Genomic DNA, 113,056 nt, shown 5'->3' with positions numbered 1-113,056 from the left:
CGTATCCGCCAGCACATGGGCGGCGTCGGTCGGGATCAGGTTGCGGCCCTCGTGGCGGAACAGCGCGCAGCTGGTGCCCTCTTCCAGCGAGTGCAGCGCGCGGTGCACGCTGACCGTGCTGGTATCCAGGATCTCGGCCGCCTTGGCCAGGTTGCCCGATTCCATGAACGCCAGCAGGGCTTCGAGTTTGCGGAAGGTGATCTCTTCGCCGATGCGGATTCTCATGGGTCGGGGGGCTGTGGTTGGGGCAGGCTCCTATCTTAGCTGCGTGGCGGGCAATGCGCACCGCTAACTGGACTGGCCGAGTTGCGTGAGGATCGCCGGGTTCTCCAGCGTCGAGGTGTCCTGCGTGATTGCCTCGCCCTTGGCCAGCGAGCGCAGCAGGCGGCGCATGATCTTGCCCGAGCGCGTCTTGGGCAGGTTGTCGCCAAAGCGGATGTCCTTGGGCTTGGCGATCGGGCCGATTTCCTTGCCGACCCAGTTGCGCAGCTCGGTGGCAAGCTTGATGGCCTCTTCGCCGTTCGGGCGGGCGCGCTTGAGCACGACGAACGCGCAGATCGCCTCGCCGGTCATGTCGTCGGGACGGCCGACCACCGCGGCCTCCGCCACCAGCGGATTCGCCACCAGCGCCGACTCGATCTCCATCGTGCCCATGCGGTGGCCCGACACGTTCAGCACGTCGTCGATGCGGCCCATGATGGTGAAGTAGCCGGTGTCCTTGTCGCGGATCGAGCCGTCGCCCGCGAGGTAGAGCTTGCCGCCCAGCTCCTCGGGGAAGTAGCTCTTCCTGAAGCGCTCCGGGTCGCCCCAGATGGTGCGGATCATGGCCGGCCACGGGCGCTTGACCACCAGGATGCCGCCATTGCCGTTGGGCAGGTCATGGCCGGTCTCGTCGACGATGGCGGCCATGATGCCCGGCAGCGGCAGCGTGCACGAACCCGGCACCAGCGGCGTCGCGCCCGGCAGCGGCGTGATCATGTGGCCGCCGGTCTCGGTCTGCCAGAAGGTGTCGACGATCGGGCAGCGCTCGTTGCCGATGTTCTTGTAGTACCACATCCACGCCTCGGGATTGATCGGCTCGCCCACGGTGCCGAGCAGGCGCAGGCTCGACAGGTCGTATTGCTTCGGGTGGATCTTCTCGTCGGCCTCGGCGGCCTTGATCAGCGAGCGGATCGCGGTCGGCGCGGTATAGAAGATGCTGACCTTGTGGCGCGCGATCATGTCCCAGAAGCGGCCGGCGTTCGGGTAGGTCGGCACGCCTTCGAACACCACCTGGGTGGCGCCGGCGGCCAGCGGGCCGTAGGCGATGTAGGTGTGGCCGGTGACCCAGCCGATGTCGGCGGTACACCAGAACAGGTCGTCGGGCTTGATGTCGAAGGTCCACTTCATCGTCATCAGCGCCCACAGCAGGTAGCCGCCGGTGCTGTGCTGCACGCCCTTGGGCTTGCCGGTCGAGCCCGAGGTGTAGAGCACGAACAGCGGGTGCTCGGCGCCGACGGGCTCGGCTTCGCAGGTCTCGGGCTGGTTGGCGCAGACGTCGTCGAGCCAGCGGTCGCGGCCCTCGGTCCAGCCGACATTGCCGCCGGTGCGGCGGTACACGATCACGTTCTTCACGGCCTCGCAGCCGCCCAGCGCCAGCGCGTCGTCGGCGATGGCCTTCAGCGGCAGCGCCTTGCCGCCGCGCATCTGCTCGTCGGCGGTGATCAGCGCCACCGCGCCCACGTCGACCAGCCGCTCCTGCAGCGACTTGGCCGAGAAGCCGCCGAACACCACCGAGTGCGTCGCGCCCAGGCGCGCGCAGGCCTGCATCGCGGCCACGCCTTCGACCGACATCGGCATGTAGATCACGACGCGGTCGCCCTTCCTGATGCCGAGCGTCTTCAGGCCGTTGGCCAGGCGGCACACCTTCGCATGCAGTTCGCGGTAGGTGACGCGCGTCACCGTGCCGTCGTCGGCCTCGAACACGATCGCGACCTTGTCGGCATTGCCGTTTTCCAGGTTGCGGTCCAGGCAGTTGTACGAGGCATTGAGCTGGCCATCCTCGAACCACTTGTAGAACGGCGCGTTGCTCTCGTCCAGCACCTTGGTGAAGGGCTTGTTCCAGTGCAGCAGCTCGCGGGCGTGGCGTGCCCAGAAGCCTTCGTAGTCGCGTTCGGCTTCCTCGCACAGCGCGCGGTAGGCGTCCATGCTGGGAATCGCGGCCTGGCTGGCCGGGGCCCGCGCCGGCAGGATGGCCTGCTGGGCGGGCATGACGGATTCAAGCAGTTTCATGGTCAGGAATCAGGAGTCAGTTAGCGGCAACAGGAATCAAAGCACGACGAAGACAAGCCACAGCACCACCGGTGCGATCACGGTGACCAGCGCGCCATAGATCAGCAGCGTGCGGAAGAAGGCCTGCCGGTCCACGCCCTGCGCGTTGGCGAGCACCAGCGCGCCGTTGGTCGAGAACGGGCTGACGTCGACGATGGTCGAGGACACCGCCATGGCGGCGATAAAGCCGATGGCGCTCACGTCCGATCCCTGCTGCAGGAACGGCACCGCCAGCGGGATCAGCGAACCCAGCACGGCGGTCGACGAGGCGAACGCCGACACCACCGCGCCGACTACGCACAGCAGCAGCGCGGCCATCAGCGGCGACGTCAGGCCGGCGACGCTGTGGCCGACGAAGTCGATGGTGCCCATCTTGTCCATCACCCCGACGAAGGTGCTGACGCCGACGATCAGCATGATCTCGGGCCACGACACCTGGCCCAGCGCGCGCTTCTGCAGCTCCGGCGCCATCAGCGTGAGCAGCAGCGCGATGGTCAGCGAGACAAAGCCGATATCGAGCTTGAAATAGAGGGTCAGCACCGCCAGCGCGACCAGGCCGCCTACGGTCAGGTACTGGTAGAGCCCGGCGGGGGCCGCGGCAGCAGCTTCCGCTTCGCTGCCGAGCAGCGCAGCGCGGTCGCGCGCCATCGTCTTCTGCTCTTCGACGCCGGCCTCGGCCTCCGCATCGCCGTAGATCTGCGCGCCCTGTGCCGGCACCGTGCGCGCGCCGAACGGCGCACCCATGGCCAGCACGCCGCCGGCGACCGATTGCGGCGCGGCCGCCGCCGGTGCCGATTGCCGCATCAGGCGCAGGCCGCCGAGCGCAACGAAGAGGCCGGCGGCCACGGCCAGGTTCACGCCCAGGCTGGCGAAAGCCGTCGCCATCTCGTTGAGCGGCAGCCCTGCCTTCTGCACGATCTTGTTGGTGATGCCGCCATAGATGCTGATCGGCGAAAAGCCGCCGCCCTGCGCGCCATGGATGACCATCAGGCCCATCAGCAGCGGGTTGATGCCGTAGCGCGCGGCAAAGCCCAGCGCGATCGGCGCGATGATGGCCACCGCCGCCGGGCTGACCGCGCCGACCGAAGTCAGCAGCGCCGCGATCATGAACATGATCCACGGAATGGCGGCGATCCTGCCGCCCACGGCCCGCACCGCGAGCCGCACCAGCCAGTCGATGGTGCCGTTGTTCTGCGCCACGGCGAACAGGTAGGTGATGCCGACCAGCGTGAGGAACAGGTCGGCGGGAAAGCCGGCAAGGATGGCCTTGGCCGGCATGGCCGCGACCAGGGTGCCGACCAGGAAGGCACCGACAAAGGCTAGCGCGCCCATGTTGATCGGCAGGACCGTGGCGATGACAAACATCAGCCCTAGCACTGAGATGGAAATGACGTGTGACGACATAACGGCTCCGTCGCGGCTTGCGCGCCTCTGCGCATGCCGCCTGGCAAGAAGGTCAGGGGAATCCGGCAGCGCGGGGGCCCGGCTGCCGGAGATTCGGATCTGCCGCTACGGCAACGTATGGAAGGGATAGGCCATGATGTCTTGTCTCCTTGTCTGTGAGGCCGCATGGAACGGCACCGACCGGGGCCGGAATTGCGCCCCGTAGTTTTTGTCTTTGTTGGTCTGGCTGAACGATATGGCGCCGGCGCGAAGCCATCAATTAAGCGCTCGGGCCGATCCTTACGGAAAGCGGAAAGCAGGCGCGCACGAAACGCTGGACGGCCGGCAGAAAGGCGGGATCGTTGCCATGGCAGGCCTTTGACTGCACGGCGGCGATCTCCGGCGGCCAGCCAGGTGCACCCGGGACGACTTCCGATGTCCCGAACCGGCAAACCCGTTTCGCTATAGTTCTGCACATCGACAGCGCCAGACGAACCTCCGACATCCCGGAACCGGCATGCAAAAGAGAACTTTCCTGAAGCTGGCGGCAGCCTCCGCCCTTGCCACCCAACTGCCCCGCTGGGCCATCTCCGCCACGCTGCGCGAGCGCGACCTGTTCTCGCTGGGCGCGGCCAGCGGCGCACCGACGCCGGACGGCTTCGTGCTATGGACGCGCCTGCTCGGCGGCGCCATCCCTGGCACGCCGCAGGCCGATGCCCTTGGCACCACGCCCCTGCAAGGGCCGCTGACCGTCCAGTGGGAAGTCGCCGAGGACGAGGCATTCCGGCGCATCGTGCGCCGCGGCCAGGCGCAGGCGCTGCCGGAACTCGGCCATTCCGTTCATGTGGAAGTCGACGGGCTGCGCCCCGACCGCTGGTACTACTACCGTTTCATGCACGGCGACGCAGCCACCGCCCCGGCCCGCACCCGCACCGCGCCGGCGGCCGATACGCTGGCCCCGCGCGTGCGCTTTGCCTTTGCTTCCTGCCAGCGCTGGGAGCAAGGCCACTACGCCGCGTACCGGCAGATGCGGCAGGAAAACCTGGACCTGGTGGTTTTCCTGGGTGACTACATCTATGAGGCCGCGGTCCCGGCCCACGCGCGCGCGCGCCTGCCGCGCACGCATAGCCTGCCCACCGCGACCAGCCTGCAGGACTTCCGCGACCGCTACGCGCTGTATAAGAGCGACCCGCTGCTGCAGGCCATGCACGCCGCGTGCCCCTGGCTGGTTACCTGGGACGACCATGAAGTGCAGAACGACTATGCGGGACGCGCGGGCAGCGAGCCGGCGGCCGCGTTTCTCGCAAGGCGCACGGCCGGCTATCAGGCGTTCTATGAAAACATGCCGATCCGCGCGAGCTCGCTGGTGCATGGCACGGCGGGCCTTGGCACGCCGGATGCGCTGAGCATCCACGCGCGCCACCGCTGGGGCCGGCTGGTCGATTTCCATGTGCTGGACGACCGCCAGTATCGCGATATCCAGCCCTGCCGCGAACCCGGCCAGCCCGCCAGGGGTTCGGTGTCCCCCGGCGAATGCAGCGCGCTCTACGACCCGCGCCGCACCATGCTGGGCAGCGCGCAGGAACAATGGCTGGCACAGGGACTGGCGCAGGACCAGCGCGACCAGACGCGCTGGAGCGCGATCGCGCAGCAGACCATCTTCTCGCGGCGCAACTACAAGGCGCCGCCGGAAGAAGCCTTCCACAGCGATACCTGGGACGGCTATCCCGCCGCGCGCCAGCGCCTGCTCGACAGCATCGCGGCGGCGGCGCCGCGCAATACCGTGTTCATCGGCGGCGATATCCACCAGCACTACGCCTGCAATGTGCTGGCCGACTTCGGCAACCCGTCATCCCGCGTGATCGCCAGCGAGTTCTGCACGACCTCCATCGCCTCGGCCTCCGGTAGCAGCATGCAGAGTGTCGCCAGTATCGTGGCCCGGAATCCGCATATCGTGCATGCGCGGCCGGACCAGCGCGGCTACACCGTGGTCGAGGCCACGCCCGCACGCTGGGCCGCCACGCTGCGCGCCGTGGAAGACGTGACGCGCGCGGACAGCGCGGTCGGCACGCAGGCGGCGTTCGTGGTCGAGGACCGGCGGCCGGGCGTGCAGCGGGCCGCGGCTGGCTAGGCCGGCGCCCTTTGCACACTGCGGTGGCACGAACCTGCTGATTGTGTGCTCCCTCTTCCGCTTGCGGGTTAGGGGGCCGCGACGAGGCCGCGATCGCGCTGGTCGAAGCGTATTCGCGCCGCGTCGGCCTGTGGTTCGACGACGCCGCGCAGCCACGCTACACCACCGTGCTGGAGCTGGATCTCGATACCGTGGGCATGCATGTGGCCGTCCCGCGCCGTCCGCAGGACCTGCTTGGCTTATGCCGACACGGCGCGCGCGCTGGAAGGGTTCGGCTTCACGCCATCGCATCCGCATCCCTTCATGCCCAGGCATCCGGTGGCGCTGGCCGCCGCTGCGCGGGCGGCGCCGTTCGTGTTCAAGGGGCTGCGCAAGATGGGCGGCGCCGACAAATAGCCGGCGCCCCGGGCGCACTTACTCCACGCTGGCCAGCGGTGCGCCCGCTGCCAGGAACACGCCCGTCTCAGCCTGCCATGCAACACGGCCGCTGCGATGGGCGTGGACCTGCATCTCCATCTTCATCGCTTCCATCACGGCGATCAGGTCGCCTTCGCTGACCTCGTCACCCACGTTGACCTTCCAGGCCTGCACCGTGCCGGCGATCGGCGAAGGCAGGTCGGCGGCGTTGGTGGTGGCAGCTGGCGCGGCGGCGGCCGCACTGCCCTGCCCCGGCGCTTCGGCCAGGCCGCGCAGCAGCTGCGCCGGCAGCCCCAGCACCATGCGGCGGCCGTCGATCTCGATCGCGGTGCGCAGCAGGCTGCCGTCCGGCTGCGGCTCGGCGCGCACGGCGGCGGCCAGCGGCTCGGTGAAGTCGGACTCGATCCAGCGCGTATGGACCTTGAAGCCGTCGGCGCCAAGGAAATCGGCGTGATCGATCACAGCACGATGGAACGGCAGCACCGAGGCTACGCCCTCGATCCGGAACTCGCGCAGCGCGCGGCGCGCACGCGCCAGCGCCTGCTCGCGCGTGGCGCCGGTCACGATCAGCTTGGCCATCAGCGAGTCGAAGGTGCCGGGCACCACCGAGCCGGTCTGCACGCCCGAATCGACCCGCACACCCGGGCCGGACGGGGCCTCGAAGCGCTGCACCGGGCCGGGCGTCGGCAGGAAGCCGCGGCCGACGTCTTCGGCATTGATGCGGAATTCGATTGAATGGCCCAGCGGCGCCGGCGTCTCGGTGATCGACAGCGGCAGGCCGTCGGCCACGCGCAGTTGCTCGACCACCAGGTCGACGCCGGTGGTCTGCTCGGTCACCGGGTGCTCGACTTGCAGGCGGGTGTTGACCTCCAGGAACGAGATCGCGCCGCCGGTGCTGAGCAGGAATTCGACGGTGCCGGCGCTGGTGTAGCCCGCGGCGGCGCAGATATCGCGCGCGGCGGCGTGGATGCGGGCGCGCTGTTCGTCGCTCAGGAACGGCGCCGGCGCCTCTTCCACCAGCTTCTGATTGCGCCGCTGCAGCGAGCAGTCGCGCGTGCCGAGCACCACCACGTTGCCGTGCTTGTCCGCCAGCACCTGCGCTTCGATATGGCGCGGCTTGTCGAGGAACTGCTCGACGAAGCATTCGCCACGGCCAAAGGCCGTGACCGCTTCGCGCACGGCCGACGCGTACAGCTCTTCGACCTCATCCATGCGCCAGGCGATCTTCATGCCGCGGCCGCCGCCGCCGAACGCCGCCTTGATGATGATGGGCAGGCCATGCCGCTCGGCAAAGGCCAGCACTTCGTTGGCGTCGGTCACCGGGTCGGGCGTGCCGGCCACCAGCGGCGCGCCTACCTGCAGCGCGATCTTGCGCGCTTCCACCTTGTCGCCCAGCCGGGCGATGGTTTCCGGCGACGGGCCGATCCAGGTCAGGCCGGCATCGATCACCGCGCGGGCGAAGGCTTCACTTTCCGACAGGAAGCCATAGCCGGGGTGCACCGCGTCGGCGCCGCTGCGGCGCGCGATCTCGAGCAGCTTGGGGATATTCAGGTAGGTGTCCGCCGGGCGGTCGCCGTCGAGGCCGTAGGCTTCGTCGGCCAGGCGCGCGTGGATCGCGTCGATATCGGCGTTGGCATAGACTGCGACGGAGGCCACGCCATAGTCGGCGCAGGCGCGGATGATGCGAACGGCGATCTCGCCACGGTTGGCAATCAGGACTTTCTTCATGGCAGTTACGGTTGCAGTTCTTCGAAGGCGCCGACGGGATTGAAGCGCAGCCAGGCACCGACCGGGATTTGTCCGGCGCGGTCGAGGTGATAAGGCGCCACGGCACCGATCACGGGATAGCCGCCGGTCAGCGGATGGTCGGCCAGGAACAATACGGGCTGGCCGCTCGGCGGCACCTGCAGCGCCCCGAGCGCGGTGCCTTCGCTGGGCAGCTCGCCGGCGATGGCGCGCTCCAGCGCCACTTCGCCGGCCAGGCGCAGGCCCACGCGGTTGGATTGCGGCGTGACCTGCCAGCGCTGCGCGGCCAGCCGTTGTACGGATTCGGTGGTGAACCAGTCGGTGCGGGGCCCGAGCACCACGTCCAGCACGACTTCCTGCTCGACCGAGGGCAGGTGCTCCGCGGGCATTTCGGGTGCGCCGACGATGGCACCAGCCGGAGCCTGGCGCAGGTCGATCACATCGCCCACCGCCAGCGGCGCGGGGCCGACCCTGGCCAGCGTGTCGGTGGCGCAGCTGCCCAGCACCGGCGCCACCGCATAACCGCCACGCGCGGCGACGTAGCAGCGCGCGCCGGCCAGCGGCTGGCCGATGGCCAGCGTGTCGCCATCGGCAAGCGCCACCGCCTGGTGGTTCGGGACCTCCCATTGCCTGCCGTCGGCGGTGCGCACCGTCAGCGGCGCATCGGCGCCGGTGACGGCCAGCACGCTCTCGCCCACGCTCTGCAGCTGCAGGCCCGCGCCGATGGTCTCGAGCGCCGCGGCATCGCTGCGGTTGCCCACCAGCCGGTTGGCGGCCTTGAGCGCCGCCTGGTCCATCGCGCCCGAAGCGGAGACGCCCTGCCCCGCCTGGCCGTGCCGGCCCAGGTCCTGGAACACGGTCTGCAGGCCGGTGCCCTTCACCTTCAACGACGCGGCTGCTGGCGCGCTATCGGACTGCACGGGCTGGCGCGCCGGCGCCACGGCAACGCTGCCGGCGGCATGCGCCACGCCATTGAGCCTCGCGACATCGACAAAACGCACGCGATAGCCGGGCTGCAGCAGCGCGGGCTGGTCGCGATCCAGGTCCCACATCGGCACTGGCGTCACGCCGATGATCTGCCAGCCGCCGGGGCTGGCCTGCGGATATACGCCGCTGAAGGTGCCCGCCAGGCCGACGGCGCCGGCGGGAATGCGCGTGCGCGGCGTACTGCGGCGCGGCACGTCAAAGCTGGGATGGCCGCCACTGAGGTAGGCAAAGCCCGGGGCAAAACCGGTAAAGGCCACGGTGTATTCGCTGCCGGTGTGGCGGCGCACCACTTCCTCCGGCGTGATGCCCAGCAGCTGCGCGACCTCGGCCAAATCCTCGCCGTCATAGCGCACCGGGATCTCGACCAGGATGTCGCTGCGCTCGACGCGCTGCGACAGGTCGCGCGCGGCAATGGCCCGCACCAGCGCGGCGGCGCTGGTCGCCGACGGGCGAAAGTAAACGAGGATGGTGCGCGCGGCGGGCACCAGCTCGGCCACGCCAGGCAGCGGATCGCGCTGCAGCGAGGCCAGCAGGGCCAGGGTCTGGTCGAGGTCGGCCAGCTCTACCAGCAGGGCATTCGAAGTGACGGGCAGGAAACGCAAGACTAGCTCCGCAGAAGACCCGGCGGTCTCAGACGTGGTACGTGCTGTCCGGCACGTCGGTGATGAACATATGGCCCGGCGCGTGGGTCACGGCGAACGGCACGCCAGACGCCATCACGGCCGCCTGGGGCGTCACGCCGCAGGCCCAGAACACGGGGATCTCGCCCGGTTCGATGCGCACGGCGTCGCCGAAGTCAGGCTTGCCGATATCGGCAATGCCCAGCGCTGCCGGGTCGCCCACGTGGACCGGCGCGCCGTGCACCGACGGGAAACGCCCGCTGATGGAGACGGCATCGGCAACGCGGTGCGCGGGGATGGGCCGCATCGACACCACCAGCTCCCCATGCAGGCGGCCGGCGGGACGGCACTGGCGGCTGGTGCGGTACATCGGCACGTTGGAGCCGTCGGCGATATGGCGCACCTCGATGCCGGCCTCTTGCAGCGGCGTCTCGAAGGTGAAGCTGCAGCCGATCAGGAAGGTGACCAGGTCCGGATGCTCGGCCCACAGCGGCGTGGCATCGGCCACCTCTTCCGCCAGCTTGCCGTCGCGCCAGACGCGGTACAGCGGGATGTCGGTGCGCACGTCCGCGCCTTCGGCCAGCTGGGTCTGGTGCGCGCCCGCCTCGATCACGTCGAGCACGGGGCAGGCCTTGGGATTGCGCTGCGCGTACAGCAGGAAATCCCAGGCCCAGTCGCGCGGCAAGGCGATCATGTTGGCCTGCGTCATGCCCGGCGCAATGCCGGCGGTCGGCTGCACAGTGCCGGTGCGATAGCTCGCGCGCGCTTCGCGGGCGGCATTCACCGCGGCGATGCGGGCGCGTTCCAGTGCGGATGCTTGCATGTGTGCTTCTCCAGTGTGTTCAGGGCCGCCGGCTCACGCAAAGGCGCGGATCGCGATGCCGTCGCGCTCCAGCGCAGCGCGCACGGCGCGCGCCATCTCGAGCGCGCCGTCGCTGTCGCCATGCACGCAGATCGATTGCGCTTCCACGCGCGCCACGCTGCCGTCGATCGCGAGCACCGTGCCTTCGCGCACCAGGCGCAGCATGCGCTGCGCCACGTCGGCGGCATCGTGCAGCACCGCACCCTTCTCGCGGCGCGACACCAGCGTGCCCTGCGGCGTGTAGGCGCGGTCGGCGAACGCTTCGGCGATCACGCGCAGGCCGGCCTCGCGCGCCCAGCCCACCAGCGGCGAGCCGGCCAGCGCCACCAGCACCAGTTCCGGGTTCACCGCGCGGATCGCGGCGATCACGTCGCGCGCCTGGCGTTCATCGCTGGCGATGGTGTTGTAGAGCGCGCCGTGCGGCTTGACGTAGCGCACCGTAGTGCCGACGGTGGCGGCCATGCCCGACAGCGCGCTGATCTGGTAGATCACGTCGGCCACCAGGTCGGCGCTGGCCACGTCCATGTTGCGGCGGCCGAAGCCCTGCAGGTCGGGATACGACACGTGCGCGCCCACGGCGACACCGCGCTCCGACGCGGCCTTCAGCGTCTGCAGGATGCCTGCCGGATCGCCGGCATGGAAGCCGCAGGCCACGTTGGCGCTGCTGACGATATCCAGCATGGCGGCATCGTTGCCCATGCTCCAGGCGCCGAAGCTCTCGCCGAGGTCGCTGTTCAGATCGATTTGCATAGTGTGATTCTGTGCGTCAGGACTTCAGGACTTCAGTGCTGCGGTGCTTCAGTGCGCGGCCTCGGCCTCGCCGAGCAGTTCGCGGCCACGGGTCTCCGGCAGCATCAGGCACGCGACCACCACCAGTGCATAGGCGCCGGCGGCCATGTAACCGATCGCCACGCCCAGCGACATCTTTGCGCTCAGGTGCCCGATCAGGGCCGGGCAGATCGAGCCGACCGCGCGGCCGAAGTTGTAGCAGAAGCCCTGCCCCGAACCGCGGATATGGCTGGGATACAGCTCGGTCAGGTAAGCCCCCATGCCCGAGAAGATGCCCGACAGGAAGAAGCCGAACGGGAAGCCCAGCAGCAGCATCGCCGCGTCGGTGATGGGCAGCTGCGTGTAGCAGACCACCAGGATGGCCGCGCTTACCGCGAACAGCATGAAACAGCGGCGGCGACCCAGGTGGTCGGACAGCCAGGCGCTGGTCAGGTAGCCGGCGAACGAGCCAGCGATCAGCACCATCAGGTAGCCGCTGGTGTTGAGCACGGACAGGTTGCGCTCCATCTTCAGGTAGGTGGGCAGCCAGGTGGTCACCGAATAGTAGGCACCCTGCATGCCGGTCGCCAGCAAGCTGGCCAGCACGGTGACGCGCAGCACGCCCGGCTTGAAGATCAGCATGAAGTTGTTGCTTTCACCGGTGCGGGCCAGCTTGGCCTGGGTTTCGCGATACACCTTGGGCTCGCTGATATTGCGGCGGATGTAGAGGATGAAGATCGCGGGCAGCACGCCGATCCAGAACAGCACGCGCCAGGCGTATTGCTGCTCGACCAGGGCATAGACCGCCCAGAACGCGACCGCCGAAAGCCCCCAGCCGACCGCCCAGCTGCTCTGCACCAGGCCCACGGCCTTGCCGCGGTGGCGGGCGCGGATCATCTCGGCGATCAGCACCGAGCCGACCGACCATTCGCCGCCGAAGCCCAGGCCCTGCAGCATGCGCGTGACGAACAGCTGCTCGGGAGAATTGGTGAAGCCGCTCAGGAAGGTGAAGAAGCTGAACCAGAGCACGGTCAGCTGCAGGATCCGCACGCGGCCGTACTTGTCCGCCAGGATGCCGGCCAGCCAGCCGCCGACGGCCGAGCTGATCAGCGCGCCGGTCGCGATATAGCCGGCTTCGGCCTTGGTCATGCCCCACACGAGAATGAACGTGGGGATCATGAAGGTGTAGATCATGTAGTCGAAGGCATCGACGCCATAGCCGACGAAGGCGGCAAAGAGCGTCTTGCGCTCCTCTGCGGTAGTTTCTTTAAGCCACATGGTTGCGCTCACTAGGACAAGGACAAAGCGTGGGAAAAAGCTCGCCGCACTGACTTGGCGACGATTCCGTTTTCATCGGCGTTGTTTAGCAAATCGCATGCCATGTTGACCTATCGGCACGTATCACTCAACCACCGCACTAGTATTGTTGAACAATCTTTGGCGTTGATCGATCATGGTATACACCTAAGGCACCGCAGGGCCATCGCCCGCACCAATTCCGTGCAAATTGTTGAACAAAGTGCGTTAACATCCCGTCACGTGCGCACCGGAATGAGCCGGTGCCCGATCCAGCCACCATGTCCTCAACACCTGACGTCAAGAATCTGGCCGAACGGGTCACAGAACAGATCCGCCAGCGCATCGTGCATGGCGAGTTCGAGCCGGGGCAGCGCCTGTCTGAAGCGGCGCTGAGCGAAAGCCTGCAGATATCCCGCAACACGCTGCGCGAGACTTTCCGCGTGCTGACCAAGGAAGGCCTGCTCAAGCACGAGCCCAACCGCGGCGTGTCGGTGGCGATTCCCAGCATTGCGTCGATCATCGACATCTATCGCGTGCGCCGGCTGATCGAATGCCAGGCCATTGCCCAGGCCTATCCCAGCCATCCGGCCCGCAAGCACCTGCGCGCAGCGGTGGAGGCGGGGCTGCGCTGCCGCGACAGCGGCGACTGGCAGGGCGCGGGCACCGCCAATATGGAATTCCACATGGCGATCGTGGAACTGGCCGACAGCGAGCGCCTGAACGTGATGTTCTCGCACCTGCTCGCCGAGCTGCGCCTGGCGTTCGGCATGCTGCATGACCCGGAATTCCTGCACGGCCCTTACGTCGAAATGAACCAGCACATCCTGGAACTGTTCGAGGCGGGCAAGCTGGCCGAATGCGCGGTGGCGCTGAACGATTACCTGACGCAGTCCGAGCGCATCGTGTTGTCGGTGTGCGCGCGACATCCGGTGTTCAAGGGGCGCTGAAGCGCCCTGCTGTTGCCTTCCCGCCCCTTGCCTGGCTGATTCCTGCCCCTTTGGCGCTATTTACAGGTGCGCAGGCGTCGTCTAGGCTTCAGCTCCATGGGAACCCGGCGGCACGCGGGTCGGCGCAGCGCAGCAGCTGCCATATTTTTTCCGGACTGCCATGGGGAACGAGATCGGAAAGGAAGGCTCCGAATTCGCGGATCACATGCTCGATGCCATGTTCCTGGTCGATACCAGCGGCCGCATCCAGTACGTCAGCGCGGCCTGCGAGGGCATCCTCGGCTACACGCCAAAGGAAATCACCGGCCAGTCCATCATCGACCTGGTGGTGCAAAACGACCGCGACCGCACCATCATCGAATCCAAGGAAGTCATGGCCGGCAAGAAGCGGATCGGCTTCGAGAACCGCTACCGGCACAAGGATGGCAACGAGGTCCATATCATGTGGTCGGCCGGATGGCTGCAATCGGAACGGATGCGCGTCGGCGTCGCGCGCGATGTCACGGCATTGAGAAAGAAAAGCATGGTCGAGCTGGGGCTGGAGCTTTCCCCGGTGCCGCTCGCACCCCATGAGCGGAAGGTGCTGCAGCTGCTGCTGACCGACGCTTCCGAAAAGCAGATCGCCCACCGCCTCGGCCTCGCCGTCTCCACCACCCATTCCTACGTGACCACGATCTTCCGCAAATTCGGCGTCAGGGGCCGGGCCGGACTGATGAGCCTGTGGCTGGAAAACCTGTCGCGCGAGCGCTGAGCCGGCTTGCAAGACGGCACCCTGATACAATGCCGCCACGTTTATATGTGTTGACACAATGGGCTTCGAACAACTGGCCGCGCTGAAGGCAAAACTCGTGCAACAGGCAAAGGCCGAAAAGGCGGCCGAGTCTGCCAAGCGAACCAAGGGCAACAACGGCAGCAACGGCACCAAGAGTGCGAATGGTACGAGTGGCACCAAGGACGCCAGGCGTACTGCTGGCACCCGGGGCGCCAAGGGCAACAAGCCGTCGCGCCCGCGCGATGCCGCTCCGGCCACGCCTGAAAAGCCGGTCGATCCGGTGGTCCTCGCCATCTCCAGGCTGCAAAAGCGCTTCCCCGCCGTCTTCCCGAAGAGCCCGGCCCCGAAAGTGCCGCTCAAGGTCGGCATCTTCCAGGACCTGGTGCAGCACGCGCCGGAACTGAAGCTGACCGAGGCCGAGCTGCGCGATGCGATCCGCACGTGGTGCCGCGGCGCACGCTACTGGAACGGCATGGTGGAAGGCGCCGCGCGCATGGACCTTGCCGGCGAGCCCGCCGGACAGGTCACCGAGGCCGATGCACGGCGCGCGCGCCAGCTGCAGCGCAGCCGTGCCGCCCGGCCGCAATCGAAGCAGCCGGCACAGGAAGCTCAGCAGGCCCAGCAAACAGCCCAGGCTGCACAAGCTCAGCAGGAACAGCCAGCGCCGGCGACGGAACCGTCGCAAGCCGACAAGCCCGCCTGACCAGCGCGCCAGCGCCTCCTTGCGAGGCGCGTTTTCGAGCGCGTTTTCGAGCGCGTTTTCGAGGGCTACGCCGACACCTCGGGCAGCCGCGGCACGAAGCGCTTGTGCTCGATCTCGCCATTGCGGGCTACCAGGATGGTGGCTTCCGGGATCTCCTCCCAAACCCCCTGCACATCGATCAGCGGCTCCGACAACACCAGGAACGCATCGTCGCCGGCGGCGATGATGCGCGGGTCCTGCGGATACAGCTCGCGCAGCTGCCGGAACGAGGTGCTGTGGAACAGCGAGCGCGACGCCGTCTCGCTCGAATAGCGCACCGCCACGACCTGCTGGCCATCCGTGACGCACACCGTCATGTTGAGCGGAAACTGCACGTCGTAGCGATGGCCGACCTCCTCGATCAGCCCCGCCATCTGCTCCAGCGCGCCACGGGGGTCGCGCTCCAGCCCGAAGGTCAGCGCGAGGAAGAACATCACCTCCGAGTCGGTCGATCCCTCGATCCAGCGGAACAGGTGCGGCGCCACGGCCATCATCAGGTCGCGCCGCAGCAGCGGATATTCGCGAATCAGCCCGTTATGCACGAACAGCCAGCGGCCGAAGCGGAACGGATGGCAGTTGGTCTCCTGCGTAGGCGTGCCCGTGGCCGCGCGCACATGGGCCACGAACAGCGGCGCCCGCACCGCGCGCGCGGTCTCGCGCAGGTTGGTGTCGCTCCATGCCGGATGCAGGCAGCGGTAGCGGAACGGCACCTCGGAATGCCTGCCGTACCAGCCCACGCCGAAGCCGTCGCCATTGGTAGTGGTATGGCCGAGCCTTGAATTCAGGCTCTGGTCGATCAACGAGTGTTCCGGCTGGAACAGCACCGCTTCCAGCGGAACGGACCTGCCCGAGTACGCCAGCCAGCGGCACATGATATGTCTCCTCGACAAGTGCGGCCCGATGCCTTTCCGGCCCATTCTCCATTTGTAGGACGGCAACGGCGGAACGGCAAAGTGCATGCTGGGGGTGGCGATGAAGTGGTGCCGCCGGTGGCTTGCGTATGCTTCTTGCGGCACAGGCGGCACGAACATTCCGGCGCTGGACACTGCGGGCGGTCGCGGCGCAATCGCTACACGTGCCCGGACAGTTCATGCAATTTTTTCAAATTCGCCTGCTGCTCTCGTTCCCGGAGCAGTGCTAGGCAAGGCCCACCGCGCGATGGCTGGTCGAGCGCGGCCGGGTACGGGACTTGCGAGCAACTAGCCGGGCATAGAGACGCTGGAATCAGTACCTGGCTGTACGTATCTCGCGCGTTCCGGGCGCACCCGTTCGGGGCAGTCCCATGCTAGTGTCTACAATGTTTGTGGGGTCCCTCTGGCCCCGCCACGGAGGAAGCAGCCAATGCCGGTTCAGAACTGCAATGTGCATGTTGTTTTCGATGGGCACTGGGCAATCGCGGCCGAGGGGGAAGGACGCCTCCAGGTCGGCCTCGACATGACCAGCGCCATCGCCCTCGCCACCTCGCTCGCCGTGGAGCGACAGGCGATGCTCTATGTGCATGACAAGAACGGCGACATCATCCAGCGTATTGATTGCTCCCGCGCCATGCCGTCCACAGACGCCGTGCCGCCTGTTGCACGTATCGACAAACCGGTGCTGCCGGCCGGACAGCCGGAAACGCCCGAGAACGTCCGGAATACTTCGGCTTGATTGATATCGGCCGCTGCTGCCTGCGCAGCGGCTGGCGCAAAGTACCACGCCTGCTGACAGCCAACATGCCCTGCCGTCGAGGCATCGACGCGGCGCGGGTCCAGTCCGCCCAGCGCAGGGACGAAGGCACGTCCAGCGCAGCCAGCATGCGCGCCCCCTGCCCGATACCTGCCTGGATCGCCAGTTCCGCCTGGTAGACGCGCCCCAGCTCGGCGCTGTCGGCATGCACATGCACCAGCCGCTGGCGCGGCCGCGGCGGCGTGAGCAACGCCGGTACGGCGCGGCATCGGCGCATTCGCACAGGCCGTCGAGCATGTCTTCGGGCAATGCCAGCACCACCGGTCCGGGCCGGCCCGAGGTCGCGCACTGGAACGCCCGCGCGACCAGTTCCGGGATGCGCTCGGGATCGTCGATCTGCGCCACCCACTTGGCCATGCCGCCGAACATGGCGGTGTAGTCCACTTCCTGGAACGCCTCGCGCCCCATGTGCCCACGCGCGATCTGGCCGACGAACAGGATCATCGGCGTCGAATCCTGCGCCGCGATATGCACGCCGATGCCGGCATGGGTGGCACCCGGCCCGCGCGTCACGAAGCAGGTGCCCGGGCGGCCGGTCAGCTTGCCGTCCGCCTCGGCCATGTTGGCGGCGGCGCCCTCATGCTTGCAAACCACCAGATCGATGGCGGGCTGGTCGTGCAGCGCGTCCAGGCACGTCGAGGAAGCTCTCGCCCGGCACGCAGAAGATGCGGTCGGCGCCGTGCAGGCGCAGGGCGATTGCAAGGCCCGGGCAACCGCCGGCAGGTAGATTGCTGCCAGAATGTGCGCTCGCCGCCCGCGCCTCACCTCCCCGAAGGCGCGCCATCCAAGAACAATTCGAGACAGACATGAGCGAACACCATATTTCCACGCCTGCCCTGCACCAATGGGTCATCGATCTCTGGCTCGCTGCCGGCTCCGATGCGCGCGAGGCGCGCCTGACCGCGGACCACCTGGTCGGCGCCAACCTGAGCGGGCACGACTCGCACGGCATCGGCATGATCCCCAAGTACGTGCTGTCGTGGCAGGCCGACGAGCTGCAGCTCAACCGCAACGTCAGCGTGCTGCACGACGACGGCAGCATGCTGAGCCTGGACGGCAACCGCGGCATGGGCCAGGCGGTGACCGAGGAAGCCATGGCGCTGGCGATCGGCCGGGCCAGGGAGCATGGCGTCTGCGTGATGGGACTGCGCCAGTCGCACCACCTGGGGCGCGTCGGGCACTGGGCCGAGCAGGCATGCGCGGCCGGCATGATCTCGATCCACTTTGTCAACGTGCTGTCCAAGCCCATCGTCGCCCCGCACGGCGGCAGCGAAGCGCGCTTCGGCACCAATCCCTTCACGATCGGCTTGCCGGTGGCGGGCGCGGAGCCGCTGGTGCTCGACTTTGCCACCAGCGCGATCGCGCTCGGCAAGGTGCGCGTGGCCCACAACAAGGGGATCGAGGTGCCCGCCGGCTGCCTGATCGATGCGGACGGCGCGCCGACCACGCGGCCAGACGTGATGTTCCCCGCAGACGGCGCCGCGCAGGGCGCGCTGCAGGCGTTCGGCGAGCACAAGGGCTATGTGCTGGCGGTGATGTGCGAACTGCTGGGCGCCGCGGTGACCGGCGGCCACACCATCCGGCCCGAGACCCTGACGCACCGCCACGCGGTATGGAACAACATGCTGGCGATCGTGTTCGACCCGCAGCGGCTCGGCACCAGCACCAGCTTCGGCGGCGAGGTCCAGGCCTTTGCCGACTGGGTCCGCTCGTCGCGGCGGCAGGCCGGCCAGGCCGGCATCGCCCTGCCCGGCGAGCCCGAACGGCATCGCCGGCGCGAGCGTGCCGAAGCCATCCCGGTGGACAGCGGCACGCTGGCCCAGCTTGACGACGCCGCCGCGCGCGTGCAGTTGGTCCGCGGCGCTTCGCCCGGGCCGCTGTCGCGGCTGGCGCGCTGAGCACGACTTCACACCCCCGACCAAAAGGAAGCAGACCGCATGCCCCCGGCTAACCAACCCCGCACTCCGTATTCGCCGCTGCCCAACACCTTCCGTGCCGCCGTGCTCGGCCAGCAGCGCCAGATCGGCTGCTGGTGCTCGCTGGCCAGCCCGGTGACCACCTCGGCAATCCCAACCACCCAGAGGTGCAGGCCGAAGTCGAGCGCATCTTCCGGGCCGCGCGGCAGGCCGGCAAGGCCGTCGGCACGCTGACACCGGCCGAGGCCGACGCGCGCCGCTACCTTGACATGGGCGCCAGCTTCGTCGCGGTGGGCCTGGACCACGTGCTGCTGCGCCAGGCCACTCAGGCACTGCGGGACCGATTCGCCGACTGAGGTAGCGGGCGCGATGCGGTGATCAAACCAGCCGGGCGCCCGGCCACGCGCCCGACATCACGGTATTGCGCACCGACTGGCGCACGGTCTGCATGATGTCCCACAGCTCCGGCACCGGCGGCCGGTTGCGCGCGGTAGCCAGCGCCACCTGCCGCGTCACCACCGGCTCCACCAGCCTGGCGCAGCGCAGCCGTTCTCCACCAGCCGCATCGACACGGTATTCGACGCATCGCAGCGCCGCGCGCGAAATGCTGCCCGTGCGGCCACACAGACAAAGCAGGCCAGGTCGTCGGAATTCAGCGGTGCGGGGGCATTGGCGGTCATGGCGTGACCGGCGGGTTGCCTGAGCTGGCCAACGATCCGGTGACCGCCAGCGCTAGCGCCAGCCGCGCCCCCACCTCGGCGTTGTGCTTCACGAGCGCGATATTGGTCGCCAGGCTGCGGCCGCCGGTCAGCGCCTTGATGCGGGCCAGCAGGAACGGCGTCACGGCCTTGCCGGTGATGCCTTGCGCGGCGGCTTCGGCCAGCGCCTGCGTGGTCAGGGCATCGATCTCCGCGGAGGGCATGGCCGCCGCTTCGGGCACCGGCGTGCTCAGCACCACGCCGCCTGCCAGGCCAAGATCCCACTTGGCGCGGATAAAGCGCGCCTGCTGCGCCGGCTCGTCGAGCCGGTAGTCCGCGCGGAAGCCGCTGTCGCGCTTGTAGAACGCCGCCACGTTGTCCTGCCCGCAGCTGAGCACCGGCACGCCATGCGTCTCCAGGTATTCCAGCGTCAGGCCGATATCCAGCACCGATTTCGCGCCGGCGCAGACCACCGCCACCGAGGTCCTGGCCAGTTCCTGCAGGTCGGCCGAAATGTCGAAGGTTTCCTGCGCGCCGCGGTGCACGCCGCCGATGCCGCCGGTGACGAACACCTCGATGCCCGCCAGCGCGGCACAGATCATCGTCCCCGCCACGGTGGTGGCGCCCAGCTCGCCGCTGGCCAGCACCGCCGGCAGGTCGCGCCGGCTGACCTTGTGGGCCTGCCCGGAGCGGCCCAGCAGTTCCAGTTCGTCGTCGGACAGGCCGATGCGGATGCGCCCGCCGATCACCGCGATCGTCGCCGGCTCGGCGCCGAGGCGACGGATCAGCGCCTCCACCTCGCGGGCGGTGCGCACGTTCTCGGGGTACGGCATGCCGTGCGCGATGATGGTCGATTCGAGCGCGACCACGGGGCGGCCCGCGGCCCGGGCGGCGGCCACAGGCGCACTGAAGCTCAGCCAGGCCTGGGCAGGCCCGGCATTGATGTCCGGGCGTTGGCGAGTGGGCTGCACTGGCTAGTCGTTGCCCTTGACTGCATTTTTCGTCGCATGCCAGCCCTGCTTCGTCGCAGCGCCGACGGCATGGCCGGCTTCCTTGGCGCCGCGGCCGACGGCATGCGCCGCATCGCGCACCGCGTGGCCGCCTTGCTTGCCCGCCGCCTTGACGCTGTGCTTGAACGCGCGCGCGTCCGACGCCAGGCTCGCGTAGGCCGGGACACTGCATGCGGCCAGCAGCAGCACCATCGTGATCGTTCTGGAGTTCATGCGCATTCGGGGGCCTTTTTCGACGCGGCAACCAACCGTGCCGCGTGCCTGATTTTAGCCGGGTCGTCTAAGCTATAAACGCAATCTGCCTCCGGAGCCGACATCAATGTGTCGCATGTTGCCCTCTCATGGCTTTCTGGGCACCCGAAAAACGGGCCGGCGCATACACCGAATACGCCGTTCCGGCAAGTCAACAGTCCCTTCCTTGCGACTGCAAGGTGCTGCGACGCACCAATGGCTGTACAATACCGGACCCCGATTCGAAGGCCATGGCGCGCCCCTAGTTGCGGCCCCTCGCCATAGCGAACCCCCTCATTAGCCTCGACAGCAGGACCCGAAGCACGCGAAGCGTGCGCGCTGCCGTCGAATTGCCATTCACGAAGGAAAAAGCAGTCAATGACAAGCGGCGCACAACGTACGGCAGCCAAATCACGAGATGCAGGAGCGATCAAGGGCCTAGGCCAGACCCCCGGCGGGTCTGCGGCACAGCTCGATCCCTCGGCCGAGGCTGCCGCGCGTAGCCAGCAATTGCGCGCCCTGATCCAGCTGGGCAAGCAGCGCGGGTACCTGACCCACGCCGACATCAGCGACCACCTGCCGGAGAATTTCGCCGATACGGCGGCGATGGAAAGCATCGTCAACACGTTCGCCGAAATGGGCGTGAAGATCTACGAGCAGACCCCGGACGCCGAAACGCTGTTGCTGAGCGACGGCCCGGTGGTCGCCTCCGACGACCAGGCCGAGGAAGAGGCCGAGGTGGCGCTGTCCACCGTCGACTCCGAATTCGGCCGCACCACCGACCCGGTGCGCATGTACATGCGCGAGATGAGCTCGGCCACGCTGCTGACGCGCAAGCAGGAAGTGGAGCTGGCCAAGCGCATCGAGGACGGCCTGAACAACATGATCCACGCGGTCTCGGCGTGCCCGTCGACGATCGCCACGATCCTGGAGCTGTCCGAGCGCGTGTCCGCCAACGAGATGGCGATCGACGACCTGGTCGACGGCCTGAGCGACGAGAGCAGCGCGGAAGCCGCCGCGGCCCCCGCCGCCGACGATGAGGTCGAAGACACCAGCGTCAGCGCCGACGACGAAGACGGCGATGAAGACGATGCCGACGAAGGCTCGTCCCAGCAGGGCGGTGCCGATACCGACTCGGCGCAGCTGCGCGAGGAATGCCTGAAGCGGTTCGCGCGCGTGGCCGCGCAATTCGAAGTCATGCGCAGCGAAGAGGCGACGGACGGCACCCAGTCGCAGGCCTTCCTGGCCGCACGGGACACGGTGCGCGAAGAACTGCGCACGATCCGCTTCACCGCCAAGACCATCGAGCGCCTGTGCGCCGACGTGCAGTCGATGGTCGATGCCGTGCGCGCCGTCGAGCGCCAGGTGCTGCAGTTGCTGGTCGAGCGCTGCGGCATGCCGCGCGAGGACGTCGTGGCCCGTTTCCCGGGCAACGAAACCAACCTCGCCTGGGGCCAGGAACTGGCGGCGGAAAACCGCCCGTACAGCGCCGCGGTGGCGCGCGCCCTGCCCGACCTGGAATCGCACCAGCAGAAGCTGATCGACATCCAGGCCCGCGCCACGCTGTCGCTGGCCGAGCTGAAGTCGGTCAACCGCAAGATGCTGGCCGCCGAGCGCCAGATGCGCCAGGCCAAGCACGAGATGACGCAGGCCAACCTGCGCCTGGTGATCTCGATCGCCAAGAAGTACACCAACCGCGGCCTGCTGTTCCTGGACCTGATCCAGGAGGGCAATATCGGCCTGATGAAGGCGGTGGACAAGTTCGAGTACCGCCGCGGCTGGAAATTCTCCACCTACGCGACCTGGTGGGTGCGCCAGGCCGTCACGCGCGCCATCGCCGACCAGGCCCGGACCATCCGCGTGCCGGTGCACATGATCGAGCAGATCAACAAGCTCAATCGCCTGTCGCGCGAGATCATGCAGCAGACCGGCAAGGAGCCGGATCCGGCCGTGCTGGCCGAGCGCATGGACATGCCGGAAGAGAAGATCCGCTCGATCATGAAGATCGCCAAGGAGCCGGTGTCGATGGAAACGCCGGTGGGCGAGGACGGCGACACCAGCCTGGGCGACATGATCGCCGACTCGGACAACGCCACGCCGGCCGATGCCGCGCTGCAGGCGGGCCTGCGCGCGGTCGTGCGCGAGATGCTGGACGAGCTGACCCCGCGCGAAGCCAAGGTGCTGCGCATGCGCTTCGGCATCGACATGGCCAGCGACCATACGCTCGAAGAAGTCGGCAAGCAGTTCGACGTCACGCGCGAACGGATCCGCCAGATCGAAAGCAAGGCCATGAAGAAGCTCAAGCACCCGAGCCGCGCCGACCGGCTGATGACCTACCTGCGGGACGCCTGATCTCCGGCCGGCCGGCGTGCTCCGGGCGGCGCATGGGAAGCAACCGTGGCCGTTTCGCCGCAAACTGGCCGGCTGACACACTTGTTAGGGCAAAATCCCGGTCTGGGTGGCCCCGACGGGCCACGGGAGCTTTTTCATGACTGACTCGAACCTATCTTTCTTCGGCAGGGTTTCGCTTGCCGTGGGCACCTTCTTCGCCATCCTCGGCGACGGCCAGCTCGCGGCCGGCATCAAGCGGCTGCGCAACGGCGAGAGCGCCGCGCCGGCAGCGCCGGCCCCCGTCGCCGCACCGGTCCCGGCAGCGGCACCCGAGGCCCCCACGCTGAAGGAAGCCAGCCCGGTGGCGGCACTGCAGCTGCTGGGCCTGCTGCAGCGCGACGCCCGCTTCGTCGACTTCGTCGAGGAAGACATCGCCCGCTATTCCGACACCGAAATCGGCGCCGCCGCCCGCCTGGTGCACGACGGCTGCCGCGCGGTGCTGCGCGAGCACTTCACCATCCGCCCGGTGCGCGAGGAAGCCGAAGGCAGCCGCGTGACGGTGGCCGACGGCTTTGACGCCACCGCCATCCGCCTGACCGGCAACGTGGTCGGCAGCGCGCCGTTCCACGGCAGCATCAGCCACCGCGGCTGGAAGGTCGACGAAGTGCGCCTGCCGCGCGTGGCCGAGCGCCATGACGCCACCGTGATCGCCCCGGCCGAGGTCGAGCTATGAGCGAAGCCCGCTACGCCATCGGCATCGACCTGGGCACCACCCACAGCGCGCTGTCCTACGTCGACCTGGCCGCCAGCGATGGCGAGAAGACCAGCCAGGAAGTCCAGGCCATCACGCAGCTGACCGCGCCGGGCGCCGTCGAAGACCTGGACCTGCTGCCCTCCTTCCTGTACCTGCCGCACGCGAGCGAGTTGTCGCCCGGCGACCTGGCGCTGCCGTGGACCGCCGAGCGCGACTTCGCCGTGGGCGAAATGGCGCGCACCCGCGGCGCGGCCACGCCGATCCGGCTGGTGTCGAGCGCGAAAAGCTGGCTGTGCCACCCCGGCGTAGACCGCCGCGCGCAGATCCTGCCGGCGGACGCGCCGCCGGAAGTGTCGCGCGTGTCGCCGCTGGAGGCGTCGGTGCGCTACCTGAACCACCTGCGCGAGGCCTGGGACCAGGCCCATCCCGACGCGCCGTTCGGCGAGCAGGACATCACCGTCACGATCCCCGCATCGTTCGACCCCGCCGCGCGCGAACTGACCGCAGAAGCGGCAGCCGCGGCCGGCTATGCGCGCATGACCCTGCTGGAAGAACCGCAGGCCGCGCTGTACAGCTGGATCCAGAAAAGCGGCGGCCAGTGGCGCAAGCAGGTCAAGGTCGGCGACATCATCCTGGTGGTCGACGTCGGCGGCGGCACCACCGACCTGTCGCTGATCGCGGTGGTCGAGCGCGACGGCAACCTTGAGCTGCACCGCGTTGCCGTGGGCGACCATATCCTGCTCGGCGGCGATAACATGGACCTGGCGCTGGCCCACGTGGTGGCGCGCAAGCTGGCCGCGCAAGGCACGCAGGCCGACCCGTGGCAGCTGCGCGCGCTGACCTACGCCTGCCGCGCGGCCAAGGAAACGCTGCTGACCGACCCCACCACCGATACCGTGCCGCTGGTCGTGCCGAGCCGCGGCTCGAAGCTGATCGGCGGCTCGATCCGCACCGACCTGACCCGCGCGGAGCTGACGCAGACCATCCTGGAAGGCTTCTTCCCGCAGGTCGACGCCTCGGCCCGCCCGGTCAGCCGCGCGCGCGCCGGCCTGACGCAGCTTGGCCTGCCTTACGCGCAGGACGCGGCCATCACGCGCCACCTGGCCGCGTTCCTGGGCCGCCAGGTGGCGGCGCTGGCCGAACTGGAAGGCTTCCAGGGCGCGCAGCCCGAAGGCGCGACCTTTTTGCATCCGACCGCGGTGCTGTTCAACGGCGGCGTGTTCAAGTCGGAGCTGCTGGTCGAGCGCATCCTGCAGACCCTCAACGGCTGGCTTGCCGGCGAAGGCGCGGCACCCGCACGGCTGCTGGGCGGCGCCGAACTGGACCTGGCCGTGGCACGCGGCGCGGCCTACTACGGCTACGTGCGGCGCGGCAAGGGCGTGCGCATCCGTGGCGGCACCGCGCGTTCCTACTATGTCGCGGTGGAATCGTCGATGCCGGCCGTGCCCGGCTTCGAGCCGCCGATCCAGGCGCTGTGCGTGGCACCGTTCGGCATGGAAGAAGGCACCGATGCCGCGCTGCCGCCGCAGGAATTCGGCCTGGTGGTGGGCGAGCCGGTGCATTTCCGCTTCTTCGGCTCATCGGTGCGCCGGCAGGACCAGGTCGGCACCCTGCTCGACTTCTGGGGTCCGGAAGAACTGCAGGAACTGGAGGAAATCCAGGCGACCCTGCCCGCCGAAGGCCGCACCGCCGGTGAAGTGGTGCCGGTCAGGCTGCATGCGCGCGTGACCGAGGCCGGCACGCTGGAGCTGGAAGCCGTGCCACGCGGCAACGGCGAGCGCTGGAAGGTCGAGTTCGACGTGCGCGGCAGCGCCGATGCCTGAGGCAGTGCCCGCGCCGGCGCAGCAGTACGTCGTCGGCATCGACCTGGGCACCAGCAACACGGTTGTCGCCTACGCGAAGGCCGGGTCGGACGATATCCGCGTCTTCGATATCGACCAGCTGGTCAGCCCCGGCGAAGTCGCGGCGCGCCCGCTGCTGCCGTCGGTGCGCTACCACGCGGCGCCGGGCGAGCTCAGCGGCGATGACCTGCAACTGCCCTGGCAGACCGCCGCCAGCGCCGCCGCGCGCCGGACCGTGTTCGGGCGGCTGGCGACAACGCTGGGGGCACAGGTACCCGGCCGGCTCGTCGCCAGCGCCAAGAGCTGGCTGTCGCATGCGTCGGTCGACCGCACCGCGCCCATCCTGCCGTGGGGCGGCCCCGACGATGCCGACAAGATCTCGCCGGTGGTCGCCAGCGCGAGCTACCTGGGCTACGTCGCCGCGGCCTGGAACCACCGTTTTCCCGACGCGCCGCTCGAGCAGCAGGACGTGGTGCTTACCGTGCCCGCCTCGTTCGACGAAGGCGCGCGCGCGCTGACGCTCGAGGCCGCGCGCCTGGCCGGGCTGCCCGCACTGCGGCTGCTTGAAGAGCCGCAGGCCGCGTTGTACGACTGGCTCTTCCATCATCGCCAGACGCTGGATACCGACCTCGCGCAGACACGCCTGGTGCTGATCTGCGACGTCGGTGGCGGCACCACCGACCTTACGCTGATTCGCGTGGAAATGCAGGACGGGCAGCCGCAGTTGACGCGTATTGGCGTGGGCAACCACCTGATGCTCGGCGGCGACAACATGGACCTGGCGCTGGCGCACCTGGTCGAAGCACGCCTCGGCGCGGACCAGAGGCTGTCGGCCTCCAGCCTGTCGCAGCTGGTGGCCCGCAGCCGCGCGGCCAAGGAACAGTTGCTCAGCGCGCAGGCTCCGGACGCCGCCACGGTCACGCTGCTCGGTGCCGGCTCGAAGCTGGTCGGCGGCGCACGGTCGGTTGAAGTGACGCGGCAGGAAGTCGAGCAACTCGTTGTCGACGGTTTCTTTCCCAAGGTTGCCTCCTCTGAGAGGCCCGGTCGCGCGCGGGGCGCCATCGTCGAGTTCGGCCTGCCTTATGCGTCCGACCCGGCCGTGACGCGGCACGTCGCCGGCTTCCTGTCGCAGCACGCCGCGCAGTCGCGCATGGCGCTGGAAGCGCCGCCCGCGCAGGCCGATGCCCTGCCCGTTCCCGACACGCTGCTGCTGAACGGCGGCGTGTTCCGCGCCGAAGCGCTGGCGGGCCGCATCGCCGAGACGCTGGGCGCGTGGCGCGGTACGCCGCTGCACGTGCTGCACAACGCCGATCCCGACATCGCGGTGGCACGCGGCGCGGTCGCCTATGCAAGGGCCCGCAGCGGCCAGGCACCGCGCATCGGCGGCGGCTCGCCGCGCAGCTACTTCCTTGTGCTCGACGACAGCGCGACCGGCCAGCAAGGCATCTGCCTGCTGCCCAAGGGCACCGAGGAAGGCCATGAGGTGCACCTCAGCGACCGTACCTTTGCGCTGCGGGTCGGGCACCCGGTGCAATTCCACCTGGTTTCGTCGGTCGCCGACACCGTCTACCAGCCAGGCGAGCTGGTCGACCTGTCCGCGGGCGACTTCGTGCGCCTGCCGCCGATCGCCACCGTCGTTCCTGCACGCGGCGCCCGCGGTCCGCGCGAGACGCCGGTGCAGATCCGCACATCGCTGACCGAGGTGGGCACGCTCGAAGTCCACTGCATCGACATCGCCAACGACTCGCAACGCTGGCGGCTGGAATTCCAGCTGCGCGGCAACGATGCCCCGGCGGAAGCGCCCGCGGCCGCAACGGCGCATCCGGCGCTGCCGCAAGCCATCGAGGCAATCGACCGCACCTTCGGCGCCCGTTCGCAGGACGTCGGCCCCAAGGAGGTCAAGCGGCTGCGCGCGCAGCTGGAGCAGGTGCTGGGCGCGCGCGAGCAATGGGACAGCGCCCTGCTGCGCGAGCTGTTCGGCGCGTTCTGGGAGCGCGCCAAACGCCGCCGCCGCACCGCCGACCATGAGCGCCTGTGGCTGAACCTGGCCGGCTATTGCGTGCGGCCGGGCTTCGGCTATCCGCTGGACGAATGGCGCGTCGAGCAGCTCTGGTCGCAGTACGACCAGGGCATCCAGTACGTCAACGAGACCCAGAACTGGTCGGAATGGTGGACGCTGTGGCGGCGCGCGGCCGGTGGCCTCGATGAAAGCGCGCAGCTGCGCTTGTTCGAGGACATGGCGTTCTACCTGCAGCCGCCGGGCAGCGGACACTACAAGAAGCCTGCCGGTCCCACGCGCGGCGGTTATCCCGACATGGTCCGCCTCGCCGGATCGCTGGAACGCCTGTCGGCCGACACCAAGATCGAGCTGGCCGGCTGGCTGCTGACGCGGCTGCGCAAGCCATCGGAAAACAACCTGGCCTGGTGGGCGGTGGGCCGCATCGGCGCGCGCATGCCGTTCTATGGCAGCGCGCACAGCGTGGTGCCGGCAGAGATCGCCACGCAATGGATCGACAACATCCTCGCGCTCGACTGGAAGAAGGTCGAGCCCGCCGCGTTCGCCGCGGTGCAGATCGCGCGCATGACCGGCGATCGCACCCGCGACCTGCCTGACGAGACCCGGGCCAATGTGGTGCGCCGGCTCGAAGCCGCCAACGCGCCGCAAAGCTGGATCGCCATGGTCCGCGAAGTCGTCGAGCTCAATGCCGCGGATGAGGGACGGGTATTCGGCGAAGCGCTGCCCGCGGGCCTCAAGCTGATCGCGCGGTGATGTGGGGGCCTTCCCATGGGTCCCTGGCGTCATTTGAAGGTGGTGTGAATTTCACCTATGCTGACTTGCTCCTGCTGCCGGTGTGGCGGCGCCCAGCCCTTCAAGGAGGAAGACAATGCGCGTCATGGTGATCGTCAAGGCAACGAGCGATTCCGAAGCCGGCAAGATGCCGGGCACAGAATTGCTGGCAGCAATGGGCAACTTCAACGAAGAGTTGGTCAAGGCTGGCATCATGCTCGCCGGCGAGGGCCTGCATCCGAGCGCCAGGGGCAAGCGTGTGCGCTTCTCCGGCAAGGAGCGGACCGTGACCGACGGCCCGTTTGCGCAGACCAATGAACTCATCGCGGGATTCTGGCTGTGGCAGGTCAAGTCCATGGACGAGGCCATCGCATGGGTCAAGCGCTGCCCCAATCCCATGGAGGGCGAGTCCGAGATCGAGATCCGCCAGGTGTTCGAAGCCGATGATTTCGGGGCGGAGTTCACCCCCGAACTGCGCGAGCAGGAAGAGCGGCTGCGCGCGCAGGTCGACCAGCAGGCCAGCAAGCCGCGCTGATGAAGACTACACGCGTGCGGCGTACGGAAATCCATATTGCCTGCTGAGCCGGTCAAGCCTGGCACGCAGGCTGGCCAGCTCGCCGGCCAGCTGCCGCGCCATGATCGGCAGCGGCCCTGGCTCCGCTTCCACCACGGCGGCTCGCGGCGATGGCATCGGCAATGGCGCCTTGCCGGTCTCCAGTGCGTCTGCCAGGGACAGCAAGGTAGCATCGATGCCGGGATCGTCGCCCTCGCGCAAGCCGCCCTCATGCTCGATGGTGGCCATCAGTTCCAGCGCGCTGATACAGACGCGCGCGCCATGCTGGATTTCCTCGAACTCGGCGGCAGGCACGCCGGTCTCCTTGGCCACCGAGGGGATCAGCCCGCGCAGCGGAATCAGCTTCGCGCCCAGTTCGATCATTGCGGTGCGCAGCTCGGCGGCATCGGCAAAGCCATGCTGCATCCGCGTATGAGCCGCCATGCTGGCGCGCAACAGCCCGGCCAGCCTGATGCGCCATGAATATGAGGCATAGGCGGGCAACGCGAAGGAAAACACGAGTGCGATCGCGGTACCGATAAACACATCGGCGGTGCGCCAGAACGCGTCGGCGATATTCTGTTCGCCATGGCCGGCGGTAATCACCACGGTAATCGCCGCCAGCAGCGCGATATAGCCGCCCTGGCCGATGGCATGGTAGGCGCAATAACCGCAGATCAGCGCCAGCAGCGCATAGGTCAGCAACGGCCAGCCAAAGAACGATTGCTGCACGATCAGCGCCAGGCCGATAAGTGCCCCGATCAAGGTGCCGATCCCGCGTTCCGCGGCGCGACGGCGGATATTACCGTGGTGCTGGAGCCCGCCGATGACAACCAGTACGGTGATGGTGGCCCACTCACCGTGGGGGATGTCGATGCCGGTGGTCAGGGCAATTGACGCCAGCAGTGCCAGCGCGACGCGCGTGGCGTGGAACAGCCTGGCTTGCCGAAAGCGACGGTTTGTATCGAACAGTGCGTCGGTGGTTTTGCGCAGGGTTGCTAGCATGGTTTTGGTTGGCGCGGCGGGGAATGCCAAGTTTATGGCATGGGTTGTGCCAATGTGGTTGCTGTTAGTGACATTGCCCGCGATAGCAATAAACTCGAAGCCGCCAAAGCAAAAACCCCTCGCAGCACACGCTGTCGAGGGGTTTTGCACAATAAGAGCCTGGCGATGACCTACTTTCACACGGGTAATCCGCACTATCATCGGCGCGGAGTCGTTTCACGGACCTGTTCGGGATGGGAAGGGGTGGTTCCAACTCGCTATGGTCACCAGGCATGAGGGGTTGTGGCGCTGGGGTTCAAGCCAGCGTCACGAATCGGGATGTAGTTGGGGTTGTGCGTATCTGGCACAGACACGATCACACACACCAGGTGAAACACACTGGTTATAGGATCAAGCCTTACGGGCAATTAGTACTGGTTAGCTTAACGCATTACTGCGCTTCCACACCCAGCCTATCAACGTCCTGGTCTCGAACGACCCTTCAAGGAGGTCAAGCCTCCAGGGAATCCTCATCTTCAGGCGAGTTTCCCGCTTAGATGCTTTCAGCGGTTATCTCTTCCGTACATAGCTACCCTGCGATGCCTCTGGCGAGACAACAGGTACACCAGCGGTACGTCCACTCCGGTCCTCTCGTACTAGGAGCAGCCCCCGTCAAGATTCCAACGCCCACGGCAGATAGGGACCAAACTGTCTCACGACGTTTTAAACCCAGCTCACGTACCTCTTTAAATGGCGAACAGCCATACCCTTGGGACCGGCTACAGCCCCAGGATGAGATGAGCCGACATCGAGGTGCCAAACACCGCCGTCGATATGAACTCTTGGGCGGTATCAGCCTGTTATCCCCAGAGTACCTTTTATCCGTTGAGCGATGGCCCTTCCATTCAGAACCACCGGATCACTATGTCCTGCTTTCGCACCTGCTCGACTTGTCGGTCTCGCAGTTAAGCACGCTTTTGCCATTGCACTTTAGGTACGATGTCCGACCGTACCAAGCGTACCTTCGAACTCCTCCGTTACACTTTGGGAGGAGACCGCCCCAGTCAAACTGCCTACCATGCACTGTCCCGACCCGGATTCACGGGCCAAGGTTAGAACCTCAAACAAACCAGGGTGGTATTTCAAGGACGGCTCCACGTGAACTGGCGTCCACGCTTCAAAGCCTCCCACCTATCCTACACAGATCGGTTCAAAGTCCAATGCAAAGCTACAGTAAAGGTTCATGGGGTCTTTCCGTCTAGCCGCGGGGAGATTGCATCATCACAAACACTTCAACTTCGCTGAGTCTCGGGAGGAGACAGTGTGGCCATCGTTACGCCATTCGTGCAGGTCGGAACTTACCCGACAAGGAATTTCGCTACCTTAGGACCGTTATAGTTACGGCCGCCGTTTACCGGGACTTCAATCAAGAGCTTGCACCCCATCATTTAATCTTCCGGCACCGGGCAGGCGTCACACCCTATACGTCCACTTTCGTGTTTGCAGAGTGCTGTGTTTTTATTAAACAGTCGCAGCCACCATTTTATTGCAACCCCTTCACCCTTCTGGCGCAGGCCAGTCAAGCTACCAGGGCGTACCTTATCCCGAAGTTACGTACCAATTTGCCGAGTTCCTTCTCCCGAGTTCTCTCAAGCGCCTTAGAATACTCATCTCGCCCACCTGTGTCGGTTTGCGGTACGGTCTCGTATGACTGAAGCTTAGAGGCTTTTCTTGGAACCACTTCCAATTGCTTCGCAGCACTAGGCCGCTCGCCCCACATCCTTGAATCCCGCGCCCGGATTTGCCTGAGCGCCTTCTCCAATGCAGGGACCGGGACTTCCAACACCCGGACAACCTTCCGCGATCCGTCCCCCCATCGCATCATACGACGGTGCAGGAATATTAACCTGCTTCCCATCAGCTACGCATCTCTGCCTCGCCTTAGGGGCCGACTCACCCTACGCCGATGAACGTTGCGTAGGAAACCTTGGGCTTACGGCGAGGGGGCCTTTCACCCCCTTTATCGCTACTCATGTCAGCATTCGCACTTCTGATACCTCCAGCATCCTTTACAAGACACCTTCACAGGCTTACAGAACGCTCTCCTACCACGCGTGCGCTCCTTTAAATCCACTAGCATTGGCCACCACGATCATTGTGGGTGGCTTTGTCGATGCTGCGCATCGACAAGCTTGGTGCACTTAAAGGAACGCACGCGTCCGCAGCTTCGGTATATAGCTTAGCCCCGTTACATCTTCCGCGCAGGACGACTCGATCAGTGAGCTATTACGCTTTCTTTAAAGGGTGGCTGCTTCTAAGCCAACCTCCTGACTGTTTTAGCCTTCCCACTTCGTTTCCCACTTAGCTATATTTGGGGACCTTAGCTGGCGGTCTGGGTTGTTTCCCTCTTGACACCGGACGTTAGCACCCGATGTCTGTCTCCCGTGATTGCACTCTTCGGTATTCGGAGTTTGCTATGGCGGGGTAATCAGCAATAGACCCCCCAACCATGACAGTGCTCTACCCCCGAAGGTGAGACACGAGGCACTACCTAAATAGTTTTCGGAGAGAACCAGCTATTTCCAGATTTGTTTAGCCTTTCACCCCTATCCACAGCTCATCCCCTAACTTTTCAACGTTAGTGGGTTCGGTCCTCCAGTACGTGTTACCGCACCTTCAACCTGGCCATGGATAGATCATCTGGTTTCGGGTCTACACCCAGCGACTCAACGCCCTGTTCGGACTCGCTTTCGCTACGCCTGCCCTAATCGGTTAAGCTTGCCACTGAATGTAAGTCGCTGACCCATTATACAAAAGGTACGCCGTCACCCGTTTCCAGGCTCCGACTGTTTGTATGCATGCGGTTTCAGGATCTATTTCACTCCCCTCCCGGGGTTCTTTTCGCCTTTCCCTCACGGTACTGGTTCACTATCGGTCGATCACGAGTATTTAGCCTTGGAGGATGGTCCCCCCATCTTCAGACAGGATTTCACGTGTCCCGCCCTACTTGTCGTACACCTAGTTCCACAACGCTGTTTTCGCATACAGGGCTATCACCTGCTAGGGCCGGGCTTTCCATCCCGTTCTGCTAACAACACTGCTAAAGAGTACAAGGCTCTTCCCATTTCGTTCGCCACTACTTTGGGAATCTCGGTTGATTTCTGTTCCTGCAGCTACTTAGATGTTTCAGTTCGCCGCGTTCGCTTCCCACACCTATGGATTCAGTGTGGGATGACCCATACGGGCCGGGTTTCCCCATTCGGACATCTCCGGATCAAAGCTCGTTTGCCAGCTCCCCGAAGCTTTTCGCAGGCTACCGCGTCCTTCATCGCCTGTGATCGCCAAGGCATCCACCACATGCACTTGTTCGCTTGACCCTATAACAAGTGTGTCTCAAGCTTGCGCTCATGACACCGCTCACTACAGGTTGAGTTCTCGCATTTGTGCCGTATTCCAAGTCATCTTTCGATCACTTTAAATACATTTTGGTTGATACAATCACAACCCGGTATCGCGTGTTGTACTGCAGCGTCTCATCAACGCTCGCGCGACACCTTTACTACATCCCATATTGTTAAAGAACAGCCGACTTTCGTCGCTTGGCAATGCCAAATGAAAACACTCAGCAACGAGTGCTTTCATTTGGCCACCTGGCCTTCAACCAACAAACTACCGATAAGTGTGGACGCTCAACGTAGGATGCACGCTCTGAAAGGAGGTGATCCAGCCGCACCTTCCGATACGGCTACCTTGTTACGACTTCACCCCAGTCATGAACCCTGCCGTGGTAATCGCCCTCCTTGCGGTTAGGCTAACTACTTCTGGCAAAACCCACTCCCATGGTGTGACGGGCGGTGTGTACAAGACCCGGGAACGTATTCACCGCGGCATGCTGATCCGCGATTACTAGCGATTCCAGCTTCACGTAGTCGAGTTGCAGACTACGATCCGGACTACGATGCGTTTTCTGGGATTAGCTCCCCCTCGCGGGTTGGCAACCCTCTGTACGCACCATTGTATGACGTGTGAAGCCCTACCCATAAGGGCCATGAGGACTTGACGTCATCCCCACCTTCCTCCGGCTTGTCACCGGCAGTCTCTCTAGAGTGCTCTTGCGTAGCAACTAGAGACAAGGGTTGCGCTCGTTGCGGGACTTAACCCAACATCTCACGACACGAGCTGACGACAGCCATGCAGCACCTGTGTCCACTTTCCCTTTCGGGCACCTAAGGCATCTCTGCTTCGTTAGTGGCATGTCAAGGGTAGGTAAGGTTTTTCGCGTTGCATCGAATTAATCCACATCATCCACCGCTTGTGCGGGTCCCCGTCAATTCCTTTGAGTTTTAATCTTGCGACCGTACTCCCCAGGCGGTCAACTTCACGCGTTAGCTACGTTACTGAAGAAATGAATCCCCAACAACTAGTTGACATCGTTTAGGGCGTGGACTACCAGGGTATCTAATCCTGTTTGCTCCCCACGCTTTCGTGCATGAGCGTCAGTGACGTCCCAGGGGGCTGCCTTCGCCATCGGTATTCCTCCACATCTCTACGCATTTCACTGCTACACGTGGAATTCTACCCCCCTCTGACATACTCTAGCCTGACAGTCACAAGCGCCATTCCCAAGTTGAGCTCGGGGATTTCACGCCTGTCTTATCAAACCGCCTGCGCACGCTTTACGCCCAGTAATTCCGATTAACGCTCGCACCCTACGTATTACCGCGGCTGCTGGCACGTAGTTAGCCGGTGCTTATTCTTCCGGTACCGTCATCCACGCCAGGTATTAACCAGCGCGATTTCTTTCCGGACAAAAGTGCTTTACAACCCGAAGGCCTTCTTCACACACGCGGCATTGCTGGATCAGGGTTGCCCCCATTGTCCAAAATTCCCCACTGCTGCCTCCCGTAGGAGTCTGGGCCGTGTCTCAGTCCCAGTGTGGCTGATCGTCCTCTCAGACCAGCTACTGATCGTCGCCTTGGTAGGCTCTTACCCCACCAACTAGCTAATCAGACATCGGCCGCTCCTGTAGCGCGAGGCCGTTACCGGTCCCCCGCTTTCACCCTCAGGTCGTATGCGGTATTAGCTAATCTTTCGACTAGTTATCCCCCACTACAGGGCACGTTCCGATGTATTACTCACCCGTTCGCCACTCGCCACCAGGCCGAAGCCCGTGCTGCCGTTCGACTTGCATGTGTAAGGCATGCCGCCAGCGTTCAATCTGAGCCAGGATCAAACTCTTCAGTTCAATCTCTGTGTGGGTCCGAAGACCCTCGCTCTTTCGAGCGGTCGCTCACTCTCAGAAAACTGACTGACCAGATCCGAAGACCCAGTCACGTTTTGCTGTGCGAGCACTGTATAACTTGTAAGCTAAAAGACCGAAGTCTTTCGCATCCGTTATCAAGCGCCCACACTTATCGGTGTTTGTTTGTTAAAGAACTTGCGCGATTCGCTTTGCTTGTCGCGTCGCTGTTTTGTCAGCAGCGAAGAAACGAGATCTTAAAGAATTTTCTACGATTTAGCAACTACTTTCGAGAACTTTCTTTTTCCGACCGGCGCTGCCAGCCGAAGTAAATCTCAAACAACCAATTCCCCTGCCATGCTTGCATTGCTGCTTGCGCTGCAGGAGGGGGCGAATATTAGTGCCTCAGAAAGAAAGTGGCAAGCCTTTTTCAAAAAACACTGAAAGTGCCCTGGTTTCCACTTTCTTGTTCATGTGCATCATCCGCCGGGCCGGAGCCCTTAGACGCGCGCCTTTTCGTGACTACGATGTCCATAAGGCAACCTACCGCTGCTTGCCGTGAAACCGTCACCCGCCCTTTTTCTGCTCGCCGCCGCCCTGGCCGTGGCGCTGCCATGGCGCAGCGCCGGCGCGCAGGACGCAAGCGCGGCCGAGCGCGCCGACATGGTGAAGGAGATCGCCGCCATCGCGGCCGAAACCGGCGCAACCAGCGGCAGGCACACGCTGGACCGGCGCGTCATGGCGGTGATGGGCCAGGTGCCGCGGCACGAGTTCGTCCCGGATGCGCAGAAGCCGTACGCCTATCACAACCGTCCATTGCCCATCGGCCATGGCCAGACCATCTCGCAGCCCTATATCGTCGGGCTGATGACGGACCTGCTGATGGCAAAGCCCGGCGATACCGTGCTGGAGATCGGCACCGGCTCGGGCTACCAGGCGGCTGTGCTGGCCGGACTGGTCAAGGCGGTCTACACCATCGAGATCATCGAGCCGCTGGGACGGCAGGCCTGTGACCGGCTTAAGCGGCTGGCCTACCAGCAAGTGGCATGCAAAGTCGGCGATGGCTACTACGGCTGGGAGGAGCACGCGCCGTATGACGCCATCGTCGTCACCGCTGCGGCCAGCCATGTGCCGCCTCCGTTGATCCGCCAGCTCAAGCCAGGTGGCCGCATGGTGATCCCGGTGGGCGCGCAGTTCATGACGCAATACCTGCTGCTGGTCGAGAAGGCCGCCGACGGCGCCGTGTCCACCCGGCAGATCCTGCCGGTCAGGTTCGTGCCGCTGGTCAGAAAGCCATAGTGCGCCGCCGGCACCATGCCACGACCGCCGCTGCTTGCCCTGGCCCTGTTGTCCGCCGCCGCGCTGGGCTATGAACTCCTGCTGATGCGGCTGCTTTCCATCATCCTGTGGCACCACTTCGCCTACATGATGATCAGCGTCGCCTTGCTTGGCTATGGCGCGGCCGGCGCGCTGGTCGCCTTCGCACGGCCGGTGCTGCTGCGCCATTTCATGCCGGCGTTCGTGGCGGGCGCCCTGCTCTTCGGCGCCACCGCGATGGCCTGTTTCGCGATTGCCCAACTGGTCGCGTTCAATCCGCTCGAAATCCTGTGGGAGCCATCGCAGCCGCTGCGCCTGCTGCTGCTCTACCTGCTGCTGTTCGTGCCGTTTTTCTGCGCGGCGACCAGCGTCTGCCTGGTGTTTTCGCGCTTCGACACGCAAATCCACCGCGTGTACAGCTTCGACATCCTGGGTGCGGGGCTGGGTTGCCTTGGGATCATCGTGGCGCTGTTCGCCTTGAGCCCGGTGGGGGCGCTGCGGCTGGTCAGCGCCGCAGGCATGGCGGCGGCCGCGCTGGCGTGCGTGGAATGCCGCTGGCATCGCCGATGGTTGCCGGCGTTCCTGCTGATGGCGGCGATGGTGCCGGCTGCCGTGCCTGGAGCATGGATCGCGCTGCGGCCATCCGAGTACAAGGAACTGAGCCAGCTGCTGCGCATCGGCGATGCACGCTTGGTGGCCCAGCGCTCCAGTCCGCTCGGGCTGGTCACGGTAGTGGAAAGCCCGTCGATCCCGCTGCGTCACGCGCCCGGGTTGAGCCTGAATGCCAGCACCGAGCCGCCGCCGCAACTGGCCGTGCTGACGGACGGCGACGGGCTCAGCGCGCTCAACCGCTATGACGGCCGGCGCGAGCCGCTGGCCTACCTTGGCGACCTCACCTCTGCCCTGCCGTTCCACCTGCTGCAAAACCCTAAGGTGCTGGTGCTGGGCAGTGGCGCCGGAGCGGACGTCCTGCAGGCGATCTGGCATCACGCCAGCGCCGTCGATGCGGTGGAGCTGAATCCGCAGGTGATCGAACTGGTCCAGGGCCGCTTTGCCGCGTTCTCCGGCAAACCCTACAGCGCACCGGGCGTGCGCGTCTTTACCGGCGAGGCGCGCGGCTTCCTGGCGGCGAGCAAGGACCGCTACGACCTGATCCAGGTCGCCTTGCTCGACTCGTTCAGCACGTCCTCGGCGGGTCTGTATGCGCTGTCCGAGAGCTATCTCTATACCGTGGAAGCCTTCCAGGGCTACCTGCGCCATCTTCGCCCCGGCGGCATGCTGGCGATCACGCGCTGGGTCACGCTGCCGCCGCGCGATATTCCCAAGCTGTTCGCCACCGCCGTGGCGGCGATGGAAGGAATGGACGTGCCCGCGCCTGCGCTGCGCTTGGTGCTGATCCGCGGCTGGAAGACGGCAACGCTGCTGGTGAAGAACGGCGCATTCGACGCGGCGGAGCTTGCCGCGCTGCAGGCCTTCTGCCGCGCCCGTTCATTCGACGTCGAATACTTTCCCGGCATCCAGGCAAGCCAGGCGAATCGCTACAACGTGCTCGACAAGCCTTACTTCTTCGAAACTGCGCAAGCCCTGCTCGGTCCCGAACGTGCGCGCTTCCTGTCGGAATACAAGTTCGACGTGCGGCCCGCAACCGACGACAAACCCTATTTCTTCCATTTCTTCAAATGGCGCACGCTGCCTGAATTGCTGGCGCTGAAGTCGCAGGGCGGCCTGCCGCTGCTGGAATGGGGTTATCCGGTGCTGGTCGCCACGCTGCTGCAGGCCACCGCCGCGGCGTTGCTGCTGATCGTGGTCCCGCTGCGAGTACTCCGACGGCGCCCCCCCGTCACCACAAACGGCAGCCAGCGTCCGCACGCATGGCGCGTCGGCTTCTATTTCCTTGCAGTCGGCGTCGGCTTCATGTTCGTCGAGATCGCCTTCATCCAGAAATTCATCCTGTTCCTGAGCCATCCACTGTATGCGGTCGCGGTGGTGCTGTGTGCCTTCCTCTGCTTCGCCGGCCTCGGCAGCCGCTACTCGCAACGCCTCCCTGCACGCGATGGGCGCCAGGCGATGCTGGCGATCACCGGCATCTGGGTGGTATCGCTGCTCTACCTCGTGGCGCTGCCCGCCGTATTCAGGCTGCTGATCGCGTTGCCCGATCCGGCCCGGATTGCCGTCGCGGTACTGCTGATCGCGCCGCTGGCGTTCCTGATGGGCATGCCCTTTCCGCTCGGCCTGAGCCGGGTCGCGGCCGGCGACGAAGCGCTGGTGCCGTGGGCCTGGGGCATCAACGCCTGCGCATCCGTAGTGGCGGCGGTGCTGGCCACGCTGGTTGCCATCCATGCCGGCTTTACCGTGGTGATCCTGGTGGCGCTGCTGTTGTACTTTGCTGCAGCGCTGGCCTGCCCATGACGGCCCGCCCGCGCTTCACGGCTCCTGCATTGTGACCCCATAGCCGGCAAAGATGCGCGCCAGTTCGCCCTTGCGCCGCAGCGCGTCCAGTGCAATCTCCAGCGATTGCGCCAGTTCCTTGTCGCCGGCCTTGATCGCCATGCCGACGGCCCAGCCGCGCGGCGGCAACAGCGGCGAGCTGACGTCCGCCGTGCCAAAGCGCGCCGCGGACTGGCCGGCGGCCCGCAGCGCGCTCTCGTATTGCGCGCGGGTCACCATCGCGGCGGCGATCTCGCCGGCGAAGAGCGCGCGCAGCGCCTGGGCGGCCTCGGGGTAGATCTTCACCTTGTCGCGCAAGGCACCGCCCGCGCCGGACAGCAGCGCGTTGGCGCCGGCAGAGCCAGCCGCCGCGCCGGCGGGCTGGCCCGCCAGGCCGTCCAGGCTGCGCACGTCCGGCAGGCGCTCGCGGTCGCGCACCAGCACGAAGGTCTCGCGGTAGTAAGGCGCGAAGATCAGCGCCTTGTCGTTGGCGCGCATGAAGGCGCGGTCGACCGGCACGTGCAGCATCACGTCCGCCGGGCCGTAGCCGAGGTAGTGGCCGCGCCACACCATCGAGCGCAGGTCATCGGACATGTTCTCGTCGGCATCGAACGGCAGCAGCGACACCGAGACCCCCAGTTCGCTGGCCAGGGCCCGGGCCAGCGCCACGTCGATTCCTTCGTACTGGCTGCCCGCCGCCGCCGAGAAAGGCGGCAGGCCCTTGTAGACCGCGACCTTGAGCGAGCCGTTCTGGCGGATCCTGGCAAGGTCGGCCAATGCCGGCTGCGTGCCGAGCAGCGCGCCGGCCGCCAGCAAGGCGACGCAAAGCCGGCGCCGGGTCGATGCCGGTGCGGCGGGTGCGGCAGGGGTCTGGCAAAGCCTCTGGCCACTGACTGGGCTGGCAGGCATGAGGTCTCTCCTGGAATCGAATGACGATGGTTGTCGGAGCAGCAAGACGAATGGCACGGCCTGCGGGACCGTGCGCGGCCCTCACTCGCGCCGGGATTCCAGGTAGGTCTTGATTGCCCACACCGCTTCCTGGCTCAGCACGCCTTCGAACGGCGGCATATAGACGCGCCCGTCGCGTGTGCGGCCCTTGCGCACGGTGGTGGTGTAGAACTGCGAGATCTCGCCCATGCAGGCCTGCTTCTTCTTGGCATCGGCCAGCGACACGCAGTCGCCGTCGAGCTTGCGCAGGTCGGGGGCGATGCCGCCGGACACCGCTTCCAGGCCGTGGCAGCGCGCGCAGTTCTGGTTGTAGGCCGAGCTGCCGATGCGCTGCGCTTCCTGTTGCGCGGCGCCGGCGCGGTAGGGATTGTCCGGACGCCATTCGTCGCCAAGCTGTGGCAGGGCCTTGGTGTCGACGGCCTGTGGCGTGACGTCGCCGTGCGCGAGCGCGGTGGACGGTGCGGCAAGGGCCGCGCAAAGCGATAGCAAGGCAAGCAGATGGCGCTGCGTGTTCATGGATGTCTCCTGCGGTGAATGGGTGTTGTGTTTGACGGCATTTCCGCAAGAGCCATACCAGCGGGTGCGGCACGCGCCAGACCGGACGCGGAACCGCGTCGCAGCAGCACTTGCCGGGGCCGGTCCTGCCGCAGCGGCACCAGTCATCGCCGCGCCGGTGTCCCGGATTGCCACACTCTGGCAAGCGTCTTGCTTCATGGCGCAACACTGTCGGACACGCGCCCGCTGAAGGCGCCGGCAGCGACCCGCGCAAAGATCGCGGGCGACCTTCCACAGGAGACACAGAAATGACCATCCAAGCCGCACCGGCGGGTGAACCCGCGCAACCCGAGCGCGCCGAACTGATTGCCCAGGCCCACCAGCGCTCCGCTTCCTACGGACTGCGCCCCTATGAGTCGCCGGATTTCTGCCCGGTGCTGCAGAGCGAACTGAAGACCCGCATCGAACGCAGCCAGTCACTGTTCACCTATGCGCTGCCGGTGATGGAAACGCTGTACGACCAGATCGTGAACACCCAGAGCATGGTGATCCTGACCGACGCCGATGGCCTGATCCTGCACTCGCTGGGCGACGACGACTTCCTGGCCCGCGCCGACAAGGTGGCGCTGCGCGCCGGCGCGGACTGGTCGGAAGCGTCCCGCGGCACCAACGCGATCGGCACCGCGCTGGCCGAGAACCGGGCCACGCTGGTCCATGGCGCCGACCACTTCCTGGAGGCCAACCAGTTCCTGACCTGCTCCTGCATGACCATCCTCGATCCCTACGGCAAGACCGTCGGCGCGCTCGATGTGACCGGCGACCAGCGCGGTTTCCACAAGCACACCATGGCGCTGGTGCGGATGTCGGCGCAGATGATCGAGAACCAGTTGTTCGGCAATGCTTTCCGCGACATGGTGTGCATCCGCTTCCATTCGCGCGCGGAGTTCCTGGGCACGCTGGTGGAGGGCATCGTGTCGTTCACGCCGGGCGGGCGCTTCCTGTCGGCCAACCGCAGCGGGCAGTTCCAGTTGGGCCTGTCCAACGGCGCGCTGCAGGCGCATACCTTCTCGTCGCTGTTCGGCCTGTCGATGTCGCAGCTGTTCGATGTGGTGCGCGCCGCACAGGCGGGCATGGTGCAGCTGCAGTTGCCCAGCGGCGTCAAGGTCAGCGCGCGCGTGGAATGGAAGACCGGCCGGGCCGCGGTGCCCGGCGTGGACGAGGCGCGCCCCGATGCGCACGACGCCGTCATGGCGCCACAGCGCCTGCGCGCCCACCCGTCCGGGCCCGCGGGGCCGGAAGGGCTGGATGACCTGGACACCGGCGACACGCAGATCCGGGCCGTGATCGGCAAGCTCCGCAAGGTGATCGGCAAGGACATCCCGGTGATGGTGCTGGGCGAGACCGGCACCGGCAAGGAACTGATGGCGCGCGCCATCCACGCCGACAGCCCGCGCCGCGCCGGACCGTTCATCGCGGTGAACTGCGCGTCGATCCCCGAGAACCTGATCGAGTCGGAGCTGTTCGGCTACGAGGAAGGCGCCTTCACCGGCGCCCGCAAAAAGGGCGGCATCGGCAAGATGCTGCTGGCCAACGGCGGCACGCTGTTCCTGGACGAGATCGGCGACATGCCGCTGCACCTGCAGGGACGGCTGCTGCGGGCGCTGCAGGAGCGCGCGGTGCAGCCGCTAGGCAGCAGCAAGGTGATCCATATCGATGTTTCGCTGGTGTGCGCCACCAACCGCAACCTGCGCGAGATGGTCGCCGGCGGGCAGTTCCGCGAGGACCTGTACTACCGCCTCAACGGCATGGTGGTGCGGCTGCCCGCGCTGCGCGAGCGCAGCGACCTGGACGTGGTGGCGGGCAAGCTGCTGCGCCAGGAGCGAACCGCCGGCGTGCCGCCCCGCATCAGGGACTCGGTGATGGAGATGTTCCGCGCCTACCACTGGCCGGGCAATATCCGCCAGCTCGGCAACCTGCTGCGCACCGCCCGGCTGATGGCGGAAGGCGAAGCCGAGATCACTGAAGACCACCTGCCCGACGATTTCCTGGACGACCTGCGCGAACGGCAGGCGCGCGCGGCCACGCCGGCTGCCCATGCCCTGGCGAGCGCGCCGCCGGCCGCACAGCCGACGCGGCTGGCCGAGGTCGAGGTCCAGGCCATCGTCGCCACCGTCAGGGCCCACCACGGCAATATCTCGGCGGCGGCCAAGGCGCTGGGCATTTCGCGCAATACCGTCTACCGCAAGATGGAAGAGGCGCGCGGGCTGCCGCACCAGCCCGGTTGAGCGCGCCCGCCACGATGCAGTGGTGTCCCGTTCCTGGACAGGTGTCCCATTTTGAAACAGTCGTGACACAGGGAGCAGGCGCGCACGGGCATCGGCCAGGCCTTCACCCGGCGGCATGATGCGAGGAAATCCCGGGCATGGATGTTGCCTCGAGAAGGATGCGGCAGCCAGCCTGCCGCGCCACAACGATATTCACTAACCACGCCATCCAAGGAGAGAGACATGACCTGGACCACCCCCGCCTACACCGAGCTGCGGCTGGGCTTCGAGATCACGATGTATATCGCCAACCGCTGATCGCGCCCCGGACAGGCGCAACGCCCGCGTTGCCGGGCCGCGCGCCTGCTCCGTGACGCCATGCCCACGACCAAGCGCTCGCGCCATGACAATCATCCGGGTACTGGGGTCGGCCGCCGGCGGCGGCTTCCCGCAGTGGAACTGCAACTGCCACAACTGCGACGGCGTGCGCCGCGGCACCGTGCGCGCCACGCCGCGCACGCAGTCGTCGATCGCGCTGTCCGGCGACGGGCCGGACGCGATCCTGGTCAACGCCTCGCCCGACATCCTGCAGCAGCTACGCCAGACGCCGGCGCTGCAGCCGGCGCGCGCGCCGCGCGACAGCGCCATCGCGGCGGTGCTGCTGATGGACGCGCAGATCGACCACGTCACCGGCCTGCTGATGCTGCGCGAGCACTGCCACGCCTTGCCGCTCTATGCGACCGCGGCGGTCCTCGACGACCTTGGCGCGGCCTTTCCGCTGACCCGCATGCTGTCGCACTACTGCGGCGTGCAGACGCACGCGCTGCCTTGCGACGGCACGCCGTTCACCGTGCCGCCGCTGGCGGGCATGCGGCTCACTGCCGTGCCGCTGCAAAGCAAGGCCCCGCCCTATTCCCCCAGCCGCAACGCCCCGCGCGCCGGCGACAACATCGGCCTGCGCATCGAAGACTGCCGCAGCGGCCGCCGCGCATTCTATGCGCCCGGCCTCGGCAGCGTCGACGACCGCGTCTTTGCGGAACTGCGCGACGCCGACGTCGTGCTGGTCGACGGCACCTTCTGGCGCGAGGACGAGATGCAGGCGCTCGGCTTCTCCGCCAAGGCCGCCGCCGACATGGGCCACCTGCCGCTGTCCGGCCCCGGCGGCATGATCGAAATCCTCGACCGGCTGCCCGCCGCCCGCAAGATCCTTATCCACATCAACAACACCAACCCCGTGCTGGTGGAAGACTCGCCCGAACGCGCCGAGCTGGCGCGGCACGGCATCGAGCTGGCCTGCGACGGCATGGAGATCGCGCTATGACACATCCCATTGCATGGAGCCCCGCGGAGTTCGAGGCCCGCCTGCGTGCCAAGGAAAGCGGCTACCACATCCACCATCCGTTCAACCGGCGCATGGCCGCGGGGGAGTGTTCGCCCGCGCAGATCCGCGCGTGGGTGGCAAACCGCTTCTACTACCAGGCGAATATCCCGCTGAAGGATGCTGCGATCCTGTCCAACTGCCCCGACCGCGACACGCGCCGGCAATGGATCGTGCGCATCCTCGACCATGACGGCACCGACATCGTGCCTGGCGGCATCGAAGCCTGGCTGAGGCTGGGCCAGGCCGTCGGGCTGGAGCGTGACGCGCTGCTGGACCAGCGGCACGTGCTGCCGGGCGTGCGCTTTGCCGTCGACGCTTACGTCAACTTCGGCCGCCGCGCGCCGTGGCAGGAAGCGGTGTGCTCGTCGCTGACCGAGATGTTTGCGCCGGAGATCCACAAGGAGCGGCTGGCGGGCTGGCCCACGCATTACCCATGGATCGAGGCCGCCGGGCTGGACTATTTCCGTTCGCGCATCCCGCTGGCGCAGCGCGACGTCGACCATGGCCTGCGCGTGACGCTGGATTTCTTCCGTACGCCGGAACAACAGCAGCGCGCGCTCGACATCCTGCAGTTCAAGCTCGACGCCCTCTGGTCGATGCTCGACGCCATCCAGCACGCCCAGCCATGACAGCCATGACAGCCAACGCGCCAGACCTCGCCCGCCCGCTGCTGCACCGGACCTTCCGGCTGCAATGGGAAGAGGCGCAGCAGAGCTGGGTGCTGCTCTACCCGGAAGGCATGGTCACCCTCAACGACAGCGCCGCCGCGATCTTGCAGCGCTGCGACGGCGGCCATACGCTCGACATGCTGATCGACGACCTGCAGTCCGCATTCGGCGTGCAGGGCATCGCCCCGGAGGTACACGCCTTTGTCAAACATGCGACCGAACGCGGCTGGCTGGTCTGACGCCACCACCCTCGCACCGCCCGGCCCGCCGCTGTGGCTGCTGGCCGAGCTGACCTACCGCTGTCCGCTGCACTGCGCCTTCTGCTCGAACCCGGTTGACTATGCCCGGCACACGGCCGAGCTCGACACCGCGCAGTGGTGCGACGTATTCAGCCAGGCACGCGCGCTGGGCGCCGTTCAGCTCGGCCTGTCGGGCGGCGAGCCGCTGCTGCGCAAGGACCTGGAACAACTGGTGCGGCATGCGCATGGCCTGGGCTTCTATACCAACCTCGTCACCTCGGGCGTGGGCCTGACCGACGCCAGGCTCGCGGCGTTGCGCGAGGCCGGGCTGGACCATATCCAGCTGTCCTTCCAGGACTCCACGCGCGAGCTCAACGACTTCCTGTCCAGCACCCGCACCTTTGACCTGAAGCAGCGCGTTGCCCGGATGATCAAGGCGCACGCCTACCCGATGGTGATGAACTGCGTGCTGCACCGGCACAACCTGCCGCATGTCGGCACCATCATCGAGATGGCGCTGCAGATGGGAGCGGAATACCTGGAGCTGGCCAATACCCAGTACTACGGCTGGGCGTGGGAGAACCGGCTTGCGCTGCTGCCCACGCGCGAGCAGTTGCTGGAGGCCGAGGCCGTGGTCAGGGAATACCGCGCGCGCATCGGCAAGCGCTGCCAGGTCCTGTTCGTGGTGCCCGACTATTTCGAGGACCGGCCCAAGAAGTGCATGAATGGCTGGGGCACGACCTTCCTGGGCGTGGCGCCCGACGGGACCGCCCTGCCGTGCCATGCGGCGCGCATGCTGCCGGGGCTGGCGCTGCCGAATGTGACGACGCAGGGGTTGCGCGAGATCTGGCGCGACAGCGAGGCATTCCGCCGCTTTCGCGGCACGGCATGGATGCAGGAACCGTGTCGGTCCTGCGACCACCGCGAGGAGGACTACGGCGGCTGCCACTGCCAGGCCTTCCTGCTGACCGGCGACCCCGCCGCCACGGACCCGGTCTGCGAGCGCTCCGCCGACCACGGCAAGGTCAGCAAGATCGTGCTGCAGGGACGGCTGGCGGCCCTGCATCCGCGTGGCGAAGGCGAGCCGATGGTGTTCCGCAGCGATGGCAACTCCCTGCGCCTGAGCGCTGCGCGCAAGTAAAGAAAGCTCCCGCGTTCCTACCCTGCGTTCAACACCCACTCCGCGAGCTGCTTCGCATCCGCCTCGCCGAGATTCCCATGCGCCGGCATCGGCACCGGCCCCCACACCCCCTTGCCGCCTTCGCGGATCTTCCTGGCCAGCCGCCCGGCTGCCTGGCTGTCCCCTTTGTATTTCGCCGCCACTTCGGCGAAGCCGGGCCCCACCAGTTTCGACTGCATGCCGTGGCAGGCAAAGCAGCCGTTCTTGTCGGCCAGTGCCTGCATCTCGGCCGCCGTGCCCGCCTGCGCCGCGCAAGGCAGCAGTACCGCCGCTGCCAGCGCCATCCATTCCTTCTTCATACCCTTGTCTCGCTGTTTCGTTCTGCCGGCACGCCGGCATCGGCATCGCGATGCCAGCGTGCATGCCCATCGACTAGCCCGCGTTCAGCTCTTGTGCAGCTTGAACACCCACACCGATCCGCCCTGCTCCAGGAAATTCACCCGCTTGGCGACTTCCCCGCCCCACAGCGGCACCGCGCCGCCCCAGCCCGATACCACGGCCACATACTGCTCGCCGTTGTCCTCCCACGTGACCGGCGGCGCCACCACGCCGCTGCCGGTCTGGAACTTCCACAGTTCCTTGCCGGTCCGCGCGTCGGCTGCCTTCAGGTAGCCCTCCGGCGTGCCCCAGAACACCAGGCCGCCGGCGGTGGTCATCGCGCCGCCCCACAGCGGCGCGCCGTTCTTCGCCTCCCAGACGATCTTGCCGGTCTTGGGATTGATCGCGCGCAGCGCGCCGATGTAGTCCTGGTTCAGCGGCTGGATGGTGAAGCCCGCGCCCAGGAAAGCCGCCCCCTTCTTGTAGCTGACCGGCTCGTTCCAGATGTCCATGCCCCATTCGTTGGCCGGCACATAGAACAGGCCGGTCTGCGGGCTGTAGGCCATCGGCTGCTGGTTCTTGCCGCCGAGGAAGCCGGGCGCGGCGAACACGGACTTGCCCTTCTTCGCGTCGGCGACGGCGGCCGGGTCGCCGGGACGGCCTTCGCTGATAAAGTCGGGCCGGCCGGTCTTCAGGTCGATGCCGCTGGCCCAGGTGATCTTCCTGACGAAGGGAAAGGCGTTGACCAGCTTGCCGCTGCGCGCGTCGTTGACATAGAAGAAGCCATTGCGGTCGGCCTTGCCGCCCATGCGCTTGCCATCGAGGTCGAAGGTCACGAACTCATTGACGCCGTCGAAGTCCCAGCCGTCGTTCGGCGTGTTCTGGTAGTGCCAGACGATCTTGCCGGTGGCCGGATCGATCGCCACCGTCGACGCGGAGTAGAGATTGTCGCCCTTGCGGATATGGCTGTTCCACGGCCCCGGGTTGCCCGTGCCGAAGTACACCAGCCCGGTGGCCGGATCATAGGTGCCGCCCAGCCAGGTGGCAGCGCCGCCGGTCTTCCAGGTCTCGCCAGGCCAGCTGGCGTTCTCGGCACCGGTCACGCCGATCTCGGTCTTGTTGCCGTCCTTGTCGTACTTGTACCCCATGTGGCCTTCCACGACCGGGCGCGACCACACCAGTTGGCCGGTTTTGGCATCGCGCGCATCGACGCGGCCGACCACGCCGAATTCGCCGCCCGAGATGCCGGTCAGCACCATGCCCTTGACGATCAGCGGCGCGGCCGTGTACGAGTAGCCGGCCGCGTAGTCCTCCAGCTTTTCCTTCCACACCACCTTGCCGGTCTTCTGGTCCAGCGCCACCAGCTGCGCATCCAGCGTACCGAAGATGACCAGGTTGTCGTAGAGTGCCGCGCCGCGGTTCACCACGTCGCAGCACGGCATGATGCCTTCGGGCAGGCGGTGCTCGTACTTCCACAGCTTGGCGCCGGTCTTCAGGTCGAGCGCGTAGATGCGCGAATACGATGCCGTCACGAACATCTTGCCGTCGTGGATCAGCGGCTGCGCTTCCTGGCCGCGCTGCTTCTCGCCGCCAAACGAGAACGACCACGCCGGCACGAGGTTGCCGACGTTCTTCGTATTGATGCGCGCCAGCGTGGAGTAGCGCTGCCCTTGCGGGCCCATGCCCCACGACAGCACGTCGCCGGGGGTCTTTGCGTCGTTCTCGATCATGGCGTCGGTCACCGCCGCCTGCGCGGCCACGCTGGCCGTAGCGGCCGCGACTGCCGTGGCAACCATCACTGCTCGTAACGTCCTCATTGCCTTCTCCTCTCTTTGTTTTGGTTTCCCACCGGTGCGCCAATGCACCACACACCAGACACGAACACGGCAATTCCCATGCCAATCGGATTGCCGCGCGAGCACGCCGGATGCGGCCGCATTGCGTGCCGGCGGCCGTGTCACCACGCAACACTGCGTTGCACCTGCTCCAGATCTGAACAGCCATCCATGCCGGGCGCGGCACGGTTCAAGCCTGCCCCCGGCGGGCCATGCCGCGCTGCGGGTCGTAGCCGTGCAGCGCCAGTGCAAAGAACACTGCCGCGCAGCCTGCCACCACCGCCAGGCTTACCGGAGCCACCTGCCCGTACAGCGCGAAGCGGATGGCCTCGACCGCATGCGTGAAGGGGTTGAAGCGCGCGAGCTGATAGACGATCTCCGCCCCCGATTCCTGCAGCTTCCACAGCGGATACAGCGCCGAGCTGACAAAGAACATCGGAAAGATCACGAAATTCATGGTGCCGGCAAAGTTCTCGAGCTGGCGCACATGGACCGACAGCAGCAGTCCCAGCGCGCCCAGCATCAGCGCAGCCAGCGCCATGGCGCCGCTTGCAAGCAGCAGGTGCAGCGGCTCGAAGCGGATGCCGAACATCATCGCCACCAGCAGGAACCCGGCCATCTGCAGCAGCGACAGCACCGTGCCCGCCACCAGCTTGCAGCCGAGCAGCCAGCCGCGCGGCAACGGTGCGGTCAGCAGCAGGCGCATCACGCCCATCTCGCGGTCGTACACCATCGCCAGCGACGACTGCATGCCGTTGAACAGCGCGATCATGCCGAGCAGCCCGGGCGCCACGTAGACCTTGTATTCGATGTAGGTCTCATACGGCGGCGCGATCGCGACGCCGAGCGCATTCTGGAAGCCGGCCGCGAACACCAGCAGCCACAGCAGCGGCCGCACCAGCGACGACAGCAGGCGCCCGGGCTGGCGCAGGTACTTGCGCAGCTCGCGCCCGCAGACGGCGCGCAGCGCGCGCCAGCGATGGATCAGCACGGTGGCCATGGGTTGCGCCTTACGAGGACGGGGCGCGGCACGGGGTGTCGGCCTCGTCCGCGCCCAGGGTGTCGAGGTTGTTCTTCGGGTGCAGCACGCCTTCCACCGGTGCCACGGCAACGACGCCGTCGGGGTGCGCCAGCATGACCGGCTGGCGCAACTGGCGGTCCCAGTGCCGGAACGACAGCGGCGGGCCCTTGAAGCCGTCCACCACCACCTTGCCGGTGACCAGCGCCTGTGCCTGCGCGGCAAAGCCGGCCTTCGGCTGCCTTGCCACGCTTTCCGCGATCGCCTTGATGGCCACCCATGCGGCCCAGTCGTAGCCCGTCATCGGGCGCCCCGCCGCGCGCGTGAAGCGCCGGTTGAGCTGCGGCCCGCCATTGCGCTCCCAGGCCCAGTGCCAGGCCTGGGCGCCGAGGCCGCTGGCACCCGCCACGGGGCGCGGCAGCTGCGTGGCATAGGGCACGCCGCGGGCAAACTCGCCGTCGGCATCGGCGACCACCACCACGTCGTAGTCGGTGCCGCTGGTCAGCAGGTTCAGGTTGGCCTGGTCGCGTTCGCGCGGATCGTTGGACAGCCTGAACGTCCGTTGCGCCGACCACGCGATGCCGAAGCGGCGCGCGGACTGGACCAGCGCGTCGCGCTGCGCCGCGTCGCCCGCCGACGGGCCGCTCAGCAGCAGCGCGCGGCGCCACTTGCGCTGCGCCAGGTACTGCATCAGGGCGTCGGCGCGCATGCGCAGGCTGGGCAGCGTGTGCAGCAGCACGGGCGAACAGGCGGCGCCGCGCAGGTCGTCGTCATGGGCCGAGACGTTGAACAGCAGGGCTTCGCCCGGCCTGACGGCGGCCGCCGCCTGCCGCACCGACGCGGCCGGCAGGTCGAGCAGGATAAAGCGCGTGCCCTGCCGCGCCAGTGCCGCGACCATAGTCCCGACTTCGGCTTCGCTGCGCGCTTCCTGCGCATCGAGCCTGAGCGACTGGCCCATCGCCTCCAAGGCGAAACGCGCCTCCGACGCCGCCACCTGTGCGCCGTCGAGTGCCCGGCCTTGCGGCTGGCCCGGATAGCGCTGCGCGAGGCGGCGGGGTTCATGGCGTGGATCGCCGGCCAGCGACACCACCGCCACGCGCACCTCTGCGGCCTGCACGGTAGCCGCGAGCAGGCCAAATGCGGCGGCAACCGCCTGGCAGCGCGAGCGCAGGCGTTCAGTCATCGATCGCTACCGAGTGCGGCACCCGGCCCGCCCTGAGGGTTGCGATCGCCTTGCCGCTGGCGGCATCCACCACGCTGACATCGTCCGACAGGCCGTTGGCGACATAGAGCCTGGCGTTGTCGCGGCTCAGCGCCAGCCCCCAAGCGCGCCGGCCGACCAGCACATAGTCCAGCACCCGGCGCGACGCCACGTCCACCACCGCCACGTGATTGGCACGCCCGAGCCCGACATAGGCACGCGTGCCGTCGCTGCTGGCCGCCATCCCCACCGGGGTCACATCCCCGGCGCGGAAGCCCCGCGGCGTGAAGTGGATGGTATGGGCCACCTCCAGCGTATCGGTGCGGATCACGCTGACGCTGGCGGACAGCTCGTTCGAGACCCACAACTCCTTGCCGTCGCGCAACAGCAGCAGCCGGCGCGGCCGGTTGCCGACCTGGATATTGCTCACCACCTTGCGCGTGGCCACGTCGATCACGTGGACCAGGTTGGCCACCTCCGAGGTCACGTAGACCCGCTTGCCGTCCGCGCTGACCTTGACGCCCTCCGGCTCCTCGCCCACCTTGACCGCGAACACGCGCCTGCCCGAAGCGGTGTCGTAGGCCGAGAGCAGGCCATCCTCTTCGTTCGAGACATAGAGCATGCGGCCGTCCAGGCTCAGGTCGAACAGCTCAGGGTCGTCGCCCACCGGCAGCGAAGCCAGCGTCTTGCGGCTGGCCACGTCGACCACGTCGACGCGGTGGTCGTCGCTGCAGGCTACATACAGGCGCGCACGATCGGGCGAGAGCTGCAGGTGGCGCGGCCGCTTGCACTGGCGCCACACGGCCAGCTGCTGCCGGCTGCGCGCATCGAAGGCGGCAATGGCATCGTCCTTCTCGCTCGACACGAACACCTGGCCAGTGGCCACGCGCGCCGCTTCGGCCAGCCCGGCGGCCACCAGCAATGCCGTCACCAGCAGCAGCGTGATGGCGAACCACTTGGGCGATGGCATCTGGTTCATGCGGGGACGCTCCTTTCGGGGTTGTTGGCAGAAGCGGCGGCGGAAGCGGCGACAGAAGCGGCCGGTGCCCGCGTCATGGCCAGGAACGCGCTCTCAACGTCGTCGCGCCCGGCCGCGTCGCGCAGCGCCGCCGGCGTGCCATCGAAGCGCACGGTGCCGCGGTCCAGCACGATCACGCGGCCGGCGTGCTCCACCTCCTGCACCAGGTGCGTGGCCCACAGCACACCGGCCTGCGCCTGCGCGGCGAGGCGCCTGGCCATGCCGACCAGCTGCGCCCGCGAAGCCGGGTCGAGGCCCACGGTGGGCTCATCCAGCAGCAGCAGCGCCGGTTCGTGCAGCAGCGCTCGCGCCAGCTCCACCTTGCGCCGGTTGCCGCCGGACAGCTCGCGCACCGGCGCGTGCGCCCGCGCGGCCAGGCCGAAGTCATCGAGCAACCGGGCGATGCGCTGCGTGGCGACACGACGCGGCAGCCCGTGCAGGTCCGCGTGGAAGCGCAGGTTGGCCAGGACCGGCAGGTCCAGGTCGATGGCCGGCTGCTGGAACACGATGCCCAGGCGCGCCAGCGCGCGCACCGGATCGCGCCCCATGTCGTGCCCGAGCATATCGCTGCCCAGCACCGTCACGCGCCCGGCATCGGCGACGAACAGGCCGCTGAGGATCTGGAACAGCGTGGTCTTGCCGGCCCCGTTGGGACCGAGCAGCGCCACGAACTCGCCGCGCCGCACGGTGAGCGAGACCCCGTCCAGCGCCACGCGCGCGCCGAACGCCTTGCGCACGCCCGCGCAGTACAGCGCCAGCGGCGCGTCGGTAGCGGTGATGTCAGCCAAAGCCATGCTCCCGGGATGGTGGTCGGCCTCACAGGTCGGCGTTCCGCAACAGGCCGGGGGTGTTTCCCGATGCCCGCGGTACGGAACCTGCTCACTCCTCAGCCAGTTCGATTTCAGGTGCCGCCCGATGCAGGCGGCGCCGTGTACGCCCGAGGAGATGCAAGATGCCAGCCAGCCCGTTCCCTGCCCCGCGAAGGCAGGCTTTCCGCCATGCCGCGGCCCGCCGCCGCTGCGCTGCCACGGCCATCGCCATGGCAGCGGCGCTGCTGCTCCAGCGTCCCGCTGTTGCACAACTGGACAGCGCTGCTCAAAAACAGGACAGCGCGGTGCTGCCCGAAGTACTGGTGGTCGCCGCGGCGCCGCTGCCCGGTATCGGCGTCGCCAGCGACCTGGTGCCCTACACCGTGCAGACCGTGCGCGGCGATGAGCTGGACGGAACCCGGGCCGGCAACCTGACCGAGTACCTGGCGCGCAACCTGGCCGGCGTCAACGTCAACGACATCCAGGGCAGCCCGTTCCAGAGCGACATCACCTACCGGGGCTTCCGTGCCTCATCGATCCCCGGCGTGCCGCAGGGGCTCTCGGTCTATCTCGACGGCATTCGCGTCAACGAGCCCTTTGGCGACGTGGTCAGCTGGGACATGATCCCGGAGGCCGCGCTCGCCAGCGTATCGCTGGTATCCAGCGGCAATCCGGCCTATGGCCTGAACAGCCTGGGCGGCGCACTGGTTATGACCACCCGCTCCGGGCTGGACTCTCCGGGCTTTACCGCTGACCTGTCTTATGGCAGCGGCAGCCGCAAGCGCGCGGACCTTTCCGGCGGCGTGCGCAACGACAGTGGCTGGCACGCCTTCGCCGCCGGCACGCTGTTCCAGGAGCACGGCTGGCGCGACCAGTCGTCGGGGCGGCTCGGCAACGTGTTCGCCAAGGCCGGTTATGCGGGCGATACGGACAGCGTCGACGTCTCGCTGCTGCACGGCCGCAGCACGCTGACCGGCAACGGGCTGGTGCCGTCCTACCGGGCCGACGGCAGCGCGACGCTGCCCGATATTTATCAATCGAACCGCCGCGCCGTGTATACCTACCCGGACCAGACCCGCAACCAGGTGACCCAGGTTGCCGTCAACGGCCGCCACTGGTTCGACGACAAGACCAGCGCCGCCGCCCTCGCCTACGTGCGCAACAGCCGCCGCGACACCACCAATGGCGACGTCAATCCCGATTACGAGGAATATGCGGAAGCCTGCGAGGACGGCTTCAATGCCGACGGCAGCCCGCGCAGCGGCGACTGCGGCGTGACCCGCGCCGAAGGCGCCGCGCTGCATCCCGCCGTGGTCAACACCACCCATATGCGGCAGCAGACCGTCGGCGTGGCGCTCAGCCTCTCCCGGGAAACCGATCGCCACGTGCTCAACGCCGGCGTCAGCCTGGACCGCAGCCGCCTGACCTATTCCCAGTTCGAGCAGCCCGGCACGTTTACCGCGGACCGCGGCGCCGTGGCCGACCCGGCGGAGCCGAATGCGCTGTTCTCCGGCGTCAGCGGCAACGCGCGCACCTTCGGCGCCTACCTGGCCGACACCTGGTCGCTGACACCCAGCACCTTCCTGACGGCGTCGGCGCGGTGGAATCTCGCCACCGTCAGCAATACGCTGCGCAACAGCGACGGCAGCGAGCAGCCGCGCGAGAACTTTACTTACCGCCGCCTCAATCCCGCGCTGGGGCTGGTGCAGAAGCTGGGCGGCGGCGTCACGGTTTTCGGCGGCTACGCGCAGAACAACCGCGTGCCCACGGTGCTCGAACTCGGCTGCGCCGACCCCGCGCGCCCGTGCCGCCTGCCGGCCGGGCTGCAGGCCGATCCCTACCTGAAGCAGGTGGTCTCGCACGCCTATGAAGCCGGCGTGCGCTGGCGCCCCGGCAAGGACACCGAGGTCACCGCCACGCTCTACCGCATCGACAACCACGACGACATCCTCTTCCTGCGCGCGCCCGACACCCGGCTCGGCTATTTCGCCAACTTCGACCGCACCCGCAACCAGGGGCTCGACCTGAGCGCGCGCCAGCGGGTTGGCGACGTTACGCTGCGGCTGGCCTACAGCTACCTGCAGGCCACCTACCAGGCGGCAGGCCAGCTGGCGGTCGGCGAACGCACCATCGAGATCCAGCCCGGCATGCGCATGGCCGGCCTGCCGCGCCACACGCTCAAGCTTGGCGCCGACTGGCAGCCGCTGGCCGGGCTGACGCTCGGCGCCGACCTGGTCGCCGTGTCCGGCAGCGTCGCCAGCGGCAACGAGGACGGCCTGCGCGGGGATACGCAACCAGGCCAGCCGCCCAAAACCGCCGACTGGCATTTGCCTGGCTACGCCACCGTCAACCTGCGCGCGACGTACAAGGTCAACAAGCGCTTCGAGGTCTATGCGCGCGTGGCGAACCTGTTCGACCGGCGCTACGAGACCTATGGGCAGGTGGCGAACAACGTCTTTCCCGGCGGCAGCCTGGTGCAGCCGCACGTGGCGCCAGGCGATGCCGCGACGGCATTGTTCGTGGCGCCGGGGGCGCCGCGCAGCGTCTGGGTGGGGCTGGTGTACCGGATGTAGGGAATGGCCCTCAGGAGGGCGCCTGCAAGCTGCGCCGCCCCCTGTTTTCGGCCGGCCGTTCGAGGTGCAGGCGGATGAAATCCATCAGCGTGCGAGCGCCGGCCCAGCGAGGCCCCGCGCGCGGGAGAAGGGAGCGTTTGCGCCGGGGTGGTGGCAAGCACCAGCGCTCGCGCGTAATCGCCTCAGAACGAGCGCGGCATCCCCAGGATATGCTCGCCCACGTACGAAAGAATCAGGTTCGTCGAAATCGGCGCCACCTGGTACAGGCGCGTCTCGCGGAACTTGCGCTCGACGTCATACTCCGCCGCGAAGCCAAAGCCGCCGTGGTACTGCAGGCAGGCATTGGCCGCTTCCCACGACGCATCCGCCGCCAGCATCTTGGCCATATTGGCTTCGGCACCGCACGGCTGGTGCGCGTCGAACAACTTTGCCGCCTTGAAGCGCATCAGGTTGGCAGCCTCGACGTTGACGAAGGCCCTGGCGATCGGGAACTGCACGCCCTGGTTCTGCCCGATCGGGCGGCCGAACACCACGCGCTCGTTGACGTACTTGGTCACCTTGTCGATAAACCAGTAGCCGTCGCCAATGCACTCGGCAGCGATCAGCGTGCGCTCGGCGTTAAGGCCGTCGAGAATGTACTTGAAGCCCTTGCCTTCCTCGCCGATCAGGTTCTCGGCCGGAATCTCAAGATTGTCGAAGAACAGCTCGTTGGTCTCGTGGTTGACCATGTTGAGGATCGGCTGGACGGTCAGTCCCTTGCCGATCGCTTCGCGCAGGTCGACGACGAAGATCGACATGCCTTCCGACTTCTTCGTGCACTCGGCCAGCGGCGTGGTGCGCGCCAGCAGGATCATCAGGTCCGAATGCTGCACGCGCGAGATCCACACTTTCTGGCCGTTGACGACGTACTTGTCGCCCTTGCGCACGGCGGTGGTCTTGATCTTTGTCGTGTCGGTGCCCGTGGTCGGCTCCGTCACGGCCATCGACTGCAGGCGCAGTTCGCCGCTGGCGATCCTGGGCAGGTACAGCTTCTTCTGCTCGGCCGAGCCGTGGCGCAGCAGCGTGCCCATGTTGTACATCTGGCCGTGGCAGGCGCCCGAGTTGCCGCCGGCACGGTTGATTTCCTCCATGATCACGGAGGCCTGCGTCAGGCCCAGGCCCGAACCGCCATACTCTTCCGGGATCAGCGCGGCCAGCCAGCCGGCCGCGGTCAGTGCATTGACGAATTCCTCGGGATAGCCCCGCACTTCGTCAACCTTGCGGAAGTACTCCGACGAGAACTGCCCGCACAGGTCGCGCACGGCTTCACGGATTTCCTGGTATTCATCGATTCGGTTCTGCACAGCCTTGCCTCCAACTTGCCTTGGGGGTTAGTTCAGTTCTGCCGACGCGCTCATCGCGAGGGCGCCGTCTTCATGGCGGATCCACAGCTCGACGGACTTGCCGTCCTGGCTGCGCTTGCCGCAGACGTAAATGCGTTGCGGCACGAAGGTGGGCCGGACACCGCGGAAAGAGAAGCGCCTGACCACCGCATCGGGCAGGTTATTGCGCACCAGTTCCATCAGCAGCATCGCCTGCAGCGGGCCGTGGACGATCAGGTCCGGGTAGTGCTCGACCGCGGTCACGTATTGCTTGTCGTAGTGGATGCGATGGCCGTTGAAGGTCAGCGCGGAGAAGCGGAACAGCAGCACGGGGTCGGTCGCCACCTCCTGGACCCACTCCTCGTCCGTCGGCGCCGGGACCGGTTCCGGTGCGGGCGCGTTGGGCGAGGCGTTCTCGCGGTAGACGATGTCATGCTCCTCCGTGACCGCCAGGCCATCGGGGCCCGAGTACTTGTGCTCGACCGTGACAAAGGCGAGCGACCCGGTGCGGCCGGTCTTGGCGCTCACATCGAGGATGCGCGACACCTTGGAGGCCGCATCGCCGACGCGCAGCGGCTGGTGGAACCAGAGCCGGCCACCGGCCCACATGCGGCGCGGCAGCGGCACCGGCGGCAGGAAGCCGCCACGGCTGGCATGGCCGTCCGAACCCAGCTCGGACTGGCGGTGCAGCGGCAGGAAGTACAGCCAGTGCCAGAGCGGCGCGATGGCCGTGCCGCGGACCGTTACGGGGTTCTCATAGTCCAGCGTTGCCGCCAGGGCCTTTACGGGATAGGCAGTGATCTCGTCCTGGCTCTCAGTGGTCCTGCCGATCCATTCCTTCAACTTCACAACGTCCATCACATCTCTCTGGTGTTGATTGCGTGGGTTCCACTATGCGCGCTGCGGCGCTGCGCTCCAATTCGAAAGTTCGGAACGAGCCATTCGCCCGCGCGGAAAGCAGTCTTCAGCCGGCGCGGCCCGCCTGGCGCAGCAGGTCGGCCGCGCGCGCGATCACAGGGGCGTCGACCATCTCGCCATCGAGCTGGAAGGCACCGGGACTCGACCTTGCGCCCTCGATCACACGCGCGGCCCATGCCAGCTGCGCTTCCGACGGGCGATATGCAGTGTTCACCGCATCCACCTGCGACGGATGGATGCAGAGCTTGGCGCCGAATCCCAGCCGCCGGCCGCGTGTGCTGGCGGCGCGGAGCTCATCGGCATCGGCAATGGAGACCGTCACCCCGTCCACCGGCGGTGCAATGCCCGCGGTCCTTGAAGCCAGCACGAGCATGGAGCGGAAGAACAGTAGCTCCTGGTCGTCGCCCTCGATACCCAGCTCCGTGCGGAAGTCCACGGTGCCGAAGATCAGGCGCTCCACACCCGGCGCCGCGGCGATCTCCGCCACGCTGGCCATGCCGGCGGCAGTCTCGATCAGAGGCAGCACCTTGATCGCCGGTGGCAGGTGCCGGGTCACCTGCGCGATCTGCGCGGCACTCTCCGCCTTCGGCAACACGACGCCCTGCACGCCAGGCTTCAGGCAGGCGCGCACGTCGTCCTCGAACCGGCGTGTCTGCGTAGCGTTGATGCGTACCAGGCCGGTGCCGCCTGCCGCCAGGTAGTCGGCGAGCAGGTGCCGGGCCCGGTCCTTGTCTTCTTCCGATACGGCATCCTCGAGATCGAGGATGACCCGGTCGGCGCCCGAGGCGTGAGCCTTGGCAAAACGTTCGGGGCGGTTGGCCGGGACGAACAGATACGAGCGGGCGATAGCGGTAGTTGTCATGGAAACTCTGCGGGCGATAGCGGTGGTTGTCATGGAAACTCTGCTGGCGACAGGCGAGCGCCTGTCTCCCGCCGGCTAGTGGCGGGAAGATGGCAAATACAGAAAAACAGGCGGAAGGAACCGGCGCGGACTAGATCGCGCCCTCCGCATGCAGTCGCGCGACGTCGTCGCCGCTGTAGCCGAGCTCGCGCAGGATCGCTTCGCTGTGCTCGCCCAGCGCGGGGATGGCATCCATGCGCGGCTCGAAGGCATTCGACAGGCCCGGCGGCAGCATCGCGGGGATCACCCCGACCGGGGACCGGACCGAGGTCCAGCGCTCGCGTGCCTTGAGCTGCGGATGGTTCCACAGGTCGCGCATGTCGTTCATGCGCGCGTTGGCGATCTGCGCGCGCTCCAGCCGCTCGACCACGTCGTCGATCGTCAAGGCGGCGAAGACCTCGGTGATTACCTGCGTCAGCTCGACCCGGCTCTTCGAGCGCAGGGAGTTGGTGACGAAGCGCTCGTCGGTGCTGAGTTCCGGCCGCTCCAGCACGACACGGCAGAAGGCCTCCCATTCGCGCTCGTTCTGCAGGCCCAGGATGATGGTCTTGCCGTCGCCGGCGGTGAACGGCCCATATGGGAAGATGGTGGCATGCGAGGCGCCGGCGCGCGGCGGCGGCGTGGCGCCGTCGAAGGCGTAGTACAGCGGGAAGCTCATCCACTCGGCCATGCTTTCCAGCATCGACACATCGATATGCGCGCCCTTCCCGGTATTGCCGCGCTGCAGCAGCGCCGCCAGGATATTGGTGTAGGCATACATGCCGGCCGCGATATCCGCGATCGAGCAGCCCGCCTTGGACGGGCTCTCCGGCGTGCCGGTGATCGAGACGAAACCGGACTCGGCCTGGATCAGCAGGTCATAGGCCTTCTTGTCGCGGTACGGGCCGTCGTTGCCATAGCCGGAGATATCGCAGACGACGATGCCGGGATAGCGCTGCGACAGCACTTCGTAGGACAGGCCCAGCCGGTCGGCGGCACCCGGTGCCAGGTTCTGCACCAGCACATCGGCCTGGTCCAGGATCTTCTGCAGGATTGCCGGCGCTTCCGGATGCTTCAGGTCCAGCGCCAGGCTTTCCTTCGAGCGGTTGGTCCAGGCGAAGTGCGACGACATGCCGTCGACGCGCTCGTCGTAGCCGCGCGCGAAGTCGCCGACCTTCGGCCGCTCGATCTTGATAACGCGTGCACCCAGGTCTGCCAGCTGGCGGGTACAGAACGGCGCAGCAATCGCATGCTCCAGTGAAACCACGGTAATGCCATCAAGGGGACGCATAGCAGCCTTTTCGTGAAGATTGCGCTCGCACTGCCATCGCGGCACGAACGGCGGGGATCCGGTTGGCGGCCCGCTTCGCTAGTCGCATCGCCAGCCGCTTCGCTGCAAGTCTCGCAGCCCCGGCATGGCCCGTAAATCTCGTTTTCTCGAAGCAGCCGTTCACCCACGCCGAAAGCACCGCCCTGGCGTGCCCGGCAACGGTTTACGCTCCATGCGGCACCTTGATAAAGTTACGCCCAAGGAGCCCCCATGCATTTTGATTTTGCCGACCTGAGGCTGTTTGCGCGCATCGCCGAAGAAGAGAACCTGTCGCGCGGGGCGAGAAAGGCATTTCTGTCGCCCGCGGCGGCCAGCGCGCGACTCAAGGCGCTGGAAGACCAGCTCGGCACCCGGCTTTTCTACCGCGAAAGCAAGGGCCTGGCCCTGACCCCGGCCGGCGAGCGCCTGCTGCGGCATACACGCGTGATCGAACGCCAGTTCGAGCACGTGCGCAGCGAGTTCGAGGAATATTCGAAAGACTCGGTCGGCCATATCCGCATCTTTGCCAACACGACGGCGGTCACCGAGTTCATGCCCGAGGTGCTGGCCCGCTTCATGGCGGAGCGCCCTGCCGTCACCGTTGACCTGCAGGAACGCCTGACGCGGGACATCATCCGCGGGATACTGGACGGCAGCGCGGACCTTGGCATCATCTCCGGACCGCTCAATGCGGAAGGGCTGGAGGTCATCCACTTCAGCACCGACAAGCTGGTGCTGGCCACGCCGGTGGGACATCCGCTGACGCGGAAGAAGAACGTCACCTTCGACGACACGCTCGAATACGAGCATGTCAGCCTGCATGAAGGCAGCACGCTGCATGCGTTCCTGACCGAACTCGTGCGCGACCAGCGCCGCAAGCTGCAGATCCGCATCCAGATCCGCAGCTTCGAAGCGATGTGCCGGATGATCGAAGCCGGCGTCGGCATCGGTGTGGTGCCGTTGTCGGCCGCATTGCGGCATCGCCAGACCATGAAGATCGACATCATCGAGTTGCCCGAGGCCTGGGCGGTACGCGAGCGCGCGGTGATCGTGCGCGAGCTGGACGGCTTGCCCGGGTGCGCGAAGGCGCTGATCGATGAACTGATCGAAGTGGCGCAGGCCGCGGGCGGGAGCCCGGAAGGCACGCTTTCAAGATGACCCACACCAGAGCAGCCTTCTCGCGCCTGGCGGATCGCGAAAGGATTGCCCGAAGCGGCTGGTGCTCGAGGGCGCCTGGCCCGGGGGCAACATGGATCATGTGTGACTGCTCCGGCGACAGCACGCCCGCCGCTTGCAAAGATTTACAAATTGCTCTGGTGCCGGTGCCTTTTGCAGCGGCGCGCCGGGAATCAAGCATCACTTCGCAAGTGCCCTGGCACGGACGGCTTCGACAAACCATGCCACGTCAGTCACTTTCGGCGAAAAACCGTATGCAAGGCGTTGCAGTAGGGTTTCATCGAATGTGTTACTGAATGTAAATGACGTAACTTGATTGCATGTTGTTCCGCCGACTTTGCAAGGTCGGTAGCCCTGAGCAGTGGGGACGTCATGCAGCATTCCAATCGATTCGCGTGCGGCCTGAGCGGCACGCTCGCATCCGGCCACAGCAGCCGGAACAGCCGTCCCGGCAAGACGCCCGCTATCCGCGCTCAGGCAATTCGTCACCGACGGCACTTCGGCCGTGCCCAGCGCCTCACCACGGCGCTTCAACGCCCGCCTACCGCCTGCCGACCTGCGTTACAAGCCTGCCGTCCGCCGCTTTGCCTTGAGCGACGTCGCTCCTGCAGCTGTCCGGCGCACCCTGTGCGCTGAAGCGATCGCGGCATCGCGCCAGCAAGAGGCCCGGTTTGCCGGACCCGGCCTTGGATCAACGCGGCAACCATATTTTCGGAAGGCAGGGATTGCCATGGCGCTCTATGCTCTGCGTGAACTCACGCTGCAGTCGGTCGGGCCGCTCGGGGCCATGATCGAAGCGGGTCAGCGTGCCGTCGATTTCTGGGGCGAGTCCATCGCGTGGCTGCCCGGGATGCGCGAGGCCGGTGCCGCGCTTGATTTGTTTACCCGGCTGACCAGGTCCTACGGGAAGCCTCGCTTCGCCATCGACGAGGTCATCGTGTGCGGTCAACAGGTGCCGGTTACCGAGACCGTGCTGATCGAGGCGCCCTTCTGCCGGCTGCTGCATTTCAGGAAGGACATGCCAAGCCCCGGTCCCCGCGTGCTGCTGGTGGCGCCGCTCTCGGGCCACTACGCCACGCTGCTGCGCCCGACGGTCGAAGCCTTGCTGCCCGGGCATGATGTCTACATTACCGACTGGGCCGACGCGCGCCTGGTCCCGCTCGATGCGGGCGGCTTTGACCTTGGCAATTACGTCGATTACCTCAAGCAGTTCATGCGATACCTCGGCGCCGGCACGCATATCGTGGCGGTATGCCAGCCAGGGGTTCCGGTGCTCTGTGCGGCCGCCCAGATGGCGGAGGACAACGAGCACGCCCAACCGTGCTCCATGACGCTGATCGCCGCGCCGATCGACACCCGCGTCAGCCCGACGGCGGTCAACCGGTTCGCGCAAAAATATTCGCTGCCATGGTTCGAGTCGAATGTCATCGAACGCGTACCCGACAGTTACCCGGGACGGGGGCGCAAGGTTTATCCCGGCTTCCTGCAGCTTGCTGGCTTCGTCTCGATGAACGTCGCACGCCACGCCGGCGCGCACCTTGACTATTACCGCCACCTGGTCGATGGCAGGCAGCACGAGGCCGCCAGGCATCGCCAGTTCTATGACGAGTACAACGCCGTGCTCGACGTGCCGGCCGAGTACTACCTGGAAACCATCCGGAAGGTTTTCCTGGAGCATCACCTGTGCCGCGGCTGCATGGAGGTTGGCCAGCGCCGCGTCTGCCCCGAGGCCATCACGAACGTGTCACTGCTGACCATCGAAGGCAGCGAGGACGACATCACCGGCCGGGGCCAGACCGAAGCGGCCCACGCACTCTGCACAGGCATTGCCAATGACCGCAGAGCGCACCTGGTCGTTGACGGCGTGGGTCACTACGGGACGTTCGCCGGCCAGGGATTCCGGCAATCCATCCTGCCGGCCATTTCGCAGTTCATCCAGCGGTGTGCGGACTGAGCGCAATGTCACAGCCTCGAAGCGAGGTGCGGACCTCTAACCTTTGCCCGCATGCCTTTTTCGTGCGGCCGTGATGAAAATCATTTGGTTAGAGCTTCTGCGCGCGTATGCTGGAACTGCCATCTTGGCAAGCAACGCACCAGGAGCAATCATGGCAAAGAGTCAACTACGCAGCACTCGCGAACCGAAAAAACCCAAGCAGCCCAAGAAGCCGCCAGTGCCGGCAACCCCGTTCAGCATGGTTCATTCGAGGGTCGGAAACGAAGGTGTCGCCAAGAAGAAGACATAAATCGGTTGGCCGCACAGACGCGGCACATGACACGCAACTTGTATGGCACTTGCCTTCCCCAACCCCAGCCGCAGCTATGATGCATCCAGGCATGGCGTGTGGTTCTGGGGTTATGACAACGCACGCGAAATTAGCTTCCTTGTGGACGACCGCGTACTGCTGAGTTTCGACTCCGCGCCCTGTTCCGACGAAGCCGGGGTGCTGGCCTCCTTTGACCGGCATCGCGATGAGATTCTGAAGATCGCCATGGCGCTCTATGCCGAGGGGCAGCAGACTCTCTACGTGCTGCACTGAGGAGCCTGCTAATGCGCGCCTGCCGGCAAGCCCCCGCTGCCGCCAGGGCTGCCGCGGTCTGGCTGCTGGTGGCGGCCATGGCCGCCGGGGCCTGGCTGCTGCCGCGCATCGCGCAGCCGCCGCAGTATCATCGTTTTGCCGATCCTTACGCCTGCTTCGGCACGCCCCACTGCCTCGACATTGGCTCGAACCTGCTGTTCCTGCTCGCGGGCGCGGCCGGCCTGCGCTATCTCGGTGCGAGCGCCTCCAGCCGAGCTTTTATCGCACCCGTTGAGGCCTGGCCTTACCGGGTGCTTTTTCTCGCCGTCTTCCTCGTGGGGCTGGGCTCGGGTTACTACCACCTGGCCCCGGACAACCAGCGGCTGGTGTGGGACCGGGCACCGCTGGCGCTCGCGCTGATGGCCTGGCTGGGCGCCAACGTGTGCGAGCGCGCCAGCCTGAAGGCCGGCTTGCGGCTGCTGCCGCTGCTGCTGATCGCGGGGCCGGCCAGCGTCGGCTACTGGGCATGGAGCGAAGCCCGCGGCAGCGGAGACCTGCGCCCTTACCTCCTGGTCCAGGCCTGCGCCATGCTGGTGGTGCCGCTACTGCTCTGCCTCTATGCACCGCGCTACACTGGCGACCGGGATGTGCTGGCCATCACCGGCGGCTATGCGCTGGCCCTGGTTTGCGATGTACTGGACCACCAGATCGCCGCGCTGACGGGACTGGTCAGCGGGCACACGCTCAAGCACGTGATCGCAGCGCTGGCCGTGTATGGCGTCTTGCTTAGGCTGAAGCGGCGCCGCATCCTGGAGGAAGGGACATGACGGTACCCGAACCGCCTGAAAGCGCGCTTCAGGAGAAACATGCCATGACGGCAAGCGAAAACCCCTCTCCGGCAACATATCCTGGTCGCTACTGGCATTTCCTGGACGACGGCCGCATGCAATGCGACCTGTGTCCGCGCCATTGCCGCCTGCATGACGAGCAGCGCGGCGCCTGCTTCGTGCGTCAGCGGGTTGGCGGCCGGATGCTGCTGACCGCCTATGGCCGCTCATCCGGCTTCTGTATCGACCCGATCGAAAAGAAGCCGCTCCACCACTTCTACCCGGGCAGCGCCGTCCTGTCGTTCGGCACGGCAGGCTGCAACCTGGCCTGCAAGTTCTGCCAGAACTGGGACATCAGCAAATCGCGTGAAATGGAGACACTGGCCGTGGCAGCCATGCCCGAAGCCATTGCCGAAGCGGCGGCGGCCCATGACTGCAAGAGCGTGGCTTTCACCTATAACGACCCGGTGATTTTCGCCGAATACGCGATGGACGTTGCCGATGCCTGCCGCGAACTGGGCATCATGGCGGTGGCGGTAACCGCCGGGTATATCGGCGAGCAGGCACGACGCGATTTCTATGGCCGGATGGACGCGGCAAACGTCGACCTGAAGGGCTTTACCGACGCGTTCTATGTTGCATTCACGGGTGCACATCTGCAGCCTGTGCTGGATACGCTCCTGTACCTGAAGCACGCGACCAAAGTCTGGTTCGAGATCACAACCCTGCTGATTCCCGGCAAGAACGACAGCGATGAGGAAATCCGCGCGGAGGCCCGGTGGATCGCGAGGGAACTTGGCACCGACGTCCCGCTGCACTTTACGGGGTTTCATCCCGACTACAAGATGCGCGACGTGCCGCCGACGCCGTTCTCCACGCTGGCGCATGCCCGCAAGCTCGCGATCGATGAGGGGCTGCGTTACGTGTACACCGGCAACGTCCACGACAGGGAAGGCGCAACCACCTACTGCCCCGCCTGCCGCGCACCGCTGATCGTGCGCGACTGGCATGCGATCGAGAGCTATCGCCTCACGCCAACCGGAACCTGCCCCGACTGCTTTGAGCCGGTTGCCGGTTGCTTCGGGCATTTCGAGCATCACTTCGGGCGGCGCCGGATTCCCGTGCACATCGGAACGTAGCCCAGTGGTGCAGCGCTGACGGCCCATGCCAGCAAACCTCTCTCCCGAGTACAAACAGGCCGAGCAGGCCTATCGGCTGGCGCGCCAGCCGCGTGAGCAGCTCGAGTGCCTGAAGGAGATGCTCCGTGTCATTCCCAAGCACAAGGGGACGGAGCGCCTGCAAGCCGATATCAAATCGCGGATCAGGGAACTGACCCACGAATCCGCGGGCCACGGGAAGGCGGCTCGCAAGGGGCCGTCACATGCGGTGCATGCCGAAGGCGCGGCCCAGCTCTGCCTGATCGGCCCGTCCGGCGCGGGAAAATCCAGCCTGCATGCGCAGCTGACAGGATCGGGCAGCGAGGCCGGGCCCTATCCTCACCCAACCCAGTTTCCGGTCCCCGCCATGTTGCCGTTCGAGGACATTGCATTCCAGCTCGTGGACCTGCCACCTGTCTCAGCCGAATTCATGCAACCCGGGATCACCGACATGGTGCGGGTGACAGACGGCGTGCTGCTCGTGGTCGACCTGAGTGCGCCCGACTGTACGGAACAGCTGGCGCTGATTCTCCGGCGACTCGCCGAAGCCAGGATCAACCTGTCGGAGCGCTGGCCGGGCGAGGCGGACAGCCCTGCCGCATCGGCCGCATCGCCGGCGTCGGCGCCTGACCCGTTCAGTGTCCACCTCCCTGCACTGCTGCTGGCCAACAAGGCCGATCTCGCCAGCCCCGACGACGCGGCCGTGCTCGAAGACCTGCTCGGCGTACATTTTCCGGCGCTCGCAACCTCGGCAACCCGCGGACAAGGACTGGCCGAAATCGGTCCGTTTCTTTTCAGGGCCCTGGGCATTGTGCGTGTTTACACCAAGGCCCCCGGGAAACCCGTCGAGCAGAGTCGGCCGTTTACGATGCGCCGCGGCGACACCGTACTGGATGTCGCCCTGCGGGTGCACCCGGATCTCGCGCGTACGTTCAAATTCGCCCGCATCTGGGGGAGCGGCAAGTTCAGCGGGCAGCAGGTGGGCGCCGATCATCCGGTCGCCGATCGGGACGTCGTGGAACTGCATGCATAGGCGCATCGCCGGCCCAAAGCCTGCGCCCCTTGGCAGAGTGGATCAGGCTGCGCGCGGCGGCACAGCCGGATTCACGTTGACCTGTTCGTCGGCCGCGCTATAATCAACCTGCTGGCTGAGAGGCGCTTTGACAAGGCGAAGGCAGGTCAGCGAAACGATCATGTTTCCTGGATGGTTTGCTGGTTGAAGCGTGATCGTGCAGGCGAAATACGCCTGCAGGTCCGAGCCGGATCATGAGTTGCTGACCCGGTTCGGACGCCCCCTGGTGGCTGAAAAGGCTGAAAGGGCGGAAAGCGCCGAGCACCTGCAGAAGGTGCTTTTTTGTTGGGTGTTCCCTAGATATCGGGAGCCAGCAGCACTCCGCTTTTCACGGTGTGGATCAGCGCAAGGCGATCTTCGACAGCCTTGCGCAGGACTTCCCGTCCCCTGAACGGATCCGTCAGGTAACTGGCGTACTGGCTTGCCCGGATCTGCACCTTGAGGCTCATCATCGTCGATCCGCTCTCCGGCCATGTCACCATGAATGCCGGATGTCCGTCCGCGCATTCAACGAAAGCCGTGTCAGGAGACGCAAAACAGGAGTCAGCACCCTGGGCCAGGAACTGGAGATCCTTGTCCTTGAACTCGTAAGTTGCCATGTCTTTCTCCCATCGCGCGGAAGACCGTGGCGTGGACGTCATCAGCGCGGGCAGCAGCCGCCTCCGCTCATTCCCATGTTAATACGCCTGGAGCATCCCGGGAGGCGTGCCGGCGCGCGCGGCCGGCACTGCCCCCCGTCAGTCGAGTTCGATGTTCGCGCGCGCTCAGTCGGCCTCGACCTTCATGGTCTTCAGCAGCGGCTGCCACTTGTCGCTTTCGGCCTTGAGCCAGGTCTTCAGCCCCTCCGGCGTCTGCTTGTCGGCGGGCACGATCTCGGCGCCCAGGTCATCGAGGCGCTTGGCCACCACCGGATCCTTCAGCGCCTGCTGCAATGCCTTGGTCAGCCGCGCCACCACGGTCGGCGGCGTGCCCTTGGGCGCGTACACGCCATGCCAGACCTTCATCGAAAAGCCCTTCAACCCGCCCTCCTGCAGCGTCGGCGCATTAGGCAGCGCCTTGATGCGGTTGGGTGTGGTCACGCCATACAGCTTGACGCGGTTGGCGTTGATATGCGGCAGCGTCGAGGTGGTCTGGTCGCACAGCAGGTCGACCTGGCCGCCCAGCAGGGCAGTCATCGCGGGACCCGTTCCCTGGTAAGGGACAGCCGTCATCTTGACGTGCACCGCTTCCTCGAACAACAGGCCGCACAACTGCGACACCGCGCCGAGGCCGGCATTGGCCAGCGACACCTTGTCCTTGTTCTGCGCTACGTACTTCACCAGTTCAGCCGCGTTGGCGGGCGGCAGGTCCTTGCGGCCGAGCAACGTCATCGGCACATCGGCAACCTGGCCGATATATTCGAAATCCTTCAGCGGACTGTAGGACAGCTTCTTGTACAGCGCCGGCGCGGTGGCCATGCCGTTGTGATGGATCAGGATGGTGTAGCCATCAGGCTGCGCGCGCGCCACGAACGCCGCCGCGACGGTCCCGCCGGCGCCCAGGCGGTTTTCCACCACCACGCTCTGGCCCAGGTCCCTGGCCATCGCCTGGCCGAGTGCCCGCGACACGACATCGGTGGGTCCGCCTGCGGAGAACGGCACCACCAGCGTGATCGGCTTCGACGGAAAGGCATCCGCAGCCTGCGTCCCGCCGGCGAGCGCAAGGCCCAGCGCTCCGACCACCATCCATTGCCAACCCTTGCCCTGCACTGCTTGCGTCACCATCGTTGCCGTCTCCATGCTGCCGGCACCTGTGCGCCGGTCGGTTATCGATCGGCGCCAGATTGCAGCACAAGGCTACGGCTGGCTATCCGGATTTCCCGAACGGACCATATGGCAGAACCGAATGCAGGGATGACTTCGAGGGACTGGCAGGCACGCAGCGGCGGCAAGCCGCGCATGGCAGAGCTTACCGGCAGGCGCGCGGCTCTTTCGCCCGGATGCGCCCAAGCGCCTTGAGGAAACGGTAACCCTGGAGCGTGACCTGCGGCCGGCTGACACTGGGCCCGACCCGTTCGAGCGTTATCAGCTGGTGCGCGAGCAGCGCTTCCACATCGGTCCGGTCCAGCTCGGGCGGGTCGCTGCTGTCGTTGACAAGGACCAGGGTGGCAAACTCGTGATGACTCAGCACAGGCGTCTCCTCGGCAAACATGGGTAGTGTGTTGCAACGGGACTGCGCTAGCGCCCTCTGTGGTCCGGTCTGGTGGTGCAGACCCTGTTTTCCGGGGCGCCTAGATTGGCTGGCGACGCTTACCGTTCGCGCCGCGAAAGTCCATCTTAGTCGGTCACCCGGGACTGTTCAATGCCGGATGCAGAACGAAGAGCCGCTGCATTATCCTCACATTGCCCTGCCAGTCGGCGCTCGCGCCGCGGTGCAACATGGAGATGCGGCGGCAATGTCCGACCGGTTAGTCGGTATGCGAATTCCCGCCGCGCCCGCGCAGCGCCGGCAGCCTGCGCCCATGAAAGACAGTAGCCTCAGCCATGCACACGACACCCTTCATTGCCATCGGCAAACGACTTGCGCCGCCGCGCTTCCTGGTGTGCGGCGCCATCCTGATCGTCGCGACCGGCGCGGCGGCAGCACTCGGCGCGCAGCTGCGCATCGCGCTGCTGATCGGCTTCGATTTCGCCGCGCTGGTCTTCCTTGGCGCCGCGCTGCCGCTGTTGCGCGCCGATGCCGCTACGATGCGGCGCACCGCAGAACACAACGACGCCAACCGGCCCGCATTGCTGGCAATCACCGTGCTGCTGTCGATGGTCATCCTGGTGGCGATCGGCACGCTGGTCGCGCGCCCCGGGACGCCGCACTGGCTCGACGTCGCGCTGATCGTCGCCACGCTGGTCCTGTCCTGGCTCTTCGCCAATACTGTCTTCACGCTGCACTATGCGCATCTCTTCTACCTGCAGTCGCCCACCGGCGACCGGCGCGGACTGGAAGTGCCCGGCGTGCGGGAACCCGGCTACTGGGACTTCCTGTATTTCAGTTTCACGCTGGGCATGACGTTCCAGACGTCGGACATCACCATTCACGGCGCGCATATGCGCAGGGTGGTGCTGGCGCACTGCATGGCCGCGTTCCTGTTCAACATGGGGATCCTGGCGTTCACCGTGAACGCCCTCGGCGGCTTGTAGCACGGGTGGTCCGGCGTTCATCTGTCTGACATATACGCCCGCCAGAATCCGTGACGTCATTCAAGCCACGGAGTCGTCATGACCCACACAATTGAAGTCCGCGGGCTTTCCAAATCGTTCCGCGCGGACCGCAAGGCGCTTGACGAGGTCACGCTTAGCGTTGCCCCCGGCGAAATGGTTGCACTGCTGGGCGCCTCGGGATCGGGCAAGTCTACGCTGCTGCGCCACATGGCCGGCTTTGTCACCGCCGATGCCGGCGAGATCCTGGTCAACGGCCGCCCGGTGCAGCGCAATGGCCGCCTGGCCCGCAACGTGCGCCAGGTGCGCGGCGAAATCGGCTTCGTCTTCCAGCAGTTCAACCTGGTGGGCCGGTTGCCGGTGATCACCAATGTGCTGGTCGGCATGCTGGCCCGCATCCCGAAATGGCGCAGCCTGTTCCGCATCTTCAAGGCCGATGAACTGCGTGCCGGGCTCGATGCACTCGCCCAGGTTGGTATAGACGACTATGCGTTTCAGCGCGCCTCGACGCTGTCGGGCGGCCAGCAGCAACGCGCGGCGATTGCGCGCACGCTGGTGCAGAACGCGCGCGTGATCCTGGCCGACGAACCGATCGCCTCGCTCGACCCGGAGTCGTCGCGCCGCGTGATGTCGCTGCTCACCCAGATCAACCGCACGCGCAAGGTGGCGGTGGTGGTATCGCTGCACCAGGTGGACGTGGCCATGCGCTACTGCCCGCGCGTGGTGGCGCTGCGCCACGGCAAGGTGGTCTATGACGGTCCCTCGGCGGCGCTGACGTCGGCCATGCTGCGCGACCTGTACGGCACCGAGGCCGACGAGCTGCTGCATGATGCCGCAACGGATGCCGACGAACGCGCCGCGGCAATGCCCGCGCCCGCGATGGTCACCATGAACCTGGCGGCCGCCTGAGCGCCGCCCCTTCCCGCCCCTTCCCGCAGTCTTTCCCAAGCTTTCCCAATCGGAGTTGTCCATGCTTCGCAGAACCTTTGTCGCCGTCGTCGCTTCCGGCCTGGTCGCCCTGCCGTCCCTGTCCGCATTTGCCCAGGACGCCAAGAGCCTGAACATCGGCTTTATCTCGACGGAGTCGTCGTCAAACCTGAAGGCAGCCTGGCAGCCGCTGATCGACGATCTCAGCAAGACGCTGGGCGTGACGGTCAAGCCGTTCTTCGCCTCGGACTATGCCGGCATCATCGAAGGCATGCGCTTCAACAAGGTCCAGATCGCCTGGTTCGGCAACAAGTCCGCGATGGAAGCCGTGGACCGCGCCAATGGCGAGGTCTTTGCCTCGGTGATCGACAAGGACGGCAACCCGGGTTACTGGTCGCTGCTGATCGTCAACAAGGACAGCGACCTGAAGAGCGTCGAGGACGTGATCAAGCGCGGCAAGGAGCTGAGCTACGGCGCCGGCGACCCCAACTCGACCTCGGGCACCGCGGTGCCGGGCTACTACCTGTGGACCGCCAACAAGGTCGACCCGAAGACGCTGTTCAAGGCCGTGCGCATCGGCAACCACGAAGCCAACCTGCTGTCGGTGCTGAACAAGCAGGTCGACGTGGCGGTGAACAACACCGAAAACATGGGGCGCTACCGCATCAACACGGGCAAGAATCCGTTTGACCAGGTACGCGTGCTGTGGAAGTCGCCGCTGATCCCGGCCGATCCGATGGTCTACCGCAAGGACCTGTCGCCCGAGCTGAAGAAGAAGATCCAGACCTTCTTCGTCAACTACGGCAAGGGCACCGACGCCGCACGCGAGAAGCAGGTGCTGGCCGCGCTGACGTACCAGGGTTTCCGCCCCTCCACCGACGCGCAGCTGGTGCCGATCCGCCAGATCGAGCTGGCCCGGGAGAAGGCCAAGATCGAGACCGACACCACGCTGGCCGCTGCCGACAAGGACAAGCGCCTGGCCGACGTCTCGCGCCGACTGGCCGAGCTGGACAAGGCCGCCGCGGCCACCTCCGCGCAGTAAGCTGCGCCTTGCAGGGCCGGCCTGGCGCCGGCCCTGTGCCGTCCCCACATTCCCTGCTTCAAACCGGATTGCCCATGACCGCCACCGCCACGCCCGGCCTGCCCCCGTCGTCCCAAAACCCCGCCAGGCCGCCGCGCACGTCCCTTGCCATGACGCTGACCTGGGCGGTCGTGCTGGCCTTGCTCGGCCTGTCCTGGCAAGGCGCCGACATGCGCCCGCTGGACCTGCTGCGCGATTCCGACAACATGGCGAAATTCGCCGCCGAATTCTTCCCGCCCGATTTCCGCGACTGGCGCCACTACCTGGACGAGATGCTCGTCACCGTGCAGATCGCGCTGTGGGGTACCGCCATGGCAGTCGCGATGGCGGTGCCGCTGGGGCTGCTGTGCTCGGCCAATATTGTGCCCGCGTGGGTCTACCAGCCGGCGCGCCGCGTCATGGATGCCTGCCGGGCCATCAACGAGATGGTGTTCGCGATGCTGTTCATCGTCGCCGTCGGCCTGGGACCGTTCGCTGGCGTGCTGGCAATCTGGATCCACACTACCGGCGTATTGGCCAAGCTGTTTGCGGAGGCGGTCGAGGCGATCGACCCGCGCCCGGTCGAAGGCGTGCGCGCCACCGGCGCCGGCCCGGTCGAAGAGATCGTCTACGGCGTGATTCCGCAGGTGCTGCCGCTGTGGCTGTCGTTTGCGCTGTACCGCTTCGAGTCGAACGTGCGTTCGGCTTCGGTGGTGGGCATTGTCGGCGCCGGCGGCATCGGCTCCGTGCTGTGGGAAATCATCCGCAGCTTCCAGTATGGGCAGACCTGCGCGGTGATGATCATCATCATCCTGTTTGTGTCGAGCATCGACATTATTTCGGCGCAGATTCGCAAGGTGCTGGTGTGAGCGACTCGCTGACGATCGAACGCATCGAAGCCCTCTTCGCCAGCCATGGCACCGAATGGTATGGCGGCGAGTCCATCAGCCAGACCGCCCATGCGCTGCAGTGCGCGCAACTGGCCGAACAGGCCGGCGAGCCCGATACGCTGGTCGTAGCGGCCCTGCTGCACGACATCGGCCACCTGATGCTCGCCGAAAGCACCACCACCGACATGCGCCACCAGGAGGCCGCCGCCGACGCGCTTGCGGCGCTGTTTGGCGAGCATGTTACCGAGCCCGTGCGGCTGCACGTCGCCGCCAAGCGCTACCTGTGCGCGGTCGATCGCGCCTACTTCGACACCCTGTCGCCCGCCTCAGTGCAGAGCCTGGCGCTGCAGGGCGGGCCCTATGACGCGGCCGGCGCCGAGGCGTTCGCCGCCAGCGCCCATGCCGACGCCGCGGTGCGCCTGCGCCGCTACGACGACCTGGCCAAGGTTGTCGACCTGGCCAAGGTTGTCGACCTGGCCACGCCGCCGCTGGCACACTACCTCGCTATCGCCGCGCGCTGCGCGCACGCCCCCTCGTGAATGGTATGAACGGATTGCAGGACACGGCCGAAGCCGTGCTGGCGCTGCGCGAGGTGCGCGGTTCCGATGCCGAGCTGCGGCACCTGTCGGCGCTGCTCTCCGCCATGGATGGCGAGCCACCGTTGTCGCTGGAGACGATGCGCGAGCGGTATGCGACCATGCGGCGCTATCCGGATTATCGTTGCTACATGATGGTGGGGGCTGACGGGATACCGCTTGGCACGTTCAGCCTGCTGGTGTTTCCTGTGATGGTTCATGATGGACGGCCCGAGGCGATCGTCGAAGCCGTCGTGGTCGCGCCGCATGCGCGCGGCATGGGCGTTGGCAAGGCGATGATGCGGGAGGCCATGCGGCTGGCGCGGGAGGCTGGGGCTGCGAAGCTGGCGTTGTCATCGAATGCGCGGAGGCTGCAGGCGCATCGGTTTTATCGGGGGCTTGGGTTTATTGAGCATGGGGTTAGTTTTAGTGTTGGGCTTTGAGGCGGGGCTGTCGCTGTTGGTGACATGCTGTCGGGCTTTGACGCTTAGGTGTCGCTGTTGATGACATGCTGTCGGCCGTTGAAGCTTAGGTGTCGCTGCTGATGACATGCTGTCGGCCGTTGAAGCTTAGGTGTCGCGGCTGGTGACATGCTGTCGGCCGTTGAAGCTTAGGTGTCGCGGCTGGTGACATGATGTCGGCCGTTGAAGCGCCTGGTTCCGCCCTGCTGGGCGGGTCACTTTTTGGCCGAGCGCCAAAAAGTAACCAAAAAACGCGTCGCCTGAGCGGCTGGCTATCAATTCATCGGCGTGGGTCGTTCGGGCGGTGGTGATTTCCGGCCGATGTGGGTAGTGGTTCGAACCTGCTACGCCAGGTGAGTTTGGGATAGTGGCTGCGTCGACCCACTATTGAACGATCCCCATGCCGGGCGTAGGCCGCCTGCTGCATGCCATATCGGTGGGACGCCTTCGGCTGCGCTATGCGCGGGCCCAAGGTGACAGAGCGGCCGATTTGGATTTGGTCACCAACAGCGCCCCTGCGAGCGCAGCGACGCAGGTCCGTGCCAGGGCACCTCACCCGCGAGACTGAGCCGCGCGCAGCGCAGCCGAAGGCGTCCCCGCGTTGACGCCGGCAGCAGGCGGCCTACGCCCGTCCTGGGGATGGTTCAATAGTCGGGATTCGTCAGGGATAGTGGCTGCGTCGACCCACTATTGGACGATCCCCATGCCGGCCGTAGGCCGCCTGCTGCATGCCGTATCGGTGGGACGCCTTCGGCTGCGCTACGCGCGGGCCCTAAGGTGGCTGAGCGCCGATCTCGCCCTGGCCATTGCCGTCGCCGCCCAGCGAGCGAAGCGATGCGGGTTCGTGCCAGGGCACCCCACCCGCGAGCCTGAGCCGCGCGCAGCGCAGCCGTAGGCGATGATGCGATGCCGCAGGTAGCAGGCGGCCTACGCCCGTCCTGGGGATGGTTCAAAAGTGGGGATTCGTCAGGCACCGACATTCACTCACCTGGCGTAGCAGGCTGGCATCGCGACCACGCCTCACTGAGACCAACGCCGCCCATATAACCGGAAGCGCCAAATTGGCTCAGCCAGCCGCAGGCGACGCGCTTTTTGGTTACTTTTTGGCGCTCGGCCAAAAAGTGACCCGCCCAGGAGGGCGGAACCAGGCGCTTCAACGGCCGACAGCATGTCACCAGCCGCGACCCCAACGCTTCAACGGCCAACAGCATGTCACCAACAGCGACCCCAGTCCCAAAACCCCTGCTAATCCCCCCCAACCCCCACCACCCGCGCCAAAACCTCCGCCGATGCCCCCAACGCCCCACTGTTATCAATCTCCACCAACGAACACCCATCCGGAACATCAAACGCCTGCCCAGCACGCACCAGCCGCCGCGCGATGGCGTCTTCTGACTCGCGCCCACGCTGACGCAGCCGCGCAGCCAGCACCTCTGGCTTGACCCGTACATGGATCGCGCAAAGCTTCGGATAGCGCGCCACCGCCTGCGGCAGGTACTCCCGCGATCCATTGACGATCACCGTCAGCCCTGCGGCGAGCCACTGCTCGATCTCGACGCCAATGCCATAGTGCAGCCCATGGCTGTGCCAGTTCAGCGCCAGGCACCCAAGCGCCTGGCGGCGCCGGAACTCATCGGGACTAAGGGCCACCGACGCTTCGTTGGCATCGGCCTCGCGCGTGATATAGCGATGCGCCACCACGACGCGATCCTCTGGACCCAAGCGCTCGCGCAGCGCGCGCAGCAGCGAATCCTTGCCGCTGCCGGACGGCCCCATTACGTAGAACAGGCCACTGCCGTCAGTCTTGATTCCCGTATTCATGCGTCCAGGTACGCCGCACCGGCGCCATCATCGATACCGCCATCGAAGCCATAGTGGCGCCCGACGATAAAGGCGTCGCCCGCCTGCGGCTGCACGAACACACTGATGCCATCGACATGCAGCGGCGTTTCCAGCAGCTTGCCGCTATCCGCCGACAGCCGTGCCAGCGCGGCGGCCTCGCTGGCGGCATCGAGCATGCCCGTCAGCGTGATGTGGAAGACAAAGGTCTCGAACACATACGGATAGCCCCACGCATCGAGCATCTTGCGCTGTGCCGCGCTCAGCTGCTCCGGCACGCGTCGGGCCAGTTCGGCCGGGGCCGGCGGCGCCCGGAAGCGCTCGAATGCCACCACGCTGGCATCGGCCAACGCCTGCATCGGCGGCGACGCTTCGGCCAGGCACCATGCGACAAAGCCCCGCAGCGAGCGCAACGCCAGCGGCGTGTCGAACGCTGCGCGGCCGCGCGCAAAAGCACGGGCGGCGGCGTCGAGCTGCGCGGCGTCGGTGCCCTCGGCAAGCCGGAACGGCGGCTTCAGCGTGGCATGCAGGCCATAGTGGGCCGGCGCCCGCACCCACTCGGACGGCGGCGCTGTGAAGCCGGGCGGCATGGGCGCGGCGGCGCCGGAATCGGCATTGCGGCCGAGCCACTGGCTGCCGAAGGTACGGAGCGGCTCGCCCGGCGCCAGGTAGATCGCGTAACGGTGTGCGTGCATGGTCATGCCGCCAGTGTACCGGCGTCGGCAAGATCGACCAGCGGCGGCATCGCTGCGGCATGCTTCAGTTCGCCATTGACGATGGTGGCGCAGACGCGCGGCGCGCCGGGCTGCCGGTCGTCGACCAGGATCGCGTCGGCACGCAGGCCCGCGGCGAGCGTGCCGCGGTCGCGCAGTCCGGCGGCGCGCGCAGGGTTGCGCGACACGAGGTGCCACGCACCCTGCAATTCGAGCACGCACAGTTGCGCCAGGCGCAGCGCCGCCTGCAGCGGCGCCGGGTAGTAATAGTCGGAAGCGAGCACCGTGCACAGGCCGGCGGCGACCATCTCGGTCGCGTTGGGTGCGCCGGTGTGGCTGGTGCCGCGCACCACGTTGGGTGCGCCGAACACGATGTCGTCGCCCAGCTGGCGCGCCAGCGTGGCGGCGTCGACGGTCAGCGGAAACTCGGCGATACGGCAGCCGCGGCTGTGGTAGTGCTGGCGCGTGGCCACGTCCGGGTCGTCATGCGAAGCCACCGGCAGCCCTGCCGCGCGCGCCGCGGCGATCAGGCGCGCCATCGCCTCCGGCACTTCCTGCGCATTGGCGCTGGCCGCACGCAGGCGCCGGCGGAAGGTCTCGACGTCGCACTCGGCGCGTTCGGCGTATTGGCGCAGCTTGCCTTCGTCGGCCATGCGGCGCGCCATCATCGGCAAGTGGTCGTTGATGGCGAGCAGACCAATGCGCCTGTCGGCGATCCAGGCCAGCGCCGTATCGATGCCGGCGAGGTGGAATGCCTCGAAGCGCAGATGCACCTTGTGCTCGGCGCCCAGCACGGGGCGTAGCTGCGCGAGCGCTTCGAACATGCGCAGCGCATATGCTTCGCCGCGCAGCCCGCCCTCCCATGACAGGGTCACCCCATGGAACTCGGTGGTGATGCCGTTTGCCAGCAGCTGGCGGTCCACGTCGAGCAGCGCACCCGCGTAAGGGAAACTGACGCCCGGTCGCGGCATGACCGCGCGCTCGAAAGCGTCGCCATGGATATCGACGATGCCAGGCAGCACCAGCAGGTCGCCCGCGTCGATCCATAAGCCGGATGCAGGCGCATGCTGCACCACCGTGCCATCGCGCCAGCCTAGTGTAGCCGGCCCCAGGCCCGCTGCACCGAGCACGCGGCGCCCCGTGATGCCGCTCAGTTGCGGCGCTTGGGTTGGAATGATCGTATGCATGGACGGGACGTTAGCGCCGGCAAATGACAAGCAGATGTCTAGACCAATGCGCGCGGCGTCCGGGCAACGTCAGTCGGTGTCCGAAACCGTCAGCTGCACCCAATCCCCGGCAAAGCGCGTTACGCTGTACTGCACCGGCGCGCCGTCGATATCGACGTTGAGCGCCTCCACCTGCAGCACCGGGCGCGTCTTGGGCTGGTTCAGCAGCCGTGCCACCGGGGCGCTCGGCATCGCGGCGGTAATGCGCGACCACTTGCGGGTGTAGTCCGCGATGCCGAACTGCGCGAGCGCGCGCGACACCGATTGCTGCGCGCGCAACACCTCGTCGATGCCGGGGAAGCGCTTCGGATCGAAATAGTGCTCGGCAACGTCGATGGTGCGGGCCTCGGCCCGCCCGAGCATCTGCACGTGCAGCACCGTCGCAGTACGCGCCAGGCCCAGGTGGCGTGCGATCTCCGGCGCGCGCAGCTCCTGGCAGCCGATGATCTCCGTATGCCCGCGCATGCCCTGCGCGGCCAGGTTCTGCGAAAAGCGCGTGCGCCGGCCGATCGCATAGTCGATCGCATGCTCCTGCACGAAGGTGCCGCGGCCCTGCTCGATGCGCACCAGTCCGCTCAGCTCCAGCTCACCCATGGCGCGCCGGATGGTGTGCCGGTTCACGGCGAATCGTGTCGCCAGCTCCGGCTCCGGCGGCAGCTGCTCGCCGGGCTGGTACAGCTTGTTGCGAATGTCCTCCGCCAGCGCCTCGCCGATCTGGCGCCACACCGCCACGCCGGAACCCCGTTCTACTTCCCGATCAGACATCCTGCCCTCTTGTCATCAAGCGTTCATTGTTGCCATGCGATTGTGCCCGAGTTACTCCGGCATGGCACGGAGTCCGACTAATGCCGGGCAGCGTCACGAAACGTTCATCTGCCTGTGGTCTAGTAGCGGCGTGTTCACGTTGTGACATCTAAACGTATAGACGTATAGGGGTGATGATGCAAAGCGAAACCGCCGGTCCGGCAACGACCGATGCGAACCCGGCCCGCGCTGCGTGGCTGCGGGTATTGGCGATGGCGCCAACCGAGGCGCTCGACGCGGCCTATGCCCGGCTGGGCCAGGCAGCGGCCCTGCCCGCGTGGCGCCTGCTGCGCAAGCCGGAGTCCGGCATGGCGATGGTGCGCGCGCGTGCCGGCGGCACCGGAGCGCAGTTCAACCTCGGCGAAATCACGGTCACGCGCTGCGCGGTCGTGCTGGATGACGACGGTGCCGGCGGCACCGTAGGCGTTGCCTATGTACAGGGCCGCAGCACGCAACACGCGCAGCAGGCGGCGGTGCTGGACGCGCTGCTGCAGCGGCCGGCCTGGCACCAGCGCGTGCACGACGCGGTGCTGGCGCCACTGGCCGACGCCCATGCCGCACGCGCGGCCCGGCAGGCCGCTACCGCCGCGCAAACACGCGTGGAGTTCTTCACCATGGTCCGGGGAGAGGACTGACATGATTTCAACCCAACCCATGCTGTCCGCCGCCACTTCGCTGGTGCCGGGCTTCGACAACCCGGTCGACGACGCCCAGCAGGTGTTCCGCGCCACGCTGCATGCCTTTGCCCATCCCGGACAAGTCCAGTCCCTGCCGGCGACCACCGGCCTGCCCGAGGGCCTGTCGCCGGCGCTCGCCGCGCTGCTGCTGACACTGGCCGATCCCGACACCCCGGTGTGGCTGCCGGCGGGCGTTCCCCTCGCCGCACGCGCATTCCTGCGCTTCCATTGCGGCTGCCCGCTGACCGACGACCTCCGCGCCGCCACCTTCGTGTGCGTGCCCGCCGGCCACGCCATGCCGGCGCTGGCGGACTGCGCGCAGGGCGAGTCCGCGTTCCCGGACCGTTCGGCCACGCTGCTGGTGGAAGTCGCCTCGCTCGACGACGGCGACCTCTTCACGCTGCGCGGCCCCGGTATCGAACACACGCAAGCACTGCGCGTAGCCGGCCTGCCGGCCGGCTTCCGCGGCGCCTGGCGCGCCAACAACGCCGGCTTTCCGCTCGGCGTCGACCTGCTGCTCGCCAGCGGCGACCGGTTCTGCGCGCTGACGCGCACCACGCAGATGGAGGCCTGACATGTATGTAGCCGTCAAGGGTGGCGAACGCGCCATCCTGAATTCCTACCAGATGCTCGACGCCTACCGCCGCGGCGACACGGCGTTGCCCGAGCTGACGCTGGCGCAGATCCGCGAGCAGATGCCGCTGGCCGTGTCGCGCGTGATGGCCGAGGGCTCGCTGTACGACCCGCAGCTGGCCGCGCTGGCGCTGAAGCAGGCCGCCGGCGACCAGATCGAAGCGGTGTTCCTGCTGCGCGCGTACCGGACCACGCTGGCGCGTTTCGGCTATACCGTGCCGGTCGATACCGGCGCGATGCGCCTGCAGCGCCGGATTTCATCGACCTTCAAGGACGTGCCCGGCGGGCAGGTCCTCGGGCCGACCTACGACTACACGCAGCGCCTGCTGGACTTTTCGCTCGAAGCCGGCCGCGATCCCGCACCGCTGCCGCCTTCGGCCGAGCTGCTGCCCGCCAGCATGCCGCGCGTGACCGGGCTGCTCGAGGCGGAACAACTGGTCGAAGCCGACGAGATCTCCGCCGGCGACCCCGCCCCGCCCGACCTGACGCGCGAGCCGCTGACCTTCCCCGCCAGCCGCGCCGCGCGCCTGCAGAACCTGGCGCGCGCCGATGAAGGCTTCCTGCTGTCGATGGGCTATTCGACGCAGCGTGGCTACGGCAACTCGCACCCGTTCGCCGCAGAAATCCGCTACGGCACCGCCGAGGTCGAGTTGTTCGTCGAAGAACTCGGCTTCGCCGTGACGATCGGCGAAATCGAGCTGACCGAGTGCCAGATGGTCAGCCAGTTCACCGGAAACGCCGACGAAGCCCCGCGCTTCACGCGCGGCTACGGGCTGGTGTTCGGCTACAACGAGCGCAAGGCCATGTCGATGGCACTGACCGACCGCGCGATGCGCGCCGCCGAACTCGGCGAGGCCGCCGACGCCCCGGCCAACGATATCGAATTCATGCTGTACCACAGCGACAACGTCGAGGCCTCCGGCTTCGTGCAGCACCTGAAGCTGCCGCACTACGTGGACTTCCAGGCCAACCTGGAACTGCTGCGCCGCCTGCGCGCCGAGCAGGAAGGCACGGACGCCGCCGCGCAGGCCGAACCGCAAGCCACGCAAACCGCGCACCCCGAACCGCATCCCCAGCCCCAGCCGCAAGAGGAGACGCTGGCATGACCGCCGCGAACGCATCCGCCGCCACGGGCATCGCCCGCGACGAGCACTACAACTTCGGTTACCTCGACGAATCGACCAAGCGCATGCTGCGCCGCGCCCTGCTCAAGGCCGTGGCGATCCCCGGCTACCAGGTCCCGTTCGGCAGCCGCGAAATGCCGCTGCCCTATGGCTGGGGCACGGGCGGCATCCAGGTCACCGCGGCCATCATCGGCAAGCCCGACATGCTCAAGGTGATCGACCAGGGTTCGGACGACACCACCAACGCCATCAATATCCGCCGCTTCTTCGGCCGCGTGACCGGCGTGCAGACCACCGAGCGTACCGCCGAGGCGACCATCATCCAGACCCGCCACCGCATTCCGGAAACGCCGCTGCGCGCGGGCCAGACCATGGTGTTCCAGGTGCCGATCCCCGAGCCGCTGCGCTGGCTGGAGCCGAGCGAGACCGAGACCCGCACCATGCACGCGCTGTCGGAGTATGGCGCGATGCACGTGAAGCTCTATGAAGACATTGCCCATCACGGGCATATCGCCACCACCTACGACTATCCCGTGATCGTCAACCAGCGCTACATGATGCGGCCGTCGCCGATTCCCAAGTTCGACAATCCCAAGCTCGACCGCAGCCCCGCGCTGATGCTGTTCGGCGCCGGGCGCGAGAAGCGCGTCTATGCCGTGCCGCCGTATACCTCGGTAAAGAGCCTGGATTTCGCCGACCATCCCTTCACGGTCGAGAAATGGACGAGCTGCTGCGCGCAATGCGGCGCCACCGACAGCTACCTGGACGAGATCATCACCGACGATGCGGGCACGCGCATGTTCGTCTGCTCCGACACCGAGTACTGCGCCGACCGCCAGGCGGAACAGGCAGTCACGCAAGCCGCGGGAGGTGCACGATGAGCACGACCCCGCTGCTGTCGGTGCGCAACCTGACGCGCACCTGGGACGGCCTGCATGGCTGCCATGACGTCAGCTTCGACCTCTATCCCGGCGAAGTGCTGTGCGTGGTCGGCGAATCCGGCTCCGGCAAGAGCACGCTGCTGCAGGCCTTGTCGATGCAGGCGCCGCCGCAGCGCGGCAGCGTCAGCTATGACATGCGCGAATGCGGCCTGACCGACCTGGCCACGCTGTCGAGCGCACGCATGCGGCTGCTGGCACGCACCGACTGGGGCTTCGTGCGCCAGCATGCCCGCGACGGCCTGCGCATGCAGGTCAGCGCCGGCGCCAATATCGCCGAGCGCCTGATGGCCGTGGGCGAGCGCCACTACGGCAACCTGCGCGAAGTCGCCGGCAGCTGGCTGGAGAAAATGGAGATCGACCTGGCCCGACTCGACGACGTCCCCGGCACGTTCTCGGGCGGCATGCAGCAGCGCCTGCAGATCGCGCGCAACCTGGTCACGCATCCGCGGCTGGTGTTCATGGACGAGCCCACCGCGTCGCTCGATGTCTCGGTGCAGGCGCGCCTGCTCGACCTGTTGCGCCGGCTGGTCTCCGACCTTGGCCTGGCCGCCGTGCTGGTCACGCACGACCTCGCCGTCGCGCGCCTGCTGGCGCACCGCACGCTGGTGATGCAGGGCGGACGCGTGGTCGAGCAAGGCCTGACCGACCAGATCCTCGACGATCCGCAGCATCCCTACACGCAGCTGCTGGTCTCTTCCATCCTGCAAGGCTGACGACGATGCAAGCAGACAATGCACAGAAGCTGGTCGAGGTCCGCGGCCTCGGCAAGATGTTTACGCTGCACAACCAGGGCGGCATCCGCCTGCCGGTGCTGAACGCGATCGACTTCGACGCCGCGCGCGGCGAATGCCTGGTGCTGTCGGGTCCGTCCGGCACCGGCAAGAGCACGCTGCTGCGCTGCCTCTACGGCAACTACCTCGCCACCGAAGGCAGCATCCGCCTGCGCGACACCAGCGCCGACGGCGAACCGTGGGTCGAACTGAACCACGCCCCCGAACAGCGCGTGCTGAAGCTGCGCCGCGACGTGATCGGCTATGTCAGCCAGTTCCTGCGCGCGATCCCGCGCGTGTCGGCGCTGGACGTGGTGGCCGATCCGCTGCAGCAGCGCGGCACCAGCCATGAAGAAGCGCGCGCCCGCGCCGAGGTGCTGCTGGCACGGCTCAACCTGCCGCGCCGGCTGTGGGACCTGCCTCCTGCCACGTTCTCCGGCGGCGAGCAGCAGCGCGTCAACATCGCCCGCGGCCTGATCGGCGGGCACCCGATCCTGCTGCTCGACGAGCCGACCGCGTCGCTCGACGCCGACAACCGCGCGGTCGTGGTCGAACTGATCCGCGAGGCACTGGCCGACGGCCGCGCGCTGATCGGCATCTTCCACGACGAGGCGGTACGCGACGCCGTGGCCACGCGCCTGCTGCCGCTGCAGCCCGCCACCGCCCTCGCCCCCAACTGCCAGTAACTGTCCAGAACAACGGAGCCGGACATGACCGCGACCTACCTGACGCACGCCACCCTGGTACTGCCCGACCGCGTGCTGCACGACAGCGCGCTGCTGATCGAGGACGGCCATATCGCCGCCATCGAACCGGGCGCCGCGCCTGCAAATGCCGACGTGATCGACCTGCGCGGCCACACCGTGATGCCCGGGCTGATCGACGTGCATTGCGATGCCATCGAGAAAGAGGTGGAACCGCGCGCCAACGTGCTGTTCCCGCTGGATTTTGCCGTGGCTCAGGTCGACCGCCGCAATGCCGCGGCCGGCATCACCACGCCGTACCATGCGCTTTCCTTTGCCGGCAACCACTTCGGCGTGCGCAACGTCGACACCGCGGCCACGCTGGTGCGCGCCGTGGCGGCGTTCCGCGGCGATAGCCTGGTCGACAACCGCATCCATTGCCGCTATGAAGTGACCGATTCCAGCGCCGTGCCCATACTGGAACTGCTGATGGCCGAGGGCGTAGTCGACCTGCTGTCGGTGATGGACCACTCGCCCGGCCAGGGCCAGTTCAAGACGCTGGACGCTTACCTCGCCTATATGATGGGCAACCACGGCATGACCCGCGAGGAAGCCGCCGACGCCGCCGACAAGAAGGCCGCTGCGCTGGACGGCGCGCATGAACGCGTCAACCGGCTGGTGGCTCAGGCGCATCGCCTCGGCATCCCGACCGCCAGCCATGACGACGATTCGCCGCAGCGCATCGCCGCCATGCAGGCGCTGGGCGTGCGCATGAGCGAGTTCCCGATCAACCTGGAGACCGCGCAAGCCGCGTGCGCACAGGCACTGCCGACCATCCTGGGCGCACCCAACGTGCTGCGCGGCAAGAGCCAGAGCGGCTCGATGCGCGCGATCGACGCCATCCATGCCGGCGTCGGCACCATCCTGTGCTCGGACTACCAGCCGTCAACGCTGATCGCCGCGGCCTATGCCGCCGCCCGGCAGGCCGAGCTGCCGCTGAACGAAGCGCTGGCCTTGGTGACGGCGAACCCCGCGGAAGCCTGCCTGCTGCGTGACCGTGGCCGGCTGGCGCCAGGGCTGCGCGCCGACGTGATCGCCGTGGCCAGTGTGGCCGGCCAGCCGATGGTCACCCATACATGGTCTGGGGGGCGCATGGTGTTCGCGGCGGGGTACCGTGGCGGCCAGCCCGAGGCTACGGGTACGTCCCGGCGACCGCAGATCCACGCGCTGGCCTGACCATCGGCGCGGCATGCGTTCATGTGCTGGCCTCGCCCATCCACGTCCAGACCACCTGTGCTTCATCTGACGGCGATAGCCCGAAACTGATCATCGGCGTCCCAGCCTGCCGCACCACGCCGGACTTGCCGGCCACCCACGCCGCCAGGGGGTGGCCGGACGGCAGCGAGGCACGCCACATGCCTGAGCGCGGTACGACCTGCCCCGAGCGCACCGTGACAGGCTTGCCGGTCTGCGTCGGCGGCGCATCGACACGGAAACGCAGCCCGCCCAGGAGCCGGTCCCACAGGGCCACGGCCTCATCGTCGCTCAGCGACGCCTCGTCCGCGGCGCCGATGCGGTTGGCTGCCACCTTTGTGTACATCTTTGCGCCAATGGATGACGGATGCAGGGTGGTGCGCTCCTTGCCGACCGCTTCCCACTCGAAATCGTGGGTACCGTCCGCGCGGCGGACCAGGGACTCCTCTCCTTGCCAGACGCCGACAATGCGCTTGCCTTCGCGCAGGGTAGTCAGCTTCGGATAGCGCTTGCCCAGGTCCGCTCTCTGCGCCGCGATGGAAGCAAGCAGCCCTTCGCCGTTTGCACCGTCCACGCTCGCCAGCTTGTTGGAGTCGACTGAAAAGCTGACGTCCGGCAGGCTGGGGATGGCGATGCCTGCCCGCATGATTTCCTGGTGTACGCCGCTGCTGTCCACGATGAAGCCGTGGTCGATGCAAACGCCGGGGTCCTTTGGTATTTCTGCGTTGTCGCGGGCGCGCAAGCCGCGAACGAGCGGCGCAATCTCTTCTCCGCCATAGAACCATTCGTATAGGTGGTTTCCGGATGCGACAAAGGTGTGCAGGCGCTCATTGCCATAGTGCCTGGCGCTATCACTGGGAAAGAACCTGATCTCAATGCTATTATCGGAGGGCCCGGCCCCGAAGTATGTAATTTCGGCGGAGTCGCTTTTTCCTTGCACTTTGGCGCGGTAAGCTTTCGCGACGTCTCTCATGCGAGTTGCAGCTCCCGCATACGTAATAATCCGCCCCGGAAAGTCGTTCGGCCCGAAAATCAATTCGGCTTCCACAGGCAGTTCCAAGACATAACGACCAAAGCAGACAAGCTTGGTTCTTGCAAACAACGCCTGGAGTCGGGTGGACAATTCAACTCGTGCGGGCACACCATTCTCCTCATATGCGTATGGCTGGCAGGCAGCCATACAAAGACATGCCAGCAACGCCAGCAAAGGTTGGCAGCCGCTCATTGGTCCCACCACGGCGCCGTATTGGCAATCTTGACAATGGAATACAACAGCGACGCCAGCACCTTCTCGTCGCTATAGCTATTCTGATGTTCGTATCCGGACTGTCGAAAGATCATCTTGCCATGCACGCGCGAGGCAGAGGCGTCGCTTGGGACGGTTTGATCGCCAGCATCAACGGGAGGTTCGATCCGCAGCTGCAACAGCTTATGCCCCGCGGTCTTCACGAAGATCCGGCCTTCACCGTCCTCCCTGTCGAGCGTCCAACTCAAAGGATCGCCAAATCTTGACAAATCCGTGGCATTCACCCGGTACGTGACGGTGCCGTACGACTGCTGAGAAGGGTCAGCACCATAGCTGGCGTAGGTGATCGGATGATAGAGGCCCTGAATCTCCTTATGGAATTTTTGCGCGTCCGCCACTCTCTCCAATGCTATGTTGTAGGGGCTGGCACCCTCATACTTCCTGCCAGCAGGATTGACCCAATCCGAATTGAATAGTCGCACCCAGGATTGCGGGCTTCTTGCGTAAATGTCGTACACGGGATCGCCAACGGCTACTGGCGCGCCGGGCCTTGTTGTTCCCAAGGTCTTATGCAACTGCATTTCGCTACGATAAGTCTTGAGCGGCTCGTCCGAAGCAATCGGCAACGCCATCACCTGCCGATATTCGCTGGTCTGGACACGCAGCCAACCCCGCGGATAAGAAGCGCTCGGCAACAACTCCAATGGCCCTGGTGCGTTGGCAAAGACCGCTGTGACTTCCTTGCCGGTCTTGCCGATCACCGCGCGTTCGATGGCGCCCATCAGGTTGACTTTCGCATCCTCAAAGCCGGCACGTACCCGCTTGTAGGCCGCCGCTGCCCCGACGGGGGGCTGGACGTTGTGATAGATGCCAAGGATCTTCTTGTCGATACCGTTGCCGTACTTCGGATTCAACATCGCCCTGGCAACCAGCCCGCCCATCGAATGCGTCACGATGATGACCCTCTCGCAGCGGCGCCCATTGGCCTGGTACATCGCGATCACTTCGTCAATGCGCCTGGCAAGCTTGCCCGCCGATACGCCGTTGCTTTGCAGCCAGTTGTATCCCATGGCATAGACCGGATACCAGCAGTTCCCGACCCGCCGGATCTCATCCTCGGTCAATGGCTGGCCTGCACCACCGCCCCACTCCCTTGGGTCCACGCCCAGCACCGGTATGCTGTGCGGCATCTTCCAGGCAAGCGACACCTCTCCCGTCGGTGCCAGCAGATCGTTCATTCTCGCTTCCATCAGCTTGATGGCCGTGCCGTACGATTCGAACATGACCTCGCTCCAGCCGCGCCAGCGGGCCTTCTGTGCCGCGGTGGCCTCATGCCTGCCGCGCTTCGCCTTCCATTGCTCTGCCGCAGCAGGCAACGGGGCGCTCATCAGCAAGCCGATGTCGGGCAGGCCATCCGGAACATTGCGGTGCCGTTTGTCGGAATTTGCGGTCGCCTCGCCCATCAGGTCGAACTTTCCCGCGTCTTCGGTCACCTCATAGCGATCGACCTCGGTCTCGTCGGGATCGAAGTTCAGTTGCCGGCGTTTCGGTGAGTCTCTGCGGCGGGAAAGGCTGTCGATCTTCTCGTCCGGCCGCCACGCCCGGTTGTCAGTGCGCTCGAGCTCGGCCTGACGCTTCCGGCTCATGCGCAGATGGGATCCCATCACGCCGGGAATAAAGATGATCGGAATGACCCAGTCCGGAGGCACCGGCAAGCTGACGCGGCGCTTGTCGGTTGACGGTGTCAGGGCAACGGTGGCACCGGCGCGGCCGCCGATCTCTTCGCCGGTTTTCAGGTGGATGCGATCATTGGGCATTTTCCGCCTCCAGGATTTCGATCATGAGGTTCGGTTCGTCTCGCCCATCCACGTCCAGACCACCTGTGCTTCATCTGACGGCGATAGCCCGAAACTGATCATCGGCGTCCCAGCCTGCCGCACCACGCCGGACTTGCCGGCCACCCACGCCGCCAGGGGGTGGCCGGACGGCAGCGAGGCACGCCACATGCCTGAGCGCGGTACGACCTGCCCCGAGCGCACCGTGACAGGCTTGCCGGTCTGCGTCGGCGGCGCATCGACACGGAAACGCAGCCCGCCCAGGAGCCGGTCCCACAGGGCCACGGCCTCATCGTCGCTCAGCGACGCCTCGTCCGCGGCGCCGATGCGGTTGGCTGCCACCTTTGTGTACATCTTTGCGCCAATGGATGACGGATGCAGGGTGGTGCGCTCCTTGCCGACCGCTTCCCACTCGAAATCGTGGGTACCGTCCGCGCGGCGGACCAGGGACTCCTCTCCTTGCCAGACGCCGACAATGCGCTTGCCTTCGCGCAGGGTAGTCAGCTTCGGATAGCGCTTGCCCAGGTCCGCTCTCTGCGCCGCGATGGAAGCAAGCAGCCCTTCGCCGTTTGCACCGTCCACGCTCGCCAGCTTGTTGGAGTCGACTGAAAAGCTGACGTCCGGCAGGCTGGGGATGGCGATGCCTGCCCGCATGATTTCCTGGTGTACGCCGCTGCTGTCCACGATGAAGCCGTGGTCGATGCAAACGCCGGGGTCCTTTGGTATTTCTGCGTTGTCGCGGGCGCGCAAGCCGCGAACGAGCGGCGCAATCTCTTCTCCGCCATAGAACCATTCGTACAAATGATTGCCCGCTGCGGCAAAGGTGTGTGCCCCCTCAAGACCGTATTTCACGGATAAGTCGTCTTCGTAGTAGCGGATTTCTATGCTTTCCACTTTGGCACTTCGACCGAAATAGGTGATCTTCGCTGTGTCATCCTTGTCCAGAATCTTCTTGCGGTAGGCGTCCGCCTTTTCAGTCAAGCGGTCTGCTGCAGCAACGTGCGTCACAATCTTCCCGGGAAAATCCTGCGGTCCGAATATCAATCTCGCTTCGGCTGGCACTTCCAGGACATATCTTCCGAAGCAGACCTGTCGGGTCTTGCCGAACAGGGCTTGCAGGCGTGGTGACAGTTCGACTTCGTTCGGCACACCGTTCTCCTTGTATGAATATGGCTGGCAAGAAACCAACAGCAGACATGCCAGCATGGCAACAAATTTTCCGCAGTCGCTCATGATTTCCACCACGGTGCGGTATTGGCGATCTTGACGAGCGAATACAACAATGATGCGAGAACCTTGTCGTTGTTGTAACTGTTCTGGTGCTCATAGCCGGATTGCCGGAAGACTAGTGTGCCGCGCACACGCGATGCTGATGCGTCGCTGGGAACAGTCTGATCGCCGGCATCAATGGGCGGCTCAAGTCTGAGTTGCAGGGTGTGACGATTCTCGGCGCGAACCACAATGCGCCCTTCCCCGTCTTCACTGATAAGCCTCCATGAAAGCGGATTGCCGAATCCTTTTAGGCCTGTTGCGTTCACCCGATACGTGACTGCACCGAAGGCTTTTTGATAAGGGTCCGCGCCATAGCTAGCGTAGGTGGTCGGATGGTACAGGTCCTGGATATCCCGGTGAAACCTCTGCGCTTCGGCAATTCTCTTCGTTGCCAACCCATACGGGTTGTAGCCTTCATATTTCTTGTTTGCAGGATTGACCCACTCCGGGTTCAACAGGCGCCACCACGCATCAGGTTCGCGGGCGTAGATGTCATACAAGGGATCGCCAACGGCTACTGGCGCGCCGGGCCTTGTTGTTCCCAAGGTCTTATGCAACTGCATTTCGCTACGATAAGTCTTGAGCGGCTCGTCCGAAGCAATCGGCAACGCCATCACCTGCCGGTACTCGCTGGTCTGGACACGAAGCCAACCCCGCGGATAAGAAGCGCTCGGCAACAACTCCAATGGCCCTGGTGCGTTGGCAAAGACCGCTGTGACTTCCTTGCCGGTCTTGCCGATCACCGCGCGTTCGATGGCGCCCATCAGGTTGACTTTCGCATCCTCAAAGCCGGCACGTACCCGCTTGTAGGCCGCCGCTGCCCCGACGGGGGGCTGGACGTTGTGATAGATGCCAAGGATCTTCTTGTCGATACCGTTGCCGTACTTCGGATTCAACATCGCCCTGGCAACCAGCCCGCCCATCGAATGCGTCACGATGATGACCCTCTCGCAGCGGCGCCCATTGGCCTGGTACATCGCGATCACTTCGTCAATGCGCCTGGCAAGCTTGCCCGCCGATACGCCGTTGCTTTGCAGCCAGTTGTATCCCATGGCATAGACCGGATACCAGCAGTTCCCGACCCGCCGGATCTCATCCTCGGTCAATGGCTGGCCTGCACCACCGCCCCACTCCCTTGGGTCCACGCCCAGCACCGGTATGCTGTGCGGCATCTTCCAGGCAAGCGACACCTCTCCCGTCGGTGCCAGCAGATCGTTCATTCTCGCTTCCATCAGCTTGATGGCCGTGCCGTACGATTCGAACATGACCTCGCTCCAGCCGCGCCAGCGGGCCTTCTGTGCCGCGGTGGCCTCATGCCTGCCGCGCTTCGCCTTCCATTGCTCTGCCGCAGCAGGCAACGGGGCGCTCATCAGCAAGCCGATGTCGGGCAGGCCATCCGGAACATTGCGGTGCCGTTTGTCGGAATTTGCGGTCGCCTCGCCCATCAGGTCGAACTTTCCCGCGTCTTCGGTCACCTCATAGCGATCGACCTCGGTCTCGTCGGGATCGAAGTTCAGTTGCCGGCGTTTCGGTGAGTCTCTGCGGCGGGAAAGGCTGTCGATCTTCTCGTCCGGCCGCCACGCCCGGTTGTCAGTGCGCTCGAGCTCGGCCTGACGCTTCCGGCTCATGCGCAGATGGGATCCCATCACGCCGGGAATAAAGATGATCGGAATGACCCAGTCCGGAGGCACCGGCAAGCTGACGCGGCGCTTGTCGGTTGACGGTGTCAGGGCAACGGTGGCACCGGCGCGGCCGCCGATCTCTTCGCCGGTTTTCAGGTGGATGCGATCATTGGCCACTTGCTGCCTCCCCGATCTCGATCGTGACGTTTTCCGCGCCCTGGCTTTGCTGGAACGTGGTCAGCCCATCCATGTCGGTGACGCCCTCGATCACGCTGCCATCCGACTGCGTCAGGCGGAATCTCCGATTCCTGGCCGGTGAGCCGTCGGGCAGGTGCAAGTACACCTCCTGGTCGAAATCGCTGTGCGGCAATGCCAGCGAGCTTGGACTCATTCCATCCGGGCCATCGAGACAGAATCCGGCGGCGTGAATCTGCTTTGTCCCGCGCATGCCTTCCACAATCTGCGAAGGCGTCCAGCGCTGGTAGGTCTGCCCGACCTTGAGCACGATGCCCTGGTCGGCTTCAAGGACGATATCGCCGAGCGCCCGAAAGTGGATGTTGCGCCGAGCGGTGCCCTTGATGTCGCCGCCCTGCGCTTCCAGTGCAATGTGATCGGTCGCGGCCACCAGCCGAATCCCCAGGCTGTGCGCGAACAGCGCAATACGCCGGGCCGCGCTGGCGAAGAAGCCGCCGCTGCTGGCGAACGACGCATGCTTGCCGGTCGTGACGGCCAGATGCTCCCCGCTATGCAAGTGGGTGGACCGTGCAGCCGTCGCGGCCAGTGCTGCTGCGGACGCCATTACCAGATGGGGTTCGGTCAGTTCGCCGTTGACCTCGCCCGAGCCACAGATCTCTTCGTGTTGAGCCTTGAGGACCGTGGCGACGTCCTGCTGTTCGCTGTCCTGCGCCTGGTGGTGACGGGCGAGCTGTGCGGTGGTGTGATGGGCGTGCTGCGCGTGGTGCAGGCGGTCCAGCGTTTCGCCCATGTCCTTGTGATGCGCCCTGGCATCGGGCCGGGCCTCGGTGCTGACCAGCAGGCCGTTGGCGCCGCGTATGGCGCCGTGCCCATCGGTACGCAGCTCGAAGCCCTCGCCCCGATGGTCCTGCCGCCCCCGGTTGTCCTCGATACGGGTGAGGTAGCCCAGGCTGAGCTGGGACCGCTGATGATCGGAGGACAGCTGGGACTGGATCTCGCCCTTGGTATCGTCGAATACCAGATGGCCGCTGCCCGAGCCGTCCTGTTCCCGGCTACGAATGCCCGTCAATGCATGCTGGTCCGGCAACTGCCACGGCGGCATGTTCAGGCTGTTCGGCACCGCGCCCATGACAATAGGCTTGTCCGGATTGCCGCCATCCAGGAACATCACAAGCACTTCGCTGCCGATGCGGGGGATGCCGACCTGGCCATGCTGCGAGCCCGCCCATGGCGTTGCCACCCGGACCCAGCATGACATCCGGTTGAACCGGTCCCACGGAAACTGCACGCGTACACGCCCGAAGCGGTCTGGCCATACCGCATGGCCCTCCGGGCCGACCACTGTCGCGCTTTGCGGACCTGTCACCACGGGCCACGGCACGCTCAGGGCGGGACGGAACACCTCCTGTGCCGGATGGCATTCGAATGCCACCCTGCAGTGCCAACGCTGGCCTTCGCCGGCGGCTTCCGCCACGTCTTCCACCGTGAGGTGCGTGTCCAGCACCACATACTCCCGGTTGGCGGCCAGCTGTGGATGCCCGCTGACGTGCATGGTGTGCCCGGGCACGACAGCGCGCAGGTTGCCCTTGCCGAAGCAGCGAAGCCCCCGGGAACGAATCTCTTCCATGCGGATGCGGGCGATCATCTCGCCTTCATCCCAGGGGCGGTTGTCCGTCGCCGGCTGCGCGTGCTCGCCGGGAAATTCGTAGACCTCCTGGTGCAGCGCGCCGGTGTTCTGGCCGGTTTCGCGGGCATCGGCGCTGCTGGCGGTCAGGTTGCCGCGCGGCTGGGTGAAACTGTAGGCATTGGTCGTGTACCTGCCGGCGACCACGGCATCGACTACCGAAAAATCGTCCAGGTGTTCCTCGTCGATCCTGACGCCGGGCGGATGGACTGCAAGCACCTGATAGGCCTCGCTCGGCATCCTGGGATAGCCGCCGACATGGTCGACCAGGATGAGGCGGTGCTTTCCCTCCGAATGCGCGAAGAACCATGAGATGCCCCAGTGCTGCATGAGACGGGCGATGAAGGTGTAGTCGCTCTCGTCGCATTGGGTCCGGTAGGCCCGCGTTGGGTACTTCGCCACATCCAGCCTGCGCTCAACGGGAAAGGAGTAGGCGGACAGCACCTCCTCGATGATCTCGATGTCGGTGCGGTTCTCGAAGATCCGGCTGTTCCCGTTCAGCGTGGCAAGCCACAGCCACGGACGCAGGGTCAGGCCATAGACGAAGTGCCGCCCTTCGGCACGCAGGTAGCGGGCACGATCGACGATGCCGCTGATCTCGCGGGTGCCCTCGCCGATCCGGCCCGCCAGCCCGGTTCCCATGCCATCGAGCTGGATATGCACGGTCAACTCCCGACCGTTCATTTCGCGCAAATCGACATTGCCTTCCCGGCCGTGGAAGTTGAAGTCCTTGTCGGAAGTCTTGAGCTCGATCTCGTACTCGAACAGGCCGCAGAGTCCTTCCTTGCCCTGCAGGCGTACGAAGGCAAACGGTGCCTGCCCGCGGCCATGCGGCAATGCCGGGCCGGAGACTGTGACGGTGCGGACGGAGATCGGCAGATGGTCGCGGACATTCATGCGGGCACTCCTGGAATGAAGACAACCACAGGGTGCCCGGATGCACGTCGAGCACGTTCTGCGGAGGGAGTCGATGCTATCCGCAAAACATGCCTGAAGAGGCCCGACTATCGCGACATTTGATGGTACCGATGCAAGTTCAGATTCTTCCCAGCGGACACGCAGACAAAGCGCAAATTGAATTCACACGGCGGACGCTGATATTTCTCCGCAGCCGCGGGGAAATGTAAGACGGCCCTAAGGCAACGCATCCTCCGGCAACACACTCAACCCCGACGCGCTGGTCGACATGGTCCGGCGCTGGCTCCTGAGCACCCCGTTCTCGTCGAACTCGAGCAGCACCGTCGACGAGCGGATGGAGCCGCCGGCGAACAGCGGTCCGATGAACGGGATAAAGCTTTCGGGATTCGGCCGGGAACTCGCGAAGGAATAGACCAGGATGGTCGAGCCGTTGCTGAGGGTCGTCTGCGAGGTAGGCTGGCCCAGTTGCGTGGTGACGTCGTCGAGCGTGGAGAAATCGAGCAGGAAATTCTCCAATTGCTCCTGCCGGACATTGACGCCCGTCGAAACGCAGGCAGCCAGCATCGCGCTGGCTGCAATCAGGGCGTGAACACGTTTCATGTCGTCACCGCCGTACCATGGTGCGTGGCGGGGAGCGTGTGCAGGGCCGTGCTGCCAGCGGAGCCCCGCATTGCGTCCGGCATGCCCTGCTTCAAGCATAGACGCTCCGGGCGGCGTCGGCTTGCGTCCGGTTGACCTGACAATGCAGGTGCCTCCGGCGCCATCCGGTTCCGCTTGCTGTCGTACACTAGGCACTGGCGCCGCACTGACGCTTGCGGTTCCATGTTCGTAGTGCCCGTCTTGACTCTGCTCAAGCCTTTACTCGCCGAGCGCTAGCAAACTGTCATCCATGACTTTTCCTACCTCGCCATCCGGCACGCCCCGCGCCGCCAATGCTGGCCAAGCCAGCGCCTCGTCCAGGTCCCATCGCCCGCTGCCCTTGCCGCGCGGCCGTCTTGCATGGGTCACCGGCATCGTCAGCTGGATCCTGCTGGTTGCCAGCACCCTGTTCTGGTGCCTGCTGCTATTCCCGCTGGCGCTGCTGAAGCTGGTGCTGCCGTTCGCCGCGGTCCGCCGGCGCATCGATCCGGTACTCAACGGTATTGCCACGGCGTGGATTTCCTGGAATACCGGCTGGTTCGCGCGCATCCAGCAGGCGCCGTGGGATATCCAGGGCAATACCGGGCTGCGCTACGCGGACTGGTACCTGGTCAACTGCAACCATCAGTCGTGGGCCGATATCTTTGTGCTGCAGCGCTCGCTGAACCGGCGCATCCCGCTGCTGAAATTCTTCCTGAAGCAGCAGCTGATCTATGTGCCGGTGATCGGGCTGGCGTGGTGGGCGCTGGACTTTCCGTTCATGAAGCGCCATGGCAAGGCGGAACTGCGCCGCAATCCGGCGCTGCGGCGCCAGGACCAGGAAACGGCGCGGCGCGCATGCGAGAAATTCTCGCTGGTGCCAACCAGCGTGATGGTGTTTGCCGAGGGCACGCGCTTCAGCGAGGCCAAGCGCGTCGCGCAGGCGTCGCCGTACCGTCACCTGCTCAAGCCCAAGGCGGGCGGGCTGGCGGTGGCGCTGAATGCAATGGGAACGCGCTTTCGCTCGATGATCGACGTGACCATCGCCTATCCAGACGGCGTGCCAAGCTTCTGGGACCTTGCTTGCGGCCGCGCCGGCATGGTGGTGGTGCGCATGCACCAGTTGCCGGTGCCACCGGCATTCTGCGAGGCCGACTACGCCACCGACAAGGCGTTCCGCACGGAATTCCACCACTGGCTGGCGCATCAGTGGCAGTCCAAGGACGACGAGATCGACGCCCTGACGGCCCGGCGCGCCGACTGACCGCGCGCATCGGCCGGCCGCCGCCCGGCTAGCCCGGCAACCGCTCCACCGCCCGCTTGCCCTGGCTGACCGCCGCCGTCACCGACGGGCTGCCGGCATTGTCGCTGTTGGCAATGCTGATGTTGCCGACCCCGGCCAGGTCCGGCCAGGCCGCGTCGGCAGCCACGTTCTCGCCTGCCACGCTGTCCGGCATATAGCTGTAGCCGTGCGCCCAGCGGTTCACCGTGATGCCGCGGATCACCTTGCTGGCGCTGAAGCCGGCCTGCCCCAGCATCCGGTCCAGCTGCGCGCGGATGTCGCGCTCGAGCGCATCGAACGGGGTTCCCAAGAGGAAGGCGCGGCCAGCGCGGAAGCGGTCGCGCGCGCGCATGCCGCTGTCGGGCACGGTTGGCACATAAAGCATGTGCAGCACTGCCGGGTCGGACGGACGGGGGCCAGCGGGCGGCTCCAGCCACAGGTCGGTGTACGTCATGGCCGGCGCGTGGATGCGCCGCGCGCGCAGCGCGGCGAAGGCCTGCCAGTTGTCGAGCGCCACCTTGGTGTAGACCAGCGGGGCCTTGGCCTCGTCGCGCAGCACCGCCTTCTGTGCGGCCGGCAGCGACGGCAACAGATACGGGATCATCATGTTGTAGCCGGCCAGCACCACGTGGCGCGCTTCGACACGGTGCAGGTTGCCGCCCCAGCCGTAGGTCACGCGCGTGATGTTGCCATCGGGCTCGACCGCAATCGCGGTGCTGTTCAGCCGCAGCCGCACCGGCGCGCCGTCGCGGTCCAGCCGGTTGTAGTCGAAGGCGGCAGTGGCCACCTCTGCCGGCACGGCAATCGACGCCACGCCCGGAATCAGGCTATGCACCAGCAGCCGTGCCAGCGAGGCATTGCCATCCGGGAACCACAGGCGCGAGGCCGGCGACTTGCCCAGCCGGGGGTTCGGCGCCGGCGCGGGCATGTTGGCGCCGGCGGGCAGTCCGATGGCGATGGCATCGGCGACCGAGATGCCGTCGGCATCGAGCGCATAGGCATCGTTGCTGCGGCTGCGCAGGAAGCGCAGCGCCGGCAGGCCGAGGCCGGCCTTGTCGCGCAGGAAGGCGGCGTAGCGCATGGTGCGCAGCGCCGCGGCGCGTGCGGCGTTGTCGAGGCCGGGCAGGTAGTCGGTGGTGCCGGCCGCCAGGCGGGCCAGCGCGGCGCGATCCGCCGCGGGTAGCGGCGCCTGCTCGAGGAAGCGTTGCAAGGCAGCGGCATCGGGCCCCTGCGCGCGCAGGCCATTGCGCGCATCGGCCAGTTCGCCGAACGGATCGCCGCCGAGCCACTGGTCGCGGCCGAAATGCTCGGCATCGAAGAACACGGCGCGGCCCATGCCCAGCGCGGCATATGGGTCGGACGGCGGTGCAGCCGGCGGGCGCGCGGGATCGAGGCCGATGCCGGCCAGCAGCTCGCGCATGGCAGCGTCGCTGGCTGCGCCGGGCGGCATCTCGGCGCTGCCGCCATAGGTGACCAGCCGCTGGCCGCGGACGGTGAATTCGTTGCGCTTGGCATGGCCGCCGAAGTCGTCGTGATTGTCGAGGATCAGGATGCGCCGGGCGGCGCCGAAACGGCGCCGGTAGAACCATGCCGCCGCCAGTCCGCTCACCCCGCCGCCGACCACGACCAGGTCGAAGGCCTCGCGCGCCAGCACCACGGGATATTTGGCGCCCTCGCGCGCCAGGCCGTGGGCCAGCGTATACGTGCCGTCATGGTTGCCGCGCAGCCCGGTCAGGGCCGGCGGATAGCCGGCGCTTGCCGCCCCGCCCTGCTGCGCGTGCAGCCATTGCACCGGTGCCAGCCCGGCGGCAATGGTCAGCGCGGTGCCGTTGAGGAAGTCTCTGCGCGTGATCGTCATCGGATGCTCATCGGAAAGCGGTGCGTGCCGGAGCGCTTCGCCTCAGCGCTGTGCCGCCAGCGCCTTGCGCCGCGCGGCCACGTCGGCTTCGGTCACCGGACCGGCACGGTTGCCCCAGCCGCGCCGGATGAAAGTCAGCACGCTGGCCAGTTCCTGGTCATCCAGCGTCCAGCCATAGCCGGGCATGTGGTAGTCGGTGGCGGCGGTGCCGACACGCGCGGTCACGGCGCCATCGAGCAGCAGGTTGACCAGCGACGCCGGATCGGGATCGGCCACGGTCGGGTTGCCTGCCAGCGGCGGGAACACGCGCGCGAAGCCCTTGCCGTCGGCGCCATGGCACGGCATGCAGTACACCGCGTACTGGCGTGCGCCCGGCACGTCGAAGCGGCCCTGGTGCAGTTGCTGCGCGGTGGCGGGATCGGGGCGGAACGGCTTGTCCTCGCCGCGCGCGCCGGGCAGCGACTTGAGGTAGGCCGCCACGGCATCGAGGTCGCCCGGACTCATGTATTGCGTGGCGGTGGAGATCACGACGGACATGGGCCCGAACGAGGTTGCGTGCCCATTGCGCCCGGTGCGCAGGAACTCGGCAATGTCCGCGCGCGACCATGCCCCGAGGCCGGTGACCTGGTCGCCGGTCAGGTTGGTCGCGGACCAGCCTTCCACGCTGGCGCCCGACAGGAAATGCCGGCTGCGCTCGTCCAGTCCTTGCTCGGCGAACAACCGGCCGCGGGGCGTGTGGCAGGCTCCGCAGTGGGCCACGGCCTGCACCAGGTAGGCGCCGCGGTTCCACGGGTCGCCGCGCGCGGGCTCGGTGCGAACCGGGTCGTCGTCGAGAAACAGCAGGTTCCAGACCGACAGCAGCGAGCGCATGCCGTACGGAAAGCGCAGCTGCGGCGCCGGGTTGCGCTGCGCCACGGGCGCGACTTCCGCGCGCAGGTAGGCATACAGCGCGGCCACGTCGTCGGCACGCATGCGGGCGTAGGACGGGTACGGCATGGCCGGATACAGGCGCTTGCCGTCGCGCGCCACGCCCTGGCGCAGTGCGCGGTCGAACTCCGCCAGCGTATAAGCGCCGATGCCGGTGGCGGCGTCGGGGGTGATATTGGTCGAGTGAAGGGTGCCGACGGCGGTGCGGATCGGCAACCCGCCGGCAAATGGCTTGCCGCCCTCGCGGGTATGGCATGCGGCGCAGTTGGCGATGCGCGCCAGATAGCGGCCGCGTTCGACCTGCTGCGCCTCGGCGGCGCCCGCGGCCAGTGCCGGACGGGCCGGCCAGGCAACCAGCAGCGCCAGGGACAGCCACAGCCAGGGTAGCCAGGACAGCCACTGCGCGGGCAGCAAAGCGGCGGCGCAATGCCGCCCGGTCGGGCGAGACATGGGGTCGATCAGATTGTTGTTGTGATGAGAATGTAACGCGACGCCGCGGCTCAGGCTATCGTCATGGCCGGTATGGCGCTTGCCGCTGCCGATGCGCCCGACACGGCCCAGTTGGCGGCCAGCACCAGGCAGGCTACCAGTCCGGCGGCCACGGCCACGCCGGTCAGGATCAGCGGCACGGGACGCAGGTTTTCCAGGTCGCGCTGGTGTTCCTGGCCCTTGCGCAGGCCAAAGAAGCCCCACAGCACGGTCCGCAACAGCCTCAACGGGTTCATTGTCTCTCCTTGCACGAAAGCCTTTGGCGACGACAACCGATTATGGCCGCCAGCCGCCGGCCATAACAGCATCAGATACCCGGAAAATTTACGTATCAGTTGCCGGACCCGGGGCGATAATGGCACCCTACACCCCGCCCCGCCCCGCCCCGCCCCGCCCGACTGCGCCCCATGAAACGGTACGAAGCCCTCGCCGAAACCCTGGCCGCCGATATCCGCAACGGCAGCCTGCCGCCCGGCACCCGCCTGCCGTCGATCCGCAAGACCGTGGCGCAATACGGGGTCAGCCCGTCCACCGCGTTCCAGGCCTACTACCGGCTGGAAGAGCGCGGACTGGTGCGCGCGCGCGAGCGTTCCGGCTACTACGTGGCGGGGCCGGCCCGGCGCGACCTGCCGCAGCCGCAGGCGCGGCCGTCGCGGCAGGTGTCGACCCAGGTCGACATCTCCAAGCTGGTGTTCGCGGTGCTTGAAGGCGCGCGCGACCGCAAGCTGGTGCAGTTCGGCTCGGCCTTCCCCTCGCCTGAGCTGTTCCCGTGGGAGCGGCTGGGCAAGTCGCTGGCGCGGGCCGGCCGTGCGCTGGACCCGTGGCATTCGGTCAACGACCTGCCGCCCGGCAACGCGGCGCTGCGGCGGCAGATCGCGCTGCGCTACCTCGGCGCGGGCGCGCCGCAGCCGGCCGAAGACCTGGTCGTCACCAACGGCGCGCTGGAGGCGCTGAACCTGTGCCTGATGGCCGTGACCCAGCCGGGCGACGTGGTCGCGATCGAGTCTCCGGGCTTCTATGCCGCGCTGCAGGCGCTGGAACGGCTGCGACTCAAGGCGCTGGAGATCCCGGTCGATCCGGCGCAGGGCATCGACCTGGGCGCGCTCGACAACGCGCTGTCGCGTCACCCGGTCAAGGCCTGCTGGTTCATGACGCAGTTCCAGAATCCGCTCGGCGCCAGCATGTCGGAAGACAAGAAAAAGGCGCTGGTGGCCCTGCTCGCCCGTCACCAGGTGCCGCTGATCGAAGACGATGTCTATGGCGAGCTCTATTTCGGCAACCGCTGCCCGCTGCCGGCCAAGGCCTTCGATACGCAGGGGCTGGTGATGCATTGCAGTTCGTTCTCGAAGACGCTGTCGCCGGGCTTCCGCATCGGCTGGGTGGCGCCGGGCCGCTTCGGCGAGGCGATCCAGCGGCTCAAGCTGATGACCACGCTGTCGGCCGGCGTGCCCACCCAGGTAGCGCTGGCCGAGTACCTGCAGCACGGCGGCTATGACAAGCACCTGCGCCGCCTGCGCCATGTGCTGGAGATGCAGCAGGGCCAGATGCTCGATGCCATCGGCCGGCATTTCCCGGAGGGCGTGCGTGTATCGCGGCCGGAGGGCGGGTACTTCCTGTGGGTCGAGTTCGCGCCCGGCTTCGATGCGCTGGCGCTGCACCATGCCGCGCTGGAGGCCGGCATCGGGCTGGCGCCGGGGCCGATCTTCTCCGCGCGGCAGGGCTACCGCAACTGCATCCGGCTCAACTACGGGCACTTGTGGAACGACGAGGCCGAGACGGCGGTCGCCACGCTCGGCCGGCTGATCGCGCAACAGGCGACCTGAGCGACCTGAGCGACCTGAGCGACCTGAGCGACCTGAGCGGCCTGAGCGGCCTGAGCGGCCTGAGCGGCCTGAGCGGCCTGAGCGGCCTGAGCGGCCTGAGCGGTCTCAGCGGTCTCAGCGGTCTCAGCGGTCTCAGCGGTCTCAGCGGTCTCAGCGGTCTCAGCGCGCGTCGCGATGGCGGCGCAGCGCCCATTCCAGCGTCTCGAACGCGGCCTGCACGGCGAGCGCCAGCACCGCGGCCGGGATCGCGCCGGCCAGCAGCAGCGTGGTGTCGTTGAGCGCCAGCCCGGTGGCGATGCGCTCGCCAAAGCCGCCGGCGCCGACGAAGGCCGCGATCGTGGCCGTGCCCACGCTGATGATGGCGGCGGTCTTGACGCCGGCCAGCAGCACCGGCAGCGCCAGCGGCAGTTCCACGTAGCGCAGTACCTGGCCGCCGCGCAGCCCGAGCGCGCGGGCAGCGTCGCGCATGCCCGGCGGCACCTGCTCCAGTCCGGTGGCGGTGTTGCGCACGATCGGCAGCAACGCATACAGGAACAGCGCCACCAGCGCCGGCCACACGCCGATGCGGCCCAGCAGCGGGATCAGCATCGCCAGCAAGGCCAGCGACGGCACGGTCTGCAGCACGCTGACGGCGCCCAGCACCACCTGGCCGGTGCGCCGGCGGCGCGCAGCCAGGATGCCCAGCGGCACGCCGGCCAGCGTGGCGGCGCCGACGGCGCCTGCCACCAGGCCGACATGGCGCCGCGCCAGCCGGTTGGTGTCGGGTCCAAGCAGCGCGCCCAGCAGGCCGCGATCGCTGGTGCCTGCCACCGAGGCCGCGGACGCCGCGGACGCCGGTACTGCGGCCGGTTCGGCGCCGGGGTTCGGGCCATGCGCCGCGAACTCCCGCGCGACGAGATCGAACGGCTTGCGGTCGATCTCCGCCGCGGCGTTCATTGCCACCATGTCGGCCGCGCTGATGCGGCCCGACAAGCGCTGCAGCGCCTGCCACGCCTGCGGGAAGCGCTGCGGCACGTCCAGCCGGTACACCACCACGGCGTCATAGCGCGGGAAATAGCGGCGGTCGTCTTCGAGCACGCGCAGCCGGTACTTGAGGATCTTGGCGTCGGTCGAATAGATGTCGATCGCATCCACCTGCCCCGCCGCCAGCGCCTCGTAGGCAACGCCGTGGTCCAGCCCGACCGGCTGCTGCGGCAGGCGATAGCGGCTGGCAAGGCCGGGCCAGCCGTCCGCCCGGCCGAGGAATTCATGCGACAGGCCCAGCCGCAGCCGCGGCTGCGCGGCCAGGTCGCTGAGCCGGCGCAGGTTGGGCGGGCGGGTGTCGGAGACGGCCAGTGCGTAGGTGTTTTCAAAGCCGAGCGGGATCGCCGCACCCAATCCCAGCGGGGCCAGTGCCCGCTGGATGGCGTCCAGGCCGGCGCCGGGCGGCAGCTTCAGGATCTCCGCGGCGAGCGTGCCGGTGTAGTCGGGATAAAGGTCGATGCTGCCGGCCTTGAGCGCCTCGAACACGATCGCGGTATTGCCCAGCCCTTGCTGGTGCTGCGCGGTGCCCGGCGGACCGGCGGCCTGCGTCAGCAGTTCGCCAAGGATATAGGACTCGGTAAAGCGCTTGGAGCCAACGCGCAAGGGGTCGGCGGCCTGCGCGGGCGCCGCTCCCACGAGTGCTGTCGCGAGCACCCAGAGTGTCAAGCGCCACAGCGTGGTCCTTTCATTGACCTGCCGATAGCCACCGAGCCAGGCAAACACGTCCGTCCTTTTTGGGGGGCCGGTGTGCTCCCGGCATCTCTACATCATAGCCGCGGCATAGCCTTATCCCGAAATAGTATTTGGCATCTGCATGATAAGCACGTCAGAATCCGGATTGAACATACATCGCCAACACCAATGGAAATCCGGCAACTGGAAGCCTTCGCCGCCGTCGTGACCACCGGCAGCGTCACCGCCGCGGGCCGCCTGCTCGGCCGCTCGCAGCCGGCCATCACGCGCCTGATCCAGGAGCTGGAGGCCGAACTCGGCTTTGCGCTGTTCACCCGCAGCGGCCCGCGCGTCAGTCCGACGGAACAGGGCTTCCTGCTCTACGACGAGGTCGAGCAGACGCTGGCCGGCATGCAGCAGATCCGCAGCCGGGCCGCGGCACTGGCACGCGGCGACGGCCGGCCGTTGCGCATCGCCGCCACGCCGGCACTGGCCGCCGGCCTGCTGCCGCCCGCGCTGGCGTTGGCGTTCGAGCGCGGCCAGTGCGCGCCGGAACGCGTGGCCGTGCAGGCCGTATCGCCGGAACAGGTGGTGCATGCCGTGCTGACCGGCGCCGCCGACATCGGGCTGAACAGCCTGCCGCTGGAACACCGCGGCGTAACCGTGCACTGGATCGGCCAGTCGGCTTGCGTGGCGGCGGTGCGCGGCGACGATCCGCTCGCGGCACAGGCAGCGATTTCACTGCAGGATTGCCGCGCGCGCCGCATCGTCACCATGCAGAACCCCTACCGGCTGCGCCGCCGCGTGGACCGGGCGCTGGCCAGTGCGGGCGTGCCGGCCGCCGGCGTGATTGACACCAACACCTCGATCAACGCGCTGACGCTGGTCCGCGCCGGGCTTGGCATTGCGCTGCTGGAGCCCGTGACCGCACGCGGGCTGCCGCTGACCGACATCGCGGTGCGCCCGATCGACGCGGATATCCCGTTCTACTTCGGCGTCATCACGCCGCAGGCGCGACCGGCCAGCACCGCCGTGCTGGCGCTGGTGCAGGCGGCGGCCGATGCCGCCGCCGCGCTGCTGCCGGACCTGCTGCTGCGCGATGCGGCCGAGCACGGCGCGCTGCTGCAATCGCTGTACGGCGACACCGGCGCCGGCACCGACTTGTTTTCACCGGACACCGATCTTCCCAGCCATGACTGACCCCACCACTACCACCCCCGCCGGCCTGCCCGCCCTCGAGGCACGCCTGCGCCAGGACCTGTCCTGGCTGGAACTGCCCGCAAAGCCGTGGACCATGCCGCGCACCCACGACGGCCGTGACGTGCTCGACGTCGCCGTGATCGGCGGCGGCATGGCCGGCCTGGCGGCCAGCGCCACGCTGGCGCACCTTGGCATCCGCGTGCGCGCCTTCGACCGCGCGCCGGCCGGCTTCGAGGGCCCATGGGCCACCACGGCGCGCATGGAAACGCTGCGTTCGCCCAAGCAGCTGACCGGCCCCGCGCTGGGGCTGCCGGCGCTGACCTTCCGCGCCTGGTTCGAGGCGCAGTTCGGTGAAGACGCATGGCAGGCGCTGGACAAGATCCCGCGGCTGCAATGGATGGACTACCTGCGCTGGTACCGGCAGGTGCTGGACCTCGATATCCGCAATGAGCACCGCGTCGAACAGATCGTGCCGCGCGCCGATGGCCTGGTGTCGCTGTCGATGCGGTCCCCCGCAGGCCCGCTGACCGTCCTCGCGCGCCGCGTGGTGCTGGCGACCGGCCGCGACGGCCTCGGCGGCGCCTACGTGCCTCCGCTGGCGGAGGCGCTGCCGCGCCACCTGTGGGCGCACTCGTCCGACGAGATGGACTACGCCACGCTGCGCGGCAAGCGCGTGGGCGTGGTTGGCGCCGGCGCGTCGGCGATGGACAGCGCCGCCACCGCGCTTGAAGCCGGCGCGGCCTCCGTCGAGATGCTGGTGCGGCGCCAGGACATCCCGCGTGTCAACAAGAGCAAGGGTGCCGGCAACCCGGGGCTGACCCACGGCCACTATGGCCTGCCGGATGCCTGGAAATGGCGGCTGCGAAACTACATCAACACCGAGCAGGTGCCGCCGCCGCGCGGCAGCACGCTGCGGGTTTCGCGCCATGCCAATGCGCATTTCAACCTGGGCGCGGCGCTGGAGTCGGTCGAAGTGCGTGGCGACGTGCTGCATGTCGCCACGCCGCAGGGCACCTTCGAGCTGGATTTCCTGATCTTCTCGACCGGCTTCCGCATCGACCTGGAAACCCGGGCGGAATTTGCCGCCTTTGCCCCGCATATCCGCTACTGGCGCGACCGCTACGTGCCGCCGGCAGGCCAGGAAGACCGCGAGCTGTCCGATTCGCCGGACCTGGGCGAATCGTTTGAATTCCAGGAAAAAAAACCGGGCGCGTGCCCTGACCTGTCGCGCATCCACTGCTTCTGCTATCCGGCGGCGCTGTCGCACGGCACCATTTCCGGCGATATCCCGGCGATCAGCGACGGCGCGCGCCGGCTTGGCCAGGGCATCGCCGCGCTGCTGTACCGGGAAGACGTCGAACTGCACTATGCCGCGTTGCAGGCCTTTGCCGAGCCGGAAGTCTTCGGCGACGAATGGACTCCGGCGCTGCCGCCGGCTCTGCGCACCGCGCAGGCCTGAGCGCAAATACCTTGAACCTTGAACCGATACTTCCGAACCAACAGAGTCCGATGACCCAGACCTCCGCCCCCGCGGTCGACCTGATCGACCAGCTCACCGGCCTGGTGCCCGGCAGCGCCACTTACGCGCTGCGCCATCAGCGCGACAAGGTCGTGGCCGCCACCCAGGGCAGCCATGACGCCCTGTTCGACCCAGCCCTGCCCGGCCTTTCGCTCGAAGAACGCCTGCTGGTCGCGCTGTACGCGGCGCGCCTGACGCCCTCCGCGGCGCTGGCGGCGCACTACCGCGCGCGGCTGGAACAACTCGGCGCCGATGCCGCGCACGTGCGCGCCGCCGCCGAAGGCCAGCCTCAGGAGATCGCCGAGCCGCGCCTGCGCGCGATGCTCGCGTTCACCCGCACGCTGATCGAAAAACCCGTCGAAGGCGACAAGGCCGCGCTGCAGGCGCTGCCCGCAGCGGGCCTGAGCACGCCCGCCGTGGTCACGCTGGCGCAGCTGATTGCCTTCCTGTCGTACCAGGTTCGGCTGGTAGCCGGCCTGGACGCCTTGAAGGCATTGAACGACACTGCAGGAGCCCAGGCATGAGCGAGATCATCAAATCCCACGGCTTTACCAACGAAGTGCTGGACTGGAAGGCTTGGCTCGATATTGTCGAACTGGACCAGGCCACGCCCGAACAGGTTGCCGTGCTGGAAGAAAGCCATCCCAAGGCCAAGGTGCAGGACTACTACCGCTTCCTGGTGCACCAGCCCGAGATCCTGCGCCAGCGCTCCACCGCCTTCAACGCCATCATGTACGCACCCGGCGGCATGCCGCGCGCCGAGCGCGAGCTGGCGACCACGGTGGTGTCGCGCATCAATGGCTGCGTGTACTGCGCGTCGGTGCATGCGCAGCGCTTCGAGCAACTGGCCAAGCGCAATGACGTGATCCGGGAAGTGTTCGAGGACCCGCGCTCGGCGGGGACCACCGCGCGTGAGAAAGCGATCGCGCAGTTCTCAATCGAACTGACGGAGCGGCCGGCGGAGGTAACCGCGGCACTGCTCAAACCGCTGCGCGATGCGGGGGTGACGGATGCGGAGATCCTCGACCTGATCCACTCGGTCGCGATCTTTGCGTGGGCGAACCGGTTGATGCTGAATCTTGGCGAGCCGGTGTTTCCGGATCAGGCTGAGGGGTGAGGGGTGACTGAGGACCGGCCTCGATAGCCAGCAACATGCGCTGTCGCGGGACACGGTCTAGCTGTCACCGCCCCCGTAATGCACCGCCAACCAAACCGTCGGCTGCGTTTCGTCAGTCCATGCCACACGATGCCGGCAATGCGCCGGCAAGTGCAGCCAGTCGCCGGGCCGCATCACATGCTGAACTGCCTCACCTTCAATCTCCAGCGCAGCACTGCCGCTGACCAGCAGCACCCACTCGGCTTCCGCGCTGTCGTACCAGAACCCTGCCGGACTGGCCTGCCCGTTGGAGACGATCCGCTCGATCTTCAGGCCAGGCCGAGCCAGCAGCGGCTCGAACACTTCTTCCGCCAGGTTCACCGGCACAGCGGCCAGCAAGCTTCCATGCTCGAGCGCCATCATCGCCTCCGGAAGGTAACGTCGTGTCAGTCCGCCGGCCCCGGCGCCAGCACGTCGCGCGCGCCGTTGCGGCCCATTGGCGACACCAGCCCGGCGACTTCCATCTGCTCGATCAAACGCGCCGCGCGGTTGTAGCCGATGCGCAGCTGGCGCTGCACTGCCGAGATCGAGGCGCGCCGGCTGGTCAGCACGAAGGACGCGGCTTCGTCATACAGCGGATCGGCTTCGCCATCGCCGCTGCCTTCGCCGAACAGGTCGGCGCCGCCGGCCTCGGCCGGGTCGCCGGCCAGGATGGCTTCATCGTAATCCGGCTCGCCGAATTGCTTCCAGTGCTCTACCACGCGGTGCACTTCCTCGTCGGCGACGAAGGCGCCGTGCACGCGCTGCGGGTAGCCGGTGCCCGGCGGCAGGAACAGCATGTCGCCCTGGCCGAGCAGGCTCTCGGCGCCCATCTGGTCGAGGATGGTGCGCGAGTCGATCTTGGACGAGACCTGGAACGCCACCCGCGTCGGGATATTGGCCTTGATCAGCCCGGTGATCACGTCGACCGACGGTCGCTGCGTCGCCAGGATCAGGTGGATGCCGGCGGCGCGGGCCTTCTGGGCCAAACGCGCGATCAGTTCTTCGATCTTCTTGCCCGCGACCATCATCAGGTCGGCCAGCTCGTCGATCACCACCACGATCATCGGCAGCCGCGACAGCGGCTCGGGCGCGTCCGGCGTCAGCGAGAACGGGTTGGGCACCTTGCGCTCCGCCGCCTCGGCGGCGCGGATCTTCTGGTTGTAGCCGGCCAGGTTGCGCACGCCCAGCGCCGACATCAGCTTGTAGCGCTTTTCCATCTCGCCGACGCACCAGTTGAGCGCGTGCGCGGCCTGCTTCATGTCGGTGACCACCGGCGACAGCAGGTGCGGGATGCCCTCGTAGACCGAGAGCTCGAGCATCTTGGGGTCGATCATGATCAGGCGCACATCTTCCGGCGTGGCCTTGTACAGCATCGACAGGATCATGGCGTTGACCGCGACCGACTTGCCCGAACCCGTGGTGCCCGCCACCAGCAGGTGCGGCGCGCGCGCCAGGTCGGTGACCACCGGATTGCCGGTGATGTCCTTGCCCATCGCCAGCACCAGGCGCGAATGGTGTGCCTGGAACGAGGCCGCCTGGACGATCTCGGACAGCCGGATCATCTGCCGGCGCGCATTGGGCAGCTCCAGGCCCATGCAGGTCTTGCCGGGGATGGTCTCGACCACGCGGATCGAGGTCACGCCGAGCGCGCGGGCAAGATCCTTCATCAGACCCACGACTTGCGCGCCGCGCACGCCCATGGCGGGCTCTACCTCGAAGCGCGTGATGACCGGGCCGGCATCGGCGCCGACCACGGCGACGGGTACCTTGAACTCGGCCAGGCGCTGCGCGATCAGTTCACCGGTGTCGCGAAGGCGCTCTTCCGACACCTGCTCGCCGCTGTCGAGCTGGTTTTCCAGCAGGTCGGCGGGCGGCAGGCGGTAGTCGACCGGCGGGCGGGGCGCGGGCGGTTCGGGAACCGGTGCGGGTGCGGGAGCGGGCTGGCTCGAGCCCAGCGGCACCGTGCGGCCGACCACGGCCGGCAGGACGATGCGGGGCTTGGCCAGGGGCGCGGCGATCGGGGGCGGTGCCGGCTCGGGTGCGACGGTCGCTTCCGCAGGTTCCGCTGCCGCCTCGATCGCGGCAGCCGCTAGCTCTTGTTCCGGCTGGATAGCTTCGGTTGACTCGACTGCTTCAACAGTCTCAACTGCTTCAGCTGCCTCAACGACCTCAGCCGACTCAACGACCTCAGCTGCCTCAACGACCTCAGCCAACTCAACGACCTCGGCCGATTCCGCAACCTCAACGGCCTCAGCGACCTCCGCCTCCGCATCAGGTTCGCCTGCCCCCCTATCAGCAACCGCTTCGCCGACCAGACCGTTACCGTCCATCAGCGTTTCCGTGTCCCGCTCGGCGGCAGGGTCGGCCGAGGCCGGTGCAGCCCCACTCTCCTCCTCCATCGCCGAGGTAGCGACGGCCTGTGCCACGGCACCGAGATCGTCAGTGTCGTCAGCCGGCACGGCGCCCACAGGCTGGCTTTCGACCTCAGTTTCGCCTGCCGGGACCAGGCCGTCTGCTTCATCCTTCGGCGCAGCATCGATTTCGTCCGCAGCATCCGTCGCGTCGGCAATGTCGGCCAGCGCCGCCGTGATTGCGGGACTTTCAGGAACTGCGGCGACTTCCGTTACGGACGCAGGCTGCCTGGCCTTGCCCGCCAGCGCCTGCAACTCGGCCAGCAGGTCCAGCGCTTCCTGCCGGATTGCTGCCAGCGTGACGGCGTCGATGTCGCCGGCAATGTCCTTGTCGATAGCCGGCTGCGCAGCCGGCTCTGCCGGCTCTGCCGGCTCTGCCGGCTCTGCCGATTCTGCCGCCCCTGCCGGCGTGACCGGCGCCGCGTCGTCGGGCTCGATCACAACCGTGTCAGCGGCGACAGCCGTGTCGGCCTCGGCCACCGGCGTTTCCGGCACCGCCGGCTTGGCGATGGCAATCGCCGGCTCGACTGCTGCCTGGACAACGCCGGCCGCCGCGGCAGGCACAACCTCTGCGGCAGGCGAGAGCGCAGCCAATGGCACCGTTGCCGCCGCCTTCGCCTGCGCCTCCGGCAAAGTCGTGATCGACGAGCGCACCAATGGCTGCGGCTGTCGGAACGGGCTGCTGACGACGGTTGCGCGCGGGGGTTGCGCAGGACGTGCGGCCGCTGCTGCCTGTGCCGGCGCTGCAGCCACTGCGGCCGCTGCGGCCGCTGCGGGCTTGCGTGGCGCCGGCGCCGGCGCAGGCCGTGCTGCCGGCGCCGCCTGCGCAACGGCCTGGGCCGCGCCTGCCGCAGCGGAGGGTCCCGCGGCGCGCACGGTCTTGCCCGCGGCCGGCGCATCGGCAGCATGCAGCCAGATCTCGCCCGGCTGCGGCGGCGATTCACGGGTACGCCGCGGCGGCTGCCACGCGGGCTGGCGCCGCGCCGAAACCGCTTCGAAACTGCGGTGGCGCTGGGGCGGCGCGCTCCAGTTGCCCTGGGCGCCGGTGGCGGCCTCGCGGCGCTCGGCTTCGCGCGGCGCCTGCGGCGTGAAAGTATTGGCGAACGGGTTGGTGAAGGCCGGCGCCGGCTCGTCTGTCGGGGCATCAGGGTCCGCCGCGCGGCGCGGCTTGCGCGCGAACAGGCTGCGCCAGGTTTCGCCGAACACCATCGGTGCCGCCAGCGCCAGCACGCCCAGCATCAGCAGCAAGGCACCGGTCCAGCCGAACAGGTTGCCGAACATGCCGGCAAGCGCGCGTCCCGCGGAACCGCCCGCGCTGGACTCCGGGTCGGACCCGCCGGTGAGCGCCTCCAGGCTGGCGCTGGCACACAGCACCGCCAGCGTACCGAGCCAGGTACGCAGCGAGCCCGGCCCGGCCAGACGGCGATCGCCGGCAAGCCAGCGCCCGGCCATCCGCCAGACCAGCGGCAGCACCCAGAAAGTCGAGAATCCGAACCAGCCCAAACCCATTATCGACATGCCATGTTCAAAACTACGGGCAGCGATTGTAGCGGGTATGGCAGCGGGTCATTGAACCGGAAAGCGCAAATATTCGTAACGCAGCGCGTTTCACCGGCTATATCGCCAATTTCGCTGCGCCATGGCGACAGCCCCACTGCTGGCCGGCGCGCCGATGCCGCGCTACCATGCCCGGATGCGCTCGCCGCGCCCCCCTCCCATGCCGATCCGTTACGCTACCCTGCGCATCCTCGTTGTCGAAGACCACCCGTTCCAGCGGCTCGCGGCCGAGGGACTGCTGCGGCAATTGGGGGTGCAGACGGTGGTGTCGGCGCAGAGCGGCATGCAGGCCGCCGAGTTGCTTGGCCGCCAGCCGTTCGACGCCGTGCTGTGCGACATCGAGATGCCTGGCGGCAATGGCCCGGAACTGATCGCCGAACTGCATCGCCGCGGCGCGCAGGCGTTTGCCGCGGCACCGCCGGTCTGGGTCTGGGTTACCGCGCTGGCGGATGACATCCTGGAATCGAATCGCAGCCTGGCGCACGCCGCGGGCATTGCGCGCGTGCATGCCTTGCGCAAACCCCTCTCGCGCGATGCCGTAGAGGAAGTCCTGGCCGCCGTGCTGGCGCCCGGCCCGGAACACGACGCACAGATGCCCGCCTGCTTGCCCGACGATGCCGAGCTGACCGCCGCGGCGCGCTCGGGCAACGGCCTGCTGGTGATGCTGCAGCCGCAGCACGACCTTGCCAGCGGCCGGCTGGCCGGCGCCGAAGCGCTGGTGCGCTGGCGCCATCCGCGGCACGGACTACTGCGGCCCGATGCCTTTGTCCCGCGCCTGGAAGCGCTGGACGCCGCCCACCTGGTGTTTGAATTCGTCGTGCGCCAGTGCCTGGCGGCACAGCAGCGACTGCAGGCCGCAGGCATCGACATCACGCTGGGCATCAACGCGTCGGCGCAAACCCTGTGCCGGCCGGGCGTGCTGGAACAGCTCGATACGCTGGTGGCGGCCAGCGGCGTGTCGCCGCGCGCATTGACGGTGGAACTGACCGAAGGCTATCCCGTGCCCGACACGGTGGCGCTGTCGGTCGCGCTGAACCGGCTGCGGCTGATGGGCTACGGCGTGGCGATCGACGATTTCGGCATCGGCATCGCCACGCTCAAGCTGCTGGCGGACCTGCCCTTCACCCAGCTCAAGCTGGACCGCTATTTCGTCGCGCAGATCGACGGCCACGGCCAGCGCGAAGCTATTTGCCGCCACATGATCGCAATGGCGCGCGACCTGGGGCTGGAGTGCGTGGCCGAAGGGGTGGAAACGGAATCGCAGCGCGCAGCACTGCGCGCGCTGCGCTGCCCGCTTGGCCAGGGCTACCTGTGGTCGGCGCCCAAGCCCGTCGATGCCTTTATCGCCGAGGCGATCGAGCGCGCGCCGCGGCCCGGCTAGTGCAGGCTAGCGCGGGCTATTGCCCCGCGCGGAACGGGTACTTCGCAAAGATCTGCCCCACGACCTTGTCGATGCGCTGCTGCGCATCGGCCTTGTCGCCGGTATCGACGCTGCCCACCGCCACGCCTTCCCACACCAGCTTCTTCTGGCGGGCATCGACCAGGTCGATATTGAGCGTGCCTTCGGTGTAGGTATAGACGTCGTTGTAGAAGCCGTAGCCGGGCCACGGCGCATAGAGGCCGCCGCGATAGCCGTAATAGCCCATCATCGGCGCCGGGCTGACCTGGACCTTTTCCTGCAACCGCGTGTTGAAGTTGACCAGCAGGTCCGGGGACTGCTGCGCGTAGCGGTAGCCGCGCGCGGTCATCTCGCGCTGTACCGCGCCCTTCAGGTACTGGGTGGTCAGGCTCTCGTATCCCTGTCGGTCGGTGCCCGGATGCTCGACGAAGCCGAAGCTGCGGTAGGCGCTGAAGTCGGCCGAGCGATTGTAGTCGGTCTTGATGTCGGGCGCGCTGGCGCAGCCCGCCACGGTCAGCGCCACCGCCACCAGCGGAAAGGACAACCGGAAGGATTTCACGATACGTCTCCAGAGGCCACGGTCACGCGTTCACCCGGCACCCCTGCCCATCCGCGCGGCGCCGGAACGCCACGGTGCCGCGCGGCGCCAGACCCGCGGAAGCTAGTTGAGCTTCCCGTTGATGCCGCCCACGCTGAACCTGCCGGCGCCCAGCAACGCCACCGCCAGCGCCGCCCCCAGGAACATGCCCTGCAGCTCCAGCGCCCAGCCGCCGGTCTTGGATAGCGCGCCGAATTCGGCGCTGTGCACCAGGAACAGCGCAAACAGCATGTTGATGGCGACGATGATCGCCGCCAGCCGGCTCCACAACCCGATGATCAGCAGGATCGGCGCCACCAGCTCGCCGATATAGACACCATAGGCAACCCAGGCCGGCAACCCCGCATCCGCGACCACCTTCGACACGAAACCGATGCCGGATGCGCCGGTCACCTTGGCGATGCCGTGCATCAGGATCAGCACGCCAAGCACGATGCGCAACAGCGCCTTGCCCAAATCCTGAGAGCCACCCATGGCCATTCTCCTTGCCGAGTTTTTTGGGAACGGTCCGGCTTCCATGCGCCTTTACCCTCACGCGCAGGTGCCGCCCCTGTACCTTAGTGCGAGCCGGCGTGAAGGTAAAGCCGCAATTGCCAGACTTGCCCGTGGCGCGCCGATGACCCGCGCGGCCGAGATCCGTGCGACGTCCGCCCTCTCGCCGATCACACCACACGCTCCCGGACGGGGCGCGCGCTAGACCACCCTGTGCATGGCCGGCTGCCTCGGTTCAACCATGCCGACCTTGCGCGCGCACTCGGGCAGGATCTCGCCCAGGAAATCGAGAAAGCGCCGGGTCGCCGGCGTGACGCCCTTGCGCGACGGGAACACCGCGTGCAGCGTGCCGACCGGCATCTCATACTGGGGCAGCAGCAGTTCAAGCTGGCCGCTGTCGATGGCATCGCGGCAGTACATGCGCGGCAGCATGGCCACGCCCACGCCGGCGATCGCGGCCTCGCGCAGCAGCGCGAATTCATCGGTGACCAGGCGTGGGTCGTAGGCGATCTGGATGGTCTCGCCGGGCTGGCAGCGCAGCATCCAGACATGCTTGCCGTCATGCGGGTGCTGGCCCACGCCGGGCATGCCGTCGAGCGCCTGCGGCGTGCGCGGCCGGCCGATGCTGTCGAGCAGCGCGGGGCTGGCCACCAGCATCAGCTGGCTCTCGCCGAAGGTGCGCACGGCCAGGCTCGAGTCTTCCATCACCTCGCGCACACGCAGCGCCAGGTCGAAGCCCTCGGCGATCACGTCGACACGCCGGTTGGTCGCCTCCAGCTCGATCCGCACCGCCGGGTTGGCCCGCATGAAATGCCCGATGGCCGGCGCCAGCAGGATCTGCGCTATCGCCACCGGGCAGCTGACGCGCAGCGTGCCGCCAGGCTGCTCGCGCGCCTGCTCGATCACTTCGCGCGCGGCCTGGGCTTCGTTGAGCATGGCCCGGCAGCGTTCGTAGAACGACTCGCCAAGCGGCGTCACGCGCACCTGCCGTGTGGTCCGGCGCAGCAGCTGCACGCCCAGGTCGCGCTCCAGCTGGGCGATGCGCCGGCTCAGGCGCGACTTGGGGACGCCGGTGGCGCGGCTGGCCGCCGAAAAGCTGCCGTGTTCCACCACCTGCGCGAACAGGGACAGGTCGTTGAGGTCTTGCATGACGGTTTGGCTTGGCGTTGCATCGATAGAACAATCATTTGCATTTTGCCTCACTACCGATACCAATGGCCAGCCAGTATCTTTCCTCCATCGCAACCGCCCCTTCGTGGAGAAAGACATGAACATCCTGCAGATCGATTCCAGCGTCCTCGGCGACAACTCCGTTTCCCGCAACCTGACCGCCAGCGTGGTGGCCGACCTGGTCGCGGTCAACCCTGAAGCCAAGGTCACCGTGCGCGACCTGGACCGGGATGGCCCGGCGCACCTGTCGGGCAACCTGCTGCCGGTTCTGGGCGGTCCCAAGGATGGCCTGAACGCCGTGCAGCAAGCCGAACTGGAGCGCACCGAGCAGTTCCTGGCCGAATTCCTCGCCGCCGACGTGCTGGTGCTGGGCGTG

At 66.9% G+C, this 113,056-nt stretch carries 97 protein-coding genes, 3 rRNA genes and 2 pseudogenes (2 of these 102 running past the window's edge); 50 read left to right on the top strand and 52 right to left on the bottom strand.

What is annotated here, in order from left to right; genetic code table 11:
* The 3 genes from AC5WJ1_RS07265 to AC5WJ1_RS07255 all read right to left on the bottom strand — a co-directional run.
* A protein-coding gene (locus AC5WJ1_RS07265; protein WP_135705132.1) for a LysR family transcriptional regulator crosses the window boundary here: on the bottom strand, positions 1–225 show its beginning. 693 nt of this gene lie to the left of the window's left edge; the window shows 225 of its 918 coding nt (coding positions 1–225); the start codon lies at positions 223–225; its stop codon lies beyond the left edge, outside the window.
* A 63-nt stretch (positions 226–288) separates the two neighbouring features.
* On the bottom strand, positions 289–2,271 hold the full coding sequence (gene acs, locus AC5WJ1_RS07260; protein WP_494476462.1) for an acetate--CoA ligase: 1,983 nt from the start codon (positions 2,269–2,271) through the stop codon (positions 289–291).
* A 36-nt stretch (positions 2,272–2,307) separates the two neighbouring features.
* The gene (locus AC5WJ1_RS07255) at positions 2,308–3,714 is read right to left on the bottom strand and encodes an SLC13 family permease (RefSeq protein WP_135705130.1); all 1,407 of its coding nucleotides are present in this window, start codon (positions 3,712–3,714) and stop codon (positions 2,308–2,310) included.
* 496 nt (positions 3,715–4,210) lie between these two features.
* Here AC5WJ1_RS07255 and AC5WJ1_RS07250 point away from each other — a divergent pair, with 496 nt between their 5' ends.
* The 3 genes and pseudogenes from AC5WJ1_RS07250 to AC5WJ1_RS07240 all read left to right on the top strand — a co-directional run bounded on the left by AC5WJ1_RS07250 (position 4,211) and on the right by AC5WJ1_RS07240 (position 6,220).
* Positions 4,211–5,824, top strand: coding sequence for an alkaline phosphatase D family protein (locus AC5WJ1_RS07250; protein ID WP_135705129.1), 1,614 nt, complete (start codon positions 4,211–4,213; stop codon positions 5,822–5,824).
* Between the two features lie 41 nt (positions 5,825–5,865).
* Positions 5,866–6,012 (top strand): annotated as a pseudogene (locus tag AC5WJ1_RS07245) (hypothetical protein); the annotation flags it as partial.
* Positions 6,013–6,058: 46 nt separating this feature from the next.
* Positions 6,059–6,220, top strand: a complete 162-nt coding sequence (locus AC5WJ1_RS07240; protein ID WP_494476551.1) for a hypothetical protein — start codon at positions 6,059–6,061, stop codon at positions 6,218–6,220.
* A gap of 18 nt (positions 6,221–6,238) precedes the next feature.
* Here AC5WJ1_RS07240 and AC5WJ1_RS07235 read toward each other — a convergent pair whose 3' ends face one another.
* From AC5WJ1_RS07235 to AC5WJ1_RS07215, 5 genes are read right to left on the bottom strand one after another with little or no spacing between them, the layout of a single operon-like run.
* Complete coding sequence (locus tag AC5WJ1_RS07235; RefSeq protein WP_133097366.1) at positions 6,239–7,969, bottom strand: acetyl/propionyl/methylcrotonyl-CoA carboxylase subunit alpha; 1,731 nt, start codon at positions 7,967–7,969, stop codon at positions 6,239–6,241.
* A 5-nt stretch (positions 7,970–7,974) separates the two neighbouring features.
* Entirely contained in the window at positions 7,975–9,576 is a 1,602-nt protein-coding gene (gene pxpB / locus AC5WJ1_RS07230) for a 5-oxoprolinase subunit PxpB (protein WP_494476461.1), read from the bottom strand.
* Positions 9,577–9,604: 28 nt separating this feature from the next.
* Positions 9,605–10,417: a putative hydro-lyase gene (locus AC5WJ1_RS07225; RefSeq protein WP_494476460.1), complete on the bottom strand. Its 813-nt coding sequence runs from the start codon at positions 10,415–10,417 to the stop codon at positions 9,605–9,607.
* A gap of 33 nt (positions 10,418–10,450) precedes the next feature.
* Positions 10,451–11,206 (bottom strand): LamB/YcsF family protein, encoded by a 756-nt coding sequence (locus tag AC5WJ1_RS07220; RefSeq protein ID WP_494476459.1) that lies wholly within the window; start codon positions 11,204–11,206, stop codon positions 10,451–10,453.
* Positions 11,207–11,254: 48 nt separating this feature from the next.
* On the bottom strand, positions 11,255–12,502 hold the full coding sequence (locus AC5WJ1_RS07215; protein WP_133097370.1) for an MFS transporter: 1,248 nt from the start codon (positions 12,500–12,502) through the stop codon (positions 11,255–11,257).
* A gap of 299 nt (positions 12,503–12,801) precedes the next feature.
* Between AC5WJ1_RS07215 and AC5WJ1_RS07210 the strand changes: the two genes are divergently transcribed.
* The 3 genes from AC5WJ1_RS07210 (at position 12,802) to AC5WJ1_RS07200 (ending at position 14,945) form a co-directional block, all read left to right on the top strand.
* Positions 12,802–13,470 carry a GntR family transcriptional regulator gene (locus AC5WJ1_RS07210; protein ID WP_133097371.1) on the top strand — a complete coding sequence of 223 codons (669 nt, stop codon included), beginning with the start codon at positions 12,802–12,804 and terminating at the stop codon, positions 13,468–13,470.
* 160 nt (positions 13,471–13,630) lie between these two features.
* The gene (locus tag AC5WJ1_RS07205) at positions 13,631–14,221 is read left to right on the top strand and encodes a helix-turn-helix transcriptional regulator (RefSeq protein ID WP_135705125.1); all 591 of its coding nucleotides are present in this window, start codon (positions 13,631–13,633) and stop codon (positions 14,219–14,221) included.
* Positions 14,222–14,279: 58 nt separating this feature from the next.
* Positions 14,280–14,945, top strand: coding sequence for a ProQ/FinO family protein (locus tag AC5WJ1_RS07200; protein ID WP_195432229.1), 666 nt, complete (start codon positions 14,280–14,282; stop codon positions 14,943–14,945).
* Positions 14,946–15,010: 65 nt separating this feature from the next.
* Here the strand turns inward: AC5WJ1_RS07200 and AC5WJ1_RS07195 are convergent, their stop codons facing one another.
* Positions 15,011–15,856, bottom strand: a complete 846-nt coding sequence (locus AC5WJ1_RS07195; RefSeq protein WP_133097374.1) for a class II glutamine amidotransferase — start codon at positions 15,854–15,856, stop codon at positions 15,011–15,013.
* A 469-nt stretch (positions 15,857–16,325) separates the two neighbouring features.
* Between AC5WJ1_RS07195 and AC5WJ1_RS07190 the strand changes: the two genes are divergently transcribed.
* Positions 16,326–16,634 carry a DUF2188 domain-containing protein gene (locus AC5WJ1_RS07190; RefSeq protein ID WP_135705123.1) on the top strand — a complete coding sequence of 103 codons (309 nt, stop codon included), beginning with the start codon at positions 16,326–16,328 and terminating at the stop codon, positions 16,632–16,634.
* Between the two features lie 270 nt (positions 16,635–16,904).
* On the opposite strand, the pseudogene AC5WJ1_RS07185 reads toward AC5WJ1_RS07190, so the two are convergent.
* Positions 16,905–17,496, bottom strand: a pseudogene (locus AC5WJ1_RS07185) (thiamine pyrophosphate-binding protein); the annotation flags it as partial.
* A gap of 22 nt (positions 17,497–17,518) precedes the next feature.
* Here AC5WJ1_RS07185 and AC5WJ1_RS07180 point away from each other — a divergent pair.
* Together AC5WJ1_RS07180 and AC5WJ1_RS07175 are read left to right on the top strand one after the other, a co-directional pair.
* Positions 17,519–18,610 carry a malate/lactate/ureidoglycolate dehydrogenase gene (locus AC5WJ1_RS07180; protein ID WP_195432231.1) on the top strand — a complete coding sequence of 364 codons (1,092 nt, stop codon included), beginning with the start codon at positions 17,519–17,521 and terminating at the stop codon, positions 18,608–18,610.
* A 134-nt stretch (positions 18,611–18,744) separates the two neighbouring features.
* Positions 18,745–18,984: an aldolase/citrate lyase family protein gene (locus AC5WJ1_RS07175; RefSeq protein ID WP_240745957.1), complete on the top strand. Its 240-nt coding sequence runs from the start codon at positions 18,745–18,747 to the stop codon at positions 18,982–18,984.
* Between the two features lie 22 nt (positions 18,985–19,006).
* Here AC5WJ1_RS07175 and AC5WJ1_RS07170 read toward each other — a convergent pair whose 3' ends face one another.
* From AC5WJ1_RS07170 to AC5WJ1_RS07155, 4 genes are read right to left on the bottom strand one after another with little or no spacing between them, the layout of a single operon-like run.
* Positions 19,007–19,144: a hypothetical protein gene (locus tag AC5WJ1_RS07170; protein WP_243737036.1), complete on the bottom strand. Its 138-nt coding sequence runs from the start codon at positions 19,142–19,144 to the stop codon at positions 19,007–19,009.
* Complete coding sequence (locus AC5WJ1_RS07165; RefSeq protein WP_240745955.1) at positions 19,141–19,308, bottom strand: hypothetical protein; 168 nt, start codon at positions 19,306–19,308, stop codon at positions 19,141–19,143. Before AC5WJ1_RS07165 ends, AC5WJ1_RS07170 begins: the two co-directional genes overlap by 4 nt.
* Positions 19,305–20,297: a pseudouridine-5'-phosphate glycosidase gene (locus AC5WJ1_RS07160; RefSeq protein WP_434032871.1), complete on the bottom strand. Its 993-nt coding sequence runs from the start codon at positions 20,295–20,297 to the stop codon at positions 19,305–19,307. Before AC5WJ1_RS07160 ends, AC5WJ1_RS07165 begins: the two co-directional genes overlap by 4 nt.
* A 3-nt stretch (positions 20,298–20,300) precedes the next feature.
* Positions 20,301–20,549, bottom strand: a complete 249-nt coding sequence (locus AC5WJ1_RS07155) for a hypothetical protein (protein WP_133097378.1) — start codon at positions 20,547–20,549, stop codon at positions 20,301–20,303.
* A gap of 396 nt (positions 20,550–20,945) precedes the next feature.
* Here AC5WJ1_RS07155 and rpoD point away from each other — a divergent pair, with 396 nt between their 5' ends.
* The 5 genes from rpoD (at position 20,946) to AC5WJ1_RS07130 (ending at position 28,816) form a co-directional block, all read left to right on the top strand.
* Entirely contained in the window at positions 20,946–22,919 is a 1,974-nt protein-coding gene (rpoD, locus tag AC5WJ1_RS07150) for an RNA polymerase sigma factor RpoD (protein ID WP_133097379.1), read from the top strand.
* Positions 22,920–23,055: 136 nt separating this feature from the next.
* Positions 23,056–23,631: a DUF2760 domain-containing protein gene (locus tag AC5WJ1_RS07145; protein WP_133097380.1), complete on the top strand. Its 576-nt coding sequence runs from the start codon at positions 23,056–23,058 to the stop codon at positions 23,629–23,631.
* A complete protein-coding gene (locus AC5WJ1_RS07140; protein ID WP_133097381.1) occupies positions 23,628–25,475 on the top strand; it encodes an Hsp70 family protein in 1,848 nt (615 codons plus the stop codon). Before AC5WJ1_RS07145 ends, AC5WJ1_RS07140 begins: the two co-directional genes overlap by 4 nt.
* Entirely contained in the window at positions 25,468–28,263 is a 2,796-nt protein-coding gene (locus AC5WJ1_RS07135) for an Hsp70 family protein (protein WP_135705119.1), read from the top strand. Before AC5WJ1_RS07140 ends, AC5WJ1_RS07135 begins: the two co-directional genes overlap by 8 nt.
* Before the next feature lie 115 nt (positions 28,264–28,378).
* Positions 28,379–28,816: a YciI family protein gene (locus AC5WJ1_RS07130; RefSeq protein WP_133097383.1), complete on the top strand. Its 438-nt coding sequence runs from the start codon at positions 28,379–28,381 to the stop codon at positions 28,814–28,816.
* Positions 28,817–28,822: 6 nt separating this feature from the next.
* Here the strand turns inward: AC5WJ1_RS07130 and AC5WJ1_RS07125 are convergent, their stop codons facing one another.
* The 4 genes from AC5WJ1_RS07125 to AC5WJ1_RS07110 form a co-directional block, all read right to left on the bottom strand.
* Positions 28,823–29,839, bottom strand: a complete 1,017-nt coding sequence (locus AC5WJ1_RS07125; RefSeq protein WP_135705118.1) for an FUSC family protein — start codon at positions 29,837–29,839, stop codon at positions 28,823–28,825.
* A 157-nt stretch (positions 29,840–29,996) separates the two neighbouring features.
* A 5S ribosomal RNA gene (gene rrf / locus AC5WJ1_RS07120) occupies positions 29,997–30,110 on the bottom strand.
* A gap of 115 nt (positions 30,111–30,225) precedes the next feature.
* Positions 30,226–33,195: ribosomal RNA gene (locus AC5WJ1_RS07115) — 23S ribosomal RNA — on the bottom strand.
* Between the two features lie 334 nt (positions 33,196–33,529).
* Positions 33,530–35,063: ribosomal RNA gene (locus AC5WJ1_RS07110) — 16S ribosomal RNA — on the bottom strand.
* The 16S, 23S and 5S rRNA genes sit together here, the layout of an rRNA operon.
* A 552-nt stretch (positions 35,064–35,615) precedes the next feature.
* On the opposite strand from AC5WJ1_RS07110, the gene AC5WJ1_RS07105 reads away from it, so the two are divergent.
* Together AC5WJ1_RS07105 and AC5WJ1_RS07100 are read left to right on the top strand one after the other, a co-directional pair.
* Positions 35,616–36,356, top strand: coding sequence for a protein-L-isoaspartate(D-aspartate) O-methyltransferase (locus AC5WJ1_RS07105; RefSeq protein ID WP_240745954.1), 741 nt, complete (start codon positions 35,616–35,618; stop codon positions 36,354–36,356).
* A 15-nt stretch (positions 36,357–36,371) separates the two neighbouring features.
* Positions 36,372–38,783, top strand: coding sequence for a spermine/spermidine synthase domain-containing protein (locus tag AC5WJ1_RS07100; protein ID WP_195431305.1), 2,412 nt, complete (start codon positions 36,372–36,374; stop codon positions 38,781–38,783).
* Positions 38,784–38,798: 15 nt separating this feature from the next.
* Here AC5WJ1_RS07100 and AC5WJ1_RS07095 read toward each other — a convergent pair whose 3' ends face one another.
* Both AC5WJ1_RS07095 and pedF read right to left on the bottom strand, forming a co-directional pair.
* Complete coding sequence (locus AC5WJ1_RS07095; RefSeq protein WP_195431308.1) at positions 38,799–39,710, bottom strand: substrate-binding periplasmic protein; 912 nt, start codon at positions 39,708–39,710, stop codon at positions 38,799–38,801.
* 81 nt (positions 39,711–39,791) lie between these two features.
* Positions 39,792–40,265: a cytochrome c-550 PedF gene (gene pedF / locus AC5WJ1_RS07090; RefSeq protein WP_133098325.1), complete on the bottom strand. Its 474-nt coding sequence runs from the start codon at positions 40,263–40,265 to the stop codon at positions 39,792–39,794.
* Between the two features lie 287 nt (positions 40,266–40,552).
* Here pedF and AC5WJ1_RS07085 point away from each other — a divergent pair, with 287 nt between their 5' ends.
* The 6 genes from AC5WJ1_RS07085 (at position 40,553) to pqqE (ending at position 45,937) form a co-directional block, all read left to right on the top strand.
* Entirely contained in the window at positions 40,553–42,529 is a 1,977-nt protein-coding gene (locus tag AC5WJ1_RS07085) for a sigma-54-dependent Fis family transcriptional regulator (RefSeq protein WP_494476458.1), read from the top strand.
* A gap of 222 nt (positions 42,530–42,751) precedes the next feature.
* Positions 42,752–42,826, top strand: a complete 75-nt coding sequence (pqqA, locus tag AC5WJ1_RS07080) for a pyrroloquinoline quinone precursor peptide PqqA (protein WP_012355514.1) — start codon at positions 42,752–42,754, stop codon at positions 42,824–42,826.
* An 85-nt stretch (positions 42,827–42,911) separates the two neighbouring features.
* Positions 42,912–43,829, top strand: coding sequence for a pyrroloquinoline quinone biosynthesis protein PqqB (gene pqqB, locus AC5WJ1_RS07075; RefSeq protein WP_195431313.1), 918 nt, complete (start codon positions 42,912–42,914; stop codon positions 43,827–43,829).
* A complete protein-coding gene (gene pqqC / locus AC5WJ1_RS07070; RefSeq protein ID WP_494476457.1) occupies positions 43,826–44,518 on the top strand; it encodes a pyrroloquinoline-quinone synthase PqqC in 693 nt (230 codons plus the stop codon). Before pqqB ends, pqqC begins: the two co-directional genes overlap by 4 nt.
* A 5-nt stretch (positions 44,519–44,523) precedes the next feature.
* Positions 44,524–44,796, top strand: coding sequence for a pyrroloquinoline quinone biosynthesis peptide chaperone PqqD (pqqD, locus tag AC5WJ1_RS07065; RefSeq protein ID WP_195431427.1), 273 nt, complete (start codon positions 44,524–44,526; stop codon positions 44,794–44,796).
* Positions 44,768–45,937, top strand: coding sequence for a pyrroloquinoline quinone biosynthesis protein PqqE (gene pqqE / locus AC5WJ1_RS07060; RefSeq protein ID WP_494476456.1), 1,170 nt, complete (start codon positions 44,768–44,770; stop codon positions 45,935–45,937). Before pqqD ends, pqqE begins: the two co-directional genes overlap by 29 nt.
* Positions 45,938–45,954: 17 nt before the next feature.
* On the opposite strand, the gene AC5WJ1_RS07055 is transcribed toward pqqE, so the two are convergent.
* The 6 genes from AC5WJ1_RS07055 to AC5WJ1_RS07030 form a co-directional block, all read right to left on the bottom strand.
* Positions 45,955–46,275 (bottom strand): c-type cytochrome, encoded by a 321-nt coding sequence (locus AC5WJ1_RS07055; protein ID WP_133098319.1) that lies wholly within the window; start codon positions 46,273–46,275, stop codon positions 45,955–45,957.
* Between the two features lie 84 nt (positions 46,276–46,359).
* Positions 46,360–48,111: a PQQ-dependent methanol/ethanol family dehydrogenase gene (locus AC5WJ1_RS07050; protein WP_133098318.1), complete on the bottom strand. Its 1,752-nt coding sequence runs from the start codon at positions 48,109–48,111 to the stop codon at positions 46,360–46,362.
* Positions 48,112–48,319: 208 nt separating this feature from the next.
* Positions 48,320–49,129, bottom strand: coding sequence for an ABC transporter permease (locus tag AC5WJ1_RS07045; protein ID WP_133098317.1), 810 nt, complete (start codon positions 49,127–49,129; stop codon positions 48,320–48,322).
* Positions 49,130–49,139: 10 nt separating this feature from the next.
* On the bottom strand, positions 49,140–50,330 hold the full coding sequence (locus AC5WJ1_RS07040; RefSeq protein WP_133098316.1) for an ABC transporter substrate-binding protein: 1,191 nt from the start codon (positions 50,328–50,330) through the stop codon (positions 49,140–49,142).
* Positions 50,323–51,327, bottom strand: coding sequence for a PQQ-dependent catabolism-associated beta-propeller protein (locus AC5WJ1_RS07035; protein ID WP_494476455.1), 1,005 nt, complete (start codon positions 51,325–51,327; stop codon positions 50,323–50,325). The genes AC5WJ1_RS07040 and AC5WJ1_RS07035 overlap by 8 nt, the downstream gene beginning before the upstream one ends.
* Positions 51,324–52,160: an ATP-binding cassette domain-containing protein gene (locus AC5WJ1_RS07030; RefSeq protein ID WP_133098314.1), complete on the bottom strand. Its 837-nt coding sequence runs from the start codon at positions 52,158–52,160 to the stop codon at positions 51,324–51,326. The genes AC5WJ1_RS07035 and AC5WJ1_RS07030 overlap by 4 nt, the downstream gene beginning before the upstream one ends.
* 158 nt (positions 52,161–52,318) lie before the next feature.
* On the opposite strand from AC5WJ1_RS07030, the gene AC5WJ1_RS07025 reads away from it, so the two are divergent.
* Positions 52,319–54,748, top strand: a complete 2,430-nt coding sequence (locus AC5WJ1_RS07025) for a TonB-dependent receptor (protein ID WP_494476454.1) — start codon at positions 52,319–52,321, stop codon at positions 54,746–54,748.
* Between the two features lie 182 nt (positions 54,749–54,930).
* On the opposite strand, the gene AC5WJ1_RS07020 is transcribed toward AC5WJ1_RS07025, so the two are convergent.
* The 4 genes from AC5WJ1_RS07020 to AC5WJ1_RS07005 form a co-directional block, all read right to left on the bottom strand.
* On the bottom strand, positions 54,931–56,091 hold the full coding sequence (locus tag AC5WJ1_RS07020; RefSeq protein WP_135705107.1) for an acyl-CoA dehydrogenase family protein: 1,161 nt from the start codon (positions 56,089–56,091) through the stop codon (positions 54,931–54,933).
* Between the two features lie 27 nt (positions 56,092–56,118).
* Positions 56,119–56,967 carry an HTD2 family dehydratase gene (locus AC5WJ1_RS07015; RefSeq protein WP_494476453.1) on the bottom strand — a complete coding sequence of 283 codons (849 nt, stop codon included), beginning with the start codon at positions 56,965–56,967 and terminating at the stop codon, positions 56,119–56,121.
* Between the two features lie 106 nt (positions 56,968–57,073).
* Positions 57,074–57,889, bottom strand: coding sequence for an HpcH/HpaI aldolase/citrate lyase family protein (locus AC5WJ1_RS07010; protein WP_494476452.1), 816 nt, complete (start codon positions 57,887–57,889; stop codon positions 57,074–57,076).
* A 130-nt stretch (positions 57,890–58,019) separates the two neighbouring features.
* Positions 58,020–59,198 carry a CaiB/BaiF CoA transferase family protein gene (locus AC5WJ1_RS07005; RefSeq protein ID WP_195431340.1) on the bottom strand — a complete coding sequence of 393 codons (1,179 nt, stop codon included), beginning with the start codon at positions 59,196–59,198 and terminating at the stop codon, positions 58,020–58,022.
* A gap of 249 nt (positions 59,199–59,447) precedes the next feature.
* Between AC5WJ1_RS07005 and AC5WJ1_RS07000 the strand changes: the two genes are divergently transcribed.
* The 6 genes from AC5WJ1_RS07000 to AC5WJ1_RS06975 all read left to right on the top strand — a co-directional run bounded on the left by AC5WJ1_RS07000 (position 59,448) and on the right by AC5WJ1_RS06975 (position 65,925).
* Positions 59,448–60,374 carry a LysR family transcriptional regulator gene (locus AC5WJ1_RS07000; RefSeq protein WP_195431343.1) on the top strand — a complete coding sequence of 309 codons (927 nt, stop codon included), beginning with the start codon at positions 59,448–59,450 and terminating at the stop codon, positions 60,372–60,374.
* Positions 60,375–61,122: 748 nt separating this feature from the next.
* Positions 61,123–62,346 carry a polyhydroxyalkanoate depolymerase gene (locus AC5WJ1_RS06995; RefSeq protein WP_195431346.1) on the top strand — a complete coding sequence of 408 codons (1,224 nt, stop codon included), beginning with the start codon at positions 61,123–61,125 and terminating at the stop codon, positions 62,344–62,346.
* Positions 62,347–62,677: 331 nt separating this feature from the next.
* Positions 62,678–62,929 (top strand): DUF1488 family protein, encoded by a 252-nt coding sequence (locus tag AC5WJ1_RS06990; protein ID WP_133098306.1) that lies wholly within the window; start codon positions 62,678–62,680, stop codon positions 62,927–62,929.
* Positions 62,930–62,940: 11 nt separating this feature from the next.
* A complete protein-coding gene (locus AC5WJ1_RS06985) occupies positions 62,941–63,735 on the top strand; it encodes a hypothetical protein (protein ID WP_494476451.1) in 795 nt (264 codons plus the stop codon).
* Positions 63,732–64,874 (top strand): AmmeMemoRadiSam system radical SAM enzyme, encoded by a 1,143-nt coding sequence (gene amrS, locus AC5WJ1_RS06980; protein ID WP_240745952.1) that lies wholly within the window; start codon positions 63,732–63,734, stop codon positions 64,872–64,874. Before AC5WJ1_RS06985 ends, amrS begins: the two co-directional genes overlap by 4 nt.
* A 25-nt stretch (positions 64,875–64,899) precedes the next feature.
* The gene (locus tag AC5WJ1_RS06975; protein ID WP_135705101.1) at positions 64,900–65,925 is read left to right on the top strand and encodes a TGS domain-containing protein; all 1,026 of its coding nucleotides are present in this window, start codon (positions 64,900–64,902) and stop codon (positions 65,923–65,925) included.
* Between the two features lie 335 nt (positions 65,926–66,260).
* Here AC5WJ1_RS06975 and AC5WJ1_RS06970 read toward each other — a convergent pair whose 3' ends face one another.
* From AC5WJ1_RS06970 to AC5WJ1_RS06960, 3 genes are all read right to left on the bottom strand, one after another.
* Entirely contained in the window at positions 66,261–66,563 is a 303-nt protein-coding gene (locus AC5WJ1_RS06970; protein ID WP_133098303.1) for a hypothetical protein, read from the bottom strand.
* 165 nt (positions 66,564–66,728) lie between these two features.
* The gene (locus AC5WJ1_RS06965; RefSeq protein ID WP_243737101.1) at positions 66,729–67,688 is read right to left on the bottom strand and encodes a tripartite tricarboxylate transporter substrate-binding protein; all 960 of its coding nucleotides are present in this window, start codon (positions 67,686–67,688) and stop codon (positions 66,729–66,731) included.
* 223 nt (positions 67,689–67,911) lie between these two features.
* Positions 67,912–68,154: a hypothetical protein gene (locus tag AC5WJ1_RS06960; RefSeq protein WP_218959717.1), complete on the bottom strand. Its 243-nt coding sequence runs from the start codon at positions 68,152–68,154 to the stop codon at positions 67,912–67,914.
* A 332-nt stretch (positions 68,155–68,486) separates the two neighbouring features.
* On the opposite strand from AC5WJ1_RS06960, the gene AC5WJ1_RS06955 reads away from it, so the two are divergent.
* From AC5WJ1_RS06955 to AC5WJ1_RS06930, 6 genes are all read left to right on the top strand, one after another.
* A complete protein-coding gene (locus AC5WJ1_RS06955) occupies positions 68,487–69,137 on the top strand; it encodes a DUF1345 domain-containing protein (RefSeq protein WP_133098301.1) in 651 nt (216 codons plus the stop codon).
* A 78-nt stretch (positions 69,138–69,215) separates the two neighbouring features.
* Positions 69,216–70,064, top strand: coding sequence for a phosphonate ABC transporter ATP-binding protein (gene phnC, locus AC5WJ1_RS06950; protein WP_494476450.1), 849 nt, complete (start codon positions 69,216–69,218; stop codon positions 70,062–70,064).
* Between the two features lie 61 nt (positions 70,065–70,125).
* Positions 70,126–71,124: a phosphonate ABC transporter substrate-binding protein gene (gene phnD, locus AC5WJ1_RS06945; protein WP_494476449.1), complete on the top strand. Its 999-nt coding sequence runs from the start codon at positions 70,126–70,128 to the stop codon at positions 71,122–71,124.
* Between the two features lie 74 nt (positions 71,125–71,198).
* Positions 71,199–72,011: a phosphonate ABC transporter, permease protein PhnE gene (phnE, locus tag AC5WJ1_RS06940; protein WP_494476448.1), complete on the top strand. Its 813-nt coding sequence runs from the start codon at positions 71,199–71,201 to the stop codon at positions 72,009–72,011.
* Positions 72,008–72,571: a phosphonate degradation HD-domain oxygenase gene (locus AC5WJ1_RS06935; protein WP_494476447.1), complete on the top strand. Its 564-nt coding sequence runs from the start codon at positions 72,008–72,010 to the stop codon at positions 72,569–72,571. The genes phnE and AC5WJ1_RS06935 overlap by 4 nt, the downstream gene beginning before the upstream one ends.
* Positions 72,572–72,576: 5 nt before the next feature.
* Positions 72,577–73,050 carry a GNAT family N-acetyltransferase gene (locus tag AC5WJ1_RS06930; protein ID WP_494476446.1) on the top strand — a complete coding sequence of 158 codons (474 nt, stop codon included), beginning with the start codon at positions 72,577–72,579 and terminating at the stop codon, positions 73,048–73,050.
* A 1,263-nt stretch (positions 73,051–74,313) separates the two neighbouring features.
* On the opposite strand, the gene phnN is transcribed toward AC5WJ1_RS06930, so the two are convergent.
* The 4 genes from phnN to phnF form a co-directional block, all read right to left on the bottom strand.
* Entirely contained in the window at positions 74,314–74,889 is a 576-nt protein-coding gene (phnN, locus tag AC5WJ1_RS06925) for a phosphonate metabolism protein/1,5-bisphosphokinase (PRPP-forming) PhnN (protein ID WP_135705095.1), read from the bottom strand.
* Entirely contained in the window at positions 74,886–75,608 is a 723-nt protein-coding gene (locus tag AC5WJ1_RS06920; RefSeq protein WP_494476445.1) for a DUF1045 domain-containing protein, read from the bottom strand. Before AC5WJ1_RS06920 ends, phnN begins: the two co-directional genes overlap by 4 nt.
* A complete protein-coding gene (locus AC5WJ1_RS06915) occupies positions 75,605–76,807 on the bottom strand; it encodes an alpha-D-ribose 1-methylphosphonate 5-triphosphate diphosphatase (RefSeq protein WP_434034136.1) in 1,203 nt (400 codons plus the stop codon). The genes AC5WJ1_RS06920 and AC5WJ1_RS06915 overlap by 4 nt, the downstream gene beginning before the upstream one ends.
* A 69-nt stretch (positions 76,808–76,876) precedes the next feature.
* A complete protein-coding gene (phnF, locus tag AC5WJ1_RS06910; protein ID WP_135705092.1) occupies positions 76,877–77,611 on the bottom strand; it encodes a phosphonate metabolism transcriptional regulator PhnF in 735 nt (244 codons plus the stop codon).
* Between the two features lie 173 nt (positions 77,612–77,784).
* Between phnF and phnG the strand changes: the two genes are divergently transcribed.
* Genes phnG through AC5WJ1_RS06875 form a run of 7 tightly spaced genes read left to right on the top strand, consistent with a single transcriptional unit; the run spans position 77,785 to position 83,714 of the window.
* A complete protein-coding gene (phnG, locus tag AC5WJ1_RS06905; protein WP_135705091.1) occupies positions 77,785–78,285 on the top strand; it encodes a phosphonate C-P lyase system protein PhnG in 501 nt (166 codons plus the stop codon).
* Position 78,286: 1 nt separating this feature from the next.
* The gene (gene phnH / locus AC5WJ1_RS06900; protein WP_434034137.1) at positions 78,287–78,901 is read left to right on the top strand and encodes a phosphonate C-P lyase system protein PhnH; all 615 of its coding nucleotides are present in this window, start codon (positions 78,287–78,289) and stop codon (positions 78,899–78,901) included.
* Position 78,902: 1 nt separating this feature from the next.
* Positions 78,903–80,066, top strand: coding sequence for a carbon-phosphorus lyase complex subunit (locus AC5WJ1_RS06895; RefSeq protein ID WP_494476444.1), 1,164 nt, complete (start codon positions 78,903–78,905; stop codon positions 80,064–80,066).
* Positions 80,063–80,965 carry an alpha-D-ribose 1-methylphosphonate 5-phosphate C-P-lyase PhnJ gene (locus AC5WJ1_RS06890; protein ID WP_133098233.1) on the top strand — a complete coding sequence of 301 codons (903 nt, stop codon included), beginning with the start codon at positions 80,063–80,065 and terminating at the stop codon, positions 80,963–80,965. The genes AC5WJ1_RS06895 and AC5WJ1_RS06890 overlap by 4 nt, the downstream gene beginning before the upstream one ends.
* A complete protein-coding gene (gene phnK / locus AC5WJ1_RS06885; RefSeq protein ID WP_133098234.1) occupies positions 80,962–81,738 on the top strand; it encodes a phosphonate C-P lyase system protein PhnK in 777 nt (258 codons plus the stop codon). The genes AC5WJ1_RS06890 and phnK overlap by 4 nt, the downstream gene beginning before the upstream one ends.
* A 5-nt stretch (positions 81,739–81,743) precedes the next feature.
* Complete coding sequence (gene phnL, locus AC5WJ1_RS06880) at positions 81,744–82,481, top strand: phosphonate C-P lyase system protein PhnL (protein ID WP_135705087.1); 738 nt, start codon at positions 81,744–81,746, stop codon at positions 82,479–82,481.
* 24 nt (positions 82,482–82,505) lie between these two features.
* Positions 82,506–83,714 carry an alpha-D-ribose 1-methylphosphonate 5-triphosphate diphosphatase gene (locus AC5WJ1_RS06875; protein ID WP_494476443.1) on the top strand — a complete coding sequence of 403 codons (1,209 nt, stop codon included), beginning with the start codon at positions 82,506–82,508 and terminating at the stop codon, positions 83,712–83,714.
* 19 nt (positions 83,715–83,733) lie between these two features.
* On the opposite strand, the gene AC5WJ1_RS06870 is transcribed toward AC5WJ1_RS06875, so the two are convergent.
* The 6 genes from AC5WJ1_RS06870 to AC5WJ1_RS06845 all read right to left on the bottom strand — a co-directional run bounded on the left by AC5WJ1_RS06870 (position 83,734) and on the right by AC5WJ1_RS06845 (position 93,104).
* On the bottom strand, positions 83,734–84,855 hold the full coding sequence (locus tag AC5WJ1_RS06870; protein WP_494476442.1) for a T6SS immunity protein Tli4 family protein: 1,122 nt from the start codon (positions 84,853–84,855) through the stop codon (positions 83,734–83,736).
* 98 nt (positions 84,856–84,953) lie between these two features.
* A complete protein-coding gene (locus AC5WJ1_RS06865) occupies positions 84,954–86,795 on the bottom strand; it encodes an esterase/lipase family protein (RefSeq protein WP_494476441.1) in 1,842 nt (613 codons plus the stop codon).
* 21 nt (positions 86,796–86,816) lie between these two features.
* The gene (locus AC5WJ1_RS06860; RefSeq protein ID WP_494476440.1) at positions 86,817–88,046 is read right to left on the bottom strand and encodes a T6SS immunity protein Tli4 family protein; all 1,230 of its coding nucleotides are present in this window, start codon (positions 88,044–88,046) and stop codon (positions 86,817–86,819) included.
* Positions 88,043–89,884: an esterase/lipase family protein gene (locus AC5WJ1_RS06855; RefSeq protein ID WP_494476439.1), complete on the bottom strand. Its 1,842-nt coding sequence runs from the start codon at positions 89,882–89,884 to the stop codon at positions 88,043–88,045. Before AC5WJ1_RS06855 ends, AC5WJ1_RS06860 begins: the two co-directional genes overlap by 4 nt.
* The gene (locus tag AC5WJ1_RS06850) at positions 89,874–92,483 is read right to left on the bottom strand and encodes a type VI secretion system Vgr family protein (protein WP_434032877.1); all 2,610 of its coding nucleotides are present in this window, start codon (positions 92,481–92,483) and stop codon (positions 89,874–89,876) included. Before AC5WJ1_RS06850 ends, AC5WJ1_RS06855 begins: the two co-directional genes overlap by 11 nt.
* A gap of 237 nt (positions 92,484–92,720) precedes the next feature.
* A complete protein-coding gene (locus AC5WJ1_RS06845) occupies positions 92,721–93,104 on the bottom strand; it encodes an META domain-containing protein (protein ID WP_133098347.1) in 384 nt (127 codons plus the stop codon).
* Between the two features lie 379 nt (positions 93,105–93,483).
* On the opposite strand from AC5WJ1_RS06845, the gene yihG reads away from it, so the two are divergent.
* Complete coding sequence (gene yihG / locus AC5WJ1_RS06840) at positions 93,484–94,386, top strand: 1-acylglycerol-3-phosphate O-acyltransferase, YihG family (protein ID WP_135706253.1); 903 nt, start codon at positions 93,484–93,486, stop codon at positions 94,384–94,386.
* 28 nt (positions 94,387–94,414) lie between these two features.
* On the opposite strand, the gene AC5WJ1_RS06835 is transcribed toward yihG, so the two are convergent.
* From AC5WJ1_RS06835 to AC5WJ1_RS06825, 3 genes are read right to left on the bottom strand one after another with little or no spacing between them, the layout of a single operon-like run.
* Positions 94,415–96,262 carry an NAD(P)-binding protein gene (locus AC5WJ1_RS06835; protein ID WP_135705083.1) on the bottom strand — a complete coding sequence of 616 codons (1,848 nt, stop codon included), beginning with the start codon at positions 96,260–96,262 and terminating at the stop codon, positions 94,415–94,417.
* 42 nt (positions 96,263–96,304) lie between these two features.
* A complete protein-coding gene (locus tag AC5WJ1_RS06830; RefSeq protein WP_243737104.1) occupies positions 96,305–97,639 on the bottom strand; it encodes a cytochrome c in 1,335 nt (444 codons plus the stop codon).
* Between the two features lie 50 nt (positions 97,640–97,689).
* Entirely contained in the window at positions 97,690–97,914 is a 225-nt protein-coding gene (locus AC5WJ1_RS06825; RefSeq protein ID WP_133098345.1) for a DUF2970 domain-containing protein, read from the bottom strand.
* 171 nt (positions 97,915–98,085) lie between these two features.
* Between AC5WJ1_RS06825 and AC5WJ1_RS06820 the strand changes: the two genes are divergently transcribed.
* Entirely contained in the window at positions 98,086–99,501 is a 1,416-nt protein-coding gene (locus tag AC5WJ1_RS06820; RefSeq protein ID WP_135705081.1) for an aminotransferase-like domain-containing protein, read from the top strand.
* A gap of 159 nt (positions 99,502–99,660) precedes the next feature.
* Here AC5WJ1_RS06820 and AC5WJ1_RS06815 read toward each other — a convergent pair whose 3' ends face one another.
* Positions 99,661–101,178 carry a glycine betaine ABC transporter substrate-binding protein gene (locus tag AC5WJ1_RS06815; protein WP_135706252.1) on the bottom strand — a complete coding sequence of 506 codons (1,518 nt, stop codon included), beginning with the start codon at positions 101,176–101,178 and terminating at the stop codon, positions 99,661–99,663.
* A gap of 207 nt (positions 101,179–101,385) precedes the next feature.
* Between AC5WJ1_RS06815 and AC5WJ1_RS06810 the strand changes: the two genes are divergently transcribed.
* The 4 genes from AC5WJ1_RS06810 to AC5WJ1_RS06795 are packed head-to-tail and all read left to right on the top strand — an operon-like array spanning position 101,386 to position 105,032.
* Entirely contained in the window at positions 101,386–102,396 is a 1,011-nt protein-coding gene (locus AC5WJ1_RS06810; RefSeq protein ID WP_133098343.1) for a LysR family transcriptional regulator, read from the top strand.
* Positions 102,389–103,855, top strand: coding sequence for an FAD-dependent oxidoreductase (locus AC5WJ1_RS06805; protein ID WP_494476438.1), 1,467 nt, complete (start codon positions 102,389–102,391; stop codon positions 103,853–103,855). The genes AC5WJ1_RS06810 and AC5WJ1_RS06805 overlap by 8 nt, the downstream gene beginning before the upstream one ends.
* Positions 103,856–103,905: 50 nt before the next feature.
* Positions 103,906–104,439 carry a CMD domain protein gene (locus tag AC5WJ1_RS06800; RefSeq protein ID WP_240745950.1) on the top strand — a complete coding sequence of 178 codons (534 nt, stop codon included), beginning with the start codon at positions 103,906–103,908 and terminating at the stop codon, positions 104,437–104,439.
* Positions 104,436–105,032 (top strand): peroxidase-related enzyme, encoded by a 597-nt coding sequence (locus AC5WJ1_RS06795; protein WP_133098340.1) that lies wholly within the window; start codon positions 104,436–104,438, stop codon positions 105,030–105,032. Before AC5WJ1_RS06800 ends, AC5WJ1_RS06795 begins: the two co-directional genes overlap by 4 nt.
* A gap of 57 nt (positions 105,033–105,089) precedes the next feature.
* Here the strand turns inward: AC5WJ1_RS06795 and AC5WJ1_RS06790 are convergent, their stop codons facing one another.
* Complete coding sequence (locus AC5WJ1_RS06790; RefSeq protein WP_133098349.1) at positions 105,090–105,431, bottom strand: cupin domain-containing protein; 342 nt, start codon at positions 105,429–105,431, stop codon at positions 105,090–105,092.
* 26 nt (positions 105,432–105,457) lie between these two features.
* The gene (locus AC5WJ1_RS06785) at positions 105,458–108,973 is read right to left on the bottom strand and encodes an FtsK/SpoIIIE family DNA translocase (RefSeq protein WP_494476528.1); all 3,516 of its coding nucleotides are present in this window, start codon (positions 108,971–108,973) and stop codon (positions 105,458–105,460) included.
* Between the two features lie 208 nt (positions 108,974–109,181).
* Between AC5WJ1_RS06785 and AC5WJ1_RS06780 the strand changes: the two genes are divergently transcribed.
* On the top strand, positions 109,182–110,402 hold the full coding sequence (locus AC5WJ1_RS06780; RefSeq protein WP_135706250.1) for an EAL domain-containing response regulator: 1,221 nt from the start codon (positions 109,182–109,184) through the stop codon (positions 110,400–110,402).
* 16 nt (positions 110,403–110,418) lie between these two features.
* On the opposite strand, the gene AC5WJ1_RS06775 is transcribed toward AC5WJ1_RS06780, so the two are convergent.
* The 3 genes from AC5WJ1_RS06775 to AC5WJ1_RS06765 all read right to left on the bottom strand — a co-directional run bounded on the left by AC5WJ1_RS06775 (position 110,419) and on the right by AC5WJ1_RS06765 (position 112,659).
* A complete protein-coding gene (locus tag AC5WJ1_RS06775) occupies positions 110,419–110,979 on the bottom strand; it encodes a DUF4136 domain-containing protein (protein ID WP_494476437.1) in 561 nt (186 codons plus the stop codon).
* A 102-nt stretch (positions 110,980–111,081) separates the two neighbouring features.
* Entirely contained in the window at positions 111,082–111,492 is a 411-nt protein-coding gene (locus AC5WJ1_RS06770) for a DoxX family protein (protein ID WP_133096916.1), read from the bottom strand.
* A gap of 219 nt (positions 111,493–111,711) precedes the next feature.
* Entirely contained in the window at positions 111,712–112,659 is a 948-nt protein-coding gene (locus AC5WJ1_RS06765; RefSeq protein WP_133096915.1) for a LysR family transcriptional regulator, read from the bottom strand.
* 118 nt (positions 112,660–112,777) lie between these two features.
* Here AC5WJ1_RS06765 and AC5WJ1_RS06760 point away from each other — a divergent pair, with 118 nt between their 5' ends.
* Positions 112,778–113,056, top strand: the beginning of a protein-coding gene (locus AC5WJ1_RS06760) for an FMN-dependent NADH-azoreductase (RefSeq protein WP_494476436.1). 342 nt of this gene lie beyond the right edge of the window; only the first 279 of its 621 coding nucleotides appear in the window; the start codon lies at positions 112,778–112,780; its stop codon lies beyond the right edge, outside the window.

The sequence above is a fragment of the Cupriavidus sp. MEYA8 genome, from assembly GCF_059278825.1.
The sequence above is the reverse complement of the archived record's forward strand: the minus strand, read 5'-3'. Positions and strand labels throughout refer to the sequence as shown.

Excerpts from the sequence above, each read along its gene's own strand:
- AC5WJ1_RS07165 (WP_240745955.1), bottom strand. The coding sequence starts at position 19,308 with ATGACCGCCAATGCCCCCGCACCGCTGAATTCCGACGACCTGGCCTGC.
- AC5WJ1_RS07180 (WP_195432231.1), top strand. The coding sequence starts at position 17,519 with ATGAGCGAACACCATATTTCCACGCCTGCCCTGCACCAATGGGTCATC.
- AC5WJ1_RS06930 (WP_494476446.1), top strand. The coding sequence starts at position 72,577 with ATGAACGGATTGCAGGACACGGCCGAAGCCGTGCTGGCGCTGCGCGAG.
- phnH (WP_434034137.1), top strand. The coding sequence starts at position 78,287 with ATGATTTCAACCCAACCCATGCTGTCCGCCGCCACTTCGCTGGTGCCG.
- AC5WJ1_RS07010 (WP_494476452.1), bottom strand. The coding sequence starts at position 57,889 with ATGACAACTACCGCTATCGCCCGCTCGTATCTGTTCGTCCCGGCCAAC.
- phnC (WP_494476450.1), top strand. The coding sequence starts at position 69,216 with ATGACCCACACAATTGAAGTCCGCGGGCTTTCCAAATCGTTCCGCGCG.
- AC5WJ1_RS07035 (WP_494476455.1), bottom strand. The coding sequence starts at position 51,327 with ATGAACCAGATGCCATCGCCCAAGTGGTTCGCCATCACGCTGCTGCTG.
- AC5WJ1_RS06830 (WP_243737104.1), bottom strand. The coding sequence starts at position 97,639 with ATGTCTCGCCCGACCGGGCGGCATTGCGCCGCCGCTTTGCTGCCCGCG.
- AC5WJ1_RS07015 (WP_494476453.1), bottom strand. The coding sequence starts at position 56,967 with ATGGACGTTGTGAAGTTGAAGGAATGGATCGGCAGGACCACTGAGAGC.
- AC5WJ1_RS07135 (WP_135705119.1), top strand. The coding sequence starts at position 25,468 with ATGCCTGAGGCAGTGCCCGCGCCGGCGCAGCAGTACGTCGTCGGCATC.
- AC5WJ1_RS07040 (WP_133098316.1), bottom strand. The coding sequence starts at position 50,330 with ATGACTGAACGCCTGCGCTCGCGCTGCCAGGCGGTTGCCGCCGCATTT.
- AC5WJ1_RS07215 (WP_133097370.1), bottom strand. The coding sequence starts at position 12,502 with ATGTGGCTTAAAGAAACTACCGCAGAGGAGCGCAAGACGCTCTTTGCC.
- pqqB (WP_195431313.1), top strand. The coding sequence starts at position 42,912 with ATGACAATCATCCGGGTACTGGGGTCGGCCGCCGGCGGCGGCTTCCCG.
- AC5WJ1_RS07220 (WP_494476459.1), bottom strand. The coding sequence starts at position 11,206 with ATGCAAATCGATCTGAACAGCGACCTCGGCGAGAGCTTCGGCGCCTGG.
- AC5WJ1_RS06920 (WP_494476445.1), bottom strand. The coding sequence starts at position 75,608 with ATGACCATGCACGCACACCGTTACGCGATCTACCTGGCGCCGGGCGAG.
- AC5WJ1_RS06825 (WP_133098345.1), bottom strand. The coding sequence starts at position 97,914 with ATGAACCCGTTGAGGCTGTTGCGGACCGTGCTGTGGGGCTTCTTTGGC.
- AC5WJ1_RS06995 (WP_195431346.1), top strand. The coding sequence starts at position 61,123 with ATGGCGCTCTATGCTCTGCGTGAACTCACGCTGCAGTCGGTCGGGCCG.
- AC5WJ1_RS06960 (WP_218959717.1), bottom strand. The coding sequence starts at position 68,154 with ATGTTTGCCGAGGAGACGCCTGTGCTGAGTCATCACGAGTTTGCCACC.
- AC5WJ1_RS07100 (WP_195431305.1), top strand. The coding sequence starts at position 36,372 with ATGCCACGACCGCCGCTGCTTGCCCTGGCCCTGTTGTCCGCCGCCGCG.
- AC5WJ1_RS07145 (WP_133097380.1), top strand. The coding sequence starts at position 23,056 with ATGACTGACTCGAACCTATCTTTCTTCGGCAGGGTTTCGCTTGCCGTG.
- phnF (WP_135705092.1), bottom strand. The coding sequence starts at position 77,611 with ATGTCTGATCGGGAAGTAGAACGGGGTTCCGGCGTGGCGGTGTGGCGC.
- AC5WJ1_RS06785 (WP_494476528.1), bottom strand. The coding sequence starts at position 108,973 with ATGGGTTTGGGCTGGTTCGGATTCTCGACTTTCTGGGTGCTGCCGCTG.
- AC5WJ1_RS06770 (WP_133096916.1), bottom strand. The coding sequence starts at position 111,492 with ATGGGTGGCTCTCAGGATTTGGGCAAGGCGCTGTTGCGCATCGTGCTT.
- AC5WJ1_RS07190 (WP_135705123.1), top strand. The coding sequence starts at position 16,326 with ATGCCGGTTCAGAACTGCAATGTGCATGTTGTTTTCGATGGGCACTGG.
- AC5WJ1_RS07155 (WP_133097378.1), bottom strand. The coding sequence starts at position 20,549 with ATGAACTCCAGAACGATCACGATGGTGCTGCTGCTGGCCGCATGCAGT.
- AC5WJ1_RS07125 (WP_135705118.1), bottom strand. The coding sequence starts at position 29,839 with ATGCTAGCAACCCTGCGCAAAACCACCGACGCACTGTTCGATACAAAC.
- phnD (WP_494476449.1), top strand. The coding sequence starts at position 70,126 with ATGCTTCGCAGAACCTTTGTCGCCGTCGTCGCTTCCGGCCTGGTCGCC.
- phnN (WP_135705095.1), bottom strand. The coding sequence starts at position 74,889 with ATGAATACGGGAATCAAGACTGACGGCAGTGGCCTGTTCTACGTAATG.
- AC5WJ1_RS07025 (WP_494476454.1), top strand. The coding sequence starts at position 52,319 with ATGCCAGCCAGCCCGTTCCCTGCCCCGCGAAGGCAGGCTTTCCGCCAT.
- phnL (WP_135705087.1), top strand. The coding sequence starts at position 81,744 with ATGCAAGCAGACAATGCACAGAAGCTGGTCGAGGTCCGCGGCCTCGGC.
- pqqE (WP_494476456.1), top strand. The coding sequence starts at position 44,768 with ATGCGACCGAACGCGGCTGGCTGGTCTGACGCCACCACCCTCGCACCG.
- AC5WJ1_RS07195 (WP_133097374.1), bottom strand. The coding sequence starts at position 15,856 with ATGTGCCGCTGGCTGGCGTACTCGGGCAGGTCCGTTCCGCTGGAAGCG.
- acs (WP_494476462.1), bottom strand. The coding sequence starts at position 2,271 with ATGAAACTGCTTGAATCCGTCATGCCCGCCCAGCAGGCCATCCTGCCG.
- AC5WJ1_RS06915 (WP_434034136.1), bottom strand. The coding sequence starts at position 76,807 with ATGCATACGATCATTCCAACCCAAGCGCCGCAACTGAGCGGCATCACG.
- AC5WJ1_RS06990 (WP_133098306.1), top strand. The coding sequence starts at position 62,678 with ATGGCACTTGCCTTCCCCAACCCCAGCCGCAGCTATGATGCATCCAGG.
- AC5WJ1_RS06780 (WP_135706250.1), top strand. The coding sequence starts at position 109,182 with ATGCCGATCCGTTACGCTACCCTGCGCATCCTCGTTGTCGAAGACCAC.
- AC5WJ1_RS07030 (WP_133098314.1), bottom strand. The coding sequence starts at position 52,160 with ATGGCTTTGGCTGACATCACCGCTACCGACGCGCCGCTGGCGCTGTAC.
- AC5WJ1_RS06850 (WP_434032877.1), bottom strand. The coding sequence starts at position 92,483 with ATGAATGTCCGCGACCATCTGCCGATCTCCGTCCGCACCGTCACAGTC.
- AC5WJ1_RS07255 (WP_135705130.1), bottom strand. The coding sequence starts at position 3,714 with ATGTCGTCACACGTCATTTCCATCTCAGTGCTAGGGCTGATGTTTGTC.
- pqqC (WP_494476457.1), top strand. The coding sequence starts at position 43,826 with ATGACACATCCCATTGCATGGAGCCCCGCGGAGTTCGAGGCCCGCCTG.
- AC5WJ1_RS07250 (WP_135705129.1), top strand. The coding sequence starts at position 4,211 with ATGCAAAAGAGAACTTTCCTGAAGCTGGCGGCAGCCTCCGCCCTTGCC.
- AC5WJ1_RS07205 (WP_135705125.1), top strand. The coding sequence starts at position 13,631 with ATGGGGAACGAGATCGGAAAGGAAGGCTCCGAATTCGCGGATCACATG.
- AC5WJ1_RS07000 (WP_195431343.1), top strand. The coding sequence starts at position 59,448 with ATGCATTTTGATTTTGCCGACCTGAGGCTGTTTGCGCGCATCGCCGAA.
- amrS (WP_240745952.1), top strand. The coding sequence starts at position 63,732 with ATGACGGTACCCGAACCGCCTGAAAGCGCGCTTCAGGAGAAACATGCC.
- AC5WJ1_RS07225 (WP_494476460.1), bottom strand. The coding sequence starts at position 10,417 with ATGCAAGCATCCGCACTGGAACGCGCCCGCATCGCCGCGGTGAATGCC.
- AC5WJ1_RS07130 (WP_133097383.1), top strand. The coding sequence starts at position 28,379 with ATGCGCGTCATGGTGATCGTCAAGGCAACGAGCGATTCCGAAGCCGGC.
- phnE (WP_494476448.1), top strand. The coding sequence starts at position 71,199 with ATGACCGCCACCGCCACGCCCGGCCTGCCCCCGTCGTCCCAAAACCCC.
- AC5WJ1_RS06800 (WP_240745950.1), top strand. The coding sequence starts at position 103,906 with ATGACCCAGACCTCCGCCCCCGCGGTCGACCTGATCGACCAGCTCACC.
- pedF (WP_133098325.1), bottom strand. The coding sequence starts at position 40,265 with ATGAACACGCAGCGCCATCTGCTTGCCTTGCTATCGCTTTGCGCGGCC.
- AC5WJ1_RS06895 (WP_494476444.1), top strand. The coding sequence starts at position 78,903 with ATGTATGTAGCCGTCAAGGGTGGCGAACGCGCCATCCTGAATTCCTAC.
- AC5WJ1_RS06975 (WP_135705101.1), top strand. The coding sequence starts at position 64,900 with ATGCCAGCAAACCTCTCTCCCGAGTACAAACAGGCCGAGCAGGCCTAT.
- pqqD (WP_195431427.1), top strand. The coding sequence starts at position 44,524 with ATGACAGCCAACGCGCCAGACCTCGCCCGCCCGCTGCTGCACCGGACC.
- AC5WJ1_RS06955 (WP_133098301.1), top strand. The coding sequence starts at position 68,487 with ATGCACACGACACCCTTCATTGCCATCGGCAAACGACTTGCGCCGCCG.
- AC5WJ1_RS06875 (WP_494476443.1), top strand. The coding sequence starts at position 82,506 with ATGACCGCGACCTACCTGACGCACGCCACCCTGGTACTGCCCGACCGC.
- phnG (WP_135705091.1), top strand. The coding sequence starts at position 77,785 with ATGATGCAAAGCGAAACCGCCGGTCCGGCAACGACCGATGCGAACCCG.
- AC5WJ1_RS06965 (WP_243737101.1), bottom strand. The coding sequence starts at position 67,688 with ATGGTGGTCGGAGCGCTGGGCCTTGCGCTCGCCGGCGGGACGCAGGCT.
- AC5WJ1_RS06865 (WP_494476441.1), bottom strand. The coding sequence starts at position 86,795 with ATGCCCAATGATCGCATCCACCTGAAAACCGGCGAAGAGATCGGCGGC.
- AC5WJ1_RS06790 (WP_133098349.1), bottom strand. The coding sequence starts at position 105,431 with ATGGCGCTCGAGCATGGAAGCTTGCTGGCCGCTGTGCCGGTGAACCTG.
- phnK (WP_133098234.1), top strand. The coding sequence starts at position 80,962 with ATGAGCACGACCCCGCTGCTGTCGGTGCGCAACCTGACGCGCACCTGG.
- AC5WJ1_RS06845 (WP_133098347.1), bottom strand. The coding sequence starts at position 93,104 with ATGAAACGTGTTCACGCCCTGATTGCAGCCAGCGCGATGCTGGCTGCC.
- AC5WJ1_RS06795 (WP_133098340.1), top strand. The coding sequence starts at position 104,436 with ATGAGCGAGATCATCAAATCCCACGGCTTTACCAACGAAGTGCTGGAC.
- AC5WJ1_RS06810 (WP_133098343.1), top strand. The coding sequence starts at position 101,386 with ATGGAAATCCGGCAACTGGAAGCCTTCGCCGCCGTCGTGACCACCGGC.
- AC5WJ1_RS07050 (WP_133098318.1), bottom strand. The coding sequence starts at position 48,111 with ATGAGGACGTTACGAGCAGTGATGGTTGCCACGGCAGTCGCGGCCGCT.
- AC5WJ1_RS06765 (WP_133096915.1), bottom strand. The coding sequence starts at position 112,659 with ATGCAAGACCTCAACGACCTGTCCCTGTTCGCGCAGGTGGTGGAACAC.
- AC5WJ1_RS07200 (WP_195432229.1), top strand. The coding sequence starts at position 14,280 with ATGGGCTTCGAACAACTGGCCGCGCTGAAGGCAAAACTCGTGCAACAG.
- AC5WJ1_RS06970 (WP_133098303.1), bottom strand. The coding sequence starts at position 66,563 with ATGGCAACTTACGAGTTCAAGGACAAGGATCTCCAGTTCCTGGCCCAG.
- AC5WJ1_RS07045 (WP_133098317.1), bottom strand. The coding sequence starts at position 49,129 with ATGGCCACCGTGCTGATCCATCGCTGGCGCGCGCTGCGCGCCGTCTGC.
- AC5WJ1_RS07210 (WP_133097371.1), top strand. The coding sequence starts at position 12,802 with ATGTCCTCAACACCTGACGTCAAGAATCTGGCCGAACGGGTCACAGAA.
- AC5WJ1_RS07235 (WP_133097366.1), bottom strand. The coding sequence starts at position 7,969 with ATGAAGAAAGTCCTGATTGCCAACCGTGGCGAGATCGCCGTTCGCATC.
- AC5WJ1_RS06805 (WP_494476438.1), top strand. The coding sequence starts at position 102,389 with ATGACTGACCCCACCACTACCACCCCCGCCGGCCTGCCCGCCCTCGAG.
- AC5WJ1_RS06985 (WP_494476451.1), top strand. The coding sequence starts at position 62,941 with ATGCGCGCCTGCCGGCAAGCCCCCGCTGCCGCCAGGGCTGCCGCGGTC.
- AC5WJ1_RS06820 (WP_135705081.1), top strand. The coding sequence starts at position 98,086 with ATGAAACGGTACGAAGCCCTCGCCGAAACCCTGGCCGCCGATATCCGC.
- AC5WJ1_RS06860 (WP_494476440.1), bottom strand. The coding sequence starts at position 88,046 with ATGAGCGACTGCGGAAAATTTGTTGCCATGCTGGCATGTCTGCTGTTG.
- rpoD (WP_133097379.1), top strand. The coding sequence starts at position 20,946 with ATGACAAGCGGCGCACAACGTACGGCAGCCAAATCACGAGATGCAGGA.
- AC5WJ1_RS06890 (WP_133098233.1), top strand. The coding sequence starts at position 80,063 with ATGACCGCCGCGAACGCATCCGCCGCCACGGGCATCGCCCGCGACGAG.
- AC5WJ1_RS07085 (WP_494476458.1), top strand. The coding sequence starts at position 40,553 with ATGACCATCCAAGCCGCACCGGCGGGTGAACCCGCGCAACCCGAGCGC.
- AC5WJ1_RS06835 (WP_135705083.1), bottom strand. The coding sequence starts at position 96,262 with ATGACGATCACGCGCAGAGACTTCCTCAACGGCACCGCGCTGACCATT.
- AC5WJ1_RS07005 (WP_195431340.1), bottom strand. The coding sequence starts at position 59,198 with ATGCGTCCCCTTGATGGCATTACCGTGGTTTCACTGGAGCATGCGATT.
- AC5WJ1_RS07055 (WP_133098319.1), bottom strand. The coding sequence starts at position 46,275 with ATGAAGAAGGAATGGATGGCGCTGGCAGCGGCGGTACTGCTGCCTTGC.
- AC5WJ1_RS07140 (WP_133097381.1), top strand. The coding sequence starts at position 23,628 with ATGAGCGAAGCCCGCTACGCCATCGGCATCGACCTGGGCACCACCCAC.
- AC5WJ1_RS07095 (WP_195431308.1), bottom strand. The coding sequence starts at position 39,710 with ATGCCTGCCAGCCCAGTCAGTGGCCAGAGGCTTTGCCAGACCCCTGCC.